The sequence below is a fragment of the Bradyrhizobium sp. CCGUVB14 genome, assembly GCF_024199935.1.
Lineage (GTDB): Bacteria > Pseudomonadota > Alphaproteobacteria > Rhizobiales > Xanthobacteraceae > Bradyrhizobium.
Map to the genome: position 1 here is coordinate 1,871,353 of NZ_JANADS010000001.1, position 115,343 is coordinate 1,986,695.

Below are 115,343 nucleotides of genomic sequence, written 5' to 3' on the forward strand. Positions count from 1 at the left end.
TGATCGAGGACGGCTATGTCTATCGCCGCTCGGACGGGACGACATTCGGAATCACCGGGCGCACCAAGACTCTGAGCAGAGGGTACGATGCGAGCTCGCGCCTGGTACAACTTGCCGAACCGCTGATCGAGAAATTGCGGGCCGAGATCGGTTGGCCCTCCAACCTGGCCATTCTTGAGGACGATGCCATGACCATCGTCTACACCAACCGCAATGCCAAAGGCCTGTCGATTCCCGGACGGCTCGGCGCACGCATTCCACTGCTGGCGACCGGCGTCGGCATCGTCCAGCTTGCCAGCCTACCGCTTCCTGAACTTGAACAGCAGCTTGCCCGATTACGATCCTCAAAGGATGTCTGGGACTCGACTCCAGCCCTTTGGGACACCCTCAACAAGCGCCTCGTTGCTGCCCGCCGTCACGGGTATGCATTTGCCGATGAGCGCTATCTCGATGCCGTCTACCAGTCCCGGATCTGGGCTGTGGCCGTCCCGATCAGCGTCAATGACGAAACAGCGGCAGCGGTGAGCAGTCTCGTCTTGCGGGGAGCTGGACAGCGCCAGCGCCTTCTGGCGCAAATTCTGCCGGCTCTACGCCGCACTGCAGCGGCAATTGGTAAGGCTCTGTCTCTCGAGGCAAGCAACCGAACCTGACATACCGCTGACGGTCGATCCCGGCCTAGCTGAATTTCGGCGAACCAGCCTTCCCGTCTTCCTCATGCCTCAACGGCCCCAACTGGCACCGGAACGTCGTCCATGCTCGATCGACGGCCACTTTTCCATGGCTTCGCGAACTACCGGCCGCTTTTGCGATTGAGCAGTCGGTACAGCCGAGAACCTTGTATTCGCGCGGTGCTCATGACGGCGATTGATAAATATAAAGTAACACAAGCGTTCGGGTGTCAGTTTCGGCGCGGAATCTTTTTTCCTCGTCGCCGGTCTTTCGCAGATGCGCCATAGAAGCGAATGCAGCCACCGGTGCATTCCCGAGATTCTTTGTCGGACGGTAGGAAACCGCTGCGCGCCATGGTGTTGCAGTCTCGCAGCGTCCCCCTATTCATTGCGAAAGCATCGTGTGAGCGTTTTCAATGTTGAGATACAGCTTTTTTAATGAACCCTCGTTGTGACGCTTGTAGTCATGTTGGTGGCACGCAGTCAGCTCGATACTCGCTTTGTGCCGCGCCCAACTTGGCCTATGCCACCGCTCAACGTGACCTAGCCTCAGGGACTAAAGCGGGATGGAGTTAGGTTGAATCGATTTGGGATTGAACGAAGCCGCTGGCGCGGCATTGAATTTGTTGCTGGAGTGGGAGTGCCAAAACCGTCGTCGGCAGGTGGTGCCTCAAATCAATAGACCCGTGCAGTCGGATCAACGGATCGACTATGACAGCGACCAACAACATCTCGGCAGATCCAAGGGGAGATGCTCGGGCCTTCTGCACTTCCGTCGCATTCGTAGAAGGCCGTTACCGCGCTTCTCGCGCCAGGGTTGTCATGAGTGACTTTTCTGCCACGCCTAACCCATTGACAGCACATACGGCCAACAACCTACTTTCCCCAATTAGCAACATCCGTGCCATATCGCGCAAGTTGTGCAAGCGTTTGAGCCCGGCGACCGTCGACGATCATCGGCCTTGAAGCTCGCCTGTTGCTCGGGCGTGGCAGCGGCTCGTTCAATCCGGCTTCTATGAGGTCGCACGCGCCACTGAGCGCGCGGCCCGCGCCTGCCACGCGACCTCACAGAACCCTCCAGATTCCCAAATCAGTCAGTTTCTGATTCACCATGCTGGCTGGGCGGAGGCCAGCATGGATGGGCAAGCCTTATTCTCTGGATCTTCGCAAGCGTGTCGTGGCCGCGATTGAGGGCGGGATGTCTCGCAATCGGGCCGCCAAGCAGTTTGGGGTGGCGATCAGCACCGCCATTGGCTGGATGAAGCGGGTCGATGAGACCGGGAGCGTTGAGCCAAGTCAGATCGGTGGCTACAAGCCGAAGGCAATTTCAGGCGAGCACGCGGTCTGGCTGTCGAAGCGGATCAAGGACGGCGATTTCACGATACGCGGTCTCGTCGCCGAGCTTGCCGGTCGCGGCCTGAAGGTCGACTACCACTCGGTGTGGGACTTCGTGCACGCCGAGAAGCTCAGCTTCAAAAAAAAGCGTGGCGGCTGGCGAACGCGATCGTCCCGAGGTAGCACGCCGGCGAGCCCAGTGGGCAAAGTATCAAGGTCGCGTCGAAGCTGAGCGGCTGGTCTTTATCGACGAGAGTGTGCTGCAGACAGCGGAAGGAGTTCAACATGAACTAAGACCGATGGTGAAGCTGCGGGAAAGATGGGGGCTGGCCCCCCGAGATCGGCTTTCAGGAGCGGGTCTCAAACCAGTCCGAGCTGCTGCGGTAAAGAGCCGTGGTGGTGAGCGTCGGATCAAAAGTTCGGATTAAACCGAGCAGGTGAGTGTCCGAAAGACGAACGAAAGTGAACCCTTCGAAGACGCGTCGTTATGAATCCAAGTGTCGTCAAAACCAGGACCGTTTCGTCATCCTGGGACAAGTCCGCCAGATGCCTGATGACCGGGCGGGCGGCGACCGGCGTAGAGGGGGCGTGAGTCGGACACAGGCTTTCGCGTGGAACTGCAGGAACCAGGCTCTTGATGCCAAGGGAGAAGCGCAAGCGGCGTCAACCGTGAGGCGAGAGTACCGATGCAAGAGACTGGGGCGGACCGATCCGTAGGAGCGTTGAGGGCCCTGTAATGGGGTCGGAGCAAAGGGATCGGGTCAGGTAGTCGTACTCTTGGACCAACTGGAAACAGGATGACTTCGAACAGTGCGATAAACAAGCCGTTCTCGATTGAGAAGCGGCGAGTGTACGAAGCGTACAAGGCGGTCAAATCTAATCGCGGAGCGGCTGGAGTGGACGGACAGACCTTGGAGATGTTCGAGACAGATCTTGCAGGGAATCTCTACAAAATCTGGAATCGCATGTCGTCAGGGACGTACTTTCCACCTCCGGTGCGCGCCGTCTCCATTCCAAAGAAGACGGGCGGCGAAAGGATTTTAGGTGTGCCCACTATCAGCGATCGGATCGCGCAGATGGTGGTCAAGCAGATGATTGAGCCGGAACTGGAATCCATCTTCCTGCCGGACTCTTACGGTTACAGGCCGGGAAAATCGGCTCTGGACGCCGTCGGCGTCACGCGTCAGCGGTGCTGGAAATATGATTGGGTCCTGGAGTTCGACATCAAAGGACTGTTTGACAATCTCCCGCATGATCTTCTGCTGAAGGCGGTCCGGAGACACGTGAAATGCAAATGGGCGCTGCTCTACATCGAAAGATGGCTGACGGCGTCAATGGAAAAGGACGGGAAGCTCGTTGAGCGGATCCGCGGAACCCCGCAAGGGGGCGTGATCAGCCCAATGCTGGCCAATCTGTTCCTGCATTATGCGTTTGATCTCTGGATGGCGCGGACACATCCCGATCTCCCTTGGTGTCGGTATGCCGACGACGGACTGGTGCACTGCCGGACCGAGCAAGAAGCGGAAGCCATTAAGGCGGAGCTTCAAGCAAGGTTGGAGGTGTGCGGACTTCAGATGCACCCGACAAAGACGCAGATCGTCTACTGCAAGGACAACAGACGTCGGCGAACGTATCCGAGGGTCAAGTTTGACTTCCTCGGATATCAGTTCAGGCCGCGGCAGGTGGCAACGTCACAGCGGAAGGAGTTCTTCTGTGGATACACCCCGGCGGTCAGTCCGACAGCTTTGAAGGCCATGCGAGCTTCGATCCGAAGCTTGCACATTCCTCGGCAAACGCCGGGGACGCTGGCTGAGATCGCCCAACAGATCAATCCGCTCCTCCGGGGGTGGATAGGTTATTATGGCCGGTTCAGCCGTTCGGCGCTGTTCTCTCTGGTCGACTACGTCAATCAGAAGCTGAAGGCGTGGATCATGCGAAAGTACAAGCGCTTCCGGCTCCACAAAACCCGTGCGTCGCTGTTCTTGCGAAAGTTGGCTCGGGATAATGCGGAGCTGTTCGTACACTGGCAGTTGTTCGGAACGACCACGTTCACCTGATGGGAGCGGTGTGAATCGAGAGGTTCACGCACCGTTCTGCGAGAGGCCGGGGGTGAAAATCCCCCGGCCTACTCACCCCTGTTGATGGCGGTGCAAAAGCGCGCAAAGATGGCGACAAGAGCGGGGGCGGAGGTGCTGCCCCCGTTGTGCTGACGAGGGCCGGTCAGGGCGGATCATCATAGTTCGCAGGCGTCGCGGTTTGTTCCTGCGAGCGCCGCTTGCGCAGGATGTCGGTGAGTTGATCTCCATAGGCGTCTGTGATGACGGCGAGGAGGTCGTCGAGCAGCTCGAAGACGGCGAGCGCCTGTTCTGGGGTCCAGTCGTCCGGGACGAGGAAGGCCAGGCCACGCCGGCGGCCCGAGGGCAGCAAGGGTTTTGGGACTCATGACGGCGGCGCCTTGTGCAGGGAGGATTTTGTCGCGGCGCGGCGACTGGCGCGGATTTCGGCGCGTTCGCGGGCTTCCTTGAAGCGGTAGGAATCGCCCTCGATGGAGATCACCTCGGCACGATGGACGAGACGGTCGACCAGGGAGACGACGCAGGCGGCATTCGGGAAGACATCGGACCATTCCGCGAAGGGCTTGTTGGTGGTCACCAGTGTGGAGCGGTTTTGATATCTGCGGCTGACCAGCTCGAACAGCAGATCGGCGTGGCGGTTGGAGTAGGAGAGATAACCGACCTCATCGATCACCAGAACGTCGGGAGCGGCGTAGTGGCGCAGGCGTCGGCGCAGAGCGGCATCGCTATCGAGGGCGGCGAGCTCGCCGAGCATCTGGCTGGCGGGCTTGAACAGCACGGTATGGCCCTGGATGAGCGCCTGGTAGGCGATGTTCTGGGCAAGGGTTGACTTCCCGACGCCATTCGGGCCGACAAACACGATATTGGTGGCGTCGGCGAGGAAGGCCAGCGACATCAGCTCTTCGACGGCGCCACGGTCGATCCGTTTTGGCCATGCCCAATCGAAGTCGGCCATGGTTTTAAAGTGGCCAAGCCTGGCCTGACGGATGCGACGTTGCAACGAGCGGTGCGCGCGTTCCTCTTCCTCCCACTGGAGCAGCAGCGCGATCCATTCGGCATCGCCGACCTCGGACCAGTGGGCGACGAGGCCGTTCAAGTGCAGTGCTTTGGCGCGCAGGCGCAGGGGCTCATACTGGGCTGGATTGGCTATCATCGTCATCCCTGGTGGTGAGTTGATCGTAGGTGTCGAGCCGGTGTGGCTGCACGGGGCTATCCTTGCGCCGCACGTGCTCGGGCAGGTTCACCGCGACGGGCGGCGGGTCGCCGCGTGCCGCGCGTTGCCGCTCCAGCGCGGCCCGCACGGTGTTGGTGTGGGGCGATCCGGCGCGCAACGCATCCTCGACGGCGGTCTGCAACCTGGCCGCGCCGTAGCGATCGAGCAGGCGCAGCAGTGCGCTGGTGAGAGCACCGATGTTGGTGCCGCGCTCGGCGGCACGGGTGAGCAGCAGCTGGCAGGCCGGCACAGCCCTGGTCAGGGTGTCGACGCCGCGGTGCTGCCGGGCCTGGCGTTTGAACTGCACGAGCGCTTGCAGGTGGTGCGGGTCCTCGATCTGCGCGTCGCGGTCGTAACTGCGGCGATGGCTGGCGATCATCTCGGCGCCATCGAAGATCCGGACCTGGTCGAGATCGGCGCGTACGGTCAGCGTGCGGCGCACGCAGGTGTGGGGGACGGTGTAGTCGTTGAGGTCGAAGCGGACATAGGGCGTCTTGCCGACCTTCACGGCCAACTGCTCCTCGACCGGAAAGGGGTTCTCCGGCAGCGGCAGCAGCAGCGGCTGTTCCTGGACCAGGGCCTGGCGGACGGTCATGGTCCGATCCTCGGGACAGGGTCGATCGGCCGCCTGACCGCGACACCAGTGCTCGGCCTGCGCGTTCAGGTCGGCCAGATCGGCAAAGCTGCGCGCGGCGAAGAAGGCGTCGCGAACGTGACGAATCGCGCGTTCAACCCGCCCCTTCTCGTTGCCGCGGGCAACCGCCACGGGCCGGGGTTCGAAGCGATAGTGGCCCGCGAATGCCAGGAGCGTCGGATGAAAACGGATCGCCTCACCCTGGCGCTCGAGCACCGCGCTCTTCAAATTATCGTAGTTTTGTGTCGGATTTCGTTATGTGGCCGAGTTCGACGCGGGTCTGACTTTCAAGGGCGGATCACGAGCATGTGGGTACATAATGGACTACAGTGAGTTGAGCCAAGCAAGCAGGGTTTTATCGTCCTTCCAGGCAACTTGATTCCGGGGTGCCGCAGAAATATCTGAACCGACTTCGCACGCACGCAGTGCTTCGGCTTTGGCTCGGAGTGTCAGCTCGGCATAGCGATTGGTAGTGTCGAGATTCACGTGTCCGAGCCAACTTCGAATGACGTTGATCTCGACGCCGGCTTCCAGCAGGTGACAGGCAGCGGTGTGCCGAAACAGATGCGGGCTGACCCGTCTGGGTTTCGGTCCGCGGGTATCGAAAGATGCACCGTGTCGCCTCACGAGTTTGTAGATGCCAAATCGGGTTAGAGGACGGTTTTGAGGAGTACGGAAGACTGGGTCGCTAGGCGATACGCTACGCTGGGCAAGGAGCGCTTTGAGATGGTTCACCGTCTCATCCCAAAGCGGGCAAATGCGCCACTTGTCACCCTTACCGTGCAAGTGGGCCTTGGCCGGCGGCTTGAGCTCAAGATGCTCGATACGAAGATCAGCAACTTCTTGGACGCGGGCGCCCGTATTGTAGAGGAAGAGCAATAGCGTTCGATCGCGAAGTGCAAGCCTCCCTTTTCGAGGCAGCGACCGAAACAGAGCCGTTACCTCCTCTCGTCCGAGAAAATGGGTATCCGGGAGTGATGTGCGTTTGACAGGGATAGCTGCTACCCGCTGGCAAACCGCCAGCATCTCGGGGACTCGCACGGCGAGGTAGGCAAAGAAGGTGTTCAGTGCCGCCCGCCGCTGGTTGCGGGTACACACCGAATTGCCACGCTCCTGCTCCAGGTACTTCAGGAATTCCAGGCTACGTTCGAACGTCAAGTCATCAAGCGCCAGTATTGCAATCCGACGACCGCTCCGCTCGGACACGAAACACAGGAACAAGCGGATTGTGTCACGGTAACTGCAGATCGAGCCGAGCCGCAGGCCCTTCTGTATCGGAAGATGGTCAGTAAAGAAGGACTGGACCAGTGCACCGAGGGAGAGTGTCATGCCAATTCCTCCCCAAGCGTTACCGCAGCAAAGGTACGGAAGCGGCGGTTGGCGTGTTCGAGAAGCTCTGGCGTCGTCGTCAAATACACTGCCGTGGAGCTGATGTCGCTGTGCCCCATGAAAGTCGAGAGTGCAAGAAGCTTCGTTTGCGGATCGATGCCAAGCCGATACCAGCGCGTGAGTGCGCCGACGGCGAACGAGTGCCTAAGATTATGTACGCACGGCGGTGAAATACCCGGTGGGATCTGCAAATTTAGGCTCGGGACCATGGTATGAAAAGTCTGACTGACGGTCCCGGGATTGATCGGACGCCCTCCGCGCAAGCAGAACAGTGGTTGGTCGTCTGCAGTTGCGGCTGCGCGCGTCGCGACTAAACGCTGACGTAGATGCTGAGTCAGGAGCGCTCCGAGCTTCGGTCCAAATGCGACGAGACGATTCTTGTAGAATTTAGTCTCCCGGATAACGAGCAATCGCCGTTCCAGATCTATATCTTTGAGACATAGTCGGCAGACCTCTCCGACGCGCAAGCCCAATCCATACAGGACAGCGAAGAGTACGAAATACGTGTTGCCACGGTCGATTGTGCCACCGTTACTCGGAAGATCCTTGGCAAGAGCGAGCAGTCGGCTAGCTGTCTTTGCGTCGAAGATAAACGGTGCGCGCTGATATCTTCCACGGCGTGGCGGGGATCTCAGCGGTGTCTGGGCGAGCTTCTCGTGATCGACGAGATACGAAAACAGTCGTCCCACCGTACAGCGCAGGTGGTTATAGCTTCTCGGGCGCGACCGAGGACGCGAGAGAAGGAACTCATCCACCAGTGCCGGAGTTATCTCGGCAAGGTCGTCGATTTTGTTCTTCGATAAGAAGGCATCGAGCAGCGCGAGCGTCTTCTCTTCGGTAAAATAGCGCCTTCGCAGCGAACGCTTGTGGGCGAGGAATTGTTCGATCTCGGGACCTAGAAAACTCTGGAAACGTCCATCGGTACTCACAGCACGTCCTCCCCATCGCCGAGTGCGATCTCCCGCAATTGCTCGACAGCAATCTTCCCGTAGATTTGGGTTGAAGATGCGCTGCGGTGACCGACGTAGTCACCAATATGCTTCAGAGGGAAATTAGCGTTCAACAGACGCTGAACACAGCTATGGCGCAGTACATGTGAACCGGGTCTCGGTACGGCGATTCCGACTTTGCGTATGAAGTGGGCGGCTCGACTGACGACTGCCGCCGAGGTAATCGGAGCGTGCGGAGCGCAATTGCGCATAAATACTTCGCGATGCTCTGTCACGGGCCGCCCCATTTTGAGGTACTCGACGATTGCGCCACCCACCGCCGCCGAGAGAGGATAGGTGGTGGTATTGCCTGCTTTGCGCTCCCGGATCTTGAGCCGCTCATTGCGCCAGTCGATGTCATCAAGCGTGAGCGAGGCAACCTCCGCTGCCCGCAATCCATATGTTGCAAGCAGCATCATCATTGCGTAGTCGCGCTTACCCAAGGGGGACCGTCTGTCGATGCTCGCCAGCAGCTGCTCGACCTGCTCCCAACTGATCGATCTTGGCACGCCAGCGTGCCGGTACGACTGCGGGAACTCGACAAACGAGCTGAGATCCTTGGCTATAACTCCTTCACGATTGAGGTAGCGTAGAAAGACCCGCAGCACGCCGCATGCATTGCGAACCGTTGCCCAGGAAGCTCGTGGCGGAGCATACTCGGCAATGAACCCGCTGAGCACGATTGGCGATAACTTTGCGAGGTCGTCGATGCCCATGCGTTCAAGATACGTGGCGAACCGCCGCAAATTGAATCGGTATCCATATATCGCCCCCGGACGAAGGCCCTTCTCCTCGGTGAGGTAGCTCAGGAACTCGGGTGCCTGACGCTCGAAGGGGTTATCCGGCTTATGAAGACGAGTCTGGCCAACGTAGCCGGGGACCGCCACCCGTAGCATCTGGCAGATAGGATTGCGGACTTCGAAGGCGGCCTGTTTACGCCGCAGGGGCGAGCGACGTCCTCTGCAATGCTTGCTGACCCACGCTTGCACAAACGACTCGACGTGATCGGGGAGGTTCTTGATATCGCTAGCACCGTGCGTTCTCGCAAACTCGCCAAAGCCCACCACAATGGGAATCCGACGAGACACGCTCCTGTCCGTATAACGACGCTCGGCCATCCACCTTACGTATTGCTCGACCGCGGAAGCGATCCAGGATTCGTGAATACGATCAATGGTGGCAGGACGGATGTAGTACTTCTCCAACATGACAATCTCCTGAGGAAAGAAGGAGACTATCTTGGCACGAGCGCTCCGTTATGTTGCCGCTACTACACACATGGCGCTTCCAAACATGGCTCATACCGCCTCCGGCCACATAACGAAATCCGACACAAAACTACGATTTTGTTCCCGGGAACAAAATCGTAGAGCAGGACTCTCGGCACGCCGCACCAGGCATTGAAGGCGCCGACATGGCCGCGCAAAAAGTTCTCCATTCGCGCATCGAGGAAGAAGCGCAGGTGGATGTCGCGCGAGTACGAAAGCACCATCACGAAGGCCATCAGCGGCCGACGAGCGCGACCGACCTGGATATGGCCGAAGTGAGCCCAGTCGACCTGGCCCTGTTCGCCGGGCAGCGTACGCAGGCGAAGGTACGCCTCGGCCGCGGGCCGTGGCCGATACAGGCTGATCAGATGCCGGAAGTGATCAGGCCCGCCACGGTATCCGCGCTCGCGCACCATGGCATGCAGCCGGCTGGCCGTGAGGTCGGGGAATTTGGTCAAGGTCTGCCGGATGAACGGCAGATAAGAGTCGATCATCGCGGAGCGCAACTGCGGCCCATGCCGGGGCAGTCCAGCCTGCGCCAGCACGCGACGCACGGTCGTGTGATGCAGGTGGAGCTGGCGCGCGATGGTGCCGCAGCGCCACTTCTCAACGTGATACAGGCGCAGGATCCGGGCCTCCAGTTCAGCGGTGATGGTCACGAACACGCTCCGTGGTCAGTCGGGTGGATCGAGGAACGGCCTGCGCCGTCGCACGAAGTCGAGCCGCACGAACGGTGGCAGCCGGCTGCAGCAGCGACAGCATCGTGATGAACGCGAGATCGCTGTCGCCGTAGGGCCTTCGAGAAGTGCCGGTTGTCCGCCGGCGACAGCGATCGAGGCCGGCGGCACTACATCATCCACGGCCGGAGCGGGTGAACCCTGATGCGTCACGATTTTATTGCGGGCCCGGTAACGCCGGGCGCGAGCCGCATGTAGATGGCGGCCGCGACGGGTGCGTTGATAGCGCCGGCCGGCGTCGCGCACGCTCGCCCGTCGCATCGTCCTGGAGCACTCGGCAGTGCAATAGCGCTGGCCGCGATCGCAACGGCCACAGATCAGCACCTGGGCTCGGCAGCGGGCACACAAGAACAAGCGGCCCGTGGCCTGCATCGGCGATCCCCGGCAAACGCCGAAGACGAGGCCGACGTGAGGCTCGACGGATACGCGATGGCCGCTATACTGCGCGCCACGCAATCCGCCGCCTGCCGATCACGCAGACTGTTTGGATTGGGTACAGGCGCGGCTCCGGCTTCACTTTGCAGGGTTACGACGGCGCCGCGCCTGTTGGTCTCTTCAGCGACCCGTTCCCTATCCGCCGAGGCGGGGCGCTGCGCAACCCGGGGACAGCTCCGCGCCCCGCCTCGGCTACCAGCCCGTCGTGGGGAAACACCGTCTTCCGCCATCCGTGAGGAAATAGCTTCCTGCTCAATCTTGCCGCGCGCGCAATGTCGCCAGATTTACGCGGTTCTCAAAAGCCATCGACACACCCCTGGACCCGGACTGACATGGCTCCGCTGCGGGGATGGGCCCTGCGCGGGCACAGACTTCCGGCCAAAGTTCCTCACGGCCGCTGGAAGACCATGACCTTCCTGGCGGCCCTGCGCCATGACCGGATCGATGCGCCATGGTTCATCGAGGGGCCGATCGATGGTGTGAGCTTTCGCACCTATGTCGAGAAGGTTCTTCTGCCCGTCCTTCGGCCCGGCGATATCGTCGTACTGGATAACCTCGGCAGCCACAGGAGCAAGGCAGTCCGCCACCTCATCCGTTCGGTCGGCGCCAAACTCTTCTTCCTGCCAAAATACTCGCCCGACCTGAACCCGATCGAACAGGTCTTTGCCAAGCTCAAGCACCTGCTCCGCAAAGCTGCCGCGCGAACCGTCGACGCGGTCTGCGCTGCAATCGGCCAGGCACTCGATGCCTTCACCTCCCAGGAATGCGCCAACTACCTCAAAAATTCAGGCTATCGAACCTAATGCCATCATGCTCTAGTGGCAGCAACTTACTTCGCACTTCGTCAACTTTGAGGAAGCAGAACGACTCACTGGTCGATCTGCAAGGCATACTCGCGGCGCAGCTAATGCAACGTAAACGGTACGACGGCCCCACCTGGTATACGACGACTGGATGAGCGAGACTCGCGCGTGGACAGGCAACGCGAGGGACACTCATTTCAATGGATCAAGCCAGGCATCAAGACAGGAATGGAGCCGACTCCTATCAGCGGATCGAAGTGATCACAGGGGAGAGGCGACGACGCAGTTGGAGCGACGCCGAGAAGGCGCGGATCGTGGCCGAGAGCGCGGATCCGGAGACGAGCATTTCCGAGGTGGCGCGGCGCAACGGGGTCAACCGGGGACTGCTCGGTGTGTGGCGGCGCCACGCGCGGCTCGTGTCGAGTGAAGCGCCGCAGTTCGTACAGGTCAGGCTCGACGAGGCCGTCGGGGCTCGGCCGAATGCGGTCGGCAAGCCTCGCGTCCTGGCGGGTCCGGTCGAACGGATCGAGGTGATGATCGCGGGCGCGACGGTGCGCGTGCCCACCGGCGTCGACGCCGCGACGCTGGAGCGCGTGCTGGCGGCGGTGAGGTCGACGCGATGATCTCGTTCGGTCCAATGGTCCGTGTGTTCGTCGCGACGCAGCCGATTGACTTTCGCAAAGGAGTTCATGGCCTGGTCGCGCTGGTGGCGGAGGGATTGGGCGGTCAGCCCTACAGCGGCGACGTGTATGTCTTCCGATCGAAGCGATCGGATCGTTTGAAGCTTCTCGTTTTTGACGGCTCTGGAATAGTTCTGGCGACGAAGTGGCTCGAGAGTGGGGGCTTCGCCTGGCCAACTGTTCGCGAGGGGACGATGCTGGTGACGGGAGCGCAACTGGCGATGCTGATCGAAGGTCTTTCCGAGTGGTCGCGTGTGGTCCCGAAGATGACGAAGCGGCCGACGAAAGTCGCCTGAATCGTCTTGTTTTGCTGGCGATTGCGAGTGTATTCGTGTAGCTCTGCGATATGGCGCTTCGCCCTGAAGATCTCCCCTCTGACCCTGCGGCTCTCGCCGAGATGGTGCTGGCTTTCGAAGGCGAGAACGACGATCTGCGCGCAGAGATCGCCACGTTGAAGAGCCTGATCTTCGGCGCGCGATCGGAGCGCTCGGCAATCGTCTGCGCTGAACAGATCGCGCTCGATCTGGAACGGACCGCGGGCGCGCAGCCTCCGGCCAATGACGACAAACCGGACGCGCCGAGACCGAAGCGGCGCAAAGCGAGGCGCAACATCGGCGCGCTGCCGGCGCATCTGCCCCGGGTCGAGCGGGTGATCGAGCCGGCGTCCACGCTGTGCCCGTGCTGCACGGGTCAGATGCATCGGATCGGCGAGGAGAGCAGCGAAGCGCTCGATCGGGTTCCTGCGTGGCTGCGTGTGCTGCGCACGATCCGTCCCAAATACGCCTGCCGCGCCTGTGAGGGCCCGATCGTCCAGGCGCCGGCACCGGCGCGGCTCGTCGAAGGCGGCATGGCGACGACGGCGCTGATCGCGCATATCGCCGCGGCCAAATATGCCTGGCAATCGACGCTCTACCGCCAGACGCAGATCCTGGCGGGCCAAGGTGTCGTCGTCGACCGTCAGACGCTGGCGCGCTGGATGGGAAGTGCGGCATGGCTGGTAAGAAGCCTCTACGATCTGCAACTGAAGACCATGCACGGCTTCGAGCGGTTGTTCTGCGATGAGACGCCGATGCCGGTGCTCGACCCGGGACGCGGCCGCACGAGGATCTGCCAGTTCTGGGCGCATGCGACGGACGATCGGGCGTGGAAGGGGCCGGCACCGCCGGCGGTCGCCTACGTGTTCGCGGGCGGTCGCGGCAAGAAGGAGATCGTGGCGCAGTTGGCCGGCTTCGAAGGCGTGCTGCAAGTCGACGGCTATGCCGCCTACGTCTCGCTGGCGGGCGATGCGAAGATGCCGGGCAAGATCCAGCTGGCATATTGTCTCGTTCACGCGCGCCGTAACTTCGTGAGGGTGCACAAGACGACGAACTCTCCCTTCGCCGCGGAGGTCATCGAGCGCATCGCAGCCGTCTACGCGATCGAGGAGAGGATCCGCGGTCTCGACGCCGGGGAACGCCGCGCGACGCGACAGGCCGAGACGAAGCCGCTGATGGAGGCGTTGAAGGCCCGTCTGATCGCGGTGAAAGACGGAATCTCCCGCCGCTCGACGCTCATCAAGGCGATTGATTACATGCTCGAACGCTGGCAGGGCCTGACGGCATTCCTGGACGACGGGCGGCTCGAGCCGGACACCAACACAGTCGAACGATCAATCAGACCGATTGCCATCGGAAAAAAGAACTCGTTGTTCAGTGGTGACGAAGGAGGAGGCGAGACTTGGTCGATACTTTCTTCGCTTCTTAACACGGCAAAATTGAATGGCCTCGACCCCGAGGCCTATCTCGTCGACGTTCTCGAGCGCATGGTGAGCGGCACCACGAAGGCCAACCAGCTGCACGAACTTCTGGCCTGGAACTGGAAGGCCGCACGCGAAGCCGAAAAGCGGGCCGCAGCATGACAAAGCCGAAGCAACGGCGAGGAAAACGGGCCAAGACGACGATGGCGGACTATGCCATGTCGTTCGAACAGCTCGGGCAATGGATAAGCGAGCGCGCCAGGGCGCCGGCGCTTCGGCATCCGCGGGCGACATCGCTCTCCATGCTCGACGGCGCAGTGGCCGCGGTCGTCGCCGGGCCGGTCTCAATGGCGTCCGAGGAATGGGTATGCCCGCTCCTTGGCGTAGATCCCGACGCCTTCAATCACGATACCGAGGAGTTCTCGGCGATCGCCGCCACGCTGATGCGCCACAACGCGATCAGCGAGACGCTGTCGACGAGACCGGAGAGCTTCGAGCCGCTGTTCGTGCGATCGCCGGACGGCGAAGTCGACCCGCGGCCCTGGTGCATGGGCTTCTACGCCGTCATGAAGCTTCGGCTTCTCGTCTGGTGGCGCCTTCTCTCTCCGAACGGCACTGAACACCTTATGCTGCGGCCGATCCTGATCCATTGCATCGATGACGCCGGTCGGCCCTTGCTACCCCCGGCCCGGCACACGCTGGGAACGCTGCCCGTCGCTCAAAACGCCTGGCGTGACATTCCAGTAGCCGTTGAGGCCCTGCGGCAGTTCTGGATGCCTATGCGCTTCAAGCGTGGCGCGTAGGCCGTCCACGCCAAATCCGTGGTCTGCTCGTACCGCTAACAATGCAACGCCTCGATGCCAATCCGCACCGACCGTGGAAGCGCCCTTCGGGTGCTCGACAGGTTGCTGAAAAAATGCCCAAGCCCAGGTGTGCCCAACCTCTTGGTCCGGTCACCTCGCTCCGCGAACCACCCGGATAGCTCACCAGAACCTTCAACACCTTGACTTGGAAACCTTGGAAATTCACCCGCAACCCATTTTGTCGCTACCGCCACGCGCTTGGCGCTTAGCGAAGCGGATCGATCCCTATGTGTTTGAGACAGCAGGGTGGGCGGTTGCCGAACTCGAGCTCAGCCCTTGGCGGATCGAGGTCGTTCAGCCACACAGCATCTCCTTTGGCTTTGTCTCGCGCGAATCGGATAGAGTCGGCAAGCGTCCGATGACGCGCTGCGACATCGCTGGATTTGGTCGTTAGAGGTAGACAGCAGAACCGGCTCGCTGCTGGCGAGCGGATGCTTGCAAGTTCCTGCGTAGCGCTCTCCGATTATCAGCCGAGTTCAACACGATAACCGTCACCAACCAATGTCGTTTACGTAAACGCTGTATGTCGGATTCAAACTGACCGTCTTCGAAATGTTCAATCCCCGCATCATTTGGTCAGGCCTCGAAAAAACCAAGAACTTCCCTTGTCGCGCCCCATGGGAGATTTTGAGTATTCGGACAACACGCCTGCGGTTAGCTGCTTCTTTAGGGTTCATCACGCGCCGGCCTCCTTGAGGATTGGATGCCTTTTACGCGCGCTTTTTCATCGCTTAATCGCTCTATTACGCGAAATTTCTGCGCTCCGATGCAGTAATCTCGCTCTCTCTGAGACTTCATCACTCTTTGACGAGAGATGCGAGTGGCGCTGCGGTGAGTGATCCATGTTTGCTCAAGTTATTATGCAGCTGACGCTGGTCACATCTGAATTCCTAGGTAAATTGACGGGCTCAAGCATTGAGCGACCTTGGCTTACGATATTTAACAGTGCGAGCGCCTCTAGTTGCAGAGTGACGCCCACAACTGCGCAGAACAGGCATTACCGCGCCCGAAGCCCCGCCCAATCGTGCCATCGTCCGCCACTCCGATTGCTCGGTCCAGGAAAGCACGGCAAGGGCTGGATATGAACCAGACGCGCAAGCCCGGCGGCGACGGCATCACCACGCCGCTACGCCATGTTACCTTTCGTCGCATTTGGCTGGCGGGTCTTCTCTCAAATGTGGGGGCTCTGATTCGCAACGTCGGAGCTGCCTGGGCGATGACACAAATGACGTCGGCGGCCGACATGGTCGCGCTTGTCCAGACTGCATTGATGCTTCCGGTTATGTTGATTGCGATGCCAGCCGGCGCGATTGCGGACATGTATGATCGACGAATCGTGTCGCTCATCTCGCTTGGCATTGCACTCACCGGCGCCAGTGCGATAACAGTGCTTGCATGGCTCGACATGGTCACGCCGACCCTGTTGCTGGCGCTATGCTTTGTCGTTGGCAGCGGGGTGGCGCTGATGGATCCAACGTGGCAATCTTCGATAAGTGAGCAGGTTCCATCCGACGCAGTGCCCGCCGCCGTCGCCCTGAACGGTATCAGCTACAATATCGCGCGCAGTGTCGGCCCAGCGCTCGGCGGGATCGTCGTTGCAACAACTGGCGCAGTGGCTGCATTCGCCCTAAACGCGCTGCTATATCTACCACTGATGATCGCACTATTGCTGTGGAAGCGCCTAGCGCAACCTTCGCGGCTGCCGCGCGAGCAGTTCAGTCGCGCCATTGTCTCCGGCGTTCGATACATCGCGAATTCCCCCTCAATCAAGATCGTCTTGGTCCGTTCTATGGTGACCGGTGTAATTGGCGGCGCCATACTCGCCCTGATGCCTATAGTAGCAAGAGATCTCCTGCACGGGGACGCGCAGACTTATGGGCTCCTACTGAGCGCCTTTGGCCTCGGAGCAGTAATCGGCGCGCTCTGCATCCCCGAAATGCTCAAGCGCTTGAACGGCGAGGCAGCCATTCGAGCCTGCGCGCTGTCGATGGGTGGAAGCCTTGTCGCAGTCGCTCTGAGCCACGGCCTGATCTTGACATCGGCCGCGCTGGTGCTGGCGGGCGCCGTGTGGATGATAGCATGGGTTTTGTTTAACGTGGGTGTACAGCTGTCGGCACCCCGCTGGGTGGCAGGACGCTCGCTAGCCCGTCTTATTCATGATTGCCGGGCGGGCTTCTGGAACATTTTCGCTCAGGGTTGAAGGCGTGCGCGAACGCTACGGCTTTGACGCCGTTTTTCGACCGGACTTCGTGAACGCGTTGGAGGACGTCGGCGGGGTAACCAGGGGCTCATGCCCCGCGCGTCAGGGCGCTTGCGGGGCCAGAGCGTCTGCCAAGCCGCGGAACAGGTCGGCGTCGGGGCAGGCCGCAGCGAAGGCCAGACGGACGCGGGTGGCGGTCTCGATGACGCGGGCTGCGATCTTGAGAAGTCTGAGCCTGATCGTGTTGAACTCGGCCGTTGCCAGATCACGCGGCTTTGGGATGGCATCGCGCACGGCGAGGATGAGCCAATAGGCGGCGGTGTGGAAGACGAGGCGGACCTGGTTGGCGAGCGCCGAGCGGCAACTGGTGCGATCGGAGGCGAGCTGGGTCTTGTGCAGCTTGATCAGGTTCTCGGCCTGTCCGCGTGAGCAATAGAGGCTGTCATAGATCCACTCAGCCGAGCCGATATCCAGGCTGGTGACGACGTAGCGGACGTCGAGCCCTTGTTGGGTTGCCTCGATGCGGGCGATGACGCGGCGCTCACGATGCCAGGAACCTGCCGCGTGGCGGGTCTCGGTGTAGCCGCGAACCACGATCTTGTTCTCGACCGCACGTTTGGTTCGAACAGCATCGCAGACCTCGTCGACCTTTCTGGCGAGCGGCTTGGTGCCGGCCAGCGCGAAGACGTAATCGATGCCGTTTTGCTCGCAAAAAGTCATCGCCTCGGGGCAGGCGTAATGGCTGTCGCCGCGGAAGGTGATACGCGTATCGGGCCAGCGCCGGCGAATGCGCCGAACCAGGCGGCGCAGATGTGCTCGCACCTCGATGCCGCTCGGCGTCTTGCCGGGACGCAGCATGACCGCAACAGGCCGGCTGTGCTCGGTGTCGTAGACGTGGATCGGCAGGAAGCAGTACCCGTCATAATGGGCGTTGAACAGCGAGAGTTGCTGACGGCCATGCACCACGTCGACCGTGTCGTCGATGTCGAGCGTGATTGCGCTCGGCGCTCGCGCGTAGCTGTCCATCCATAGGTCAACCAGCGCATAGCTCAACCGGATCACCTCACGCAGGTGCGGTGAATTCTCCAGGCGCGATAGCGTCGGCTGCGAACACAGATCACGGCCAGTGTCCGGCAGCCGGCCGCAGGCCAGCTTGAACGCCGGATCGCCGCGTAAACGATCGAGATCATTGCCATCCTCGTAGCCGCACGCGATGGCGAAGATGCGGGCGCGGATCATATCCGCAAGGCTGTGCACGATGCGTCCCGGATCGCGCCGCTCGGGGAATACACAGGACAACTTCGCGGCCAAGCCGAGGCGCCGGTCCGCCATGGCCAGAAGCATGACGCCGCCATCCGACGTCAGCCTGCCGCCGTCAAACGCGGCTGTGATCTTCTTGCGGGAAACGGCTGGAAATGAGAACGGCAGACTCGTATCGTCGGTCATGGCGAGTGTGGCGGCGGCCCGGATGCGCGGAGGGTGGGTGTCAGCAACCGAATCCTACGCTACCTCAGCGGCTTACGCCACGCTCGCCAGCCTCTCAACAATCCGCTGATGAATAAGACGGGCTAGCGGCTTACCAAGCGGCGGGATCAGGCGGGGTCGCCATCGGTAGTTGGGGATGGGGCAGCCTGACTGACGCCGCCGGCGTCCAAACTGCGCTCCTCATGTCGGGCGCGCTGATGCTGCTCTCGCCTCTGTTGGGACTCTGGTTGCCCATGCCTCGCGTGGGCGCCCGCGGTGAAGAAGCCGAACTGCTCGATGAGCCCGATGTGCAACTGGCGTTGACCGGCCGGAGCGGACCGTTAGTAGTCGAGATCGAGTATCGAGTTGCACAGGAGAATGCGCAAGCATTCTGTAATGCCATGCAGGCAGTGCAGCTGTTCCGTCAGCGCAACGGGGCTTATGGATGGTCGATAGCCCGCGACATTACCGATCCGGAATCCTGGACGGAGCGCTATCCCACGTGGTTCGACTACCTGCGGCAGCGCAACCGTGCGACACGATCGGAGCGCGCGCTGGAACGAGAGGCGCAAGCTTTTCACATCGGCTCCTATCCTGTACGTGTTCGTCGAATGCTGGAGCGTCCGTTTGGATCGGTGCGCTGGAAGGACGACACCCCCAACCGCTTCGAGAATGAAGTCCTGCTTCATGAGAATATCCCCGGCAGGAGTCGATAGCGGTGCGCTACGACATCGTTGGTTCATACGAAAAATGGCCGTGCGAACGCGGAACACTTGCCGCGGCACCAACCCGTAGCGGCCGAGCAACCTCGGAAACCCGCGTCCCCAGCAACAGCCTTCCTCGACGAATCCGTGCGTTGTCGTTATCCGAAATCGGCGTCCCCGTGCCGTTCCAGTGATCACCTTCCAGCCGGCGCACCGTGACGTCCAGCTCAGGCGTATTGTCAAACATAGCCACAAGCCGATCCCTGTTTAGAGATCGTACAACGTCAGGAAAGGGTGGGGTCAGAACAACTCTTATACTGAAGGAGCATCGAAACAGAAGCGCCAAAGGGAGCGCGGCCAACATCGCCCGAGGACTATCGAGCGTGCTGGAAGCACCGCGGCTAATCGCGTGTCTGTTTCCTCCTTTCGCGACGGGATAGTATCTCGTGAGGAGTCGCAATTCTGCGTGCGGTTGATGTCCAGATACACTCAAGTGGCCACATGAGTGTGATGTTCGATATATGAAACGCAGCCTATAGTTTTCAACGAGTTAGTGTACTTAACAAAACGGCTTTTGAACTGTACCGGCGCAAGATAAGCTTCCGGGTCGGCCGGTGAATCGAGCACTGCTAGCAGGCCGTTGAAGAAGTCAGCCGCGTTCGCAAACGAAGGCTGAATCGTCGCTATTGTGGATGTAGAAGTGGCCTACGAGCCTGTCTGTAGTACCGATCATAGGTAAGCGCTCCTTTCTACGCACCTATGCAGTTGAGCGCGGGGATGGGATGAGGCGTCCACCATGAGCGAGGTGGACACCATCGATGATCACTCCAGAAGAACCTTTGAGACTTGAGACGGTCGGCGTGTTGCGCAATGGCCGGCGTCGCTATGATCCGGCCAGCAAACAGCGGCTGGTCGAGGCCTGTCTGCAGCCTGGCGTGTCGCTGGCGGGGCTGGCGTTGCAACACGGCGTGAACGCGAACCTGCTGCGCAAGTGGGTGGCCAAGCGACAACTTCAGAACGGGGATGGCCAGCCGGAGGCGCGGGCGCCGATTGCGCCGGCCTTTATTCCGGTTCGCGCGCCGTCGCCGTCGCCAACTCGATCTGCTGGCGCGATCGCGGTTTGCGCGACGGAGCGATCCTGTGCAGGGCGGCTGACGGCATCGATGCCCAACGGCGTGACGCTTTCGCTGGAAGGCGGCGACGCGCAGTTGCTGTCGGCGGTGATTGAAGCGCTGGGGCGTTGCGATGTTCCGACTGGCGTCTGATCTTCGGGTCTACCTTCACCGCGAACCGATTGACTTCCGGGCGGGCATCAACAGCCTGGCGATCGTGGTGGAGCAGTCGATGGGGCTGGATCCGTTCCAACGCGCGGTGTTCGCGTTCTGCAATCGTCGCCGCGACCGGATCAAGCTGCTGATTTATGATCGGTCAGGATTTTGGATGCTGCTGAAGCGGCTGGAGGCCGACAGATTCCACTGGCCCCGAAGTCAGGAGGCGGTGCTGACGCTGACGATGGAGGAGCTGCACTGGCTGCTTGACGGCATCAACATCGCGGCGGTGCGTCGTCATCCGGTGCGGCAATATCAGAGCGTGGGCTGAGCGTGTTCGATGCGGGCGGCGTCATCGGGCTTCGGCATGGCCGTTCTCAGATGACGCCGCCGAAGACATGAAGAAGACGTGGGAGCCTGGTTGACGCGGCGGCATGACTTCGATTCAAGACTACGATGAGTCGCAAGCCCACGACGCACGAGCTGGAAGCCTTGATCGCGGCGCACGCGGCCGAGATCGCGGCGCTGAAGGCCGAAAACGAGAAACTCGCACAACGCGTGCTGCATTTTGAGGAGCAGTTGCGCCTGGAGCGCCTGCGCCGGTATGCGCCGAAGAGCGAAAAGCTCAAGGAGCGCATCTTCAACGAAGCCGAGCAGGCCGCCGCTGAAAGCCGGGACGACGACGATGTCGAGGCGGTCGCCGTGCCGGACACGGGATTGCCGGAGGCTCCAAAGCCGGCGCCGAAGACACGCGGCCGCAAGCCGCTGCCTGACGATCTGCCGCGCCAACGCCTCGAACATGATCTGGGTGAGGATCAAAAGGACTGTCCGTGCTGCCATAATCGGATGCATCGGATGGGCGAGACCGTCAGCGAGCAGTTGCACGTCGAGGTGAAGGCGTCGGTGCTGCAACATGTGCGGTTCAAATATGCCTGCCGTCACTGCGAGCGCACCGCGCTGAACACCCCGATTGTGACCGCGCCGATGCCGGCGCAGCCGCTGCCGGGTAGCGTCGCCACGCCATCGACGCTGGCGCTGGTGCTCGCCAACAAATACGTCGACGGCACGCCGCTCTACCGTGTGGCGGACGCGCTGGGGCGCGCCGACGTCAGCATCAGCCGCGGGACGCTGGGCAACTGGGTGATCCGGGCGAGCGAGTTGCATCTGCATCGGGTCTATGACGCGTTACAGCAAAAGCTCAGGTCGCAGCCCCTGGTCCACGGCGACGAAACCTGGGTCCAGGTTCTTAAAGAGGACGGCCGTGATGCGCAGGCCAAATCCTTCATGTGGGCCTATCGCAGCGGCCAGGACTGCGCGCAGCCGGTCGTGCTGTTCGATTACCGGCCCGGTCGCGGCCAGGAACATCCTCAGGCCTTCCTGGCCGGCTTTCGCGGCTTGTTGATGAGCGACGGCTATGACGCCTGGCGCACGCTGACAGGCACGACCCATCTCGGCTGTATGGCGCATGCGCGCAGGAAATTTACCGATGCGCTCAAGGCCAGGACAAAGCCTGGCGGTCCGCCATTGCAGGCGCTCAGGTTCTTCGAGGCGTTGTATGAGGTCGAGAGGGTGGCGCGCCAGACGCCGCCCGACGGCGAAACGTGCGCCGCATACACCTTGCGGCTGCGCAAGCAGCATAGCCTGCCGGTATTGGCCGCCTTCCGGACCTGGCTCGACGACCAGGCGCCGAAGGTCCTCCCCGAAAGCTTCACCGGCAAGGCGATCGCCTATACGCGCAACCAATGGGATTATCTGACCCGTTACACCAGTGACGGTCTCGCCCCGATCGATAACAATGTTCTGGAGCGCGACATCAGGCCGTTTTGCACCGGACGAAAAAGTTGGCTGTTCAGCGACACCGTTGCCGGCGCCAAGGCAAGCGCCGTGATCTACAGTTTGGTGCTGACATGCCGGGCATGCGGCGTCGATCCCTATGCATGGCTACGTCACGCGCTCACCGAATTGCCCCAGCGCGCGCCAGACGCCGATATCGAAGATCTGTTGCCGTTCAACTGCACCGCTCAAAAAAAACCTGCCAGCTGACAACGACAGCGGCTGACGGTCGAACGCTCAGGATCAATCAAGCCGTTCCGATGATCCCGCTGGGGCCCGGCGTCACGCGACACCGCGGCCAGCCGCGCGCGCAGCCTGTGCAGCAAAATGCGCGCTTACGAAAATCGGAAATGGCCTGCAGCAACGGCTCCAGCCGCAGGCCCTGACGCACCAGCTCCCAATCAGCAAAACTGACCTGCCGCTCCGCTGTCCGAGACACCGCTCAATCCTCGTCGCTCTCCGCAGCTCCGGCGTGGGCTCGCTTCAGCGCCTTCACGTATCGCGGCGCCGCTTGGTGCAGCAGATCCTGCAGCGCGCGCCCGTTGTCCAGGCTGCACTGGACCTCCGGCACAAGCTCTTCCGGCACGTAGACGGCAACACGGCGCCCATTTGCCCGACCGTACAGGACATAGCTTTGATGCTGTTCGCCAGACCGGCACGCCGCGCAATTCTCGCGGATGCACCGGCTCCGCCGCAGGCTCAGCGAACCGAGAAGCGCAGGCCAAAGATTTGCCGATTCACTCCGCAGCCAGTGCGCGACATCAGAAGGCGATTCCGAATCAACATGCTTCATATGAAGTATGTGATACCGTGCACATGTGCGTCGCAAGAAAAAACGTACTCGAAAATCGCGCGATACCCCGTATTTTAAAGGGCGAAATGTGTTTCGCGACAGAAACTAGCTAGGCTCAGGACTCATTGATTGAGATAGAAGGCGACGGAGGCTGCGATGCAGATCGCCGAGAAGAAGGTGTGAGCGCATCGGTCGTAGCGGGTGGCGATGCGTCGCCAATCCTTGAGTTTGGCGAATAGATTTTCGATCTTGTGACGGGAGCGATAGAGGCCTTTGTCGTAGGCGAGCGGCTGCTTGCGGGTTCTGGTCGGCGGGATGCAGGCTTCCATGCCTTTAGCCTTCAGGGCGGCACGGAACCAGTTGGAGTCGTAGCCGCGGTCTGCGATCAACGCCGAGGCGGGCGGCAGGGCTTCGAGCATCAGACGAGCGCCCTTGAGAGCTGGCTCCGCAAATTCGGACAGTAGCTTGAGTGGATTTTCTGCCTGACAGCGGCGAGGATTCTCGCCGCGAATCAGGAGCGAAGATGACGAAGAGGAGTCGCCGGACGCATTCTCCGGCATTCAAGGCGAAGGTGGCTTTGGCGGCCGTGAAGGGGGAGAAGACGTTGGCCGAACTGGCGCAACTGTTTGATGTCCATCCGAACCAGATCACGACCTGGAAGAACCAGCTCCTGGAAGGCGCCGCCGGCGTGTTTGGGCAGGACAAGGGACCGGCCGAGGCGCCGGTCGATTTGAAGGCGTTGCATGCCAAAATCGGCGAGTTGGCGTTGGAGAACGATTTTTTGTCCGGCGCGCTCACCAAGGCGGGCCTGCTGAGCGCAAAGCGATGATCGACCGCGACCATGATCTGCCTGTCGTGCGCCAGGCAAAGGTCCTGAACCTTGCCCGCAGCACGGTCTACTATGAGCCTCGGCCGGTTTCGGCCGAGGACCTTGCCTTGATGCGCCGGCTCGATGAGTTGCACCTCGATTATCCCTTCGCAGGGGCGCGCATGCTGCGATCGCTGTTGCGGCGTGAGGGCGTGCAGATTGGCCGCCGCCACGTCGCGACGCTGATGAAGCGCATGGGGATCGAGGCGATCTATCGCCGTCCGAACACCAGCAAGCCGGCACCGGGCCACAAGATCTACCCGTACCTGTTGCGCGGATTGAAGATCGAACGGGCCGACCAGGCGTGGTCGATGGACATCACCTACATTCCGATGCGGCGTGGCTTCGTCTACCTCGCGGCGGTCGTTGATGTGTTCAGCCGACGGGTCCTGGCCCATCGCGTATCGATCACGATGGAGGCAGCTGCGTCGAAGCGCTCCAGGAGGCGTTGACGAAGCACGGCAGGCCCGAGATCTTCAACACGGATCAGGGCAGCCAGTTCACGAGCGTCGACTTCACCAGCGTGCTGATGGACGCCAAGATCGCTATCAGCATGGATGGCAAGGGCGCCTGGCGTGACAACGTGTTCGTCGAGCGGCTCTGGCGCACGATCAAATACGAGGAAGTCTATCTGCGCGCCTACGACAGCGTGTCCGAGGCGCGAGCGTCGATTTCCAAATATCTGGCGTTCTACAATCAGGGACGCCCGCACTCGAGCCTTGACGAACGCACGCCCGACGAGGCTTACTTCGGCGTGCAAGCGATGGTGATGGCCGCATGATCGTCGCCCGCGATTTTGTCGTCGCTCTGGTCGGGCTACGCCCTCCCGACGCAACGACAAAATCGCAAAGCCCCGCAGTCAGTGTAAACCGGCAGGAATCCACTTAATTTCCGCGGGGCGCTGTCCAAACAACCGGGGCCAGCTCTATTTTCAGCTACGACTGTACTGCTGCGGTTTGGTGTTCCCAAAGATCGGAATTGCGGGACTCTTGTATGCACACGAGGAGGGCCGCGTGATCGGCTGGTGCGCGCGTAAACGGTCCGCTTTATGATCGTCGCGCGTGAGGTTCAGGCCGCCCGCTGATCGGCAGCGGCCTGTTTTTTAGCTTGGCGCAGGCGCTTCCACTCCCAGGGCAGCAGTTCGTGCAGACGCGAGGCGGGCAGATCAGCGATACGGGCCAGGACGTCGGCGAGCCATGCTTTGGCATCGACGTCGTTCAAACGGCAGGTAGTGATCATCGTCAGCATGACGGCGCAACGTTCAGCGCCGCGCTCGCTGCCCGCAAAGGTCCAGTTGCGCCTGCCCACAGCCACGCCGCGCAGCGCTCTTTCTGCGGCATTGTTCGTCAGGCAGATTCTACCGTCGTCGAGGAAGCGCGCGAAGTCGTCCCAGCGGTTGAGCATGTAGTTCATTGGCTTCAGGACCTCGGAAGAGCGCGAGAGGGTTTCGCGCTCGCGCAGCAGCCAGGCGTGCAGTTCGTCGAACAACGGCTTGCTCTTTTCCTGGCGCACGGCACGCCGCTCCGCGGCGGTCTTGCCGTTGATCCCACGTTCGATCTCGAACAAGGCGTCGAGCCGTTTGACCGCCTCCAGCGCGATCGGGGAGATCGGCTTGCCCTTTCCGCCGTTCCGGACATTCATCTCGATGTCGGCCAGCTCGAAGAACCCCCTGCGGGCATGGGCCATGCAGAAGGCGGGCGTGAGCGGTCGGTCCTTCCGCCGCTCGTCGAACAACGGATTGAGACCGCTGTAACAGTCAGCCTGAAGGATGCCCTGGTACCCGACCAGGTGTTTCTGGGGATGTTCACCCCGTCGGTCGCTCGAGGCGTAATAGACCGCAGCTGGCGGAGCTGTGCCCGCGAAGGGCTTGTCATCCCGAACATAAACCCAGATGCGCCCAGTTGTGCACTTGCCCTTCGCCAGGATGCGGATGGTGGTGTCGTCACCGTGAAGACGCTCGGCCGCGAAGGCATGCTTCTCGATCAGCTCGAAGATCGGAGCCAGGGCGAAGGTCCCGTGGCCGACCTGGTCGGCCAGCGTGGACCGGCATGTCGATGCCCTCGCATTTGAACCGGGAGCTCTGGCGGTTGAGCGGGATGTGCATGCCGAACTTGTCGAACAGGATTGTCGCCAGCAACTGCGGACCGATGAAGCCGCGCGGCGTGGCATGGAACGGCGCCGGTGTCTGGCTGACCTGCCCGCAATCGCGGCAAGTGAACTTCTCGCGGACCGTCTCGATCAACTTGAACCGGCGCGGGATCTCCTCCAGCGTCCTGTTTGCATCCTCGCCCAGCTTCGACAGCCGCGACCCGCCGCAACAGTGGCAGGCCGTCGGAGGATCGATGACGATGCGCTCGCGCTCGATGTCGTCCGGCCAAGGCTTGCGCACCGGCCGCTTGCGCGTGAAGGCGCGTACGCTCTGCGTCTTCGCCGCTGCAGCGGCCGCGGCGAGCTCGTCCTCGGTCGCCGACATAACAACATCTTCAAGCTGCAGTTCCAGCTGGTCGATCAGTCGCGCCCCGCGCTCGGAGCGCTGCCCATAAAGCTCGCGTTTCAGCTTCTCGATGCGCAGCTCAAGATGTGCAATCAGCGCTTCGTTGCCGGACAGCTTTGCCAGCGCGTTGGCTGCTTCGGCCTGCGCACTCGCAGCCTTCGTCTCGGCTTGCTGACGCGCTTCTCGTTCGACTCGAAGAACCTCGCGCTCAACCCGCAACGCCGCCAGGGCGCTCGCAAGGTCAGAGGGAAGATCGTCCGCTTTCGATGTCACGAAGCCATCGAATCAGATCAGCGCAAATATGCAATCGCAAAATGCTATCCGACACGCGTCGGGCGCCATGTTTCTTGCGGATGACGCCAATCTATTCCGGACAGAAGATAACTCAGCTGCGCCGGCGATATTGGAACGGCGCCACCATCAACGGTAGGCCAGATGAACTTCCCACGTTCCAATCTTTTTGTAAAAAGGCATGCGCCCTGGCCATCGTGCCAGATGCACTTCAAAAGCGAACCACTGCGACCGCGGAAGACGAAGAGATTGCCCTCCATCGGGCTCATTCGGAGCACCTCCTGTACCCGCAACGCAAGAGACGGGCATCCACACCGCATGTCGGTATAGCCCGTCGCTAGCCACACACGCACGTTCTGGCCAGAGGGAAGCGATATCACCGCAGCGTCTCCAGACCACGCATGATCCGAATCAGCGCGTCAACATCGACCCCCCTGTCCACAATCACCCGACAACCGTTAGAAGCCAGAATCTCCATACGACTGCCGGCCGCGCTCGTCATCGGCGTCGCGGGCGCCGCCGGGACCTCCGGCACGATCACCGCTGGCACAAATCCTTCAACCGAAGTCGAACCAAAACGCCCGCCCCGGGCTGCGTTACGCCACTCAGCCAACTGCGAGCGCGTGATCCCGTATTTGCGGGCCGTGGCCGACCCTAAACGGGGCAATGAATAGCTCTCGCCGACGATTTTCAGCTTGACCTCGTCGCTGAACCGACGTCGACCGCCCCTATCAACGATCTCAAGCCGACTGACAGAATTGATTGTATGGATGTCCATACAGGCGATTTCTGACGTGTTCGCAAAAATTCACAACGCGCAATTCAGCGGTCACGGCCGTACGCGTACGTTGCAGGTGAACTCGGTGCCATGGTCGGACACGATCATTCCTGGCTTGCGGCGTCGCTCGACGATTGCCGTGAGTTCGCGGGCCACGCGCCGCCCCGAGATCAACGTGTCCGGAATGGCGCCCAGGCATTCCCTGGTGACGTCGTCGACGATGTTGAGGATGCGGAAGCGTCGGCCATTGGCGAACTGGTCGTGGACGAAGTCCAGCGACCAGCGGGCATTGGGCCTGGCCTCGACATGGATCGGGGCCCGGGTCCCGACCGCCTTGCGGCGAGCCCGCCGCTTGCGGACGGTGAGCCCTTCCTCGCGATAAAGCCGGTAGATCCGGTTGATCCCCGATGGCTCGCCCTCCCGCCGCAGCAGGACGAACAGGCGGCGATAGCCGAAACGCCGCCGCTCGTTGGCGAGATCGCGCAATCGGCCACGCAGAACTGCGTCCGGTGGGCGGCTGGAGCGATAGCGGATCATCTTCCGATCCGCACCCACGATCGAGCGGGCCCGCCGTTCCGACAGGCTCATGACGGCCTGCGGATGCGCGACAGCAGCGCGCTTGGCGGCGGGCCCTACCATTTTTTTGAAAGGAGCTCACGAAGTGCGGCTGCATCGAGCATCTGCTCGGCCAGAAGCTTCTTCAGCTTCCCGTTCTCCTCCTCCAGGGCCCTCAACCGCTTCGCCTCGGAAACGTCCATGCCGCCGAATTTGGCCTTCCAATTGTAGATCGTCGCCTCGGAGATCCCGTGCTTGCGAGCCAGATCGGCCGTCTTCGCCCCGGCCTCATGCTCCTTCAGCACCGCAATGATCTGCTCTTCCGTGAACCGTGCTCGCTTCATCTGTCCGTCCTTCTTCGGGCCGGACTCTAACTCCTCCTGGAGGAAATACTCAGTGGCAGGTCAGATCAACCGCGGCGCGGTTCGTCTTTCTAATGTTTGCGCGTCCGACGACGGGCGGCGCGAACCTCTTCGACCGTAAGCAGAACTTGACCGCGCAACACCTCGTTCGCAGTGTGATCAGCACCATCTTCGCTCCGACGCACCGGTCCGAAAGGGCGCTCCAACATGCGGCGGATGCGTATGGGTCCAAGGCCGATGTGGAAAGCTGACGCGCGGCGATCCAGAGCGCGCTCGGACTGCGTCGACCGGTTGCGTTGACGCAGGTAATCTAGCCACGTTGGGCAATGATAGCGCTCTATCCACATTTCAGGATCGGCGATATCACGCGCAGCTGACCAGCCGTAGGCCCCACTGCGCTGGCGGAATGATTGGATTTCTTGCATCACATTATGAAAGGCTCGTGCATTCACTTGGGCCACACGATATTCGATTTCGACCACTACCGGCCCGTCCAGTAAGTTCAAGGCGCACTTCAGGATCGGCCAGCATCTCGGCGTCTTGTTCGCGAGCGCCAACGCGTGGCAAGCGCAGCCAGAGCCCCAAGGCAGCTGACGCAAGCATTAGACTGGTCGAAATCAACAGGCTAGTTTGCACACCGACGACGTCTGTCAAATATCCCCACCCAGCACCCGACTGCGACTCCACCCGCTCCCGCTGCCTGGTAAGCAGCAAGCTATCGGCCTGCTACCCAGCCGAGCGCCGACAGCTGCACCGCAATGTTTAGCAGCGCCCACGCGATCATCCATACGGACCCCGCTACAAACAGCGCGGCCACGGTCAACGTCAGCTGCCGGCTCAGAGCGACTGCAATGATTGCTCCACCCATCGAGAACGCGCAGGCGCGGATGCGGCCTCGTCGCTCATCCGCTTGCGCATCGGTGTCAGAGTTAATGCGCCGACGACTGCGCCGGGGCCAAAAGCGCTGAGCATGATGCCATAATTGTGCGCGTCACCTTGCAACACGTTACGTGCGACAATCGGTATCAGCCCAATACTGCCGCCGTCGACCACGCCAATCACCGTGGAGCGGGCCAGCACGATCCTAATTGACGGCGAATTGACGATGTACCGGGTCCCGGAAACAATGGCGCGACTCAATCTCTCAGGAGGTAAACGCTCAGGTTCGGAATTCCGCTTCCACAGGAACAGGGCCAATATCAGGGGAAGGTAGAGCAGGGCATTCAGCGCAAACGAAACTACCGCGCCCGCGCTCGCAACAACGATGCCGCCAATGGCGGGTCCTATGCTGCGCGCGATGTTAGAGCTAATGCTGTTAAGCGCAACGGCCGCGGGAAGACTTTCCAAGGGAACCTGTTCGCTGACCGAGGATTGCCAGGCCGGATCCATCAGCGCCATGCCAGTGCCGACCACGAAGCACAAGGCGAGCAGCAGGTTCGGAGTGACCAGGCCGAGCGCAGCAAGGATCGCCAACCCGGTTGCGCCGGCAAACGCGATACCGACCGAGGCCAATGCCAACAATACGGCGGTCGTACATGTCAGCGATGGCCCCGGCGGGGATCGAGATCAGCATGACCGGCAACATCAGAGCGGTCTGCACCAAGGCAACGATGTCGGAGTCATCGACCAGGCCGCGCCGACGCCTCGAATGAGCGCTCCTAGATTGGCGAGCACGCCCGCAGACCAGATCCGCTGCAAGGAGACATGCCGTAGCGGCGCCAGGATGCCCTCACTGCTGGACGTCTGGCCCTCGGCCGACTCGTTCATCTCGGTTGCTCCGATCAGATAGTCAGGAACCCAGGACTGTCCGCCAGTAAATGGACACGCACCCGATGTGATCTGCGCAGTTTGAGCGCGCAACCCTTAGGATCCTAGCTAATGATTCTGAAAACCCACGAAGTGTGGTTCGTGCCACCTCGCGTAAGACGTTGCGATTGCCTCTCAAGCGCAAACCACCGGTTCCTTTGCGCGGTCATCTTCTGCGATGCCAAAGCGACCTCGCTCGGATGTGGAATGTGCGTAGCTAACCTGGTCTGACCGAGGAACGGATCGTCGCGTCCCCCAGTCTGTACTTTGACATTGATGCAGCTCGGGGGATCGACGCAGGCCCTCATGTCGTGGTCAGCTCAAGTGAGGCTGGGTGGTGAGCAACGAACGGCGGACGAGCCTCCGCCAATATCTGGTGCTTTGCATCATCTCGTCAGAGTCGACGGGGCACGCAATTGGCTGTGAGACCGACGCAGATTGCCAATCTGTGTCAAGCAATCATTCTTCCAGCTGAATAGAGTAGAAGATAAATCGCGAGGAATTTTGGGGTTGTCTGCGAGTGAACGATGAAAAACGCAAGTACGCACGACCAAAAAGCAAGATCGAAGTCAGTCGTCGTCCGGCATCTCGATCGGAACAGCAAAACCGCTCTTTACGCGATCCATTATAACCATGGTCTTGAATCCCTTGATGTCCGGATTCTCATAAAAGAACCGCCGAGTGAACTGCTCATAGTCTTCCATTGTACGAGCGGTAATGTAGAGGACAAAATCTGCATCACCCGTGACGTAGAATCCATTAACGACTTCGGCCGACGACTTGATGGCCTTCTTGAACCTATCGATGATGTCCGAGCGCTCCCGCTCCAGACTCACCAGCACAAGCATCTGAATGGGCCTTCCGACTGCCGCCGCCGAAACGATCGAGACATCAGATTCGATGATTCCTTCCGAGCGCAGTCTCTTCAGCCGCCGTTGGCATGCGGTGGCCGAAAGGCCTGCCATCTCGCCAATGACTTCGGAAGTCAGGCGATTGTTCTTCTGAACGATATCGAGGATACGCGCGTCAATTCGATCGTATCGCATGAGCAGGCTCCGGCTTTCAGGTGTATTCCGTCGCAGAATGCCGATGTGTTGCAGGAAATCGTCCGGACCGCGGGGAAATGCGACGCAAATCCGTCTCCGACATCAGTATCCTGAATGCACCGACAATTTCAACAAATGACCGTCTGGGACCCACAAATGGCGTTTCAATCTACCCGGCACAAAAGCCCGTACCCGATCGGCTTAGCTGCAAGACATCTGCAAAATCTGGGCCGTCGCGATTTTCTGACCGGGGCCGCGCTTTTCGATGGTCGCTGGGTTGCAGGCGAAGAACGAGATGCTGTAGTCGACCCCGCTACTGGCGAAGAGATTGCGACTGTTGCTCGTTGCAGCGCTGCGGACATGAAGGCGGCGATCGCTGCGGCTGAGCAGTCGTTTCCCTGCTGGCGAGAAATGCTGCCCGCAAGGCGCGGGGCGATCCTTAGGTCTTGGGCGTCATTGATACTCGACCACGCGGACGAACTCGCTGTCCTGGTCACGAGCGAGCAGGGCAAGCCTCTCGCCGAAGCACGCCACGAAATTGCGTATGGCGCCGGCTTTCTCGAGTGGTTCGCCGCGGAAGGGGAGCGTGCATACGGAGAGACAATTCCGAGCCACAAGGTTGGAAGTCTGCTTCACGTGCGCATGCAACCAATCGGAATCGCCGCGGCCATCACGCCCTGGAATTTTCCTGTCGCGATGATTACACGAAAGGCGGGTGCGGCTCTCGCTGCGGGCTGTCCGATCATTGTGAAGCCTGCTCCCGAGACCCCGCTCTCTGCTCTCGCCATCGCCAGATTGGCCGAACAGGCCGGACTCCCGCCGGGAGTGTTTCAAGTCCTCGTCGGAAATCCGATCGAGCTGTCCACGCCTCTGCTGCGCGATCCAAGAATACGTGCGTTGTCCTTCACAGGTTCTACGGAAGTTGGTCGCCTGCTTCTTGAGGGAGCCGCCGACAGCGTCAAGAAGGTGTCGCTGGAGTTGGGGGGGCATGCCCCCTTCATCATATTTGATGATGTCGATCTCGGGAAGGCCGTCAACGGAGCGATGGCAGCAAAGTTTGCCACCTCAGGCCAAGACTGTTTGGCTGCGAACCGCATCTATGTGCAAAGAGGTATCTATACCGCCTTCATCGATGCATTCGCCGCGGCAATGGCTCAACTCAAGGTCGGTCACGGCCTGGACCCAGCAACAGATGTCGGCCCGATGACGAAGCTATCGGTCGCCGACAAGTGCAGGATCCAAATCGATGATGCGGTGAAACACGGAGCGAGACGCGTTGCGGCAAAACAGTCGGCCAATCTGACGCCCAACTTCGTTCCCCCGACGCTGCTCACCGGTGTTACCGAAAACATGCTCATCGGGCATGAGGAAACATTCGGGCCAGTGGCTGCGGTACTTCCCTTCGACTCCGAAGAGGAGGTCATCGCTCGCGCAAACGCCAGTGAAATGGGCTTGGCCAGCTACGTCTACACCGACAACCTGCGTCGGGCGCTGCGACTCTCTGAGCGTATCGAGTACGGCATGGTTGGCGTGAACACAGCCTCATTCACGGGCCCGCCTATTCCGTTCGGCGGATGGAAGCAATCGGGGCTCGGTCGCGAGGGGTCGCGACACGGCCTGGCCGAATATATGGAACTGAAATACGTCTGCTTCGGCGATCTGGCGGGTTAGGAGAAATTGAAATGATTGACATCAAGACAATCGCTGAACGGGATCGCTCCAGCGTTCTGCACCCTTTCACTCAGCTCAAGGACTTTGCGACCGGCAAGATCGGTGATCCGACAATCGTCACAGGCGGAGAGGGCATCCGTATCAATGACGCAGAAGGGAGCAGTTACATCGACGGCTTTGCTGGTCTTTATTGTGTGAACATCGGTTACGGTCGCACCGAGGTGGCCGAAGCCATTGCGCGCCAAGCCTACAAGTTGGCATATTATCACACCTACGCTGCACACACGACCGAGGAGCTCGCAACACTCTCCGATCGCCTGGTGCGAATGGCACCTGGTAAGCCGAGCAAGGTTTTTTTCGGGCTGTCGGGATCGGATGCCAACGAGACCCAAGCGAAGCTCGTTTGGTACTACAACAATCTGCGTGGTCAGCCCAAGAAGAAGAAAATTATCTCGCGCGAGCGAGGCTACCATGGCTGTTCGGTCATTTCGGGTTCTATGACCGGCATGTCGTTCTATCACGATCATATGGACCTTCCCTTTCCTGGCATCTTGCATACAGGCGCTCCGCATCATTATTGGGGTGCCGAGCCAGGTGAGACGGAAGAGGACTTTTCCCGCCGCCGCGCGGACGAACTCGAAAAGCTGATCTTGCGAGAAGGACCCGACACCGTCGGTGCTTTCATCGCAGAGCCGGTGCTGGGCACCGGAGGTATCACGCCGCCGCCTATTGGGTACTGGCGTGAAATTCAAGCGGTGCTGAGACGCTACGACGTTCTGCTGATCGCCGATGAGGTAATCTGTGGTTTCGGCCGAACCGGTGCGGACTTCGGCAGCACGCTGTACGAGATCGAGCCTGATCTCGTGACCGTTGCCAAGGGGCTTACCTCGGGCTACGTCCCGCTCTCGGCCGCTATCGTCGGCGAAAGGGTCTACAAGGTCATGGAAGAGGCAGCCGACCGTGTCGGTGCATTCTCGCATGGCTACACATATTCCGGGCACCCAATTGCTGCCGCGGCTGCGAACGCGGTCCTCGATATTGTCGAGAAAGAAAAGCTTAGCGACCGCGCCAGGACCGTCGGTTCGCATTTCCAGAATAGGCTCAAGCAGCGCTTTGCACAGCTTGAAATCGTGGGCGAAGTAAGAGGCGTGGGCTTGCTTGGCGCGATCGAGTTTGTTGCAGATCGCCAGGCGAAGAAGCGATTTGATCCGTCCCTAAAGGTGGGGGCTCGCATATCGAAGGCTGCTCGCGACCGCGGGCTCATTGCACGAGCAATGCCGCACGGAGACATTCTCGGCTTTGCACCGCCTCTCGTTGTATCCGAAACCGAGATAGACGAGATCGTCGAGCTGGCATATCAAGCGACTAGGCAAGTCATGGACGAGCTCGCAAGGGAAACTGCGGCCACTTGAATCCTATTTGCATGCCGTTGCAGGCGTGATCCGCATTGCGCAATAACATCTTAGGCCTGACAACGATGTCTCGCCAATGGAAATCAAGGCCGCTCCTAGCGATCTCCACAGAGGGCGGGGATTCGCTGATTTATCCTGAGCGGGAGGAAGGATCACTCCGAGGGGCAAGCAGATGGAGCGCGCTGCATATTCTGAGGCGATCAGCGATCTCGTGTCCACACGCCGAGGCGCTGCGATGTTCTTACGCAATCTGGCTGCTGATGGGATTTGCGGATCCAGAACACGACAGCATTGGGCGGCAAAGTGGACGAACATCGGAGATGCTCACCAATTGCGTAGTGATCTAACCTTCAAAATGGGCCCCTGCGATCAGGCTGCTGAGGATGGGCTTTGCGCATTAACGGCCTTTGAAGTTGCAAGGCGGCTCATCGACGAGGAGAGCCCGAACTCTCAAGACATTTCGGCGAAAGTCGAAGCCATTGCTCGGCAGCTTGTATCGTTTCGAGGTCGCAAGATAGAACGGCTACAGATCGCGTGCTGCGAGCCCTCCGATTTTTCGGCTTATTACTGGTCTGCGAGGGAGAGCGATCTGCGCACTCCCGCAGTCATCTGCATCAGCAAGGAGGGAGAAACAGCAGCGACGCTGCTTGGACGGCTGTTGCCTGTTGTGATTGGTCGCGGTCTGTCGATACTGACTGTTTCCCACGATCACGTTTCACATTGTCCACATTGCAAATCGACGTTCATGCTATCTTGCTGCCTGGACTATCTGTCGGAGCGACCGGACATCGATGCCAGGCAAATTGGCGTGTATGGAGAAGGATTGTCGGCAGCCACAGCGACCGAACTTGCCGCGTCCGATCGCCGCGTCACCGCCGCTGTTTGCGACGCTGGTCTTTGGAATTGGGTGAGGCTTCTGGCATCAGTCGAATGGATGACCAAGGCTGCTGATGTGATAGACAGTGACGTCGGATCAACGCGTCGCTCTCTGCTGCTTCGTCAACTAAGATGCCCAGCACTCGTCGTCGCCGGCGGCAGTGGCATCGTCAGCGTGGAAGAGGCCGCAACGTTGAAGGCCGAATGCATGACGAGGCACGTTGATCTGGAGGTGATCATACCGCAAATGATTCGAACTCGCTCTGGAGACATCGAGAACTTCGTCACCTGCGACGAGGACGTTTTCAAATGGCTAGAGCTTAAGCTCGCGCACGGTTAGCTCCATGGTTGCTGGTGCCAAATTAGCGGCGACGCCTCGCCGACACGAGTATTCACTGCGGCTTTCGGTTGCGCAGATCTACACGCGACATGCGTATAGGGAGATTCACAGAATCAAATTGGCCTGCTGCTAAGTTCAACCGCCGCCTGTACTACAACATGCCTATGCTTAATTTTTGAGATGCAAGGCGACTGTTCTTGGCAATCAAACTTAGCCGCTTGTTGACATAGTCAAGCGAGGCACCATCTAGGCCTTCGATCATTGTCGAGTTGAGCGCTTGTCGCTTCGTCGAAAGCCTTGCTATTTCCGTCTTGGCATTTTGCGTCAACGACAGCTGGACGAATCTTGCATCATCAGGGGATGGATCGCGGGCCAGAAGGTTCATCGTCTCCAGCCTTTTCGTTTGACTCGTGACGAAAGGCGGATGGATCTTCAATTTATTCGCAACCTCTATTCCCGAAACGCCTCGGCCGGCGTCGAGCTCGTCGATTGCCATTAGAATCAGCCACTGCGGCTCGGTTATTCCCAACATCTGAGCCCAACTCTTATGGATCTCTCCCAATTGAGAGTGGATCTCGACAATGTTCCAGACAAAGTCCCTGAGAGCTCTGTCGATTTGTTCCCCTTCGTCCATAATGCTCTTCCCGCCACGGCCATTGGTGCGATCGATGGGGCTCTCGCGATGATCCCCGTGGGCACAAGTAGCATCCTAGGCAGCCGCGAACACATCGCGAAAGTACATATCGGCCATGTAACATAGTAATTTGCTTGTATAATTAATTTGATATATCATTTCTTCCCAGATCGTTGGGCTCCGCCTGGCGATCATGTAAAAATCTCCAAGAAATCCTCCGGGGATGCCCCCTCGGAGGTTCTTTTTTGCGCGAAGCGTCTCCCTCGGGGGGGGGTGTTGCGAAATTACGACAGATCGACAGAAAGAGTTACTGGTAGTAATTAATGAATTGCAGTAATTAATAGCGCCAAGTAGACGTCGTGCTGACAGCGAGGGGGCACCTCGAAGTCGTTCCGTCAAGCGCCTACCCAGGGGTGAGGCTAGCAGCAGCGGATCTTTGAAGGACGGAAACGACGTTTCCAACTTGGAGGTTCATCCATGAAACTGACGAAGACTCTAATGCTCGCCTCTGCGGCAATGTTTGCAAGCGTGGGGGCGCATGCTGCCGACCTTCCCGTGAAGGCCAAGGCAATCGAATATGTGAAGATTTGTTCGCTGTACGGTGCCGGGTTCTATTACATCCCTGGGAGCGACACCTGTCTCAAGCTGGGTGGTTACGTGCGCGCCAACACGGCGATCGGTGCGCAGGGCCTCTGGGTCGCCCCAACCGGTGGCCTCGGTGGTGCGCACAATCGCCTCAGCAACTATTATACGTCGCAATCCCGTGCGGACCTCAGCATGGATACACGCACAGCGACCGAGTACGGCGTTCTTCGCACCTACGCCGAACTGGCCTTCACTTGGAGCGCGGGCGGCTATGGTGGTGCCGGTTCGACTGCTGTTAATGGCGCTACGGCCTATAACGGAAGCAACCCCGCCGGAAGTGGGAGCGGGATGATCTCTGGTGGCAGCCTGTCGATCTACTACGCGTTCATGCAGTTCGCCGGTTTCACCTTGGGTAGAGCGCAGTCGCAGTTCTCCACTCCGTGGACTAACTATCCGGCGAATGGCTATGATGGCTTGCCGGGCGGCGCAGGGTGGGAGGCTGTCAATCAGATTGCCTACACCGCGGACTTTGGGCAGGGGATCACGGCTAGCTTCTCGGCTGAGGAGCAGGTCGTTCGCGGCACGACCAATATTTGGAACGTGAGTGGTGCAACCGCCGCTGGTCTCGCCACCGGCGCCTACGGTGTTGGAGACATCGGGGGATCGCGGACTCCCGACCTCGTAGCGATGCTTCGAGTTGACCAGGCTTGGGGTCTTTTCCAAGCATCGGTTGCCGCGCATGACAATCATGCTGGCTACTATGGTGTCGATGAAACAACCGGTCATCCTGGTGATAAGTGGGGCTGGGCTGGACAGCTCGGGTTGTCGATCAAAAACGTCCCGACCGGACCGGGTGATACGATTAACATCCAAGGCGTGTATACCAACGGAGCGTCGGTGTACAACTTCCAATCGTACGGGCCCACCACTTTCGCACTGTACGGCAGTGCGGGCGTGCCGGGAGCTTACCAGAGCGTCGGCCTCGCCGGGGTCTCCGACTCCGTTTTCGTTGCTGGCGCTGGTCAGCAGTTGACCACGACTTACGGCTTCAATGGCGGTTATACCCACAACTGGAACGCAAACTGGAGCAATTCGCTCTGGGGCGGAATCGGTGCTGTCCGGTACAACAGCACTGCCAAGGGCTACATCTGTGGGGCCCTTGTGACGACGCTCGCGCTGTCGACCGGCCTCGGCGGTTGTAACCCTGACTTCAACTACTCAGTTGTGGGTGCCACCACACGTTGGAATCCCGTCAAGAATCTGACGTTCACGGCCGAAATTGCTTACGTCATGCTCGACCAGAAGTATGCGAGCGGAAGCACTGTCACGCTGCCGACCCAAGCAGGCATCGCCAAGCCCGCGGGCGCCTATGAGCTCAAGGATCAGAACAGCCTGGCGCTGCTGCTCCGCGCTCAACGCAACTGGTGAGTTTTTCCGTCCAACTAGCGCAAGGAGAAGTGGCTCTATAGATCTAGTTTAACCTCCAAGAAGGCCTCCGGCATGCCCGCCGGAGGCCTTTCATTGTTTGCGTTGCTTTCTAGCGCGCCCGCAACAGTGTGCGAGCCGGTCTGCGCGTAGCAGCAGTCAAAAAGCCTAAATGGAAGCGGCTCCTCTGGCACTACTATGGCATCGCAAGCCGGCGCGGCGCCGTAGATCGTCATGCCAGCCTACAAGTTCTCCTCGGCCAGGCGAACTTTCTCCTCGTAGCTGCATCGCCGCCGGCGCTCGGCGCCCGACACATTCCCTGCATCCGTGGGCTACCTCAAAGCTAGACTTGAAAAATGAAATCCTCGGGCCGCCTCTCAACTACACAAGGCGGTCGTGACGGGAGATAAGCTGATGCGGCCGTCGGCCCAGCAGTAAGCGCTTCGTCCTACACGGTTGTCCAGTTAGGAGAACCCTCCAGCATAGAGACGTCTCCGGAATCCAATAAGAGGGCGGCGATGTTTAGAAACGCAATTCTACGCCATGGGCGTGTGTCGAACTTTTGGCTCCGAGCTTCGATACTTTCACTATATCCACTGCCCGGCGTGGACGCAGCTAGAACGTCGAGAGCAATAAATGCATCAAACCTCTGGCGGTACCTCGATCGGAATAGCAAAGCCCGCTTTGACCCGGTCCATTATCACCATTGTCTTAAATCCTTTGATGTCCGAATTTTCATAAAAGAAGCGACGTGTGAAGAGTTCATAATCTTCCATGGTGCGCGCGGTGACGTAGAGGACAAAGTCTGCGTCGCCCGTGACGTAAAATCCATTGACGACCTCAACTGAGGATTTGATCGTCTTCTTGAACTTGTCGATTATGTCAGAACGCTCTCGCTCCAGCGTCACAAGCACCAACATCTGAATTGGCCTTCCCACCGCCTTTGGCGAAACGATCGAGACGTCAGCCTCGATAATGCCTTCGCAACGAAGACGCTTCAGTCGCCGTTGACACGCCGTGGCAGACAGGCCCGCTAGTTCGCCGATCATCTCGGAAGTCACGCGGTTGTTCTTTTGCACGATCTCGAGAATGCGGGCGTCTATTCGGTCGTATTGCATACTCGTCTCCAGGCAGCGAGGATTTTCGTCGCTAGAATCTTAAGCATTGCAGGAAATCGTTCAATGAGTGGGAGCGGCGACGCAAATCATCTCTAGGCAGCGTATGCGATATCTACTGGTTATTTCAACAACTGACGATGCAGCACTTTGAATGTGATTCTCGATTGGCCGTCCACACTGGCTGGGCCGCTGCAGAGGTCGCTCCCACTCGCGACCTGAATCTTCGGCTGCGGAAGCATGATGGTGATGCGACTTGGAATTCGTGCGGATGGAGCTCAGTGTTGGGATCGTGCGCGCCTCGATCTGTGCGCCTCTCGGACCAGCCCACTTCATTCCGCGGGCCCGTTGTCCAGCGGATTGTTCATCTTCATCCTGGCGTGCGCTATGTTTTACATGCGCTCCCAGGCCGAAGGACAGCCGCGGGCTCATCGACCCTCATTTGCTTTTCGCATAAATGCTTCGCATTTGGTCGCCTTCACGCATGATCACGGCAAATAACGTCTAAAGATCGGAGAAATTGTCGTTGGTCTGAGTTATGCTGGTTGCATGACCTCAAAAAATTCGCCTTCACTTGGGATACTCCATCTCGAACGCGGCGTGCCGGTTGGTGCCGCGCCGCCAAAACCGGCGGCGCCTGGCGCGGTCTTGAATCCGGCCACCTTCGACTTCCCGGTTATCGTGGAAACCGTCGAGGGTGCTTGGGTCGAGAATGTGGTTCGTGGCGATCCGACGCTCGAACCAGCTTTCATTGCAGCCGCTCGACGATTGGTCGAGCGGGGTGCCGCCGCGATAAGCTCAACGTGTGGCTTCTCCATTCGCCATCAGCCGGCTGTAGCAGCATCGGTCCAAGTTCCCGTTGCGATGTCTAGTCTCCTTCTATTGCCTATGTTACTCCGGCAATTGCCGCCCAAGGCGAAGATTGCCGTCCTGACATATGACGCGGTGCATTTTGGAGATGATCTGTTCGGGTTCGATGACCCCGTCGAGCGGGCGAGGGTCGTTGTAGGGGCATCGAAGGTGGCAAGTTCTGGCATGACGAACTGAAGCGTCCTCCTCCTCCCACGGACGTCGCCGCGATCGAAGCAGATGTCGCTGCATGCATTACAAGGCTCCGAAGGGAACATCCAGAAATCACCGTAATCCTGTTTGAATGCGCCGCGTTCCCCACTGTTGTGGCGCCCGTCGACGTGATCCGTCGAGCGGGGCTGAAGCCGCCAGAAGGGCGAACGGGTCCCCGTCTTCATGACCTGCGCCACTCAATGGTCGTGCACCGTATCCTCGAATGGTACCGCTCGGGCATCAATCCGCAAGACCGGCTGCCGTTCCTCGCGACCTATCTCGGCCATAAGGATATCCACTCCACCCTCATCTACATCACCGTTACACAAGACCTGCTGCATCTTGCGAACGAGCGGTTCAGGGCCGTAGGCGCGCCCTGCCTCGATCTGGGGCAGGAGGTGCGGCCATGAACAAGGCGAACGCGTTCCCGGAGTTGATGCGTGCGTTCTTCTACGAATGGCTCGTCGAGCAACGCAATGCATCAATCCACACGGTCCGGTCCTATCGTGACACCTGGCGGCTGTTCCTGCGGTTCGTCGCACAACGCGCGGAAAAGAAGGTGGCGGTGATCACGCTGGCCGATCTGACTGCCGACGGGGTGGCTGCCTTCCTCGGTCACGCCGAGCACGACCGCGGCGGTACGATCGGCACGCGCAACTGCAGGCTTGCCGCGATCCGCAGCTTCTTCAACTTCGTCGCGACCAAGGACCCCGCATCGATCGCTCAGTGCGTGGAAATCCTTCACATCCCGGTCAAGCGGGCGCCGGTATCGGAACCCTGTTATCTGGACCCGGCGGAGGTAGCAGCGATCCTTGCCCAGCCAGACCGCTCCACGCTCGAAGGCATACGCGATCACGCACTGCTCTCGTTCCTCTACAACAGCGGGGCACGGATACAGGAGGCTCTCGACCTGTGTCCCAGGGCGATCCGGTTCGATAGCCCAAGTTGCGTTCGTCTTACCGGCAAGGGCCGCAAGGAACGCATCTGCCCACTCTGGCCGGAAACTGTGCTGTTGCTGAAAAAGCTGCTGGCGCGACAGCCGCGTGCATTGGACCAGCGGCTGTTCGTCAACCGCTATGGCGAGCCGCTCAGCGCATCCGGCGTTCGGTTCAAGCTTGCGGCCTATGTAAAGGCGGCGGCCGAAACCACGCCAACGTTGCGGACTAAGCATGTGACGCCGCACAGCTTCCGACACGCCACCGCCGTACACCTCGTCTCGGCGGGTGTCGACGTCACCGTTATCCGTAGCTGGCTTGGTCATGTGAGCCTCGACACCACTAATCACTATGCCCGGGCCAATCTGGAAACGAAGCGAAAGGCGCTGGAACAGGTCAGTGCTCCGGAATCGGCACGGCATCCCCCGTCATGGAAGCGGGATACGAGCCTGCTCGCCTGGCTCGACACGCTCTGAAATAATGCGAAGGAACGTCAATCAAAAACAGTATCAATCCCGCATCCGGCGGCGTTCCTTCACCTTACCGCCACCTCGCGATTATCCGGCTAATGACGAGCTCACCATTTCCCCTTAAAGCCCTTCAATTGTCCGGCGATCTCCTCCGTGCTGCGGCCGTCGGCGAACACATAGGCCGCCGCTGGCGGCGAGGAGCCGCCCCATGGCCGGTCATCCATCGCGCGTCCAGAGCTGGCAGATGCGGGTGCGACCTCGTCCGGGATCGAGCACTGGCATCGGTGTCTCGTCGCAGAACAGGCGCGGTGCGGACTGGATCGTACGCAGCTGGAGGTCATAGAGGCTCTTGAGCCAACAGGCTGCACGCTTCACCGAGCGGCGACGTCGCCCTGTCGAGATGGATGCCGTGGCCGGCCAGAATTTGCACCTGTCGATACAGCGGCAGATACCAGATGAACTTCGAGACCACGACATGGCTCACGAGTGCGGTCGAGACCATGCCGCTCTCGATCAGGCGCGGCAGCGCCCTCACTTGGACCACACCATCGGTGCAGCCGCGGCAGCCATTTTATTTGGGACGGATCGCGCGCAGCACCCGCAGGATCGCCGGGATGATGTCCAGTACCTCGCTGACGTCCTCGCCGGTCTTGCGAAGCTGGCCTTGGCAGCATGGGCACTTGCCTCCGACACCAGCACCTGTTCACAGCGCGGCAGGTGCTTTGGAAGCGCGCCAATGTTGCGGGTGCGCCTTCTTGCGCGATTTGTCAGATGGGTTCGCCCCAGCCACATCATCGCTGGCGGCCGCACGCAGCGTAGTGTCTGCCTCAAGATCGCCCAGCTCGAGCGCAAGCTGTTCGTCCACAAGCACCGCAAGCCGCTCCGAGTGCTTCCCGAAGATCATCTCCTTGAGCGTCTGCATTGCCACGCGCAGCTTTTCGTTCTCAGCGTCAAGCGCGAGCACCATCTCGGTCAGAGCCGCCGGATCGGCCGGAAGAGCGTCGGGACGAATCGTCATGATCAGACGATACATCCTCACGGCGCGTGCTCCAGCGAAAATCCTCACCCCTCAGCCGACATACGCGTCCACTCGAGCCCGTCGTCGATCAGCATCGCAAGCTGCGTCGTACTGATTGCACAACGCCGTCGCGGATCGGCCGCCAGGTGAAACGTCCTTGGTGCAACCACTTTGTTACCAGCACCTTGCCGCTTCCGTCCCATGCCAAAAGCTTCACTCTGTCCATGCGCTTGCTGCGGAACACGAAGACGTCGCCGCAATACGCGTTCGCGCGCAATGCTTCGCTCACCAGCGCCGACAGCGTATGCACCGATTTGCGAACGTCGACTGGCTGGACCGCCAGCACCGGTCTGACTGTTGCGCAATCACCGGATCCCTCGAAACGCCGCAAGTACCGTCGCAAGCGTCACCAGTTCCACGCCTGGCTCGACGCGGATCCACGCCCTATTCACCTCGATCTCGACCACTCCGCAGGCCTTGACCGGCGGTGCGGATCTCAAAAGGCCTCGTCTGTGCCAACGAAATACACTCGGACTTACCGGCCGTTCCGCCGCCGCTCTCGGCGCCAATTTGGGTCGGCACGAACTTTGGCCCTTTGCTGGCCACCGCCGTCGCGACTTGGCGTCGCCACGTCGTGAGCAGCCCCGCGGAAAACGCCATTGCACCGCGCCACCTCGGAGATGTTCGTCCCCTATTCAAAGCTCTCAGCCACGATCCGGGCCTTCTCTTCGCTCGTCCACCGTCGGCGGCCGCTTCCCAGTGATTACTTCAATGCAACGATAGAAGTCACCTTCCCGCCTCGCATCAAGCATGGCGGTTGCCATTGTTCGACCGTAAACGGTACGAGACCGTACCGCTATCGTTCCACCTCCACCAATCAGCTCATCCCAAGCTCTATCGCGCGCAAGCCGAGGCGTGGCGAGGTTGTGGGTCTCATGCCGGTTACCTTGCAAGGAGCGCTTGGCAGGGTGTTAGCCTTCACTCCGAATGCGGGACAATTTCCGCGGGGCACTCATATTCGCCCAGCCGGAAGCGGCGGAGCCGCTAGTTGCTGTAAGATGAATAGCAAGATTTGCTCGACCAAGCCGCCCGTTTCGCGACAGTCCGGACGGGCCGCAGGCGCCTTCGACGCAAGCGAGGGCTCGCCAAGCAAGTCCGCCGATCACTTCGAGCTTACGATTCCCGGCAGGTGCGATGCATCGCTGTATAATGGCGGCGATGGCAGAATTTCGTAATGTGAAAACCAAGCGAGTGGGACGATACCGGGGAGACGCGCACCTAAATCGCCCCACCCGGGTCATCGCGCCTAGACTCTATGTTCGCCCTCTGAGGTGACGGGCGAGCATAGGGTCTTGGGGGCTTGGAGCGGAGCAGCAAGAGTGGACGACGTAAGTACACTTTGAGGCGCGCGCCAGCTTAAATCCTTGGACAATCCATGTTGAGCCCGGAGCTTGAGATTGTGGCGCGCATAAGCGCGGTCAAAGAAGACGTAAGCGCTGCCGCTCAGATTTACTTTGTAAGCGCTCTTTTCTACGCACCTATGCATTTGAGCGCGGGGATGGGATGAGGTGTCCACCAAGAGCGAGGTGGACACCATCGATGATGACTCCAGAAGAACCTTTGAGACTTGAGACGGCCGGCGTGTTGCGCAATGGCCGGCGTCGCTATGATCCAGCCAGCAAACAGCGGCTGGTCGAGGCCTGTCTGCAGCCTGGGGTGTCGCTGGCGGGGCTGGCGTTGCAACACGGCGTGAACGCGAACCTGCTGCGCAAGTGGGTAGCCAAGCGACAACTTCAGAACGGGGATGGCCAGCCGGAGGCGCGAGCGCCGATTGCGCCAGCCTTTATTCCGGTTCGCGCGCCGTCGCCAACTCGATCTGCTGGCGCGATCGCGGTTTGCGCGACGGAGCGACCCTGTGCAGGGCGGCTGACGGCATCGATGCCCAACGGCGTAACGCTTTTGCTGGAAGGCGGCGACGCGCAGTTGCTGTCGGCGGTGATTGAAGCGCTGGGGCGTTGCGATGTTCCGACTGGCGTCTGATCTTCGGGTCTACCTTCACCGCGAACCGATTGACTTCCGGGCGGGCATCAACAGCCTGGCGATCGTGGTGGAGCAGTCGATGGGGCTGGATCCGTTCCAACGCGCGGTGTTCGCGTTCTGCAATCGTCGCCGCGACCGGATCAAGCTGCTGATTTATGATCGGTCAGGATTTTGGATGCTGCTGAAGCGGCTGGAGGCCGACAGATTCCACTGGCCCCGAAGTCAGGAGGCGGTGCTGACGCTGACGATGGAGGAGCTGCACTGGCTGCTTGACGGCATCAACATCGCGGCGGTGCGTCGTCATCCGGTGCGGCAATATCAGAGCGTGGGCTGAGCGTGTTCGATGCGGGCGGCGTCATCGGGCTTCGGCATGGCCGTTCTCAGATGACGCCGCCGAAGACATGAAGAAGACGTGGGAGCCTGGTTGACGCGGCGGCATGACTTCGATTCAAGACTACGATGAGTGTGCGTCCAGCGAAGGCTGGCATGTTCAGTAGGAGTTAGTCCTACCGGGGTAAAAGTCAGTGCCCTGTAGCACGGATAGCAGGAGGGGAGGAAACGAACCTTTTGAAGCCTATCGACAAGTCTCCCGACGGGGAGATCGCGAGTCATCGGGCCGTATCGAAAGAGAACGCGTTGTGGCCTCGAAATATTGAAGACCGAGGGCCGAGCCCCCATTCATCGGGCGAAGGCAACATGGGCAGCCGAAAACTGACTGACACGGCTGTGCACCTCGGCGGGGTGGAAGCGACAGCACGATGACAAGGACATGCCGAGCAACTGGAGAAGCCCTCCTCGTCCCGGCAAGAAATTGTCGGAGCAAGATAGGCCATATAACCGGCGAACACCGGGAAAGTGGTCGAAGACGAGAGGGTGGCGGCCGGGTCCGTATGTAGCTGCGAAGTGGCGTAACGGCCGTGGAGCGAAGGGACCCTGCCATTTGTGAAGTCTCCAACGCAAGGAAGGCAAGGACGAAATGATAAAAGCGTCCATCGATTTGCAGGACCTGAGGCGGAGACTATACGTCAAGGCGAAGGCTGAACCGTCCTGGCGTTTCTGGGGCCTATATGTCCACGTCTGCAAGGTGGAGACGCTACGCATGGCGTATGAGATGGCTAGAGAAAATGACGGCGCTCCGGGAATAGACGGAGTGACCTTCGGAGCCATCGAAGCGCAAGGCGTAGATGCTCTGCTTGAGCAGCTACGGGACGAACTGATCGGGCATACCTATCGACCACTTCCGGCGCGGAGACAGGAAATACCGAAGGACGGGAACAAAGTTCGAGTCCTTTCGATTCCGGCGATCCGCGATCGGGTGGTCCAAGGTGCGCTCAAACTCATACTCGAACCTGTCTTCGAGGCGGACTTCCAATCGGGGTCGTTTGGATACCGGCCCAAGCGGGCAGCACATGACGCGATCAAGCGAGTAGCAAAGGCAATAACGCAACGGAAGACGCGGGTCCTCGATTTTGATTTGCGAGCGTATTTCGACAATATTCGGCATGACCGGTTGTTGACGAAAGTGGCGCAGCGGATCAACGACGCGGACATCATGCACCTTCTAAAGGTTATGCTGAAAACCTCTGGCAAGAAGGGCGTTCCGCAAGGCGGAGTGATTTCACCCTTGCTCAGTAATCTCTACCTCAACGAGGTGGACAAGATGCTGGAGCGGGCGCGGGACGTCACACGCATCGGCAAGTACACCGGTGTCGACTACGCGAGATTCGCAGACGATCTGGTGATCTTGATTGACGCCCACAAACGTCGTGACTGGCTGGTTGGTGCCGTTATCAAACGGCTACGGGAGGAATTTGTCAAACTTCAGGTAGAAGTCAACGATGAGAAGAGCCGTACAGTCGACCTGGAGCGAGGCGAGAGCTTTGGCTTTCTAGGTTTCGACTTCCGCTATCTCCGCAGTCGACGTGGAGTGATGCGGCCGCATATGACGCCTAAGCTCAAGAAGCGAACGGCGATTATGCGGGAGCTCAAGGAAGTATTTCGACGGCATCGGTCGCAGCCGATTGAGAGGATAATCAACCTGATCAATCCGAAGCTCCGTGGCTGGGTGAACTACTTTGCGGTTGGGCACTCCAGTGAGTGCTTCAGCTACATCAAAGAGTGGGTAGAGAAGAAGGTCAGGCGTCATCTGACGCGGGCGCAGAAACGGAAGGGCTTCGGCTGGAGGCGGTGGAGTACATCATGGCTGTACGGTACCCTAAAGCTGTTTAATGGCTATCAGGTGACATACAACATGACGAAAGCTGCCCCAGTGTGATGAGCCCATAAACCTTAGCGCGAAGCAAATGGGTGCGCGTAGTGCGGGAAATCTGCACGCTGCGTGCGACGAGGCGGGGGCTGGAAACGTGCTCGACCAAGAGATCTGGTCGAGTGGCGCGCCAGCCCTCGACCCTACCGCAAGCCCACGATGCACGAGCTGGAAGCCTTGATCGCGGCGCACGCGGCCAAGATCGCGGCGCTGAAGGCCGAAAACGAGAAGCTTGCACAACGCGTGCTGCATCTTGAGGAGCAGTTGCGCCTGGAGCGCCTGCGCCGGTATGCGCCGAAGAGCGAAAAGCTCAAGGAGCGCATCTTCAACGAAGCCGAGCAGGCCGCCGCTGAAAGCCGGGACGACGACGATGTCGAGGCGGTCGCCGTGCCGGACACGGGATTGCCGGAGGCTCCAAAGCCGGCGCCGAAGACACGCGGCCGCAAGCCGCTGCCTGACGATCTGCCGCGCCAACGCCTCGAACATGATCTGGGTGAGGATCAAAAGGACTGTCCGTGCTGCCATAATCGGATGCATCGGATGGGCGAGACCGTCAGCGAGCAGTTGCACGTCGAGGTGAAGGCGTCGGTGCTGCAACATGTGCGGTTCAAATATGCCTGCCGTCACTGCGAGCGCACCGCGCTGAACACCCCGATTGTGACCGCGCCGATGCCGGCGCAGCCGCTGCCGGGTAGCGTCGCCACGCCATCGACGCTGGCGCTGGTGCTCGCCAACAAATACGTCGACGGCACGCCGCTCTACCGTGTGGCGGACGCGCTGGGGCGCGCCGACGTCAGCATCAGCCGCGGGACGCTGGGCAACTGGGTGATCCGGGCGAGCGAGTTGCATCTGCATCGGGTCTATGACGCGTTACAGCAAAAGCTCAGGTCGCAGCCCCTGGTCCACGGCGACGAAACCTGGGTCCAGGTTCTTAAAGAGGACGGCCGTGATGCGCAGGCCAAATCCTTCATGTGGGCCTATCGCAGCGGCCAGGACTGCGCGCAGCCGGTCGTGCTGTTCGATTACCGGCCCGGTCGCGGCCAGGAACATCCTCAGGCCTTCCTGGCCGGCTTTCGCGGCTTGTTGATGAGCGACGGCTATGACGCCTGGCGCACGCTGACAGGCACGACCCATCTCGGCTGTATGGCGCATGCGCGCAGGAAATTTACCGATGCGCTCAAGGCCAGGACAAAGCCTGGCGGTCCGCCATTGCAGGCGCTCAGGTTCTTCGAGGCGTTGTATGAGGTCGAGAGGGTGGCGCGCCAGACGCCGCCCGACGGCGAAACGTGCGCCGCATACACCTTGCGGCTGCGCAAGCAGCATAGCCTGCCGGTATTGGCCGCCTTCCGGACCTGGCTCGACGACCAGGCGCCGAAGGTCCTCCCCGAAAGCTTCACCGGCAAGGCGATCGCCTATACGCGCAACCAATGGGATTATCTGACCCGTTACACCAGTGACGGTCTCGCCCCGATCGATAACAATGTTCTGGAGCGCGACATCAGGCCGTTTTGCACCGGACGAAAAAGTTGGCTGTTCAGCGACACCGTTGCCGGCGCCAAGGCAAGCGCCGTGATCTACAGTTTGGTGCTGACATGTCGGGCATGCGGCGTCGATCCCTATGCATGGCTGCGTCACGCGCTCACCGAATTGCCCCAGCGCGCGCCAGACGCCGATATCGAAGACCTGTTGCCGTTCAACTGCATCGCTCAAAAAAACTGCCAGCTGACAACGACAGCGGCTGACGGTCGAACGCTCAGGATCAATTAAGCCGTTCCGATGATCCCGCTGGCGCCCGGCGTCACGCGACACACCGTGGGCAGCCGCGCGCGCAGCCTGTGCAGTAAAATGCGCGCTTACTTTACTTTGCATGCCCCGGCCGAAATGCAACTGACATAATTCTTCGCCTTCGCACGGTGCGGCGCCGAATTTCGTCCATGAAAGGGGCGAGATTGATGAAAATAGGCAGTTAGCCAGCCTGATAACTACCTGGGTGGAAGCAAAAAGCCCCAAGGTCGTCCAGTCAGAAACGCACGTGCGGGGAATCAGTGAGTTACCCCCAAGGCGCCTCATGCAGTCGTATCCGTCAATCTCGACGATGCACGCAGTTACAACAATCCCTCAAGGCACCCCGGTCTGGCGGTCAACGCCGGGATGGGGAATGGCGTTGATGCTACGTCGCAGCGATGCCTTTGTGGAGTTTTGCGGCGTTCAGGAGACCTACGACTGCGAAACGCTGGTCGTTAAGAATCTCAATGTGGATACCGCTGGGGACGAGTTTCTAACGATGTTCGGGCTTTGGCTAAGGCAAGGCACTGACTCTCATATGCTTGCCGATTTCGAGCTCGGGCTCAGCCGTCCGAATTTTCCCTGGCGAACGGTCGTGATGGACCTCTTGATCTCGCCCATGATCGAGCTGGTCGTCATCACAATGACACTGTGTTTTCTTGAATGCCGATATCGGACTGCTCAACAGGTCTACCGGGCTGGTCCTAGCGCACGCCACCCCGGTCATGCCCTTTGTCGTCATCGCCGTGACCGCGAACCCTGCTGGGTCTCGACCACTCTTTCACCAACGAAGCCCGCCGGACTTGTCGTCCCGCCGCTCATCTTCTTTTTCAAGGTCCCCAGCATGATCCTCGGTCGCTCTTCGCCTTCATCACCTCGAGGAGGAGGTAGCGCTTTTCGTTGGGAGCCCCGAGCAGCGCGCGCTGCCCAAGGTGATCTCTCCGGCATCCGCAGATATATCACTCAACCGCCATCACTGCTGGCGCTACCGTGCTGATCCTGTCTTCCATCGCTATCCTCATCACGATCGAGCTGGCGGCGCTCGATGCGCCTGGGCGGCATCGCCACCACCCGACGGTTCCCATCAGAAAAATGTAGGAAAGGGACATCTAAAATGAAATTGAGAGAATACGTCGATCACGATGCCACAGGGTTAGCCTCTCTTGTGCGCGCAGGGGAGATTGCGCCGTCAGAATTGACGCAGCTTGCCCGCGAGGCGCACGACGACGTCAATCCCCGCATCAACGCGGTTATTGAATTCTATGAGGATGCTGAGACTGTTGCGGGCGCTGACGGGGGGGCCTTCCATGGCGTGCCTTTCCTTCGCAAAGATGCCAGCGCCATCGAAGCCGGCCGCCTCCAGGAACGAGGCTGCCGGCTGTACAAGGGCTATCGTCCCGATATCGAAAGCTTTTTTTTTCGCCGGGCTCGAGCTGCCGGTCTCCGAACGCTGGGAAGAACGACGGCACCGGAAATCTTTGGCGGCTCCGGAATGAGCCAGTCCATTCTCAACGGTATCACCGGCAATCCATGGAATCTGCATCGCTCCGCAGGCGGCTCATCTTCTGGTGCAGCCGCGGCAGTGGCTTCGGGCATTACTCCCATGGCGCATGGGAGTGATGGTGGCGGATCCATTCGCATTCCTGCCGCCTGGTGTGGCCTTGTCGGATTGAACCCCTCGCGCGGGCGTATTTCGGGTGGTCCGAACAACCAGGATAGGTCGTTTGGGCTGCCTCGTGACTTTGTTCTATGTCGAACTGTGCGCGACATGGCGGCCGCCCTGGATGTTTTTGCCGGTCCCCATCCGGGTGATCCGTTTATCATCGTCCAGCCTCACCGAACATACGTGGAGGAACTTTCTCAGCCGACTGGCACTCTCAGAGTAGGGCTTGCTATGACCGAATGGGGGACGGTCGAGATCGAGCCCGAGATCCGACAGGCCGTCGAGAGGACGGCTACGCTTCTTGAGGAAATGGGGCACACGGTGACTGAAATTCCGCCACCGTATGAGTCCGCCGAGTACAATAAATTACTTCTTCCCGTGCGGACGCTCAGCAGTAAACTCGGTGCAGATTCCCTCGAGAGCGACGCGCGAGCCATGGGACGGCGGATCGATTCAAACACCTTGGAACCATGTAGCCTCAAGCTTTATGAATATGGCAAGTCTCATCCGGCTTCTGTGGCAGATGCGCTTGAAGCATTGCGGAGGATAAGGTTCCAAGTGGGTGAGACGATCCATCCCTTCGATATTCTTCTGACTCCGACGATGCCAAAAGTTGCGCTACCCCATGGCAGCATCTATTGCACGACAAATCCGACGCTGTCCGCTGAGGAATATTGGAAAGCGGATGCCGCGCTTTACCAATATTTGGGAGTGTTCAACGTGACTGGACATCCGTCCGTATCGTTACCTTTGGCGCAAAGTCACAGCGGGCTGCCGATCGGCTTGCAGATCGTCAGCCGTTTCGGCGACGAGGCCACGTTGGTCCGTATCTCACGCGATCTGGAGGAGGCCAGACCATGGCACCACCGGCGGCCAACTGTTAGGGCAGGAGTGGTCTGAAGCTATCGATTTCGGGCCGCCACGCCTCTCGTTGGTCGTTGCCGACTCAATGCGCGACATGCCGCTCGTGTCGGCCGCGTTATGATCGTGCTTTGCCAAATGCTTTGAGAGCATGTTGTTTTTCGCTGGAATCGGGATTGATCGGGATAGGGGGACGTCTCGCGACGCCACCCCTCCCACACCACCGGGCATACGGGTCCGTACCACGGCGGTTCGATCGAGTTAAGCCGGCACAGGCATGAAGACTCGGGGGAGACCAAGAGAGTCGAACACATGATTTCGTAGGGCGTGTTGAACCGCCGGGTGTCCGGACATGCGCCAGAGTCCCGTCGGTGAACCGGCAGCGACCGATGCGGCGAACTTCGCGATGCCGAGGCGGCGAAGCTCCGTGAATCGGTTATGCCCGTTCCGCCATTGCCGCCAGAGATACAACCGCAGTCTCCGGCGGATCCAGGCTTCCAGGTTCGTGAGCACGCGCGGGGTCTGGCAGAAGCCGAAGTACCCGCGCCATCCGATGAGGTATGGCGTGAGGTCTGCGATCATCTGCTGCAAACTGACCCCTCGCGTCCGGCATGTGATTTCCCGGATTCGGTCTTTGAACTTGTCGAGGGCTTTCGGCGCAATGCGTCGCTCGCTCCCGTCATTCGCAATGCTGAATCCGAGAAATTTACGTTCCTCGGGTCGCGCCACCGCGCTTTTGGCCTCGTTGACTTTCAAGCGGAGCTTGTCGGTCAGGAACCGGCTGATCGAGGCCCTCACCCTTTCGCCGGCGTGGAGGCTGCGAACATAGATGTTGCAGTCATCCGCGTAACGGCAGAACCGGTGACCACGTCGAGCCAATTCCTTGTCGAGATCGTCGAGCACGATATTACTGAGGAAGGGCGAGAGCGGACCGCCTTGCGGGGTCCCTTCGTCCACCGGTCGGACCAAACCGTCTTCCAATACCCCGGCATTCAGGAATGCCCGGATAAGCTTGAGCACGCGTTTATCGGGTATCCGTGCGGCGACGCGCGACATCAGGATGTCGTGGTTAACTCGGTCGAAAAATCTTTCCAAATCGAGATCAACCACTACGTTGTAGCCATCGGCGACGTAACGCTGTGCCTGGGCTACAGCCTGGTGGGCAGACCGCCCCGGCCGAAATCCGAAACTGTGCTCCGAAAACGTCGGATCCCATCGCTCTTGGAGAACTTGCAACACGGCTTGTTGAATCAGGCGGTCGACGACACAGGGGACGCCGAGTTTCCTGACCCCGCCATCCGGCTTCGGGATTTCGACCCGCTTAACCGGCTGCGGCCGATAGTTTCCGTCGAGCAGTTGAGATCGAATGTTTGGCCAGTGCTGACGCAGGAACGCCTTCGCGTCGTCGATGGTCATCCCATCAACGCCAGGGCTTCCTTTGTTCCTTTTAACACGCTTCCACGCTCTTTCGAGGTTCTCTCGGTCGCACACCTCCTCCATCAGTTGTTCTGTGAAAGCCGAGTTTTCGGTGGCTGATTTCGCCATGAATGGTGCGGTCTCCCCGTCACCGCGCGCCGGGGCTTCACCCCGGTCCTTCGGTTCCAAGGCCAGCACTTGCTGGTTGTTCTGCCGCTTTCTATTCACGAGATACCAGTCCTACTTGCTCTCTCAATCGTTCGGGCCTTCAGCCATCGTTTCCGGCTCCGCCTATCTGTTTCTCCACCTTTCGGCCTTGGAGTGCCTCAATAGCTTTGCCGACAGCCTGACCTAATACGCCCTCAGCTGACTTCTGCTCGGCGGTCAGACGGCCTCGCGGTCGTCTCAGTCGCCCGGGGGCGACACCGGGCAGATCTCCCGGGGTAAGCTCAATCGCCTTCGGTGCACAACCGCCGGATCTACGCTTCGCATCCTTGATGGATCTGGACTTCGCGATGTGTCGCCCGCTCGTCCGACGCTTGCGCCTCATATCCGGTTTTTGTTCATCGGCTCGCACCTTTGATCCACGCTTCCTTCAGACCCCGCCTCGCGACGGCAGCCCTTGCGTTTCACTAACCCTTCACCTCCATCAGGTTGGGTGGAAGACTTTCACTTCCGAGCTATTGAGCATGCCCGGCACACAACGAAGCCGCTGGCGCGGCATGTAGGGAGGCATAGCAAGGATTGCCTCCTGTCTGAGAGGATTGCGGGTTTTCAAAGCCCAACCCTTCAGACAGGAGGTTTTCCGATGGCCGATTTGAGCCCTCTTCGCCGCCGCATGATCGAGGACATGACGGTCCGCAATCTGTTGCCGGCGACGCAGCAATCCTACCTCAACGCTGTAGCGAAGTTGGGCCGGTATTTCGGTCGCTCTCCCGACCGCCTTGACCTGGAGGATATCCGTGCCTTTCAGGTTCATCTGGTGGCGACGGGGATGTCCTGGCCGGCGCTGAACCAGATCGTCTGTGCGCTGCGGTTCTTCTACGGTGTGACGCTTGGTCATGACACCGTTCCGGAACGCATCGCCTATGCGCGCCAACCACGCAAGTTGCCGGTCGTGCTGAGCGCCGACGAGGTGGTGAGCTTTCTGGAGGCGATCCCGAGCCTCAAGAGCCGTACCGCGCTGACCACGGTCTATGCCGCGGGCTTGCGCGTATCGGAAGTGGTCCTCTTGAAGGTTGTCGACATTGATAGCCAACGGATGTTGATCCGGGTCGAGCACGGCAAGGGCGGCAAGGACCGCTACGTTATGCTTTCGCCGCAGCTTTTGAGGATTCTGCGGACGTATTGGCGGCTCACTCGGCCAAAACGATGGCTGTCTCCCGGCCGCGACGACGAGCGTCCGCTCGCCCCGAACGTGCTGCACGCCGCCTGCCGTTCAGCCCGTGCGGCGGCCGGCTTGAGCAAGTCGGTGACAGCGCATACGCTGCGATACACATTCGCGACCCATCTCCTGGAGAACGGGGCCGACGTGCGCATCATCCAGGTGCTGCTCGGCCATGCCAGCCTGGCCAGCACGGCGCGCTATACCCAAGTCGCCACAAAGACCATCAGCAATACGCCAAGTCCGCTTGACCGGCTCCGCCTGGAGGTCGTGCCGCCCGGCTGAGCGGACCTGATGGCTCCGGTTCTGGAAGTGGCGGATATCTTCCGCCGCCACGGCGAAGCGTTTCGGCAGGCGCGAGCCGGGCATCTGGGCCGCGTCGAGCGGCGCGTCATGGGCGCGATCACGGCGTGCCGGACGGCTGTGCTCGGCGGCCACGTCGAGCAGTGCGATGACTGCGGCGCCACACGCATTGCCTACAATTCCTGCCGCAATCGGCATTGCCCGAAGTGCCAGGGCGCGGCGCGCGCGCAATGGCTCGCCGAACGGCAAGCCGAACTCCTTCCCGTACCGTATTTCCACGTCGTCTTCACCATGCCGGCCCCCGCCGGAGAGATCGCCTTCCAGAACAAGGCCGTCGGTACGCGTACGGCCGTGACCGCTGAATTGCGCGTTGTGAATTTTTGCGAACACGTCAGAAATCGCCTGTATGGACATCCATACAATCAATTCTGTCAGTCGGCTTGAGATCGTTGATAGGGGCGGTCGACGTCGGTTCAGCGACGAGGTCAAGCTGAAAATCGTCGGCGAGAGCTATTCATTGCCCCGTTTAGGGTCGGCCACGGCCCGCAAATACGGGATCACGCGCTCGCAGTTGGCTGAGTGGCGTAACGCAGCCCGGGGCGGGCGTTTTGGTTCGACTTCGGTTGAAGGATTTGTGCCAGCGGTGATCGTGCCGGAGGTCCCGGCGGCGCCCGCGACGCCGATGACGAGCGCGGCCGGCAGTCGTATGGAGATTCTGGCTTCTAACGGTTGTCGGGTGATTGTGGACAGGGGGGTCGATGTTGACGCGCTGATTCGGATCATGCGTGGTCTGGAGACGCTGCGGTGATATCGCTTCCCTCTGGCCAGAACGTGCGTGTGTGGCTAGCGACGGGCTATACCGACATGCGGTGTGGATGCCCGTCTCTTGCGTTGCGGGTACAGGAGGTGCTCCGAATGAGCCCGATGGAGGGCAATCTCTTCGTCTTCCGCGGTCGCAGTGGTTCGCTTTTGAAGTGCATCTGGCACGATGGCCAGGGCGCATGCCTTTTTACAAAAAGATTGGAACGTGGGAAGTTCATCTGGCCTACCGTTGATGGTGGCGCCGTTCCAATATCGCCGGCGCAGCTGAGTTATCTTCTGTCCGGAATAGATTGGCGTCATCCGCAAGAAACATGGCGCCCGACGCGTGTCGGATAGCATTTTGCGATTGCATATTTGCGCTGATCTGATTCGATGGCTTCGTGACATCGAAAGCGGACGATCTTCCCTCTGACCTTGCGAGCGCCCTGGCGGCGTTGCGGGTTGAGCGCGAGGTTCTTCGAGTCGAACGAGAAGCGCGTCAGCAAGCCGAGACGAAGGCTGCGAGTGCGCAGGCCGAAGCAGCCAACGCGCTGGCAAAGCTGTCCGGCAACGAAGCGCTGATTGCACATCTTGAGCTGCGCATCGAGAAGCTGAAACGCGAGCTTTATGGGCAGCGCTCCGAGCGCGGGGCGCGACTGATCGACCAGCTGGAACTGCAGCTTGAAGATGTTGTTATGTCGGCGACCGAGGACGAGCTCGCCGCGGCCGCTGCAGCGGCGAAGACGCAGAGCGTACGCGCCTTCACGCGCAAGCGGCCGGTGCGCAAGCCTTGGCCGGACGACATCGAGCGCGAGCGCATCGTCATCGATCCTCCGACGGCCTGCCACTGTTGCGGCGGGTCGCGGCTGTCGAAGCTGGGCGAGGATGCAAACAGGACGCTGGAGGAGATCCCGCGCCGGTTCAAGTTGATCGAGACGGTCCGCGAGAAGTTCACTTGCCGCGATTGCGGGCAGGTCAGCCAGACACCGGCGCCGTTCCATGCCACGCCGCGCGGCTTCATCGGTCCGCAGTTGCTGGCGACAATCCTGTTCGACAAGTTCGGCATGCACATCCCGCTCAACCGCCAGAGCTCCCGGTTCAAATGCGAGGGCATCGACATGCCGGTCCACGCTGGCCGACCAGGTCGGCCACGGGACCTTCGCCCTGGCTCCGATCTTCGAGCTGATCGAGAAGCATGCCTTCGCGGCCGAGCGTCTTCACGGTGACGACACCACCATCCGCATCCTGGCGAAGGGCAAGTGCACAACTGGGCGCATCTGGGTTTATGTTCGGGATGACAAGCCCTTCGCGGGCACAGCTCCGCCAGCTGCGGTCTATTACGCCTCGAGCGACCGACGGGGTGAACATCCCCAGAAACACCTGGTCGGGTACCAGGGCATCCTTCAGGCTGACTGTTACAGCGGTCTCAATCCGTTGTTCGACGAGCGGCGGAAGGACCGACCGCTCACGCCCGCCTTCTGCATGGCCCATGCCCGCAGGGGGTTCTTCGAGCTGGCCGACATCGAGATGAATGTCCGGAACGGCGGAAAGGGCAAGCCGATCTCCCCGATCGCGCTGGAGGCGGTCAAACGGCTCGACGCCTTGTTCGAGATCGAACGTGGGATCAACGGCAAGACCGCCGCGGAGCGGCGTGCCGTGCGCCAGGAAAAGAGCAAGCCGTTGTTCGACGAACTGCACGCCTGGCTGCTGCGCGAGCGCGAAACCCTCTCGCGCTCTTCCGAGGTCCTGAAGCCAATGAACTACATGCTCAACCGCTGGGACGACTTCGCGCGCTTCCTCGACGACGGTAGAATCTGCCTGACGAACAATGCCGCAGAAAGAGCGCTGCGCGGCGTGGCTGTGGGCAGGCGCAACTGGACCTTTGCGGGCAGCGAGCGCGGCGCTGAACGTTGCGCCGTCATGCTGACGATGATCACTACCTGCCGTTTGAACGACGTCGATGCCAAAGCTCTTTCGGCGTATGACTTCGAGTATGCTTGCGCCAGGAACGACATCGAGCATCGCCCGACCGCGCTAAGCATCTGTGGAATAGTCGGCCCGGAGTCGAAGCCGCACGCCGACGGGTGTCAGTACTTTATTTCACGAAGAGCTGCCGTGGCGTGGCAGTAAGAGCCTCATGTCCATGCTCCGTGACGGCAAACGACTGAGTAATGGTAATGCCGACATTGTCTAGCCAGAGGCCAGGCATCATGTGAAAGACCATGCCAGTCTTGAGGACCGTATGATCTCCCTTTCGCAGGCTTACGGTTCTCTCGCCGACAGCCGGAGGGAAGCCAACGCCGATGGAGTAGCCGAGCCGCGCTTCCTTCTCAAAACCGTGGCGGGCAAGAGTTCGACGGAACGCAGCCTCAACGTCTGAGGCGGTCTGCCCCGGCCGAACGGCGTCCAGACCAGCGTTCAGTGCTTCAACTACGGACTTCGCGAGATCATGGTATGCCGGAGCCACCTTTCCTACCGCAATGGAGCGGCTAAGAACGACCTGATAGCGATGTCGGTTCCCGAACAGTTCGAGATTGACGAAGGTGGTGTCCGGCAGTGGATCATCAGTCCAGGCAGCATGGGGAGCAATCTGCCGCTCCCCGACACATAGATTAGGAGGCGTACATGCATAGCTACCGCCGAACTTAGCCGTACCGGTCATCTGAGCGTGATAGACCGTCGCCGCAATGTCACATTCGCGGACGCCCGGCTCTATCATTTCGATGGTCTTCTGCATCGTCGCGTCAGCGATCAGACCCGCTTCTCGCATAATGGCAATTTCCGCCGGGCTCTTAACGATCCGAACCCAGTTCACCAGGACGTCAGCATCAATAAACGTCGCCTCCGGCAGAGCTCGGGACAGGTCGGCGTGAGCTTTCGCAGGATAGTAGTAGCCGCCCATTTCGACGCCTATCCGACCCTTCTCGCCATCGACTTCTTTTACTACGTCCGCAAAGAAATCATAGGCCGAGAGTGTCGACTGTACGTAAGTGTCGGGATATGCTCGGATGTTTTCGTCGGCCAGATATGTCGTCATGACGGCCGAAATCCGATCCATGAATCGCCCCATCCAGATCGGCTCGGGAAGATGCAGACCGACTAAGACCATTTGGGGGGTATAAAACGAATAAGCGTTGTATCCGGTGAGGTAGTTGTGGTTAGCGGGCTCGGACAGCAACAGGTAATCGATGCCTCTCTTGGACATTTCCTTTTTGACCGCCTCAAGTCGTGAGGCGAACTCCGCCCGCTCGAAATGCAATTCCTTTTTCATTCCTCTCCTCCGGCCGTTAGCATATAAGGCGCGCGAATGTCGGCAGGCAGCGCCTCTCTTGAACAGAGAATGGGTTTAAGGCCCAGGTTTTTGGCGCACGCTTCCTCTGCGCCAGCCGTTGCAAACAAAGCTGACAATGCCTTCCCACAGTTTGCCCCAGTGGTGGGATAAATCGTTCTCGCATAAACTCGAAACGATCTACGATCTTGCAAATCGTACACCTACCGAACGCGTAAATTCTGCGAATATGCGTCGAATCAGTCGAACGCCCTGCGCATTTCGCCGGAGTGCGCAGGCCGTCCGTTGAGGTAGCCTTCGCGATCTCTAGGTGGTGTAGACACTTACCGCAGCCAGAGAATCACGATCGCCCGATAATTTCGAGCAATCTTTTCGAAGCGGGTTGCGACGCGGCAGAATTGCTTGAGCTTCGACGAGCAGCATTCGACGAGACGGCGCCGGGCATAGAGATGCTTGTCGAGCCGGTATTCGAGGCGCCTAATACGTTGTTGGGGATGCTGGCGAGCCCGCCCTTGGCAGCGATTGCCTGGCGCACGGACCTGCGGTCAGCGTGAACCGCTCGGGACATCCCAACCCCGAACGGCCATATGGATCTTGGTGCTTAAAAGCGCTTGATCTTCAGGCTTCGCACCCGCGCGGCTCTGGATGACCTTTAGCCACGGTCACCACGGTTTGACGCTCGCTCCCGCGACGGGCCGCTTGCTTGTTGAGATGATGAGTGGCGAGACGCCTCGATCAATCCGACGCCGTACCGGCCGGAGCGCTTCTATAGCACCGCCGAATGCGTGTGCGCGGAGATCATGTCAGCGGCGACACGCACGAGCGGGTTAAGCTTGGCAAAGTCCTTCTCGATCGGATTCGGGGAGGGCTGTAAGGTGGCAGCACTTTCGTCCACGGAAGTAGCTCGCAAATGTCACAATCGCTAGGCGGACTTCGGTGTTTTCCTGCGCGATAGAGACTAAAAAGGCTAGAAGGATGCATTGCTGCTGAAAAATCGCACAAAACCGATGCCGTGGCAGCGTTATATTTTGCTCAATTATTGAGGGGCGAGGCGAGGGGCCAAGCGAATTCGTGTTGGCGCACGGCGGGTGCGGGAAAGCGTCCTGGAGTTCATCTCACTTTGAATTTCGCGAATATGCAATCCGTATTTGCCGTAGGGAGGGGGGCAGGTCGACTTGCGTAATTCGACGAGAGCGTGAATTGGCGGCGCTGGAGTTGGCGACCGGATGAGGCGGACTAGTGACATCAACAAGCTATGGTCAATTCTCGAGGCATCCCGTCCTACGGACGAATACGTAGATTGCGATGCGACTGGACACACTCTCTTTTCATCGCGCCGCAGATTGGCAGCTCGACTCGCGATGAAATGGGCCTGGTGGACCAGCTAAGGTTGCTTATTCCGATAATTAGCAGAGTCTGCTTTTGAGGTGCGCTCAACGTCGGTGAGCAACCGGCGGTGAAATGATGACAGGGATGGGAGAGCCAAATGAGACGAAGTGCGACCTTGCTCGACGTTCTGCGATCTAACCTTACGCCTCTCGAGAACCATTTGGCCGATGGATACGTGGATGGTCGCGTCAGTCGTCGCGACTTCTTGCGACATGGCAGTTTGCTGGGGCTTTCGCTGCCATTTCTTGGTCAGCTTGGGCTCGCGGCTGGTTTCGAAGCAGCGACGCCCTCAATGGCCCGGGCTGCCGTCCAGCCAGGTTCGACCATACGTGTAGCGTGTCCCAAGCCGGCGTCCGACATAGACCCTGTCAGGAGAAGCAGCCCTGGCGCCGTCATCGTGGCGCAGCAGGTTGGCGACTGCCTCTGTGTCGTAGGACCGGATTTGGTTCTGCAGCCTTCCCTTGCGACGAGTTGGAAGCCCAATCAGGATGGCTCCGTTTGGACCTTCACGTTGCGCCAGGGCGTTAAGTTCCATTCTGGCGGCCAGATGAAGGCCGATGATGTGGTCGCTACCTTTGACCGGCTAGTTGATCCGAAGACCGGGTCGAGCGCGCTCACTGTCTTCAAAGGCATTCTGCAAAAGGGCGGCGCCCGAAAGGTGGACGACTATACCGTCGAATTCCATCTCGACAGTCCAAATGGCAACTTTCCTTACTTGGTATCTACCGAAAATTACAACTCCCACATCCTGCCGGCGAACTATTCGGGGGAATTCGAGCGAACTTGGGACGGTACGGGCCCTTTCAAGATCGAGAATTTCACCCGGGACGTCGGCGCCAGCTTCAAGCGCAATGACGATTATTGGGGGCCGAAGGCGCTCCCGGCGAGGACAGAATTCACCTTTTTCGCCGATATCCAGCCGCAGATTCTTGCGCTGCAGGCCGGGCAGGTCGACGTCATCAGTGCGCTTCCCGCGCTTGCTGGTGTGGGATTGCTAAACGACCCGGCCATCGACATCGTTAGTATCAGATCCTCTTCCCATCAGCCGGTCTACATGCGCTGCGACAGGGAGCCATTCAACGATCCGCGAGTCCGCGAGGCCGTGGCGCTTTGTCTAGATCGTGAAAAACTGGTTACGGGCTTGTTAAAGGGGCGCGCCCTAGTCGGCAATGATAGCCCTTTCGCGCCATTCTATCTTTCGACCGATCAGACGGTGCCGCAGCGCAAGCAAGACATCCGCAAGGCCAAAGAGCTGTTGAGAGCCGCGGGGAAGGAAAATGGCTTCGAGATTACACTTGACGCCCCGCAATATCTGGAAATTTCTGCCTATGCCCAGCTTATCCAGAGCTGGGTCAAAGAGGTCGGCATCGCTGTCAAGCTCAACGTCATGGACCGTACCGCTTTCTACGGCGAGGCGGTATTCGGCAAATCGATCTGGCTCGATTCGGCATTCAAAATAGGCGACATGGGTGCCCGTTCCGTGCCGAACTTCTACTTTACAGGGCAACTGCTGAGCAACGGTGTCTGGAACGGAGCGCATTTCACAAACGGGGAATTCGACAACTTGGTCAAGGGTTACTTCGCGACGCTCGATCTTGAGGCCCAACGCAATGCTGCCGGCAAAATTCAGCGTCTGCTCTTAGAGGAAACGCCGATGCTCTACGGCTATTTTTACGACAGGCTGATCGCAACCAGGAAGGGCGTCGTCGGCGTTCAGCCTTCGGGTGCGGTTCAGCTGTTCCTGCAGAGTGCGGGAAAGGCGTAAACGCCGATCAGCCACGTTCCACGACCTCATTCAGTTGGAGATCGATGACCTACTTCCTTGCCCGGCGTATCGCCTTTGCGTTGATAACACTATTCGTGCTGAGCCTGCTCGTGTTCTTTCTCGGGCAGATTCTGCCGGGCAATGTTGGCCGAACGATCCTCGGCCCTTTCGCTGATCAGCAGGCGGTAGATATCCTGAATCACGAGCTTGGCCTCGATCGACCGCTCCCCGTACAGTACGGGAAATGGATCTGGCATTTTCTTCAAGGCGACATGGGCCAGTCCTACGCCTATCGCGCTCCTGTGGCCCCCTTTGTGAGCCAAGCGCTCGCCCATTCGCTGAAGCTTGCGGCGGTGGCCTTCCTGCTCGTCGTGCCGCTTGGCATTCTCGGAGGGGCGCTGGCTGCGCTGAACGTAAATCGGCCGCTTGACCGGATCATTAGCCTGTGTGGCCTGTCGGCTTCGGCGTTGCCGGAATTCGTGAGTGGGATCGTGCTGATCCTGACTTTCGGCATCTGGCTGCGCTGGCTGCCAATCTCCGCTGCTTGGCCGGAGGGCGCGGGGTTCTTGACCCAACTCTATTATCTAATCTTGCCAGCGATCGTGCTCGTGCTCGTCTTGTTCGGCTATATTGCCCGCATGGCGAGGGCGGGCATGATTGAGGCGCTCGACTCGGACTACACGCGCACCGCCGTCCTGAAAGGCCTGCCCTGGCCTCGGGTGATCTGGCGGCACGTTCTCAGGAACGCGCTGCTACCGACGATCACGGTCATCGCCACCCAAACGGGATACCTCATCGGCGGTCTTTTGGTGGTGGAGACGTTGTTTCGATACCAGGGCATCGGGTCGCTGATCTTTAATGCAGCCAACGGCAAGGATTTCCCGATGTTGGAGGCCAGCGTGCTTGTCATCGGTATAACCTATGCCTTGGCGACTTTGTTTGCCGATCTCGTTTACTCCCTCCTCAACCCACGCATCCGGATAGGAGGCGGCCAATGACGGACGTTGCTGCCGCTGCACATCAGAGCCGTCGCCAGGAGATTTTCTCGGCTCTGTCCCGCTCCAGTCCCTTTCTGACAGGCATGAGCATCGTGCTCTTCTGGGTGGCCTGCACCCTCTTCGGTCGCCAGTTCGTGCCCTACGACCCTCTAGCCGAGGACATTCTGAATGCGCTCGGCCCACCCTCGGCAGAACACTGGTTCGGTACCGATCAGCTCGGTCGCGACATCTTTTCCCGCGTCATTGTCGGGTCGCGCGACATTCTCACCGTCGCGCCCCTGGCGACGATCTTGGCGACCGTCGTGGGCACCGTGCTCGGCCTTATCACCGGATATTTCCGAGGCATCGTCGATGACGTCGTGTCGCGACTCATCGAAGCTAAGATGGCGATCCCATCCGTCATTATCGCGCTCATCGCGATCGTTGCGCTCGGCACCTCCGAGATCACGGTAATCATCGTGATAGGACTGTCGTTCGGTATCGTCATGGCCCGAACTGTCCGCTCTGCGGTCCTAGCGGAGCGAGAGCTCGACTACATCGCCGCCTCCAAACTGCGCCACGAGAATGCCGCCCATATCATGTTCATCGAAATTCTGCCCAACATACTCCCACCCATATTCGTCGAATCCACGGTGCGTCTCGGTTACGCAATCTTCGCAGTCGCCACGCTCAGCTTCATTGGATTCGGGCTGCAGCCCCCCTCGCCGGATTGGGGGCTATCAATCTCGACGAACTACTCGATGATCAACGGCGGCTATTGGTGGACGGTGCTGTTCGACGCGAGCGCCATCGCCACGCTCGTGATCGGGGTAAATCTAATGGCCGACGGGTTGCATGGGGCACTCGATGACTGAACCCGCCTTGTGCCTCGATCGCCTCTCCGTTGCCTACCGGTCCGGCGGGCGGGACCGCGCTGTGCTGCGCGAGATCAGCCTTCAGATTGCGCCGGGCGAGGCCTACGGGCTCGTGGGCGAAAGCGGCTGCGGCAAGTCCACGGTAGCACTGACGGTCGTGCGCTACCTACCGCGAAACGGCAAGATCACGGCTGGATCAGTGACGCTGAGCGGCGCGAATGTGATGCGGCTCGGGCCAGAAGCGCTCAGCGACCTGAGGGCAAGAAAAGTCTCGATGGTGTATCAAGATCCCGGCAAAGCGCTAAACCCTTCGATGAAGGTGGGGCGGCAACTTGTCGAGGTGTTCGAGGTGATCGGAGTCCCGCCGGCCGAGCGGGAAGCCAGGGCGCTCGAGATGCTAAATAAAGTGCGGATCGCCGATCCCGGCTCCGTCATGCAGCGCTATCCTCATGAGCTCTCAGGCGGGATGCAGCAGCGGCTCGCGATCGCCATGGCGCTCGCGAGCGATCCGGCGATGCTTATCCTCGACGAGCCCACGACCGGCCTTGACGCCACCGTTGAGGCCGAGGTCCTCGATCTCATCACCGATCTCCGTCGTGAGCTTGGCGCATCGATACTGTTCATCAGTCACAACCTCGGCGTAGTTGCGAAAATGTGCGACCGCGTCGGCGTCCTCTATGCGGGGACGCTGGTGGAGGAAGGGCCGACCCGGGAGATATTGGGTTCACCACGCCATCCCTACACGGTGGCGCTCCTGCGGTGCCTACCGCGGGGCGGGCAGCGGAAGGATAACGGACGGCTCGATACAATTCCGGGTTTCCTGCCTACGGCCGGCGCCCTGATTTCCGGTTGCCCCTTCGCCGACCGCTGTGCGCTCGCCGATAGTCGCTGCCGGACGGACATACCGGAGCTGCGGGGTGCCGCCGGCCGCCTCGTGCGTTGCCATTATCCGGAACGGGCAGCTGAGCTTCCGCGCAGCACCCCGGCCGATGTGGTGGTACCGAAGCCACCGGCGAGGGCTGCGCCGGTACTCCGGGTTGGCAATCTCTCGAAGACTTACGGGCAGGGGAGCCAAGCGATCCGCGCGGTCACCGACGTCTCGTTAAGCCTGCTGCCGGGAGACACGTTGGGTCTGGTCGGCGAGTCCGGCTCCGGCAAGACGACGCTGGCCCGAATGCTCCTGGGTCTGGTGCGCCCCGATCCCGGAGGGATCATCGAACTCGACGGTAAGCCCCTGGCCGCCAGTCTCGACCGGCGCCGGGATGAACAGGTAAAGGCGGTGCAGATCGTCTTCCAAAACCCGGACTCAGCGCTGAACCGCTCCCATTCCGTCACCCGCATTATTGGCCGCGCGTTGCACAAGCTCGGCGGCTTTCGAGGCGCGGACTTGTCTGGCCGCCTAGACGCGCTTGTGGCCGCGGTTCGTTTGACGCCTAGGCACCTAGCGCTCCGCCCGCGCCAGCTTTCCGGCGGACTCAAGCAGCGCGTGGCCATAGCTCGAAGCTTCGCCGGCGATCCTCGCGTCGTGGTCTGCGACGAGCCTACTTCAGCGCTCGACGTTTCGGTTCAGGCTGCGATACTGAATCTACTCGCCGAGCTTCAAGTGGCCCGCGCTGTGAGCTATGTCTTCATCTCTCACGATCTTGGCGTCGTCCGCTATCTTTCCGACCGAATCGCCGTGCTCTACCTCGGACGTATCATGGAAATGGGCCCATCGGAGCGCGTATTCGAAGGACCAAACCATCCCTACACCGAGGCGCTCCTTTCCGCGGTCCCCCACCTCGACGGCAACTCGAACTCCCGCATTCGGCTATCTGGGGAAATTCCTTCCGCGGCAAATCCGCCTCCTGGCTGCGTCTTCCAAAACCGATGCCCACGCAAGCTCGGTGCAATCTGCGACACATCAGACCCACCGCTGACCGAAGCGGAACCCGGTCACGTCATTCGTTGTCATATCGGGGCAGCAGATCTTGAGCGCCTCCAGCGGAAACACAAAGCCGGGGTGCGCGACCTCAAGGTCGATTCCGACAAACTCATCGAAAAACGGCGGGACGTGTGTCAGGCTGTGGTTCTCAATACAGATCATGCGAGCCATCGATCTGAATCCGGTCATCAAGCAAGGAAGTCATGAGATTGAGAATATAACGCTCACGATGCAACCGGTTTGGCCTCTCTCGTGGGAACGGGCGAAGTGCTGCCCCTGGAGTGACGCCGCTAGCCCGCGAGGCACACGATGAGCTCAGTCCTCGCGTCAATGTCGTCATCGAGTTTTAACGAAGATGCTGAGAGTATTGCGGGCGCGGAAGGCGTGCCTTTCCTTCGCAAGGATATCGGGGCCAGCGAAGCAGGTCCCCTGCAAGAAAACGGAAGCCGTCTGTTCGAAGGCTGCCGCCCCAAAACCAACAGTTTTTTACCGTGCCGGACGCCGGGCTCCAAACGCTAGCAAGAGCAACAACACTGGACATCCCTCACCGAATCCATTCTCAATGGGATCGTGCGAAATCCTAGCGGGGTATCGGTCGCTACCTCAATCGCTCGAATGCATGTCAGATGCTCGCGTGGCCTGAGATTTGCAATCGACGCTGCAGATCGAGCTGCTCCCAAACACTTGCGCTTCCAGTTTGCGCAATCTCATTGTCTTGCTATTTGGATCCGATCCTTCCCGGGGGGCTCTCAACGGTCATCTCCATGAGCGCAGAATGTGCCGCCTGTCGAAATCACTGCGCCACTCAATACGAAAAAGATGCCTCTTTTGAAAACCGAGTGGGTGCAGTGACGGCTTTGGCCGCTTGACGACGAGCGCCGCGTTCATCCCTATGTTCGACGGGATGAGAGACCATCCCTCCGTCCCGACCTGCCTTGCCCGGTGCAAGGGGGCGTTCGGCGGTCAAGGATGGCCGCAGGCCACCGCACCGCGGCGCGAAGCGTCCTTGAGGGCCGACCGCCCCCTTGCGATGCTGGGTGCAGGTGGGGCTCTGGGAGGCGTGTGGGACGGTGCAAAATCAGCTCTTCGAATCGGCGCTTGGGATTACCAAGCCGTGGTACGTTCGGGGCGTCGACTTCGACGCTGCCAAGAAGGTTCTGACGATCACTGTCGATTTCGTCGCCGGGACGCGATTTGCGGTCGCCGGTGTCGCGGGCGTCCACCCGGTTCATGACACCCAGATCAAGCGGCTGCGACATCTCAACTTCTTCCAGCACGAATGCTTCCTGGAGGTTCGGACGCCGCGGGTGAAGCTGCCCGATGGGAAGGTCGTCCTGGCCGAGCCCGCTTGGTTCGGCAAGCTCGCCGGCTTCACCCTGCTGTTCGAAGCGCTGGTGCTGGCCATGGCCCAGCAGATGACCTTTGCGGCCGTCGCCAAGCTGGTCGACGAATCCTGGCATCGGGTCCACGCGATCTGCTCGCGCTATGTCAATCTCGCCTTGGCCGAGGCGGACCTTTCGGCAGTGACCGCCGTGGCGATCGACGAGACGTCCTGCCGGCGCGGCCACAATTATCTGACCATCACCGCCGACACCGATGAGCGGAAGGTAGTGTTCGTCACCGAGGGCAAGGACGCCAAGACGGTGGCCGATTTCGCCGCCGATCTGGCCGCCCACAAAGGTACCGCCGAGCAGGTCCGTTTGGTCAGCATCGACATGTCGCCGGCCTTCATCAAGGGCGTCGCAGATCATCTGCCCAACGCCCGCATCACCTTCGACAAGTTCCATGTCGTCGCCCACGCTTCCACTGCCGTCGACAAGATGCGGCGCCTCGAACAGCGCACAGATCCAAGCCTCAAAGGGCTGCGCTGGACGTTGCTCAAGGACCGCGGCCGGCTGTCGGACGAAAGTCGCGCCGATCTCGACACCTTGATTGCTCAGGCCGCGACCAAACGCACGGCGCGTGCCTGGCTCTATCGCGAGCATCTGCGCGACATCCTCGATCGCAAGCAGATCAACGTCGTCTCCGCCATGCTCAAACAGTGGTGCACCAACGTCCTGCGCTCCAGGGTCGAGCCGATGAAGGAGGTCGCCAGAATGATCCGCAAGCACTTCGACGGCATCGTCGCCTGGACGCAAACCCGCCAGACCAACGGCTACATCGAAGCCCTCAACGGCCTATTCCAGGCGGCTAAACGCAAGGCCCGCGGCTACACCCGTTTCACAACGATGCGCACCGTCCTCTTCCTCATCGCCGGAAAACTCGACTTCACTCCGATCAACCCCCATGCCGCGTAGCCCACTCAAAGTTCAAAAGAGCCAAAAAGATGCTAGCTACTTTCCGGCGCAAAATTGAGCGCGGTTGGAGTGTGCATAGAATCGCTTGGTAGAGTGAAAACTGCAAGGTCTCAGCCCGAGACGCCCTCACGCCGCATGTTCGGCGGCCAGGTCTTACTCGCTTGCGTGCAATGCTTTTCGGCGTAATGTTGCGGTGATTGAAGAACCGCCAGACTAGCTCAGTACGACATGCTCGCCGCGGACTTTAAGAGATGATCGGCGACCTCGGCCAGTAACATTTCAGGCGTAGACCAGGGGAAATATCTCTGCAGCGTGCCTCTCGATCCGAGTCGAACGCCTGTCTCCACCGGCCCCACCAGGAGCCAGTGCTTCGCGGCCTACTAACCAGCTCGATCGCTGTCTACCGCGGTAACAAGTTCATGCCCTTCTGTTCCACTGCCCGAACAACGCGAAGACGAAGGTCCGGCGAGAGCGGTTTAGCCATGTGGCCTAGCCTCCCGATCCCGTTCCCGAAGATCGAGTTCACCGGGATGTCTTCCGGCGTTAGCCGGGGGCTCGCCAGCCGTAATGGCACCAAGTAGCGGAAATCGCGCAGCTTTTATGCGCGATGCGGTCAAATTCAGTGAATGCCTGCGCTCCTACTTCCGTAGGCTTAGTAAGGCGCATTGGACGTGGCGCTACAATCCGAGATCACCGTAAAGGGAGCAATCAAATGAATATCGAAAGGGCGCCGCTAGTGTTCCCGCGAGCAGAGTACGCGCGCAGACTTGATTTGGTTAAGGCTGAGATGAAGCGTCGAGATATCGAAACTCTTTTCGTCTGCAGCTCGGCGAATATTACATACCTTACCGGATACACAGCGCGCTCCTCGTACGTCCCGCAAGGTCTTGTTATTAGCATGAATGAGGACCAACCGACATTCATTACGCGTTCGCAGGACGCTGTTGCGGGTTATCATCAGACATTCCTCGATAAGGATAGGGTGATTGGCTACTCCGAAAGCCTGATTGGGCATAGCGATAAGGACGGTTACGACGCCGTAATCGACTTCATTATTGAGCGCAGGCTCGACAAGAACGGGATTGGTCTTGAAACTCTCACGCTGTCTACGCAGGGCAGGACCTATGCAGCTATGCCCACCGTCGCGAAGTTCCAGTCGCGCCTTCCTAACGCCCGCCTTGTCGATTGTTCTAAAGCGGTGGATTGGCTTCGTCTGGTGAAATCTGATCTCGAAATTGCCCTGATGCGGGAAGCCGCGGCGATCTCCGATGCTGCGATAGCTCGCGCTGCGGAAGTCATCAAGCCGGGAGTTCGGGAAGCGGACGCTGTTGCCGAGATTGTACGGACCCTTATTCGAGGTGCGAACGGCAAGGCTGGCACTTTTCTGGCGCCGGTATACTTTGTTTCGTCTCCGCGGACTGGCACATCGCACATTCCGTGGAGCGACGATGTCCTCCGTGCGGGATCGCAGGTGAATCTCGAATGCGGCGGCATGCGCCATGCATACGCTGCGGCAATTATGCGCACGTTTTCAATCGGTAAGCCTTCCGACCGGTTGCGGCAAATGCATGAGGCTGAAATCGCGGGACACGCGGCCGCCCTCGAGGCTGCTCGGCCAGGCGCAACTTGCAGCGATGTCGCCTCAGCGTTCCGGAATGAAATGAAGCGTCATGGCTTAGATAAAGATTCCCGCTGTGGGTATCCGATTGGAATCGAGTGGCTTGAGCCCACGGCAAGTCTGAAAGTTGGTGATACGACCGAGCTGACGGAAAACATGACCTTTCATCTCATGCTCGGAAATTGGGTCGATAATGATTTTGGATATGTGCTCAGCGATACCATTCGTGTAACCGAGCGCGGTGCCGAGACTCTAACCAACGCGCCGAGAATTATTTACGAAGTCTAGGCGCAGGCGGGCATTGTTTAGTTGCCCAGGAGGTCACAATTGCGCGAACCAAAAAGACCGTTCAACCAAGGAGGGGAGTCGCCAGACGACCCCTCAAAGAAAATCTGGCAACCTCTCGCGGATCCGGAGTTTATAGCGAGAGTGCGGAATTTCGCTCGAACGCGTATCGCACCCGAGGCTGATCGCATTGATCGAGAGGATGTGTATCCGCTCGAAGTCGTTCGCGAGTTCGCGAAGGCGGGGTTTACACGTACGCTTGTGCCGATCGAGTATGGAGGCAAAGGCGATTTTCGCCTGACAGCCGCATTGTTTGAGGAAGTAGCCTATGCGAGCTGCGCGGCAGCCATCTCGCTGGTTACGATCTTCCAGGCGATGACGATGATTCGGCTATTTGCCTGTCAAAGCCTCAAAGATCATTACATACCAAAAATCGCGGACGGCCTCGCCTGTTCCTATTCACTGACGGAGACTACTCACGGTAGCGATATTCGTCGCCTTGATACGAAGGCGGTACGCGAAGGAGACGAGTGGATACTTACCGGTGAAAAGAGCTTCATCACCTCCGGCGACAAGGCTGAATTTTTTGTGATGCTCGCGGAGACGCCGGTCGGAGTCTCCGCATTTGCAGTCCCCTATCCTCTGCCGGGCCTCGAAAAGTATGTTGGTGAGCATAGCTCGACGTTCGGTATGCGCAACGGGCCGCATGTCAATATGCGTTTGGAGGGCGTGCGACTCCCCGCCGATCACCTGATCGGCACTGAAGGTAAAGGCGTTCGCCAAGCCGCGACCACGCTCAATTACTCGCGCAATTGTGCCGCAGCGGTTAGTATTGGGATCGCTCGCTCAGCGTTCGACGGCGCGCTCGCGCGCGCGCGGAGACGTATCGCATTCGACAACACGATACTGAGTTTGCAGGGGATCCAATGGTATTTCGCGGAAATGTTGACCGAAATCGATGCGTCGCGCCTGCTCGTCTATCGTGCGGCACAGGCGCTCAACGATGACAACGACATCGATCGCTATTCGAGCGTCGCCAAACTAAAGGCGGGCCGGGTGGCCACCGAAACCTGCCTGACCGCAATGCAAATCTGCGGAGCATGGGGTACGTCGGATAACACGCCCTTTGGTCGCTATCTGCGCGACGCTAAGACCTATGAGATTGGCGGAGGTTCCGCCGAAATACTCAAGAATACTATCGCTAAATACATCATCCGAGCGGAGGATGCTAATGGCTGAGGCACCCTGGTCGATTGTCGATCTTCTCGCATGTCACGGTGACCGCGAGTTTTTGCTGACGGACGGCGGCAGCTACAGTTTTGCGGAAATCAGCGATTATGCTCGTCGTTTCTCGACACAGCTCCGAGATCATGGAATTCTGCCGGGCGACCATGTCGCGATCCTTGCGGGCAATCACGCGGCGTTCGTGATCGCCTGGTTCGGGATTGTAATGACTGGCGCCGTTGCAGCGACTCTGAATAATCAGCTTCTATCGGATGGGTTACGTTACACCGTCTCCCAATCGGCAGCGAAGCTGATTGTTGCCGATCATGCCTGGGTCGACTACGCCTATCATCATTTGACCTCTGAGCAACAGGAGCTCCCACTCGTCGTCATGGCGAACGAGTGTTCATTCATTAAGTCGCTTGAAGCTTTTGCGCCTGCGGAACCTGTCCATATCCGTCCCGGCGATACGATGACGATTCTTTACACGTCCGGAACTACCGGACTACCCAAGGGCGTGATGAACAGCCACGCCGCTTATGCAGCAAGCGGAGCGCAGGCCGCGAGCCTATTGCGACTGACGCGGGATGACCGCATCATGGTTTCGCTACCTATGTTCCACGTCAATCCCCAGATGATGGGCGTGATGAGCGCTTTGACCTCCGGCGCGTGCATGATCTTGCGGCCACGCTTTTCGGTGTCAACTTTCTTTGCCGACGCTAAGGCATTTTCGGCGACCGGGTGCACCTATGTCGGCACTATTCTGGCTATGCTGGTCAATCGGTACCCCGACGAGCAACGGGATCATTCCTTACGCTTCTGCTTCGGCGGCGGCGCACCACGCGAAGTTTGGCGTGCGGTCGAGGATCGATTCGGCATTCGTGTCCACGAATGTTACGGGATGACTGAGATTGGCGGCTGGACATCTTCCAATACCATCGAAGCGCCCCGTTTCGGTTCGACTGGGTTCCCACGCGACGACATCGAGATTCGTATCGTTGATGAAAATGACGATCCCGTGCCTTCGGGGATAAGAGGCGAGATCGTGGCTCGTCCTCGCGCCAACGACGTCATCTTGAAAGGCTATTGGAACAAAGCGGACAAGTTCGTTGAAAGTTTACGCAATCTCTGGTTCCACTCTGGGGATTTGGGCTCAATGGATGAAGACGGCTATCTTTATTATCACGGCCGGCTGAAGGAGTTGATCCGCCGCGGTGGAGAAATGGTCTCGCCAATCGAGGTAGAAACTAAGCTTATGACGATGCCAGGGGTAAGGGATTGCGCCATCGTTGGCGTGCCGGATCCTGTGATGGACGAGGAAATTAAGGCAGTCATTGTTTCGTCTGAAGTAGCATTTGATCCGGCGGCCGTACGGCAATTCCTCAAAGAGCATTTTCCGCCTTACATGCTGCCGCGCTACGTTGAGTTCATCGACGCCATTCCCAAAACCGAAACGCAGAAGGTTCGACGCAACCTGCTTCAGAATATCGGTGGAGCAGTGGTGGACCTTCGCGCATGAGAGTTGGCACCTCCATTCCGCAAGTGTGCCTTGCCCCCTTCCAGCCGCGAGCGCCGCAACGTGTTCGTGTTCCGCGAGGCGCATGGGATACGCACACTCACGTCATTGGCACTCCGCCGGAGTATCCGTGGGTGTCGCCACGGAACTATAACCCGCCGAGTGCGAGCCGCGAGGATTACATTAGCCATCTAGATGCTCTTGGCATCGACTATGGTGTATTGGTGCAGATCAGCGTGCATGGGATCGACAACCGCGCCCTTGTCGAAGCGCTTACCGCGTACCCTGATCGGCTGCGCGGCATAGCTGTTGTAACGCCGACGGTTTCCGACGAGGAGTTGGATACACTCAACGCGGCGGGCGTACGAGGTGTGCGCGTCGTGACGCTAGTTGCCGGCGGGGTTGGCTTGGAAACGGTGCGCCCGCTCGCCGAGCGGATCGCTCCGTTCAATTGGCATCTGCAGATCGCGACTGATGGCGCAACACTGGCCACGATCGAGCCGATGCTCAAAGCGCTTCCAGTGACGGTGGTGCTTGATCATTTTGGCGGCTGTGATCCAGCAGAAGGGATCGAAGGAACTGGTTTCCGTGCCCTTCGACGACTGGTTGATGCCGGAGCCTTCGTGAAATTGTCAGGAGCGTACCGGCTGACCGAGCCCCCATGGGATGCGATAGCGCCACTCGCTCGACAACTAATCGCCGCAGCGCCGGACCGGCTAGTGTGGGCCAGTGATTGGCCTCATGTCGCAATTTCCGATTCCAAACTGATGCCGCGCACAGAAGCCACGCTCGATCTCCTGCAACATTGGACCGAGGACGAAGTAATCCAGCGCCGTATCCTGGTCGAAAACCCGGTCAAGCTGTACGGGCTTCCAGGGTAGTTCCTGCGCGAGCTGCTGTCGTCGCGAGCAGCAATTCTGCACATGTTCTCTTCTCTGAGGTCGCATAGTCGCCCAGAACTAGCAAAGATGATCCGATAATGATGGAAAGATCAGGATATAGTTGCATGACGAGCGCTACTACGAAATCGCTAGGAATTCTTCGCCTCGACCGTTTCCTGCCGGCCGGTACAGTTGCGGCGGACCCTCCGGATGGTTCGATCCTCCACGCATCAACCTTTGAATTTCCCACGATCTCCGAAGTCGTAGTGGGAGCGGGTGTTGAGCGGGTAGTTAAAGGGGATATCGGCTTAGAGCCGGCCTTCATAGCTGCGGCCAACAGATTGGTTGCGAGAGGCGCAGTAGTTATTGCAACCACCTGTGGCTTCGCGGTCAGACATCAAAAAGCATTATCGCGGGCGGTTTCCGTGCCTGTCGTAACATCAAGCTTGCTTCTACTGCCTCTATTGCTGCGACAACTTCCGCAGCAAGCTAAGATTGCTATTCTAACATACGACTCTACGCATTGCAGCGAAGATTTGTTCGATCTCGAGCACGAAGACGACCGTCGCAGAATTGTAGTCGGTGGCATTGAAGGTGGCAAGTTTTGGCACGATGAGCTGAAGTCCCCTCCGCCCCCGGTTGATGTTCACTCGATCGAAGAGGATGTTGCTGCTTGCATCCAGCGATTGCGGGACTCTGAGCCGGACATTGCTCTGATTTTGTTTGAATGTGCCGCGTTTCCATCGATCTCGGCGTCGATTCGCCGCCTTACGAAACTCCCGCTCTACGACATTACAGACCTGTGCCGCATGACAATGGCCGCTGTCACGCTTGGCTGAATGCCGTGCTCTGGCGGCAGTGGACGATTTCTAATACCCTGCTTCTCTCGCTCGGTGTAGTGTTACGCTTGTTGCGCTTCAGCGAGGCTGACATGCTCCGCTCGATTGTCCTCGCGCTGAGGTTTGCCTATTTCCGGGATAAGAAGCGGGGCAAGAAGCACTCGGCAAGGCTTTCGGCGGTTGAGGTTCCACGAATTCGGCGTGAGCGACGCGACCTCTATAAAAGGCCTACGATATGGCGGCATGGTCGTGTGGAGTTGGCCGATGCCATGCTTCACGTCCCGGCCCCGCGTGAGATGCTCGGAGAAAACTTCTGAACCCTGGGGCGAGCAGGACGTCCTGATCTTGGCAATTGAAGACAAGGGATAAGTTGTTCGTTAAGAAGCCGAATTGATCTGGGTTGGGCTTTTGAGCGTTCGCAATATCAATCTCAGGAACATGGCCAAGAGTTCTGTGAGCCAGGCGAGGACGCGGCGGAAGTTGTGGCCCTCGGCTGAGAGGATGACCTTGGCGGCGTCTCCGGCGCGGCCTTTGAGGTAGCAGCGGCCGAGGTGACCTTCGGCTTTCATGTGTCCGATGATGGGCTCGATGGCGGAGCGGCGACGTAGCGTGAGCGTCATGCAGCGACCACGCTTTGAGGGCTGATCTGGTCGGCTAGAAAGATCTCGCGGAATGGTTTGTCGCGAGGTCACAATGTCGAAGGATAGTCGTAAGAATAGCGATAAGGATAAGCATACGCCTATGCTCGAACACGGTGCCGACACGCTGCAGCGTGTCGAGATCATCACCGGGACGGGCCGGCGTCGGCGCTGGTCGGCCGATGCGAAGGCGGCGATTGTCGCGGAGAGTTTTGCGCCGGGTGCAAGCGTGTCCGCGGTGGCGCGGCGACACGACATCAGTTCGAGCTTGTTGTTTCTCTGGCGTCGCCAGGCCACGCGGGCGCAGGTCGCGGAGCGCGGGGACGGAGGCATGCCAGCTGGCTTTGTGCCGGTCGCGATCGCCGGCTGCGGGGGCGAATTGCCGTCGCGCGAGGAGCGGGCGGCAATCGAGATCGAGGTCGGCGCGGTTCGCATCCGTGTCAGAGGAACGGTCGACCGGCGGGCGCTGTGCGAGGTGCTGGCGGCGGTCAGGACAGTTGTCCGATGATCGGGCTGCGACCCGGGTTGTCGGTCTGGATCGCAACGCAGCCGGTCGATTTCCGTCGCGGCATGGACTCGCTTGCGATGCTGGTGAGCGAGGCGTTCGGAGTGGAGAGCTGGCCCCGGTTGTTTGGACAGCGCCCCGCGGAAATTAAGTGGATTCCTGCCGGTTTACACTGACTGCGGGGCTTTGCGATTTTGTCGTTGCGTCGGGAGGGCGTAGCCCGACCAGAGCGACGACAAAATCGCGGGCGACGATCATGCGGCCATCACCATCGCTTGCACGCCGAAGTAAGCCTCGTCGGGCGTGCGTTCGTCAAGGCTCGAGTGCGGGCGTCCCTGATTGTAGAACGCCAGATATTTGGAAATCGACGCTCGCGCCTCGGACACGCTGTCGTAGGCGCGCAGATAGACTTCCTCGTATTTGATCGTGCGCCAGAGCCGCTCGACGAACACGTTGTCACGCCAGGCGCCCTTGCCATCCATGCTGATAGCGATCTTGGCGTCCATCAGCACGCTGGTGAAGTCGACGCTCGTGAACTGGCTGCCCTGATCCGTGTTGAAGATCTCGGGCCTGCCGTGCTTCGTCAACGCCTCCTGGAGCGCTTCGACGCAGCTGCCTCCATCGTGATCGATACGCGATGGGCCAGGACCCGTCGGCTGAACACATCAACGACCGCCGCGAGGTAGACGAAGCCACGCCGCATCGGAATGTAGGTGATGTCCATCGACCACGCCTGGTCGGCCCGTTCGATCTTCAATCCGCGCAACAGGTACGGGTAGATCTTGTGGCCCGGTGCCGGCTTGCTGGTGTTCGGACGGCGATAGATCGCCTCGATCCCCATGCGCTTCATCAGCGTCGCGACGTGGCGGCGGCCAATCTGCACGCCCTCACGCCGCAACAGCGATCGCAGCATGCGCGCCCCTGCGAAGGGATAATCGAGGTGCAACTCATCGAGCCGGCGCATCAAGGCAAGGTCCTCGGCCGAAACCGGCCGAGGCTCATAGTAGACCGTGCTGCGGGCAAGGTTCAGGACCTTTGCCTGGCGCACGACAGGCAGATCATGGTCGCGGTCGATCATCGCTTTGCGCTCAGCAGGCCCGCCTTGGTGAGCGCGCCGGACAAAAAATCGTTCTCCAACGCCAACTCGCCGATTTTGGCATGCAACGCCTTCAAATCGACCGGCGCCTCGGCCGGTCCCTTGTCCTGCCCAAACACGCCGGCGGCGCCTTCCAGGAGCTGGTTCTTCCAGGTCGTGATCTGGTTCGGATGGACATCAAACAGTTGCGCCAGTTCGGCCAACGTCTTCTCCCCCTTCACGGCCGCCAAAGCCACCTTCGCCTTGAATGCCGGAGAATGCGTCCGGCGACTCCTCTTCGTCATCTTCGCTCCTGATTCGCGGCGAGAATCCTCGCCGCTGTCAGGCAGAAAATCCACTCAAGCTACTGTCCGAATTTGCGGAGCCAGCTCTTGGATCCGTTCGACGGCGGACTTTACATCTTCCGCTCCAAGCGCCGAGATCGCGTGAAGATCCTGACCTGGGACGGAAGCGGCCTTGTCCTTTACTACAAGAGAATCGAGGGGCAGTTCACCTGGCCGCCGATCAAGGAAGGCGTCATGCCGCTATCTCACGCTCAGCTCTCGGTGCTGCTCGAGGGCTCAGACTGGAAGCGTGTGCCGATGCGGGTTGTGGATCAGCCCGCACGAGCTGGTTGATCCGTATCAATAGTAGTTCGTCACTCATGTGGAGTTGTTGTAGAACCACTCTGCATGAGTGATTTGCCTTCCGATCCAGCATTGCTTCGACAAGCCGTGATGGCGCTATCGTCACGGCTTGCGGCGCTGTCGGCGGAATGCAGCATGCTTTCGGCCGAGCGTGATGCAGCGATCGTCCAACGCGACGCTGCGGTCCAGGAGAACGACAAGCTCCTGATGATCCTGTCCCAATACAAGCGCACGATCTTCGGTCCCCGGTCCGAGACCCTGGACCCCGGGCAGCTGTCTCTCTTCACCATCACGGCGGAGGCGGCTCGTGCCGCCAACGACGACGTGACCGGAGCCAGGCTGCCTGACGGAGCGGAGGGCCGTGGAAAGCGACCGGCGCGACGCAACCGGGGGAAGCTTCCGGAGCATTTGCCGCGCATCGATGTCGTAATCGATATCGAGAGCCATATCTGCCCCTGCTGCGGCGAGCGACTGCACAAGATCGCGGAGACCGTCAAGGAAGCCTTCGACGTCATTCCGATGCAGTACCGGGTCAAGCGCATTGTGCGTCCGCGGTACGGCTGCCGGGGATGCCGCCAGGGTGTGCTGCAGGCACCCGCGCCGGCCCAGGCGATCGACGGCGGGATGGTGACGGAAGCCTTGCTGGCCCACATCGCGGTGATGAAATACGGCTACCAGCTGCCGCTGTATCGGCAGGAACAGATGTTCGCCGCGCAAGGCATCACACTCGACCGGCAGACGCTGGCCTCGTGGATGCGCCACGCAGCCTGGTGGCTGAAGCCGCTTCACACGCTGTTGCGCGACACAATGATGTCCTACCCGCGGCTGTTTGCCGACGAGACGCCGCTGCCGGTTCTCGATCCCGGACGTGGCAGGACCAAAGTCTGCCAGTTCTGGGCGATCGCCACCGACGACCGTCCGTGGGGCGGCCCGGCGCCGCCGGCGGTGGTCTACATGTTTGCCGAGGATCGCAAGGCGATCCGCGACAAGCAGCTGTTCGGGGACTACCACGGCATCCTGCAGGTCGATGGCTATGCCGCCTACAAGGGCCTGATCAAGAGCGGCGGCCGTCTGATACAGCTGGCGTTCTGCTTCGCGCATGCGCGGCGGAAGTTCTGGGACGTTCACGTCGCGACCAAGTCACCGATTGCCGCGGAAGCGCTGCAACGGATCGCGATGTTCTACGCCATCGAGGATCGCATCCGCGGTCTGCCGGCGGCGCATCGGGCTGCAGTGCGGCAAACCGACGCCAGGCCGCTGATAGAGGACTTCAAACCCTGGCTCGAGGCGCGGCTGCTGGAAGTCTCGAAGAAGTCCGGCCTTGGCAAAGCTATCCGCTACACCCTCAACCATTGGGCCGGTCTGACGCGCTTCATCGAAGACGGACGCATTGAAGTAGACAACAATACGGTCGAGCGCGGTATCAAGCCGATAGGGCTCGGAAAGAAGAATTATTTGTTCGCGGGCAGCGAAGGCGGCGCCGAGACCTGGGCCATTCTTGCGTCGCTCATCAACTGGGCAAAGCTGCAAGACATCGACCCGCGGCACTATCTGGCCGATGTTCTCGAGCGCATCGTCTCTGGGCGCACAAAGATCAATCAGCTGCACATGCTGTTGCCGTGGAATTGGAAGGCCGAGCGCGACAGTTCGCAGGCAAAGCTCGCCGCCTGATCAGTTCGACGGCAGGGCATCTGGAACTTCCTGCGGATCGCTGGTGTCGTCATAGATCTCCTCGCGGATCACACGCAGCGTCATCTCGTGCAGATAGACTTGCAACGCCCTCTCCAGCTCGGTGAACTCCGGCAGCAGAACTTTGTCGACGAAGCCTCGTGACGCACGGATCATCACCGTGTTGCGTCGCTGGCGGTGATAACGAAACGGCCGCAGCCCGTACCGGCGGCAAAGCGCCAAGAACAGGTGCCGCGACCATTGGTCGGGAAGTGAAAATTGCTGCTCGATCGGCGGATCGTGGCGAGCCAGCTCCTCGACCCGGGCACGCACCCGCTGTAGCGCAGCTTCCGCCGCAAAGCGCTCACCAGCAGTTCCGGCACCCGCGAACAACGCCTCTATCTTCCGAAGCTTCTCCCGTAGCTGCGACTCGCTGGTCATTCTGATCCCCGTTGCCCGCTCCGAACCGGGTCACCCCATCACCGGGGGTCTCGTCGAAGATTCCATGGGGAGTGGATAGCGACTAGGTCTGAGGCCAGACTGAGGTTGCTGAATCCCTTCAACCTGGAGAACGACGATGTTGCTCGATCATCATTCCGACGGACCGGCCGCTATCCGCACGCAGTTTGGCGCAATTTTTGTGTCGTTGGAACTGAGCCGTTCGACTTGGCTGGTTACCTCGCTATCGCCCGGCAAGAGCGAGAAAATGTCCAAACGCAGCGTGAAGGCCGGCGATATTGCGGAACTCTTGAAGCTGTTCGCAGAGCTAAAGCGCAAGGCGCAGGCGCGAACGGGTGAGAGCTATCCGATCATTACAATCCAGGAGGCGGGGCTGGATGGGTTCTGGCTTCACCGCAGTCTGCAGCAGGAGGGCATCGAGAGCCACGTGGTGGATCCGGCCTCGATCGCGACTTCGCGCCGGCGCAGGCGGGCCAAGACGGACAGGCTGGATGGCGAGACGCTGCTGCGGGCGCTTTTGGCCTACAAGCGCGGCGAGCCGCGGGTCTGCGCGATGGTCGTTGCTCCCTCTCCGGAAGAAGAGGACCGCCGCCGGATTTGCCGTGAGCGGCGGACATTGATCGCTGAGCGGATCGAGCATGTGAACCGGATCAAAGGCCTTCTGTTCGCGCAAGGGATATCTGATTACGCGCCGTTGCGGCGCGACCGGCGGGCGCGCCTTGAGGCCCTGCGTACGGGGGACGGTCGCGCACTGCTGCCGCATCTCAAAGAGCAGGTCAGTCGCGAACTCGATCGGCTCGAACTGCTGCTCGACCAGATCAAGGCAGTGGAGGCCGCGCAGGATGCTCTCCTGGTCGAGGCGGGAAAGCCAGCCGGCGAGAAGAAGGGCGCAGCGGACCCGGTCACAATGCTGCTCGCCTTGAAGGGAATGGGCGCCAACTTCGCCGGGGTTCTCTGGTCGGAGGCCTTCTACCGCCACTTCGCCAACCGTCGTCAGGTTGCTGCCTATGCCGGTCTTGCGGCCACGCCATGGCGGAGTGGCGGTATCGAACGCGAGCAGGGCGTGTCGAAGGCCGGCAATCCGCGGCTGCGCACAACCATGGTCCAGCTCGCCTGGCTCTGGGTGCGCCACCAGGGACAATCGGCTCTGGCGCAGTGGTTCAAGGCGCACAGCCAGCGCGGCCGCAAGCGTGCGATCGTGGCGCTGGCGCGCAAGCTGCTCGTGGCTCTGTGGAAGTACGTGACCGCAGGCGTCGTGATTGAGGGAGCCGTGATGAAGTCCGTCGCCTAACACAAGCGCTTTCCCCCGCAAACTCAAAACCAATCTGCCGAGGTTCGATCAGCCTCGGCCGATCCGGGTGGACGAACCGATGGTCTGCATGGCTTCAAAAAGCCGCGTCGAAGAATGGTCTCGTCCTCTCGAGCCTGCCCGCCGCAAGCGGAATGTTGGTGCAGTTGCCTCGCGCGACGACCGAATGTGAGTTTGATCTGGCAAGTAAACCAGATTGCCAAAACCGGGCTCGACTTGGATCGCCATCGAAAAAAGGAGCTATCTGGCCTGCCTACGCCCGACCACATCAGCCTGATGGCGTGCTCGATCAAGTCAAGGCCAAGCCGCTGCGCGGCGGCCCTACGGGCCGGCCTTGACTTGATCTGCGCGCCCCATCTCCAAAGCTCCAAGGTCGGGACGAAGAGCTGGCCTGCCATCGAACAAAGAGCTGACCAACCACCTTGACACACTCAATCCCCATGTGAGCAGACCAGCGGCCGCTCGGGATCCGGCGCCTCGGCGTGAGCTATGGCCGAAACTGGGTGATGACGGGTTGAGAGAGGCGGCGTATCGAGGCGGGTGTCCAGCCTGCCAGAAACCTCTCAAGGAGAGCGATACGCCATGACCGAGACTACCAACGTTCTTGCTTTTCGTCAGCCCTCCACGGTTGACGATCCACTGACCGATATCCTCCGCGCTGGGGCGCGCGAGCTGCTTGCCAGGGCGATCGAGATCGAGGTCGACACGTTTCTGGCCAGCACGTCCGAGCTGACACTGCCGGACGGTCGGGCCCGGCTGGTCCGGCACGGCTATGGACCGGCGCGACAAATTCAGACCGGCATCGGCCCCGTGGAGGTCGCCCGGCCGAAGGTTCGGGACCGCGGCGCCTGCGGGGCCAATCGGATCCGCTTCAGCTCGGCGATCCTGCCGCTGTGGGCGCGGCGCACCAAGAGCCTGGATGCCCTGCTGCCAGTGCTCTACCTGCGCGGCATCTCGACTGGCGACTTCCAGGACGCGCTGTCGGCGCTGCTCGGCAAGGATGCGCCGAACCTGTCGGCGTCGGTGATTGCACGCCTGACGGCCGACTGGCAGGCCGAGTACGAGCGTTGGCAGCGACGTGACCTGTCGGCGCGGCGCTACGTCTATCTCTGGGCCGATGGCGTTTATTTGCAGGCCCGGATGGAGGATCACAGCGAATGTATCCTGGTGCTGGTCGGCGCGACGCCGGAGGGCCGCAAGGAATTGGTCGGCTTCCAGGTGGGCGCCCGCGAGAGCGCCCAGAGTTGGCGTGAGCTCTTGATCGATGTGAAGCAGCGCGGCCTGCGGATCGCTCCTGAAGTGGCGGTCGGTGACGGCGCTCTGGGGTTCTGGAAGGCTCTCGACGAGGTCTTCCCTGGCACGCGACACCAGCGGTGCTGGTGCCACAAAGTCAGCAACGTGCTCGACAAGGTCGCCAAATCCGTGCAGGGCGCAATGAAGAACGACCTGCGGAACGTCTATCTGGCGCCGAGCCGGGCGAAAGCCGAAACCGCGATCGACACCTTCGTCGAGAAATACCGTGCCAAATACGGGCCTGCGGTCGAGTGCTTGATCAAGGATCGTGAGGCGCTGCTCGCGTTCTTCGACTTCCCTGCCGAGCATTGGGCTCATCTGCGCACCTCGAATCCGATCGAGAGTGTGTTCGCCACGGTGCGGCACCGGACGGTGCGAACGAAAGGATCGCTCTCGCCGAAAACCGCGAAGCTGATGGTGTTCAAGTTGATCGACGCCGCATCGAAGACATGGCGCCGACTGAAAGGAACAAATCAGTTGCCGAAGGTCATCGCCGGTGTAAAGTTTACCGACGGCATCGAGGTCACTCCGACCACTGAAAGCCACGCCGCCTGATCAGGCCGCGTCACCCAGAATCGGCCATAGCTCCTCGGCGTAGAGATCGAGCACGTCCTCCATGCGGGCGACGTATTCGCCGTCGACATGAGGAATGCACCACATGTCCCTGCGCCACGGCTTGAGGTCGTTCTCGGCCAGCCGGCGGCGCACGGTTTCGCCCGACAGGCTGTCGTGATCGGTGAGCTTGACCATCGTGTCGGCCAGCAGTGTCAGCGTCCAGCGTTTGCGGCCAGCTGGCGGCTTGGCGCATGCGGTCGCCACCAGCAGGGCCTCCTCCTTGCCGGTCAGCTTGCGCTCTGCGCCCGGACGCGGCTCCTCGCTCAAGGCCCGCTCCAGATTGCCTTCCACGAAGCGGCGTTTGGTCCGGCCGACGGTGGACAGGCTGACCCGGACGGTTCGGATAATCTCCGCGTCGCAGCGGCCCCCATCGGCCGCCAGCAAAATCTGCGCCCGCTTCAGCTTGCGGGCAGCATGCTTGCCGCCGTTCAGCATCGCCGTCAATTCGTCCCGCTCGACTTGGCTCAATTCCACCCGATAACGTACATTCATGCTTCGCCTCCTTGTCGGAGGCCGGGACGAATCCAGCTATGAGTCAAAAATCAGGCGCGCGCCTCACCGAGAAGCAGGGTCACTACCTCGCTTTCATCCACACCTATTCGTACATGTTCGGACAGCCGCCCGCCGAAGCCGACATCCAGCGCCATTTTCGCGTCAGCCCGCCGTCAGTCCACCAGATGATCGTCACCCTCGAACGCAACGGCTTCATTCGTCGCAAGCCTGGCGTCGCACGAAGCATCGAGATTCTCTTGCCTCCCGAAAACTTGCCCATCCTCGAATGGCTCGGTATCAAATCGTCAAAATCACTGTGACGAACCACTAGTACCTCAGCACAGTGATTATGACTCTTTGGAAGGGTTTGGGTAGGCGCGACCCATTTTGGCGCGGGCCTTTTCGGTTGTGAACATCCATTTGATGCGGGAGCGTGCGGCATTTCTCTGCCGTTCCCAGGCGGAGATTTCGCGCCGCAGTCGCTTGGGGTCGTCGATCCTGCGGTCGAGGCACTGTCCCCGCAGGACGCCGATCTCGATCTCGACCATGTTGAGCCAGCTTGCGTGCTTTGGAGTGTAGTGGAACTCGATCCGCCGCAGGATGCGCCGTGCTTCGGCGGGCGGGAACGCCTGATACAGGGCGCCGGCGGAGTGGGTCGATAAATTGTCTTGGACGAGGCGGATGATCTCGGCATCGGGATAATGGATGTCGACGAGATCGCGCATGCATTGGGCATAGTCTTTTGCGGCTCGCCGTTCGGTGACTTTGACCTTGCGCCAGGGGCGATGCACGTCGAGGAGGACGAAGAGATTGACCGTCCCATTGCGACGATACTCGTAATCGTAACGCTCGAGCTGGCCCGGCTTGGCCGGGATGGGCTGACGGACCTCGCCGATGAGCTGCACCGGGCTTTCATCGAAGCACACCACCGGTCGCTTGGAATCGGGTGCCTCGGCGTAGAGATCGAGCACGTCTTCCATGCGGGCGACGTATTCGCCATCGACCTGCGGAATGCACCACATGTCCTTGCGCCAGGGCTTGAGGTCGTTCTCCGCCAGACGTCGCCGGACCGTCTCGCGCGACAGGCTTTTGTGTTCAGTGAGCTTGACGAGCGCACCCGCCAACAGATCGAGCGTCCAGCGGGCACGGCCCTTTGGAGGGGCCGCACAGGCGGTCGCCACCAGCAAGGCTTCTTCCTTGCCGGTGAGTTTGCGCTCCGCCCCGGGACGCGGCTCCTCGCTCAGCGCCCGTTCCAGATTGCCTTCCACGAAGCGGCGTTTGGTCCGGTACACGGTCGAGCCGCTCACGCCGACGCTCCTGGCGATCTCCTCGTCGCCGGCCCCGGCATTGGCAGCCAGCAAAATCTGCGCCCGCTTGAGCTTGCGGGACGCATGCTTGCCGCCGCTGAGCAGCGCCTTGAGTTCGCCGCGCTCGACTTGGCTGAGTTCGACCCGATAGCGTACATTCATGCCTGCCTCCCTGAGAGGCACGCACGAACAACTGAATCGGATGGCCGGCGTGAGTCCTTCGGCAAAAACCTTCACGCCCAAGCAGGGGCAATACCTCGCCTTCATCCACCTCTATACGAGGCTTCACCGAAGGCCTCCGGCAGAAGCCGACATGCAGGAATATTTCCGCGTCAGCCCGCCTTCGATTCACCAAATGGTGCTGGCGCTCGAACGAGCGGGCCTCATCACAAGGCAGCCAAGGATGCCTCGCAGCATCGAGGTCCTCGTTGATCCCAAGTGTCTGCCGGAGCTAACCTGACTGCCGCACGACGCAACCCGTCAAAATCACTGTGCTGAGGTACTAGGGACTCGCCCGACGACTGGGTGAACTTGATGCACGGCGTTTTTCGGGGCGAGGATCTCAAGTTCAGTTTCGCGCGTACCGTCACGGAGCCAGCACCATTTCAACCAGATTCACCCAATAGCCGATACCATATGGCAGTGCTTCGTCATTAAAATCATATGCCGGATGGTGCGGGAAGGCGGTAGGGCCGTTCCCCATGAAAATGTACGCTCCTGGTCGGGCCTCAAGCATGTACGCGAAATCCTCCCCCCCCATTCTTACGGGCAGCTTGTCGTCTACAGACGCAGGCCCAACGAGACCACGCGCCGCCTTGATCGCCAGATCAGTCTCATTCGCGTGGTTCACGGTAACGGGGAGGTATCGACGGTATTTGAATTCGACATCGGCGCCGAATGCTCGCGCAATTCCTTCCGCTGCTACTTGCATCTGCCGTTCGGCGAAATCCCTCAGATTGGGTACAAGGGTCCTGACGGTCCCGCCCAATGTAACCTTGTCGGGGATGACGTTGTAAGCTTGGGCCGCCTCAAATCGGGTAACGGAAATTACGAGCGACTCGATCGGATTCGTGTTGCGTGAAACCAAAGTTTGCAGGCCAACGATAATCTGTGCTGCGATAACAACTGGATCGATGGTGTTGTGGGGCTTGGCCGCATGGCCGCCCTTACCCTTGACGACGATGTCGAAATCGTCCTGTGCGGCCATGATCGGGCCATTGCAAATACCGAAGGTGCCGATTTCCATTCCCGGGTTGTTGTGCATACCAAAGACTTTGGAAATGCCGAAACGGTCCATGATTCCGGCTTCGACCATCTTCTGGCCACCGAGTTTATCACCCCCTCCATCTTCTTCTGCGGGCTGGAAGATCAGAGCGACGGTACCTCTGAAATTGCGGGTACTCGCAAGATATTTCGCAGCACCCAGCAGCATGGTTGTATGACCATCATGGCCGCATCCATGCATTCGACCCGGTATCTTCGAGGACCAAGCCTTGTTTGATTCTTCGTTAATTGGCAAAGCGTCCATGTCAGCTCGCAACCCGATCGTCGGGCCGTCTCCGCGCGCGCCCTGAATTAGAGCGACGATACCGGTTTCAGCAATCCCGGTTTCGATGTGATTGATGCCAAAGGAAGCCAGCTTCTCGATCACAAACCTGGCCGTATTGTCCAATCGATAATCGAGCTCGGGATTTTCGTGCAGATAGTGACGCCACTCGGTCGCTTCGACCTGAAGATCCCGGAATGTTTCAACGCTGTGCATGTCTAGCCCTGCCGTAAGTTATGCGCGACTTGCGGACATTAAACCTGTGCTTGCGTTCGTGTCGTGCGTTTTTCTGGTGGACCCGTAGAGTTACTGCGTTTTTTTGGATAGCGCGCGGGAAAGCGGCGAGATCATTTGGCGCAAGCTGCCCCATCCTACCGATATCGCTCCAAGGTCTAAGGCTCGCAGGCCACGGACGGCCCACGAATAGGGCTAGCGTTTCAAAGGCGGGCGGCCATGTCGCGCGAAACGAGTATCGGTCGCCACAACGTCTGACGCCTGCCCGAGGATCTTCGTTCCTCAGGCGTCCGATACCAACCACGACTTGGTCGCTGCGCAAATTGACCGCTTTCCACGAAAAGGAAACACCGGCATGTCCAAGTTATGCTGAATCCGTGGCTTGCAGCAAGCCCGTCTCGCCAGCGTTCGAATTCGTTATAGTCTGGGCGTACGCTGGACCTCGGCATCTTCGCCAGGACTTGTCCGCCTCGCGAGCCCGCCGCGCGTTGCCGATCACGCCATAGCTCAGGAGCGACACGTTAGGTACCCAAGCGGAGAACGTGTCCGAGAACAACGGCTCGACCATCACGCGGAAGGGCGGCAAGTGCGCCGCCTGCGTCACCAGCACTTCGGTCAAGGTGACGGGCTCCGCGGTCGCCTTCCTGCGCACCACGAGATCGCCGTCCTGGATAAGGCCGGTAAAATCGATCGGCGCTGCGTCCTCCGGCATCCTTCGCTAGTCCATCGGAGCAAGTCGCGCGGAAGACTCGCCGAGCAGCGCGCGCAGCTCCGTCTTCACGATCTTGCCATAGCTGTTCTTGGGTAACTCGGCCGTGACGTAATACTGCTTCGGCCGCTTGAAACGCGCGATCCAGGCGTTGCAGATCCGGTCGAGATCGTCGCGCTCCACCTTCTTTCCGGCCACGGGAACAACGACGGCGACGACCTCTTCGCCCCACTCCGGATGCAGACGACCGATGACCGAGACTTCGGCAACCGCTTCGTGGCGCAATAGCACCTCCTCGACTTCGCGCGGATAAATGTTGGTGCCACCGGAGATGATGACGTCCTTGGAGCGGTCCTTCAACGTCAGGAATCCATCGGCATCGAACGCGCCCATGTCGCCGGTGTAGAGCCAGCCGTCGCGCAATGTGCTCGCGGTGGCGTCCGGGTTCTGCCAGTAGCCGGACATCACGGTATCACCGCGCACGATGATCTCGCCGACCTCTCCCGATGCAACATCCCGCCCCGCCTCGTCCACGGCACGAACCTGCACCACGCTCTGCGCGATGCCGACCGAGGCGAGGCGTTCTTCATAGCGCGGATGTGTGGCGCCGACATGCATCGATCTGGGCAAATAGGTGATGGTCATCGGCGTCTCGCCCTGACCATAGATCTGCGCAAGCTTCGGTCCGAACACGGCGAGCGCGGCCTTGCAATCGGCGACATACATGGGACCGCCGCCGTAGATGATGGTCTTCAGCCCTGGCGCGGTCGCGCCTGCCGATTCCGCGGCGACCGTCAGGCGTCGCACCATGGTCGGTGCGGCGAAGAAGGAGATGCCGGCACGCTTCTCGGTCAGTTCCAGAATCTCGTCAGGCTCGAAGCGGCCGCTTTCGGGAATGATCTGCGCGCCCATGCCGAGCACGTGCGGCACCATGTAGAGGCCGGAGCCGTGCGACATCGGCGCAGCATGCAGCAGCGCCTCGCCGGGCACGATCGGATTGATCTCGGCGAGGTAGTTCAGCGCCATGGCGAGCAGGTTGCGGTGGCTGAGCAGCGCGCCCTTGGGCCGGCCCGTGGTGCCGCTGGTGTAGAAAATCCAGGCGGGATCCGTGATCGCGACATCGGCGATCGCGACGCCCTCAGCTTTCTCGAAGCCACGATGCTCGACCGAGCCGACCTCGACGACGCTGGGCTTGGCCGCACTGAGCGCCAAGGCCTCTGAAGCGACGCTCGCCATATCCTCGGTCACGAAGACGACCGCTGCACCCGAATTGTCGAGAATGAACGCGACCTCGCGCGGATGCAGCTTGGCGTTGATGGGAACGGCGACCAGCCCGGCATGCCAGCAGGCATAGAGACAGGCGACGTAGTCGGGCGCATTCTTCATCAAGAGCGCGACCCGGTCGCCTTTGACGAGACCGAGGCGTCGCTGCAACGATGCGGCCAGAGAGGCCGCCGTCGCAGCGAGTCGACCGTAATCCGCAACCGGTGTCAACCCCTTGAATAGCGCCGGCGCGAAGGCGTCTGCCTTGGCGGCACGCAGGAGGTGGTGAGCGAGGTTCATGGCGATCCTGTCAGACGAAGCACGGGTGAGATTAGTAGGACTTGGCCAGACCCAACACCTTCTCCGCAATAAAGCCGAGCGCGAGCTGCGGGGAGACCGGCGCGATGCGCGGGATCAGAACCTCGCGCAAATAGCGCTCGACGTGGAATTCCTTGGCATAGCCGAAACCGCCATGGGTCATCACAGCCTGCTCACAGGCCGAGAAGCCGGCCTCCCCTGCGAGATACTTTGCGGCGTTGGCAGCCGCGCCGCACGGCATGCCATTGTCGTATTGCCAGGCCGCCGACATCACCATCAGCCAGGCCGCCTCGAGCTCGACCCAGTTGACCGCGAGCGGATGCTGAATGCCCTGGTTCTTGCCGATCGGGCGATTGAACACGGTTCGCGTCTTGGCATACTCGGTCGCACGCGACAGCGCGAGCTTGCCGAGACCGACGGCTTCCGCAGCGATCAGGATGCGCTCGGGGTTCATGCCTTCGAGGATGTACTGAAAACCTTTGCCCTCCTCGCCGATCCGGTCCTCCATCGGAATTTCAAAGTCCTCGAAGAACAACTCGTTGGAATCGACGATCTTGCGGCCCATCTTCTCGATCTCGTGGACCTTGATCTTGTTGCGATCGAAGTCCGTGTAGAACAGGCTGAGGCCGTGGGTTGGCGAGCGCACCTCTTCCAGCGGCGTGGTGCGCGCCAGCAGCAGGATTTTGTGTGCGACCTGCGCGGTCGAAATCCAGACCTTCTGGCCGTTGACGATGTAGCGGTCGTTCTTGGCAACCGCGCGGGTCTTGAGTTGGGTGGTGTTGAGGCCGGTGTTCGGCTCGGTGACGGCAAAGCACGCCTTCTCGCGGCCCTCGACCATCGGCGGCAGCATGCGCTTGCGCTGCTCCTCGGTGCCGAACACGACGACGGGATTGAGGCCGAACACGTTGATATGCACCGCCGATGCGCCGGACATACCCGCGCCCGACTCTGCGATCGTCCGCATCATGATCGCAGCTTCGGTGATGCCGAGACCGGAGCCGCCATATTCTTCCGGCACGCAGATGCCGAGCCAGCCGGCATCGGCCAGCGCCTTGTGGAAGTCGTGCGGGAAGCCGCCATCATGATCTTTCTTCAGCCAATAGGCATCGGGAAAGCCCTCGCAGATCTTGGCGATGGCGTCGCCAATGGCTTCCTGCTGATCGGTGAGCGCGAAATCCATGATGGTCTCCTTGTGGAGGCTCGTTTTAGCCTAGCGCCCCATCTGCGAGGGCAGCCAGAGGATGATAGACGGAAACGCCACCAAAATCGCAATCGCGATCAGGTGTGCGATGAAGTGCGGGAAGGTGCCGTGGAACACCTCCGCCACCGGCCGCTTGGCGTAGCGGGCGACGATGAAGCAATTCAGCCCGACTGGCGGCGTGATCATGCCGACCTCAGCCGTAACGATCTTGATGACGCCGAACCAGATCGGATCGAAGCCGAGCGTCTTGATCAGCGGCAGCACGATCGGCACCGTCAGCACCAGGATCGCGATCTGGTCCATGAAGGAGCCGAGCACGATATAACCGCACAGGATCAGCGTGATGATGATCCAGCGCGAGGTCGGCAACGAGCCAATCCAGGCGACGAGATCCTGCGTCACATGGGTGAGCGTGAAGAAGTAGCCGAAGATCGAGGCACCGACGAGGATCATGATGATCATGCAGGTGCCGTGGCAGGCGCGTAGCAGCGTCTTGTAGAGCGAGGTCGGCGTGATCTTGCCCTTGACGATCGCCAGCAGGAAGGCGCCGAACGCGCCGAAGGCCGAGGCCTCGGTCGGCGTCGCGACGCCGAGATAGATCGTGCCTGTCACGATCGAGAACAGCACCACCATCGGCGAGACCTGCCACAGCAGCGCGAACTTCTCGCGCCACGGCACCGATTTCGCAGTCGGCGCACGCGAGGGATCCTGCCAGACCAGGAAATAGATCGTGGCCATGATGGTGATGGTGACGAGGATCGCGGGGATGATGCCGCTGATGAGGAGCTTGCCGATGTTCACTTCCGCCAGCAGGCCGAAGATGACCAGCGCGACGCTGGTCGGCAGCAGCATCGACAACGTGCCCGAGATCGCGACCACGCCGGCGGCCATCTTCGGCTCGTACCCTTGGCGGATCATCGCGGGAAGGCTGGTCGAGGACAGCGTCGCCGCTGAGGCCGTCGAGGTGCCGCAGATCGCACCAAATCCGGCGCCGGCAAGCGCGGTCGCCATGCCGAGGCCACCAGGAACGCGGCCGACCCAGGCCGAGGCCGTCTTGAACAGATCGTCCGCAACGCCGGACAGCAGCACGAGGTCGGCCATCAGCAGGAACATCGGGATGGTGATGAGCTCATAAGAGGAGACGGTCGAGAGTGGCGCGGTCTCCAGGATACCGAACAAGGTCGGAAAGCCGCCGACCATGACGAGGCCGACCGAGCCGGAAAAGGCCATGGCGAAACCGACGGGCGTGCCGAGCGCGAGCAGTCCGAACAGCAGGGCGAGAACGATGAGAGGTGTCATGAATGCCTGCCGTTACTCGAAGCCGCGCGCTTCGCCGACGCCGGTGACCGGCGGCAGCGGATAGAGGTCGCGGCCGCTGACGAGGCTCAGCACATTGCCGACGAGCTGGAGCGCCAGCCGCAACACCAGCACGCCGCAGCCGAAGGGCACCAGCGCCGCCGAAATCCAGGTCGGCCAGGGAATCGCGCCGGAGAGGACGTCATGCTGCTCGTAATTTTCGAGCGCACGGGCGAAGCCGACCTTGTAGATCAGGACGAAGACGAACAAGCCCGCAAGCGCAGTGACGATCTCGGACAACCGCCGCCCCGCCGGTGAGAAGCGCGACAACAGGATGTCGACGCCGACATGCGCATGCTCGCGCAAGGCGTCCGACAACGTGAAGAAGAACACGCCGGCGAGCAGATAGAGCCCGATCAAATCATAGGTGAAGGAAAACGGGCTGTTCAGCACGTAGCGCATGAACACGTCGGTCACCACCAGCACCATGATCACGAACAGGAACACCACCGCGATGACAGTCAGCGCGCGCTCCAGCGCACCGAGCACTTGCCCTGCCCGTTCGATCACGTCGCGTCTCCCTGTTCGTTTTGCAGATTACTTGCTGCCGGCCGCCAGCAAGTCTTCGAACTCCTTCAGCGCGGCGGAGGCCTGCTTGCCGCGGCTGTCGAGACCAGCCGCCCATTCATGGCCGACGCCTTTCAGCTTGTCCTTCATTTCCACGCGCGTGGCCTCGGGCAGCGGATCGAAGGTGACGCCCTCGTCCTGCATCTGCTTCTTGGTGACCGCACCTTCCTTGTCGACGTCGGCGCAGGCTTTTGGCGTGATCGCCTCGGAGGCCTCGTTCATCGCTGTCTTCACGTCGTCGGGCAGCTTGTCCCACACCGACTGATTGATGGAATAGGCGACAATGAAGCTGCCGAAGCTGACGCCTTCGGTGGCGTGCTTGACCAGCTTGTCGAGGCCATAGGCGACGACGCTGTCGAGCGGAAACAAAAGACCATCCATCGTGCCGCGCGACAGCGATTCATAGGCATCGGGTGCGGCCATGCGCACCGGCACCGCGTTGAGCGCGCGCAACGTCAGATCCTGCGCACCGCCGGTGGTGCGCAGCTTCAGGCCCTGCATGTCCTTGGTGGCCTCGACCTTCGATTTGACGGTCCACACCTGATAGGGCGGCAGCACCACCGCCATCAGCAGCTTGATTTTGTTTGGCGCGTATTCCTGCTTGGCCAGCACGCCCTCGCGCGCGCTCTTCCAATAAGCGAGCGTACCCTGGCAGCTGGTCGCGAACGCACCCGGCAATTGCGCGACTTCCGACAACGGCATCTTGTCGGAGACGTAGGACGGCCCGATGTAGCCGATGTCGACCACGCCCGACTGCGTCAGCCGCAGCATATCCGCGGCCTTGCCGATCTGCTGGTTCGGATAATAGGTGAAGGTCACCGCGCCGTTGGTGCGCTTGGTGACGTCATCCATCCAGGGCTTGAGCATCAGGCGGACGAGATAGTGTCCTGCGGGGAAGCTGTCGGCGACCTTCAGCTCGAGTGCCTGCGCGGACAATGTCGAGACCGGCAGCGACAACGCGAGCACGGTGGCAGCCCGGACCAGATTCTTCCTCATATCGTTCTCCCTGACGCGTCCCATGCCGAAGGCGGCAGCCGCTGGCTACTGAGCCGCTCGACCCCTCGCTCCGTTTCTTGCTTGAGGAAAATGTACATATATGTGAATTTATATGTCAAGTATATGAATTACGCATGGAGCTATGCGATCGCCGACAAAGCACTCGAATTGATCGCCAATTTCTGAATTCTAACTCCACATATATGAACTTACCCCACGAGGCCCCATGGGACCGCTCGCCGGCTTCACTATTCTCGACCTGACTTCGGTGCTGATGGGCCCCTACGGCACCCAAGTGCTGGCGGACATGGGCGCCGACGTCATCAAGGTCGAAAGCCCCGAGGGCGACATCGTTCGCCAGATCGGCCCTGGCCGCACGCCCGGTATGGGCGGCATGTTTCACAACGCCAATCGCGGCAAGCGCAGCATCGTGCTCGACCTCAAGAAGCCGGAGGCCCGCGACACGCTGCTCCGGCTGGCAAAGAGCGCCAACGCGCTGGTCTATAATGTGCGCCCGCAGGCGATGGCGCGGCTCGGCCTCGACTACGAGACGCTGGCTGCGATCAACCCATCGCTGGTCTATGTCGGTGCGTTCGGCTACGGCCAGTCCGGCCCCTATGCCGCCAAACCCGCCTATGACGACCTGATCCAGGGCGCAGCCACGATTCCGACGCTGCTAGCGGCCGCCGGCGACGGCACGCCGCGCTACGTCCCTGTGACCATCGCTGACCGCATCGTCGGCCTGATGATGGTCAACGCGATCATGGGCGGACTGATGCACCAGCAGCGCACCGGCCAGGGCCAGCGTATCGACGTGCCGATGTTCGAATCCATGACCGAGTTCGTGCTGGTCGATCACCTCGGCGGGCTCACCTACGATCCCCCGCTCGACCATGGCGGCTATACCCGCCTACTGTCGCGCTATCGCCGCCCCTACAAGACCAGCGACGGCTATCTCTGCGTGCTCATCTACAACGACAAGCACTGGCGCAGCTTCTTCGAGGCGATCGGACAGCCGCATTTCCTCGAGCAGCCGCGCTTTGCCAACCACGCCGCGCGCACCAAGCATATCGACGAGATCTACGCGGAGATCGGCCACATCTTCCTCACACGCAGCACCGCCGAGTGGCGCGAACTGCTGGAGCGCGCCGACATTCCGGTGATGCCGATGCACACGCTGGAGACGGTCCTCGAAGACCCGCATCTGAAGGCGATCGACTTCTTCAAGACGGTAGAGCACCCCGTCGAGGGCCGCATCCGCCAGATGCGCGTACCCTCGACCTGGAGCGTGACCCAGCCGGAGCCGGCTGGCCCGGCGCCGACGCTCGGCCAGCACGGCCGCGACATTTTGCGCGAGGCCGGCTTCTCGACCGAGGAGATCGAACGGCTTGCCGAACAAAAGGCAGTGCATCTGGCGGCGCCGCCCTAACGGCAGGCGCCGGCCAGATCGCAAGACAAAAGGGAGGAAACCGCGATGGCCGGACTTTATTTCGAAGACTTTTCCGTGGGCCAGGAGTTCAGGCATCCGCTGACCCGGACCGTCACGGAGATGGACAACACGATGTTCAGCCTGCTGACGCTCAATCCGCAGCCGCTGCACATTGACGCGCATTTCTCTGAAAAGACCGAGTTCGGCCAGCGCATTTTCAACAGCCTTTACACCCTCGGCATTATGATCGGCATGACGGTCTATGATACGACCATGGGCACAACCGTTGCCAATCTCGGCATGACCGACGTGACCTTTCCAAAACCGGTCTTCCATGGCGACACCTTGCGGGCGACGACGAAGGTGCTTTCGTTGAGAGAATCCAAATCGCGCCCGAAGGCGGGCATCGTCGAGTTCGAGCATCATGCTCTGAACCAGAACGACGAGATCGTCGGCAAATGCCGCCGCATGGCGATGATGCATAAGAGGCCGGTCTGATGCGTTCGATGCTGTTCGTGCCGGGGGATTCCCCGCGCAAATTCGAGAAGGCGAGCGAAGGCAGAGCCGACGCGCTGATCATCGACCTCGAGGATTCCGTCGTCACCGACAAGAAGCCGGAGGCGCGCGGGTTGACGCTGGCGATGCTGAAGGGCTCTCGCGGCTCGCACCAGCTCTATGTCCGCGTCAACGCGCTCGACACCGGCATGACGCTCGCCGATCTCGCCGCAGTGATGCCGGGCAAACCAGACGGCATCGTGCTGCCGAAATCGCAAGGTGGCGACGACGTGCGACAGGTTGCGACCTGGCTCGAAGCGCTGGAAGCAGCCGCCGGTATCACCGTCCGTGCAACCCGCATCGTCTGCGTCGCGACGGAGACCGCCAGCTCGATCTTCGGCCTCGGCAGCTACAAGGGCTGCTCCCCTCGCCTCGCCGGATTGATGTGGGGCGCGGAAGACCTTTCGGCTTCGCTGGGCGCCACCGAAAAAGCCTCGGGCGGCGTGTTCCACAGCCCCTATCGTCTCGCGCGCGATCTCTGCCTGATGGCGGCGGCCGCCGCTGAGGTCGCACCGATCGACACTGTCTATACCGACATCGACAATCTCGCAGGCCTCGAGCAGGAAACGCGCGCGGCACGACGCGACGGGTTTTCGGCAAAGGCGCTGATCCATCCGAAGCACGTCGACGTGGTCAACTCGGCGTTCGACCCAACCGACGCCGAGCGCGCATGGGCGGAGAAGGTGATCGCGGCATTCGCGAGCAATCCGAACTCCGGCACCCTGCGACTCGACGGACAGATGATCGACAAGCCGCATCTTCGCGCCGCGAAGAAGATCCTCGGCCAGAGCTAGAGCAGGACACGAAGCCCCGCCATGATCGTTCGCCAAGCCGCCAACGTCCTGGAGATCATGGAATTCTTCGCGCAAACGAGGAAGCCGGCGACGCTTGCCGAGATCGCCGATCATTTCGGCTGGCCGCGCTCGTCGACCTTCAACCTGCTCGCGACGCTCTCGGAGAAGGGCTATCTCTATGAACCGCGGCCGCGCGCCGGCTTCTATCCGACGCCGCGATGGCTGGCGATGGCGCGGATGATCTCCGAGGTCGAGCCACTGCCGCCGTGGACGCATCAGCTGATCGCGGACCTCTCCGCCGAAACCGGCGAAACGGCGTCCATCGTCGCGCCGGCCGGCGTGATGGCTGTCTTCATCGACGTCGTCGAGTCCCAGGCCGCGATCCGCTATTTCGCCACCATCGGCCACCGCGTGCCGATCCACGCCACCGCCAGCGGCCGCGCACTGCTGCTGCAATATTCGCCGGACGAGCGCGACTCCGTTTATCGCAAGATCGAGTTCAAGCAATACGGCCCCTCGACGCCGATCAGCATCGAGGCCGTCGAGGCGGAGCTGCGTAATTCGATCGCGCGCGGCTACTGCCAGAGCTTTGGCGATTATAGCCGCGACCTCGCGGGCGCGGCGGTTCCGCTGCCGATCGGCGACCGCCGTCTCTCCGTCGTTGTCGCCGGACCGGAATTCCGGATCGGCCCGAAGGTCGGAGACGTAGCGGCGCTGATTGCGCGGACGGTCGACCGGTTGCGGCCGAAGGCGGGGTAGCCCACTCCACGCTCACAACCCTCCCAACATCGCCATTGCTGGCCGTATCGTCCCGAAGGACTGCTTGTCAAGGTCGCGTCGCGGGGTCGAGCCATAGCGCGGGGCCAACAACGCAAAGATTCGGTCCAGCGTCGGGCGTGTTTTAGCCGAACAGAAGGGTACCAGAACTGCTCGCGGCGGAAGACTGAGTTCGCTCGGTTCCGAAAGGCGAATAAATTCATGAACCCAGTTGGGCCTGAAGCAAGGCCAGTACTCCTCATGTCAGTCAAATAGACACATCCTCGAACGCTTCACGCGACAGAGCGGCGGTGAGCGTAATCGCTCTTCTTGGTCGGGCTTGCGCGACCTTCGTATCCCTCCATTGAGGGCCGCCTTGCCTGATGAGCGGGATCGCTGCAGATCCTAGGAGAAGCGCTATGACGATTTTGAGGACGGAGATAATCACATCGGTCGAACGGCGGCGCCGGCGGTCCCAGGACGAGAAGGAACGGCTCGTTGCGGCATCGCGCTCCGTCGTGTTCTCGATGCTTTGGTGCGCCTATGATCCCGGTTCCGGCGGCCGTGCGAGAGTGGCTGGCGACAGGCCACAAGGATATGCGCCGAGGCTTTCCGTCGTTGGCGCTCCAAGTGCAGGAGGTGCTGCGCAAGGCCCCGCTCAGCGGTCATCTGTTCGTCTCAAGGTTCTTTGGAACGATCGGCTGGGCATGTCGCTCCAATCTGGGCGCCCCGACCGCGGGAAGTTCATCGGCCCACGGCGTCGCCCGGCGCGGTATCGATCGCAGCGGCGCAGATGGCCTATATGCCCGAGGGCATCGACTGACGGAATCCGCTACTGAGCTGGCGACCGCAAAGCGCGGGCAGAACGAAAAAATCTGCGGTTGAGCCATTTTGAGGAGTCTAATGTGCGTCACATGCATGCCGACCACGATGCCGTTCCGGATGACTTTGCCACTCTGAAAAGTCGCCACATTGCGCTTTTGTCGAACTAGCATTACAGTTGTTTTTTCGGAGCGCTTCTGAATCTATGGGCAACCATGATTCGGAGATCGTGGACGCGGGCAGCGTCGATAGAGGAAACGCTTGCGTTGTGGGCGGCGTCGCTTCGGGAGATCAAGAAGCGGATTCGTCCGTTGTTCACGCAAGAGCGTGTTGCGACGAATGCCGGCCTGTTCCTGGAAGGCTTGCTTGGAGATGAACAACGCAAGACCGGTTGGATGCGCGCGGAAGCGGCTGGCGATCCCGGCCCATGGCGCCAGCAGGCGATCCTGGGTCGCGGGGATTGGGACGCCGATGCCCTGCGCGATATCGTGCGCGACTATGTCATCGAGCATTTGGCGGATGACGATGCGGTGCTGGTGATTGACGAGACCGGCTTTCTCAAACAAGGCAAGGCGTCATGCGGAGTGGCGCGGCAATACACTGGTTCGGCAGGGAAGATCACGAACTCTGATGTTCGTTGTCCAGGGTTATCGGCATGAGGGGGCGATCTCCGTTTGTGCCGGAGTTGTCAATTGGATGATTGTTACGCAGCGCAGGAGGCAGAGCCGCTGAGACGACGGTTTGTAGACTCTGATACGCGGGTTGGATACCGCATTTCCGTTTGTTCGTCCGGGGCTGTCTCGATCTGCCAGCGGGCATCGACAATGTCGGCCACACAATTCGTGCGAGAGCTCCCCAACCGGGGCCCTGCCTCCAGCGATGCGCAACAATGATGTCGCTCCTGAGAGTTCTCCTGTGTTGAGGTGGAAGGAAGCGTAGCAAATTCAGCAAGCGATCAGGTTGCGCCGTGCGGCTCCACCTCTTGGCCGATTGCCCAAAGGAAGGCGGCCATTTCCCGGGCGATGGCCACGGTGACGACTGCCTGGCGTTTGCCGCGTGCCATCAGCTTGCGATAGCGAGCGCAGAGTCTGACTTGGGCTTTCCAGGCGATGTCGCACACCGTTTTCGTCAGGCCGGCCTGCCGCTCCTGCAGTAGGCGGCTCATCCGGGCGGGGAAGCGGTAGGTCCAGGCGCCCTCAATGAGCACGCGGCGCGCCCGGCCATTACCAGCTTTGGTGATGCTGCCGCGCCGGATGCGTTCTCCCGTGGAGTTTTCGCAGGGCACCAGGCCAAGATACGCCATCAGTTGGCGCGGGCTGTCGAAGCGGCGCACGTCGCCGATTTCGGTGACGAAGGTGACCGCGGTCAGGAAGGCGACGCCGCGTAGCGCTTGGTAGGCGGCGATCACTGGAGCCATGGACCATGTACTCACCGCCTCGGCAACCTGGTCGTCCAGACGCTTGAGACGGATCTCGGCGGCCTCGATCGCTTGGCGATACTCAGCCAGCACGAGATACTGCGCCGGATGCTCGAAGCGTTGCTCGCACAGCCATCGTGTATGCGCCTTGGTCCACGCTTGACGGCCGGTGAAGACCCGGCCGTGACGGAGCAGGAAGGACTGCAAGTGTTGACGGGCCCGCCGCAGATCTTCCATCGCGGCTTCCCGGGCACGTACCAGTTCTCGCACCGCCTCGTGCTCCGGATCCGGTACCCAGACCGCGGTCAGCTCTCCTGCACGATGCAGCTTGGCCAGGGTCAGCGCGTCACGGCGGTTGGTCTTGACCCGTTCTCCAGGCCGCTTCGGGATCAGTGATGGTGCAACTACGATGCAGTCGTGACCAAGCCGTGTGATCTGACGATGGAGACCGTAGCCGGTCGGGCCGGCTTCGTAGCAAAAGGCAAGGTCCCGGTGCCTTTTGGCGAGCTTCGTTATCAATCGCTCCACCGCATCAGGCGCACTGTCGATCTCGCCGATGAAGCGCACGTCGCCATCGCGCCCCGCTTCGGCTACGGCTACCGAGATCTTCAGCTTCGACGTATCCAGTCCCACGTAGATTTTGCTATCCTGCCGCACAGCTCGTCCTCCTATGTGAGAGGCTCGGCGCCGGCTCACCCGGCGCAACCCTCGCTCATCGCATACTGCGGACGAGCCACCTCTCGGACAACGAACATACGGTCTGCCAGATCGGCGTCTTCGCTGCCTACGTTTCGCGTCATGGCCATGCGTTCATCGATCGCGCGTTGTATCTTCCGAAGGAATGGACCGACGATCCAGATCGTCTGGAAGCCACCTATGTGCCTGCTGATGTCGGCTTTGCGACCAAACCAAAGCTTGCGACGAGAATGATCGCACGCGCGATAGCCGCGTCTGTACCATTCAAGTGGGTTGCCGGTGATACCGTCTACGGTGTTGGCGACATCGAACAGCAACTACGTCGGGCAGGCAAAGGCTATGTGCTTGGGGTCAGTAGCGCTCATGTATTCCGATCCTGGGGCAAGCGACCGCCGGTCGCCGGGACGGCTGCCGACCTCGCCCGGACGCGGCGCTCATCCGACTGGAAGCGCCTGTCGGCGGGAGCCGGAACCAAAGGACCGCGGCTGCACGATTGGTGTTATCTCGAATTGGCCGATCTTGAGGCCGGGCAGTTCAACAGTGCAAATGACGGTTTATGGACACGCGGTCTACTGATCCGTCGTCGCATCGCCGATGATGACCTCGCCTTCTTCACCACTTGGTGCCCAGCAGGAACAGCCATTGAAACGCTGGTCGCGGTCGAAGGCCATCGATGGGCGATCGAGGACAGCTTTGAAACCGCGAAAAACGAGTTCGGGCTTGATCACAACGAAAGCAGGTCCTGGCATGGCTGGCACCGTCATGTGTCCCTGGTGATGCTCGCCTTCGCCATGATGGCCGCGATCCGACATCGCGCTAATCCGCCACCGCCCAAAAAAAGAAACGGCGCCCCCCGGCAAAAGCCAAAGCATAACCACCCCACCACTGATCCGTTGGTCAATCCAGGAAATCCGCCGCATTGCCATCAGACTTGCTCGAAAGCGGATTCAACCCGCACACATCATCGCATGGTCTTGCTGGCGCCGAGCTCACCAGGCGACCGCGCAACGTGCTCACCTCAAAGCGAAAAAACAACTGTAATGCTAGCACTACTCTGGCAGTTTAGTTTTGCTTGGATCGACGAGGAGTTTCTCACAGTGCGGGCATCGCCGGGGTGGAGGCTGCGCGAAGAGGTCGAGGATGGCTTGCCTGACGGCCGGCATGCTCGGCTGTGGCGGCGGTCCGGCGATTCTTTTTTTTTCGTCCCGCTGCTTTGAGGCGGCGGGATTGGAGGAAGGCGTAGGCGATCATGGTCATCAAGGCGTGTCGGTGTAACCCCGTCCAGGATCTCCCTTCGAAGTGGTCGAGGCCAAGCTCCTCCTTGAGCTGCTGATGGGCCTGCTCACAGACCCATCTGGCTTTGATCGTGGCGACGAGCATCTTGAGGCTCGCATCGGCCGGTAGGTTCGACACATAGTATTTTTGCTCGCCAGTCGACCGGCGTTCGCCGACGAGCCAGACCTCGTCGCCCGGCATGCACTGCACCCGATTATCGAGCATGCGGTGCTTATGGCCATCCGCAACGCGGACACGGCGGGCCGCGAAGAGACATGTCAGTCGACCTTTGGTGCCCCGCCGCCAACTGACCCTTCGCCATTTTCCTTTGGCCAACATCGCTTCAGCAGCGACAGGGGGCTGATCTGGAATGTGGTATTTGCGGCGCTTTCCGGCCTTCGCGACAGGGAAGATCAAGGCAACGTCGGTGGGATAAACGTTCTGGCGTCGCGACAGACCCACCGCCCACAACAGACCGCGCTCGCTCAAAGCCTGACGGAAAGTCCCGCTGGAGCCGTACCCTGAATCGGCAAGCACACAGCCAAAACGTGCACCGGAGGCGATGACGCGGTCGATCTCCGCGATCGCGATTTCCGGCTTTGTCAGTGCAGTCTGTCTATCCTTCGGCACACCGGCCCGCGCCATGCGCTCACGATCATCTGTCCAACTCTCGGGTAGGAATAGCCGCAGGCCCACCATCACGGGTACCTCGCGCGACGCCAACGTTACCGAGACCAGCGACTGGCAGACCGTATGTTCGTTGTCCGAGAGGTGGCTCGTCCGCAGTATGCGATGAGCGAGGGTTGCGCCGGGTGAGCCGGCGCCGAGCCTCTCACATAGGAGGACGAGCTGTGCGGCAGGATAGCAAAATCTACGTGGGACTGGATACGTCGAAGCTGAAGATCTCGGTAGCCGTAGCCGAAGCGGGGCGCGATGGCGACGTGCGCTTCATCGGCGAGATCGACAGTGCGCCTGATGCGGTGGAGCGATTGATAACGAAGCTCGCCAAAAGGCACCGGGACCTTGCCTTTTGCTACGAAGCCGGCCCGACCGGCTACGGTCTCCATCGTCAGATCACACGGCTTGGTCACGACTGCATCGTAGTTGCACCATCACTGATCCCGAAGCGGCCTGGAGAACGGGTCAAGACCAACCGCCGTGACGCGCTGACCCTGGCCAAGCTGCATCGTGCAGGAGAGCTGACCGCGGTCTGGGTACCGGATCCGGAGCACGAGGCGGTGCGAGAACTGGTACGTGCCCGGGAAGCCGCGATGGAAGATCTGCGGCGGGCCCGTCAACACTTGCAGTCCTTCCTGCTCCGTCACGGCCGGGTCTTCACCGGCCGTCAAGCGTGGACCAAGGCGCATACACGATGGCTGTGCGAGCAACGCTTCGAGCATCCGGCGCAGTATCTCGTGCTGGCTGAGTATCGCCAAGCGATCGAGGCCGCCGAGATCCGTCTCAAGCGTCTGGACGACCAGGTTGCCGAGGCGGTGAGTACATGGTCCATGGCTCCAGTGATCGCCGCCTACCAAGCGCTACGCGGCGTCGCCTTCCTGACCGCGGTCACCTTCGTCACCGAAATCGGCGACGTGCGCCGCTTCGACAGCCCGCGCCAACTGATGGCGTATCTTGGCCTGGTGCCCTGCGAAAACTCCACGGGAGAACGCATCCGGCGGGGCAGCATCACCAAAGCTGGTAATGGCCGGGCGCGCCGCGTGCTCATTGAGGGCGCCTGGACCTACCGCTTCCCCGCCCGGATGAGCCGCCTACTGCAGGAGCGGCAGGCCGGCCTGACGAAAACGGTGTGCGACATCGCCTGGAAAGCCCAAGTCAGACTCTGCGCTCGCTATCGCAAGCTGATGGCACGCGGCAAACGCCAGGCAGTCGTCACCGTGGCCATCGCCCGGGAAATGGCCGCCTTCCTTTGGGCAATCGGCCAAGAGGTGGAGCCGCACGGCGCAACCTGATCGCTTGCTGAATTAGCTACGCTTCCTTCCACCACAACACAGGAGAACTCTCAGGAGCGACATCATTGTTGCGCATCGCTGGAGGCAGGGCCCCGGTTGGGGAGCTCTCGCACGAATTGTGTGGCCGACATTGTCGATGCCCGCTGGCAGATCGAGACAGCCCCGGACGAACAAACGGAAATGCGGTATCCAACCCGCGTATCAGAGTCTACAAACCGTCGTCTCAGCGGCTCTGCCTCCTGCGCTGCGTAACAATCATCCAATTGACAACTCCGGCACAAACGGAGGTCGCACCCTCATGCCGATAACCCTGGACAACGAACATCAGAGTTGGCCGTCTTTCCGAGCGACGAGGCATATTGGGGTGCCACGCCAACCGAGTGAGATCCCTTCTTGGGCAACGCCGTGTCATCGATGACAAGAAACCCCGCCTCATCACCAACCAGGCCATCTGCCTTCTTCAGCAAAACGGCTTCAAGCGAGGCACTGTCCCAAACTCCGGCGGTGACGAAATGATGCAGCTGATCGTAGCCGACTTCGCGAGCGCGCGTCGCCATCGGCTGAATGCTCTTGCGGTCTCCTGGACCAATCAGCCCGGCGATATAGGCTGGACACATCCGCGCTCTAGTCTTGTGCCGCAGCGCCGCGACAAACGGCGCAAGCCAGCGATCGAGATCAGCCTGCCAGTTTACGTCCATTGATCGGCCCTCCATGAGCCGACCTCCCATGAGTCACAGAAAAACTGATTTGGGAATCCCGCGGCGCTCAAAATCTGCCAAGGTAGTGCTAGCCCCGCCATCGCAGGTTTCCGGCGCCAACATCCATCTAAACGAAGAAAAGCTCGCTCGGCCGCGCAATATATGCAGTCGTCAAACTCGTAGCGGTTGTTATCCTAGCCCAATTGAGCAAGATAGCTCAAGATGGGAAGGTTAAGAGACCGTGCCAAATCCTTCGCTTGATGGGAGCAGGATCTGCGTCTGAAGAGCCTGGATCATTCCCGACGATTCGGCAGGACCGAGCCCAGAGCAACTATCGATCTCGCCGGGTGAAGCGGTCCGAACGAGATCGTCGTCAGCGGACAACATCACCGGGGCGCGAAACGGCAAAAAAGTAGGCGGTCACCCTTGCGTCCGCTGATAGGATCTCAGCGCCGGAAAGCAATAAAGCAGGATTAAGCATGTCGCAGTCGTTCGCCGTAGAAACCCAACACCGAGGATGGAGCTTTGTCTTACTGCTCACTCCTGCGGTAGCGCTCTTGGCCGTATTTTTGATACTGCCCATGATGACTGTCTTTCGTGCGAGTTTTTATCCGGGAAACAGTGCGCTTAACGCAGCGGGATTTTCGCTAAATCAATACTACAAGTTCTTCGCAGACAGCTTTTATGTTTCCATATTGGTTGAAACAGTTAGCTATGCCATTATCACTTCTCTTGGGTGCCTGCTCCTCGGTTTTCCGGTTGGGTACTCGCTAGCGAGATTGCCGCCAGCACAACGACGAATGCGGATGATACTGATCATCGTGCCACTAACGCTCAGTCTTGTTGTTGTCGTGTTTGGCTGGCTTGTGCTTCTAGGTCGGCAAGGTCTTGTGAACAATATCCTTATCGGTCTGGGCTTCATCGAATCGCCCAAGCAGCTCCTATTTAATCGATTTGCAGTGATTGTGGTTCTCATACAGCAGTTCCTGCCATTTATGATCCTATCGATCATGAACGTCGTACTGCAGATTGATCCCGTTCTTGAGCAAGCTTCCACAAGCCTTCGGGCGAGACGACTTCGTACTTTTTGGAAGATCGTGGTCCCGCTGGCCGCGCCAGGCATTATCTCCGGGTTCACTCTTGTCTTTGTGATGTCTGTCTCTGCATTCGTCACCCCACGCCTCATTGGAGGCCCGCAGACTCAAATGATCGGCGGGCTTGTCTATGAGGAAGTCTTGATCAACTTGAACTGGCCCTTTGGCGCTGCAATGTCGTTTATTCTCCTTGCCGTCGGGCTTGGGATCTTGGCCGCGGTCAGCCTGCTGATCGTCCGACCACTCGCGCGAGGTCTCCATGTCAATTGATATGCAAGATCGGCTGCTGAGGATCACAGGCACTCTCGTGCGTTGGCTGGTCTATATCATGTTGCTCTTGCCGGCCATAATTGTTGTCGCTACGTCGTTTACACCGGGCAGCGCGTTGACATTTCCTCCCCCAGGCTTCTCGCTTCGTTGGTACATTGCGGTGTGGGAAAGCTCGATGTTCATGAACTCGCTCGGGTTGAGCCTGAGACTGGCAGCGCTCGCGACGATATGCTCTCTGGCTATCGGGTTAGCCGCGGCTTTCGCGATGAATCGGTACGTCTTCCGTTGCCGTGATTTCGTACGCGGGCTTTTGCTTTCTCCCCTGCTCATCCCGACGGTCGTGTTGGGCCTCGGCCTTCTGCAATTTTTGGTTTGGATAGGTTTGAACCAAACCTTCGTCGGCCTGCTGCTCGGTCACCTAGTAATCACGCTTCCGTATGTGGTCCGGACTTTGGCTGCGAGCATGGTTCTCTTGGACCGCAACCTGGAGCAGGCGGCGATGAGCCTCCGCGCCCCTCCGGCGAAGGTCTTCCGCACGATTACGATACCGCTGCTGTTCCCCGGAATCATATCGGCAATCGTTTTTGCGTTCGTAACGTCGTTTGGCAATGTAACCCTGTCCGTGTTTCTAAACTATCAGGACCGGATTACTCTTCCAGTACACGTTCTGACGTACGTAGAGCAAACCTATGATCCGCTTGTGGCGGCTGTCTCATCAATCGTCATCTTCATCACTGTCGTGACGATCTTTTTGGCCGATCGCCTCTCGGGATCGAAATCGGTTGTCTAGGATGCAAATGCAAATTGTCAAAAGAGAGCCGTTCGCACCCATCAGCCAACAAGACGTTGTCGTCTCGTTCAAAAGCATTAGGAAGGTGTATGACGGTGTGAAGGCAGTTGATGATGTCTCGTTGGATATCCGGCGCGGCGAGTTAGTATGCCTTCTTGGGCCATCCGGTTGTGGCAAAACCACGACTCTAAGAATGCTCGCCGGCTTCATCGCTCCGACTGGTGGAGAAATTCTGATCGACGGTCAGGATGTTACGAGGCTTCCCGCCTATCGTCGGGATATTGGCATCGTCTTTCAGAACTATGCCCTTTTTCCTCACATGACCGTCGCCAAGAACGTGGAATACGGTTTGATTAATATCGGCATGAGGAAGGCTGAGCGCCTCGCCCGGGTTCAAGAAATTCTGCGTCGGGTGGAGCTGCAGCATCTAGCCGACCGCTATCCTCGAGCACTGTCGGGTGGTCAACAGCAGCGCGTCGCTCTGGGAAGGGCATTAGCACTTCAACCCAAAGTCCTCCTTCTCGATGAGCCGTTTTCGAATCTTGATGCTCAACTTCGCGTTCGGCTTCGCGAAGATTTGCACGATCTAATCCGTTCTCTAAACATGACGACTCTATTTGTCACCCATGATCAAGAGGAAGCGCTGACGCTAGCTGATCGGATCGTAGTAATGAACCAAGGCATGGTCGAGCAGGTTGGAAGCCCTGAGGAAATTTATGATGCTCCCGCCACGCGATTTGTTGCTCAATTCCTGGGCACTTGCGCTCTGCTTGAGGGTAAAGTTGAAGGCGACGGTCAATTTACATCGACGGGTGGCCTAAAGCTTCAAACGTCCGTCCGCCCGGGTTCTGCCACCGTCGTTATTCGTCCCGAATATGTTCGCAGAGCTCAAGAGTTGCCGGATCTCCAGAGCTATCGAGCGCACGTCGATGCAAGCGACTACCATGGTCACGTTAGTAGGCTTCAGATTTCGATCGGCAGCGACAAGCTCTTGATGGACGCAAGATTTCCAGTGGGCAGAAGGCCTGACCGAGGTGATTTTGTCGACGTCGCGATCGATCCGGCAGGCGTGCGTGTTCTGCCATAGCAGGTTAAGGACGGAGCGAACATCACTAAACTAAGGGTTGACCTATTCTTATAAGAGCCGGCACGGCTCCGGCGTTATCTCTAGCTGATGGAGGAGTACATGAAACGTCGTGACTTTTTGAAGGTGACCGCAGCCGCAGCTGCGTTCCCCGTGATCGCCGCACCAGCCGTCCATGCGCAGCAGAAGCGTTTTGCCGGCATTACGCTCCGTTGCAATGGATATGGAGGAACCTATGACAAGGCGCTAATCGACGGTGTCGCGAAGCCCTTGGAAGAGAAAACCGGATTGAAGGTCGAATATTTCGCCGCCTCCGTGCCGGGCGAGGTCGCCAAACTGATCTCAAATAAAGGCAATCCGCATCTTGACCTGTTCATGGTCGACAACAATTTGATGCCGGAGCTCATTGGAGCTGATGTACTTGATCCCATCAAGGTTTCCGATGTTCCGAATGTGAAGCGCGTTCTTCCGGGGTACCGGGAATTCGAAGACTACGGCGTGCCAATTTCGGTCTCTTCTATGGTTCCTATGTATAACTCGAACACCATCACCCCCCCTCTGACAGGTTACGTGGACATCGGACGAACGGACCTCAAGGGGAAGATCGCGATACCTGGTACGAGCATTGCTGCGTCTGCGCTTGTCCTGCTCGCGTTTGCGGAAGCTAAGGGTGGATCTGTACATAATATGGAGCCTGCCTTCAAATTTCTGAAGGAGGTGAAAGACAATATTGTAGCGACGCCTAACAGCACCGTCGCTCAGCTGCAGATGTTCAGCCAAGGTGAGGCGCAGGCCGGTATTTTCTGGGATGGTCGCGGTCACGAGCTTCGCACCTCTGGAATCCCCATGCAGACCGTGGTGCCAAAGGAGGGCATTTACGCTGTGTCCACCTACGTCAATCTCGTAAAGGGCGGGCGCAATCGAGAAGCGGCCCTGGCGTATGTCGAACAGGCTCTGTCTGATGAAGGACAGTTGGCCTTACCGAAGATTTTCCGCTTTGGGGCGACCACCGACGTCCCGCTCGGCGAATTGAAGCCAGAGATCTTGCTCAATTCCCCGGAACGGGTTGCAATGAAGCGAAAAGTTGATTGGGCTGCGCTTATGAAGCAACGCGGAGAGCTCTCGGAGCGAATGAACAAAGTTCTTCGCGGTTAAACTGATACGATTGAGAGAGGGCAGGAATGGATTATGAGAGGTTTTGCCAAATCTGCTTTGCAGAGGCTTGGGGTCGTTTCCCCAGAGATGGTGTAGCTCGGTAGAGCAAAGCCGTCCGCACGCGCGCCCTCCAACAGCGCGGTAGCCGTGCGGGCGGCTTTGCGGTGGTCACCGGCAGTTCGCCGGTAGAGTCGGGTTGCTGACACCAACCTGATTCGAGGAACCACCGACGACCGACGAGATGATGAACCTTCGCGCGCTCGTGGAGAAGGCCCCAGACTCCGACCTGCTGCGTGAGATGATTGGCTTTGCCGCCCAGCGGCTGGGAGCTGGAGGTCGCCGGGCTGACCGGAGCGAGCTACGGCGCGAAGAGTGCCGAGCGTCTGGCGCAGCGCAATGGCTTTCTGGGAGACGCGCGCCGGCGCGGTCGAGCTGAGCATTCCCAAGCTGCGCAAGGAAAGCTACTTCCCGGGTTTCCTGGAGCCGCGCCGCATGGCTGAGAAGGCGCTGACCACAGTGATTCAAGAAGCCTATGTGCAGGGTGTCTGGGCGTCTCGACCTGCTCGGTGGATGACCTCGTGCATGCCATGGGCATGACCGGGATCTCCAAGAGCCAGGTCAGCCGACCTTGCGGTGAGATCGACGACAAGGTCAAGGCCTTCCTTGCCGGTCCGATCGAGGGCGACTGGCCGCATCTGTGGATCGATGCCACCTACGTGAAGGTACGCCAGAATGGCCGAACCATCTCGGTCGCGGTGATCATCGCGGTCGGCGTCAACAGCGACGGCCGGCGTGAGATTCTGGGCTTGGATATCGGCACGTCTGAGGCCGAGACGTTCTAGACGGCATTCTTGCGCAAGTCGCCCGCCTCGGGCTTCGCGGCGTCAAGCTCGTGATCTCCGATGCGCATGAGGGCATCAAGGCGCCGTCAGCAAGGTGCTGAACACCGCTTGGCAGCGTTGCCGGGTTCACTTCATGCGCAACGTGCTGGCGTATGCCGGCAAGAGCGGCCGGCGCGTGGTCTCCGCCTTCATCGCCAGCCGTTCGACTTGGGCACTGCGCCTATCACTGTCCATAAGGACAGTTCTCAACAACACGCCTCACTCTGCAACGCGGCCTTCACCGGACGGATGTTGGTGACTTTCTAAAACCGCACAAAAATGACGACAAGAATGGGCAGTAGGATGGTGAGGGAACTAAAAAGGCGGCCCGCAAGGGCCGCCGCCGAGTGTCGCAGTGGTGTGTGTTTCAGAAGGAGTATGGTTGCTCTTCGTCGTCGCAGTGATCGACCTGCGCTTGTTGCTCCTGGATGAGTTCCTGGATCTTGAGGCAGTAGTGCGACCAGATGCTGTCGGATAGATCCTTGAGGAGCTCGTGGACAGCGAGCGCCTGCTCCGGGGTCCATTCGGGATTGATGAGGAAGCTGATCCCGAAGTTGAGGCCGGATGGTTGATGGTTTCTGGTCATGCAACGTACTCCTTCTCGTTGGTGCTGGCGGGCCGGCTTCGATGCTGTGTGCTCTGGGCCTCGGCGCGTTCCAGAGCTTCCTTAAGGCGGTAGGATTCGCCGTCGATGGCGATCACCTCGGATCGGTGCACGAGGCGGTCGACGAGGCTGACGATGCATGCGGCATTTGGGAAGACCTCCGTCCATGCAGCGAAGGGCTTGTTGGTGGTCACGATTGTGGAGCGGGCCTGATAGCGCCGGCTGACGAGTTCGAACAGCAGGTCTGCGTGACGGTTCGAGTAGGATAGATATCCCACCTCGTCGATCGCCAGAACGTCGGCGGCGGCGTAGTGATGGAGCCGTCGGCGCAAAGCAGTATCGCTGTCGAGGGCGGCAAGCTCGCCGAGCATTTCGCTGGCCGATCGGAACAAGACCGAGTGACCGGCGATGAGCGCCTGGTAGGCGATATTCTGCGCGAGGGTCGACTTTCCGACGCCGTTTGGTCCGACGAAGACGATGTTGGTTGCGTCGTTCATGAAGGACAGCGACATCAATTGCTCCACTGCGGCGCGGTCGAGGCGCTTGGGCCAGAGCCAGTCGTAATCGGCCATCGGTTTGAAGTGGCCGATCCTGGCGTCGCGCAGGCGTCGCTGCAGCGAGCGCCGGGCACGTTCCTCCTCCTCCCATTGCAGCATGGGGGCCAGCCATGGGGCGCCGGCGATTTCGTCCCAGTGTTCGACCAGGCCGTTGAGGCGCAGCGCCTTGGCACGGTTCAGCAGGGCATCATCAGTGCTCATCGTCGTTATCTCCAGAAGGAGCCAGTTGGTCGTAGCTGTCGAGGCGGTGCGGCCGGACCGTTGTATCCTTGCGCCGCACATGTTCGGGCAGGCTGGTTTCGACGGGCGGCGGTTCACCACGCTCCAGGCGCCGACGTTCGAGTGCGGCGCAGACCGTCGCCGCATGGACGGAGCCCGTACGCAAAGCGTCCTCGACCGCGGCCTGCAATTCCGTTGCGCCGTAGCGATCGAGCAGCCGCAGCAGCGCGGTCGTGAGCGCACCGATGTTGGCGCCACGTTCGGCAGCCCTGATCATCAAGGTCTGACAGACCGGCACGGCTCGGGTCAGGCTGTTGAGGCCGCGATGCTGGCGCGCCTCACGCTTGATCTCGACGAGATCCTTCAGGTGTCGTCGGTCTTCGATCTCTTGGCCACGATCATAGCTGCGACGGTGACTGGCGATCATCTGCGCGCCGTCGAAAATCCGGATCTGGCTGAGATCGGCCCGCACGCTCAGCATGCGCCGAACATGGGGATGGGGAACCGTGTAGTCGTTCAGGTCGAACCGCAGATAGAGCGTTTTGCCGACCTTCACGGCGACCTGCTCCTCAACGGGATACGGGTTGGCGGGCAGCGGCAGAAGCAGTGGTTGCTCCTTTGCGAACGCCTGGCGTACTGTCATCTCGCGATCCTCCGGACATGGTCGGTCCGCCGCTTCGGATCGGCACCATTGTTCGGCCTGGGCATTCAGCTCGTCGAGATCGGTGAACTTGCGGGCGATGAAGAATGCCTCCCGGATATGCCGTATAGCGCGCTCGACACGGCCTTTTTCGTTGCCCCGGGCAACCGCGACAGGACGCGGCTCGAACCGATAATGGCCGGCGAAGGCAAGCAGCGTGGGATGGAATCGGATCGCATCGCCCTGGCGCTCGAGCACCGCGCTCTTAAGATTGTCGTAGTTTTGTGTCGGATTTCGTTATGTGGCCGAGTTCGACGCGGGTCTGACTTTCAAGGGCGGATCACGAGCATGTGGGTACATAATGGACTACAGTGAGTTGAGCCAAGCAAGCAGGGTTTTATCGTCCTTCCAGGCAACTTGATTCCGGGGTGCCGCAGAAATATCTGAACCGACTTCGCACGCACGCAGTGCTTCGGCTTTGGCTCGGAGTGTCAGCTCGGCATAGCGATTGGTAGTGTCGAGATTCACGTGTCCGAGCCAACTTCGAATGACGTTGATCTCGACGCCGGCTTCCAGCAGGTGACAGGCAGCGGTGTGCCGAAACAGATGCGGGCTGACCCGTCTGGGTTTCGGTCCGCGGGTATCGAAAGATGCACCGTGTCGCCTCACGAGTTTGTAGATGCCAAATCGGGTTAGAGGACGGTTTTGAGGAGTACGGAAGACTGGGTCGCTAGGCGATACGCTACGCTGGGCAAGGAGCGCTTTGAGATGGTTCACCGTCTCATCCCAAAGCGGGCAAATGCGCCACTTGTCACCCTTACCGTGCAAGTGGGCCTTGGCCGGCGGCTTGAGCTCAAGATGCTCGATACGAAGATCAGCAACTTCTTGGACGCGGGCGCCCGTATTGTAGAGGAAGAGCAATAGCGTTCGATCGCGAAGTGCAAGCCTCCCTTTTCGAGGCAGCGACCGAAACAGAGCCGTTACCTCCTCTCGTCCGAGAAAATGGGTATCCGGGAGTGATGTGCGTTTGACAGGGATAGCTGCTACCCGCTGGCAAACCGCCAGCATCTCGGGGACTCGCACGGCGAGGTAGGCAAAGAAGGTGTTCAGTGCCGCCCGCCGCTGGTTGCGGGTACACACCGAATTGCCACGCTCCTGCTCCAGGTACTTCAGGAATTCCAGGCTACGTTCGAACGTCAAGTCATCAAGCGCCAGTATTGCAATCCGACGACCGCTCCGCTCGGACACGAAACACAGGAACAAGCGGATTGTGTCACGGTAACTGCAGATCGAGCCGAGCCGCAGGCCCTTCTGTATCGGAAGATGGTCAGTAAAGAAGGACTGGACCAGTGCACCGAGGGAGAGTGTCATGCCAATTCCTCCCCAAGCGTTACCGCAGCAAAGGTACGGAAGCGGCGGTTGGCGTGTTCGAGAAGCTCTGGCGTCGTCGTCAAATACACTGCCGTGGAGCTGATGTCGCTGTGCCCCATGAAAGTCGAGAGTGCAAGAAGCTTCGTTTGCGGATCGATGCCAAGCCGATACCAGCGCGTGAGTGCGCCGACGGCGAACGAGTGCCTAAGATTATGTACGCACGGCGGTGAAATACCCGGTGGGATCTGCAAATTTAGGCTCGGGACCATGGTATGAAAAGTCTGACTGACGGTCCCGGGATTGATCGGACGCCCTCCGCGCAAGCAGAACAGTGGTTGGTCGTCTGCAGTTGCGGCTGCGCGCGTCGCGACTAAACGCTGACGTAGATGCTGAGTCAGGAGCGCTCCGAGCTTCGGTCCAAATGCGACGAGACGATTCTTGTAGAATTTAGTCTCCCGGATAACGAGCAATCGCCGTTCCAGATCTATATCTTTGAGACATAGTCGGCAGACCTCTCCGACGCGCAAGCCCAATCCATACAGGACAGCGAAGAGTACGAAATACGTGTTGCCACGGTCGATTGTGCCACCGTTACTCGGAAGATCCTTGGCAAGAGCGAGCAGTCGGCTAGCTGTCTTTGCGTCGAAGATAAACGGTGCGCGCTGATATCTTCCACGGCGTGGCGGGGATCTCAGCGGTGTCTGGGCGAGCTTCTCGTGATCGACGAGATACGAAAACAGTCGTCCCACCGTACAGCGCAGGTGGTTATAGCTTCTCGGGCGCGACCGAGGACGCGAGAGAAGGAACTCATCCACCAGTGCCGGAGTTATCTCGGCAAGGTCGTCGATTTTGTTCTTCGATAAGAAGGCATCGAGCAGCGCGAGCGTCTTCTCTTCGGTAAAATAGCGCCTTCGCAGCGAACGCTTGTGGGCGAGGAATTGTTCGATCTCGGGACCTAGAAAACTCTGGAAACGTCCATCGGTACTCACAGCACGTCCTCCCCATCGCCGAGTGCGATCTCCCGCAATTGCTCGACAGCAATCTTCCCGTAGATTTGGGTTGAAGATGCGCTGCGGTGACCGACGTAGTCACCAATATGCTTCAGAGGGAAATTAGCGTTCAACAGACGCTGAACACAGCTATGGCGCAGTACATGTGAACCGGGTCTCGGTACGGCGATTCCGACTTTGCGTATGAAGTGGGCGGCTCGACTGACGACTGCCGCCGAGGTAATCGGAGCGTGCGGAGCGCAATTGCGCATAAATACTTCGCGATGCTCTGTCACGGGCCGCCCCATTTTGAGGTACTCGACGATTGCGCCACCCACCGCCGCCGAGAGAGGATAGGTGGTGGTATTGCCTGCTTTGCGCTCCCGGATCTTGAGCCGCTCATTGCGCCAGTCGATGTCATCAAGCGTGAGCGAGGCAACCTCCGCTGCCCGCAATCCATATGTTGCAAGCAGCATCATCATTGCGTAGTCGCGCTTACCCAAGGGGGACCGTCTGTCGATGCTCGCCAGCAGCTGCTCGACCTGCTCCCAACTGATCGATCTTGGCACGCCAGCGTGCCGGTACGACTGCGGGAACTCGACAAACGAGCTGAGATCCTTGGCTATAACTCCTTCACGATTGAGGTAGCGTAGAAAGACCCGCAGCACGCCGCATGCATTGCGAACCGTTGCCCAGGAAGCTCGTGGCGGAGCATACTCGGCAATGAACCCGCTGAGCACGATTGGCGATAACTTTGCGAGGTCGTCGATGCCCATGCGTTCAAGATACGTGGCGAACCGCCGCAAATTGAATCGGTATCCATATATCGCCCCCGGACGAAGGCCCTTCTCCTCGGTGAGGTAGCTCAGGAACTCGGGTGCCTGACGCTCGAAGGGGTTATCCGGCTTATGAAGACGAGTCTGGCCAACGTAGCCGGGGACCGCCACCCGTAGCATCTGGCAGATAGGATTGCGGACTTCGAAGGCGGCCTGTTTACGCCGCAGGGGCGAGCGACGTCCTCTGCAATGCTTGCTGACCCACGCTTGCACAAACGACTCGACGTGATCGGGGAGGTTCTTGATATCGCTAGCACCGTGCGTTCTCGCAAACTCGCCAAAGCCCACCACAATGGGAATCCGACGAGACACGCTCCTGTCCGTATAACGACGCTCGGCCATCCACCTTACGTATTGCTCGACCGCGGAAGCGATCCAGGATTCGTGAATACGATCAATGGTGGCAGGACGGATGTAGTACTTCTCCAACATGACAATCTCCTGAGGAAAGAAGGAGACTATCTTGGCACGAGCGCTCCGTTATGTTGCCGCTACTACACACATGGCGCTTCCAAACATGGCTCATACCGCCTCCGGCCACATAACGAAATCCGACACAAAACTGCGACAATCTCAAGGCCGCCGTCACCAATCCCGACCGCCACGATCCTGGCCTCAACCGAACCTATGCCGAGATGGCGAGCCATTATGGCACGGCCATTCTCGCAGCCCGGCCGCGGCGCCCAAAAGATAAGGGCTCAGACTCATATTGCACCTCGTCAGTTACGTGAGGATGAAGTTACAGGATCGATCTGGTAATCGCGCTTGTGAGCGAACTTCGTCGGCAGGTCCTCTGGCGGAATCTCATAGAGGAAGTCGCCGCGATCGTTGACCGGATGTGCGCGTAGCAGGCCACGTCGGCGCCACATGTGGACGGTTGAGACCACAACGTTGTAGCGAGCCGCGACGTCCTGCGGAGTCAGCAGTCCCTGCGCGAGCAGGCGTGTATGCCGATCGATGAGGTGGTAGCTATGGCGAAGCCGCCCGATCCGCGCAGCTGTCCAAGGAGTGGTCACGACGGTCCGCACGCCTCGCTCGTTGAGCAGATCGGCGATCTCTTTGTCCGTGTAGGTATCGATGAGGTGGTCGATCTCCTCGATCACGGCGGCATCTGTCGTACGCAACTCGACACACGACTTCGGCAGCGGCAGATCCAGTGAGCGCGTCGCGCCGCCGACGAAGCAGATATCCACGTGGATCGTATCACCCTTGCTGAGCGCCACGTCCTCGATCAGCAGGCGAAGCATGCGCTTCTTGTCTTTCATCTGCGTACACGGATTGCGCCAGAGGCGGGGGAAGTCGGTGGCGAGAGCCATCAGCGCGGTACGCTCGGCATCGGTCACGACGCTTACATCGGCGGCCGAGGCTTTGTTGTATGCTTCCTGTGCAGCGGCGAGCGCACGAAGCTTCGTATTCCAGTCGGCTTCCAGGGCATCGGCCACCAGCCGGTTGTCGGGATCGACCTTGAGGAAGCGGCGCTGCGCGAGTTCTGCATCATACTTCGCTCGCTCCACGTGCTGACGGCGCAACCGATCTGCTTCCTCCTGACGGCTGGCGAGCTCCTGTTGCACGCTGAGAGCGACGTCGACCGCCAGCGGCGTCATTGCCTCGATCAGGATGTCGCTGATCGCAGCATCGAGTGCGCTGCCATGCACCGTCTGACACAGACCGATCTCGCCGCGGTGCATCGGGCGCCGGCCACACCAGTAGGTCGGCACTTGTTGGTTGTGGTGAGAGTGATAACGCACCGACATACGCTCGCCGCAGCTCCCGCAGATCACAAGACCTTGCAGCAAGGCCGTCCCCTCGCGCGCCGGGCCCCGATGCTGCTCGGTGCTCCAGGCCAGCGCATTACCCTTCACACGGTCCAGGTTCGATCGGTACTCCTCCCAGCTGATATAGCCCGGATGGATGTCGCGCAGCAGGATCCACTCCTCGCTTGGAACTTGCCGCGAAGAGTACTTTCCGCTCGGCAGACGACGGTGTTTGGTACGACCGAACACGAAGGCGCCGGCA

General features: G+C 60.1%; 86 protein-coding genes and 24 pseudogenes (2 of these 110 only partly in view). 63 read left to right on the forward strand and 47 right to left on the reverse strand.

Translation table 11 applies throughout. From position 1 onward, the window contains the following. The 3 genes and pseudogenes from NLM32_RS08705 to ltrA (NLM32_RS08715) form a co-directional block, all read left to right on the forward strand. Positions 1-650, forward strand: the 3' portion of a protein-coding gene (locus tag NLM32_RS08705; RefSeq protein WP_254128693.1) for an IclR family transcriptional regulator. The gene continues 145 nt to the left of window position 1, outside the view; the window shows 650 of its 795 coding nt (coding positions 146-795); its start codon lies off the left edge, out of view; it ends in the stop codon at positions 648-650. Between the two features lie 1,156 nt (positions 651-1,806). Next, positions 1,807-2,272, forward strand: a pseudogene (locus tag NLM32_RS08710) (IS630 transposase-related protein); the annotation flags it as partial. 528 nt (positions 2,273-2,800) lie between these two features. Further along, entirely contained in the window at positions 2,801-4,060 is a 1,260-nt protein-coding gene (gene ltrA, locus NLM32_RS08715) for a group II intron reverse transcriptase/maturase (protein ID WP_254128651.1), read from the forward strand. Positions 4,061-4,223: 163 nt separating this feature from the next. On the opposite strand, the gene NLM32_RS08720 is transcribed toward ltrA (NLM32_RS08715), so the two are convergent. The 7 genes from NLM32_RS08720 to NLM32_RS08750 all read right to left on the reverse strand — a co-directional run bounded on the left by NLM32_RS08720 (position 4,224) and on the right by NLM32_RS08750 (position 10,230). Further along, entirely contained in the window at positions 4,224-4,430 is a 207-nt protein-coding gene (locus tag NLM32_RS08720; RefSeq protein WP_254128694.1) for a hypothetical protein, read from the reverse strand. Positions 4,431-4,442: 12 nt separating this feature from the next. After that, on the reverse strand, positions 4,443-5,231 hold the full coding sequence (gene istB, locus NLM32_RS08725; protein ID WP_254128695.1) for an IS21-like element helper ATPase IstB: 789 nt from the start codon (positions 5,229-5,231) through the stop codon (positions 4,443-4,445). Further along, complete coding sequence (locus tag NLM32_RS08730) at positions 5,206-6,141, reverse strand: hypothetical protein (protein WP_254128696.1); 936 nt, start codon at positions 6,139-6,141, stop codon at positions 5,206-5,208. Before NLM32_RS08730 ends, istB (NLM32_RS08725) begins: the two co-directional genes overlap by 26 nt. 108 nt (positions 6,142-6,249) lie before the next feature. Beyond that, a complete protein-coding gene (locus NLM32_RS08735) occupies positions 6,250-7,254 on the reverse strand; it encodes a tyrosine-type recombinase/integrase (protein ID WP_254128697.1) in 1,005 nt (334 codons plus the stop codon). Continuing rightward, on the reverse strand, positions 7,251-8,243 hold the full coding sequence (locus NLM32_RS46060) for a tyrosine-type recombinase/integrase (RefSeq protein WP_254128698.1): 993 nt from the start codon (positions 8,241-8,243) through the stop codon (positions 7,251-7,253). Before NLM32_RS46060 ends, NLM32_RS08735 begins: the two co-directional genes overlap by 4 nt. Next, the gene (locus NLM32_RS08745; RefSeq protein ID WP_254128699.1) at positions 8,240-9,511 is read right to left on the reverse strand and encodes a site-specific integrase; all 1,272 of its coding nucleotides are present in this window, start codon (positions 9,509-9,511) and stop codon (positions 8,240-8,242) included. Before NLM32_RS08745 ends, NLM32_RS46060 begins: the two co-directional genes overlap by 4 nt. A 62-nt stretch (positions 9,512-9,573) precedes the next feature. Then, entirely contained in the window at positions 9,574-10,230 is a 657-nt protein-coding gene (locus NLM32_RS08750) for a helix-turn-helix domain-containing protein (protein ID WP_254128700.1), read from the reverse strand. An 830-nt stretch (positions 10,231-11,060) separates the two neighbouring features. Between NLM32_RS08750 and NLM32_RS08755 the strand changes: the two are divergent. The 6 genes and pseudogenes from NLM32_RS08755 to NLM32_RS08780 all read left to right on the forward strand — a co-directional run. Then, positions 11,061-11,546 (forward strand): annotated as a pseudogene (locus NLM32_RS08755) (IS630 family transposase); the annotation flags it as partial. 200 nt (positions 11,547-11,746) lie between these two features. Beyond that, the gene (locus tag NLM32_RS45760; RefSeq protein ID WP_256568227.1) at positions 11,747-12,169 is read left to right on the forward strand and encodes a transposase; all 423 of its coding nucleotides are present in this window, start codon (positions 11,747-11,749) and stop codon (positions 12,167-12,169) included. Further along, entirely contained in the window at positions 12,166-12,522 is a 357-nt protein-coding gene (tnpB, locus tag NLM32_RS08765; RefSeq protein WP_254128701.1) for an IS66 family insertion sequence element accessory protein TnpB, read from the forward strand. Before NLM32_RS45760 ends, tnpB (NLM32_RS08765) begins: the two co-directional genes overlap by 4 nt. 50 nt (positions 12,523-12,572) lie before the next feature. After that, complete coding sequence (locus NLM32_RS08770; RefSeq protein ID WP_254128702.1) at positions 12,573-14,123, forward strand: IS66 family transposase; 1,551 nt, start codon at positions 12,573-12,575, stop codon at positions 14,121-14,123. Between the two features lie 41 nt (positions 14,124-14,164). Next, on the forward strand, positions 14,165-14,764 hold the full coding sequence (locus NLM32_RS08775) for a UPF0149 family protein (RefSeq protein ID WP_254128703.1): 600 nt from the start codon (positions 14,165-14,167) through the stop codon (positions 14,762-14,764). Positions 14,765-15,905: 1,141 nt separating this feature from the next. Next, a pseudogene (locus NLM32_RS08780) lies at positions 15,906-16,970 on the forward strand (MFS transporter); the annotation flags it as partial. Between the two features lie 156 nt (positions 16,971-17,126). On the opposite strand, the gene NLM32_RS08785 reads toward NLM32_RS08780, so the two are convergent. After that, positions 17,127-18,470, reverse strand: coding sequence for an IS1380 family transposase (locus tag NLM32_RS08785; RefSeq protein WP_254128704.1), 1,344 nt, complete (start codon positions 18,468-18,470; stop codon positions 17,127-17,129). A 122-nt stretch (positions 18,471-18,592) separates the two neighbouring features. Between NLM32_RS08785 and NLM32_RS08790 the strand changes: the two are divergent. From NLM32_RS08790 to NLM32_RS08805, 4 genes and pseudogenes are all read left to right on the forward strand, one after another. After that, positions 18,593-19,204: pseudogene (locus NLM32_RS08790) on the forward strand (MFS transporter); the annotation flags it as partial. A gap of 806 nt (positions 19,205-20,010) precedes the next feature. Continuing rightward, on the forward strand, positions 20,011-20,457 hold the full coding sequence (locus NLM32_RS08795; protein WP_254128705.1) for a transposase: 447 nt from the start codon (positions 20,011-20,013) through the stop codon (positions 20,455-20,457). Further along, entirely contained in the window at positions 20,438-20,791 is a 354-nt protein-coding gene (gene tnpB, locus NLM32_RS08800) for an IS66 family insertion sequence element accessory protein TnpB (protein ID WP_254128706.1), read from the forward strand. The genes NLM32_RS08795 and tnpB (NLM32_RS08800) overlap by 20 nt, the downstream gene beginning before the upstream one ends. A 125-nt stretch (positions 20,792-20,916) precedes the next feature. Further along, the gene (locus NLM32_RS08805; RefSeq protein WP_254128707.1) at positions 20,917-22,503 is read left to right on the forward strand and encodes an IS66 family transposase; all 1,587 of its coding nucleotides are present in this window, start codon (positions 20,917-20,919) and stop codon (positions 22,501-22,503) included. A 232-nt stretch (positions 22,504-22,735) separates the two neighbouring features. On the opposite strand, the gene NLM32_RS08810 is transcribed toward NLM32_RS08805, so the two are convergent. Together NLM32_RS08810 and NLM32_RS08815 are read right to left on the reverse strand one after the other, a co-directional pair. Continuing rightward, positions 22,736-23,086 (reverse strand): DUF6788 family protein, encoded by a 351-nt coding sequence (locus NLM32_RS08810; RefSeq protein ID WP_254128668.1) that lies wholly within the window; start codon positions 23,084-23,086, stop codon positions 22,736-22,738. Positions 23,087-23,208: 122 nt separating this feature from the next. After that, positions 23,209-23,520, reverse strand: a pseudogene (locus NLM32_RS08815) (transposase); the annotation flags it as partial. An 89-nt stretch (positions 23,521-23,609) separates the two neighbouring features. Between NLM32_RS08815 and NLM32_RS08820 the strand changes: the two are divergent. Continuing rightward, positions 23,610-24,735 (forward strand): annotated as a pseudogene (locus NLM32_RS08820) (IS3 family transposase). A gap of 287 nt (positions 24,736-25,022) precedes the next feature. Here the strand turns inward: NLM32_RS08820 and NLM32_RS08825 are convergent. The 6 genes and pseudogenes from NLM32_RS08825 to NLM32_RS08850 all read right to left on the reverse strand — a co-directional run bounded on the left by NLM32_RS08825 (position 25,023) and on the right by NLM32_RS08850 (position 31,286). Continuing rightward, positions 25,023-26,721 (reverse strand): IS66 family transposase gene (locus NLM32_RS08825; protein ID WP_254128648.1). Its coding sequence is split into 2 segments (ribosomal slippage): positions 25,023-25,998 and positions 25,997-26,721, totalling 1,701 coding nucleotides; the frame shifts between segments, so codons are not numbered across the junction. A 44-nt stretch (positions 26,722-26,765) separates the two neighbouring features. Then, entirely contained in the window at positions 26,766-27,119 is a 354-nt protein-coding gene (gene tnpB / locus NLM32_RS08830; protein ID WP_254128708.1) for an IS66 family insertion sequence element accessory protein TnpB, read from the reverse strand. Beyond that, positions 27,116-27,517, reverse strand: a complete 402-nt coding sequence (locus tag NLM32_RS08835) for a transposase (protein ID WP_254128652.1) — start codon at positions 27,515-27,517, stop codon at positions 27,116-27,118. The genes tnpB (NLM32_RS08830) and NLM32_RS08835 overlap by 4 nt, the downstream gene beginning before the upstream one ends. 69 nt (positions 27,518-27,586) lie before the next feature. Continuing rightward, positions 27,587-28,416, reverse strand: a pseudogene (locus NLM32_RS08840) (IS3 family transposase); the annotation flags it as partial. A gap of 89 nt (positions 28,417-28,505) precedes the next feature. Then, a pseudogene (locus tag NLM32_RS08845) lies at positions 28,506-30,201 on the reverse strand (MFS transporter). 608 nt (positions 30,202-30,809) lie between these two features. Beyond that, positions 30,810-31,286 carry an Lrp/AsnC family transcriptional regulator gene (locus tag NLM32_RS08850; RefSeq protein ID WP_254128709.1) on the reverse strand — a complete coding sequence of 159 codons (477 nt, stop codon included), beginning with the start codon at positions 31,284-31,286 and terminating at the stop codon, positions 30,810-30,812. Positions 31,287-31,442: 156 nt separating this feature from the next. Between NLM32_RS08850 and NLM32_RS08855 the strand changes: the two genes are divergently transcribed. The 3 genes from NLM32_RS08855 to NLM32_RS08865 all read left to right on the forward strand — a co-directional run bounded on the left by NLM32_RS08855 (position 31,443) and on the right by NLM32_RS08865 (position 35,585). Continuing rightward, on the forward strand, positions 31,443-32,957 hold the full coding sequence (locus NLM32_RS08855; RefSeq protein WP_254135260.1) for an NAD-dependent succinate-semialdehyde dehydrogenase: 1,515 nt from the start codon (positions 31,443-31,445) through the stop codon (positions 32,955-32,957). A gap of 11 nt (positions 32,958-32,968) precedes the next feature. Continuing rightward, entirely contained in the window at positions 32,969-34,369 is a 1,401-nt protein-coding gene (locus NLM32_RS08860; RefSeq protein ID WP_254128710.1) for an aminotransferase, read from the forward strand. A gap of 172 nt (positions 34,370-34,541) precedes the next feature. Next, positions 34,542-35,585 carry a molybdopterin-guanine dinucleotide biosynthesis protein B gene (locus tag NLM32_RS08865; RefSeq protein ID WP_254128711.1) on the forward strand — a complete coding sequence of 348 codons (1,044 nt, stop codon included), beginning with the start codon at positions 34,542-34,544 and terminating at the stop codon, positions 35,583-35,585. 151 nt (positions 35,586-35,736) lie between these two features. On the opposite strand, the gene NLM32_RS08870 is transcribed toward NLM32_RS08865, so the two are convergent. Continuing rightward, complete coding sequence (locus tag NLM32_RS08870; RefSeq protein ID WP_254128712.1) at positions 35,737-36,219, reverse strand: MarR family winged helix-turn-helix transcriptional regulator; 483 nt, start codon at positions 36,217-36,219, stop codon at positions 35,737-35,739. Between the two features lie 477 nt (positions 36,220-36,696). On the opposite strand from NLM32_RS08870, the gene NLM32_RS08875 reads away from it, so the two are divergent. Beyond that, entirely contained in the window at positions 36,697-38,232 is a 1,536-nt protein-coding gene (locus tag NLM32_RS08875) for a porin (RefSeq protein WP_254128713.1), read from the forward strand. A 638-nt stretch (positions 38,233-38,870) separates the two neighbouring features. On the opposite strand, the gene NLM32_RS08880 is transcribed toward NLM32_RS08875, so the two are convergent. Continuing rightward, entirely contained in the window at positions 38,871-39,347 is a 477-nt protein-coding gene (locus tag NLM32_RS08880) for an Lrp/AsnC family transcriptional regulator (protein ID WP_254128714.1), read from the reverse strand. A 546-nt stretch (positions 39,348-39,893) separates the two neighbouring features. On the opposite strand from NLM32_RS08880, the gene NLM32_RS08885 reads away from it, so the two are divergent. The 3 genes from NLM32_RS08885 to NLM32_RS08895 all read left to right on the forward strand — a co-directional run bounded on the left by NLM32_RS08885 (position 39,894) and on the right by NLM32_RS08895 (position 41,817). Next, the gene (locus NLM32_RS08885; RefSeq protein ID WP_254128715.1) at positions 39,894-40,391 is read left to right on the forward strand and encodes a hypothetical protein; all 498 of its coding nucleotides are present in this window, start codon (positions 39,894-39,896) and stop codon (positions 40,389-40,391) included. Between the two features lie 215 nt (positions 40,392-40,606). Further along, positions 40,607-40,816, forward strand: a complete 210-nt coding sequence (locus NLM32_RS08890; protein WP_254128716.1) for a hypothetical protein — start codon at positions 40,607-40,609, stop codon at positions 40,814-40,816. Continuing rightward, positions 40,813-41,817 (forward strand): site-specific integrase, encoded by a 1,005-nt coding sequence (locus NLM32_RS08895; RefSeq protein ID WP_254128717.1) that lies wholly within the window; start codon positions 40,813-40,815, stop codon positions 41,815-41,817. Before NLM32_RS08890 ends, NLM32_RS08895 begins: the two co-directional genes overlap by 4 nt. Positions 41,818-42,027: 210 nt before the next feature. Here NLM32_RS08895 and NLM32_RS46300 read toward each other — a convergent pair. The 4 genes and pseudogenes from NLM32_RS46300 to tnpB (NLM32_RS08920) all read right to left on the reverse strand — a co-directional run bounded on the left by NLM32_RS46300 (position 42,028) and on the right by tnpB (NLM32_RS08920) (position 43,220). Continuing rightward, positions 42,028-42,313: pseudogene (locus tag NLM32_RS46300) on the reverse strand (transposase). Between the two features lie 69 nt (positions 42,314-42,382). Further along, positions 42,383-42,442, reverse strand: a pseudogene (locus NLM32_RS08910) (hypothetical protein); the annotation flags it as partial. Positions 42,443-42,514: 72 nt separating this feature from the next. Beyond that, complete coding sequence (locus NLM32_RS08915; RefSeq protein ID WP_254128720.1) at positions 42,515-42,844, reverse strand: hypothetical protein; 330 nt, start codon at positions 42,842-42,844, stop codon at positions 42,515-42,517. A 29-nt stretch (positions 42,845-42,873) separates the two neighbouring features. Continuing rightward, positions 42,874-43,220 (reverse strand): annotated as a pseudogene (tnpB, locus tag NLM32_RS08920) (IS66 family insertion sequence element accessory protein TnpB). 1,208 nt (positions 43,221-44,428) lie between these two features. On the opposite strand from tnpB (NLM32_RS08920), the gene NLM32_RS08925 reads away from it, so the two are divergent. From NLM32_RS08925 to NLM32_RS08950, 6 genes are all read left to right on the forward strand, one after another. Further along, entirely contained in the window at positions 44,429-44,869 is a 441-nt protein-coding gene (locus NLM32_RS08925; RefSeq protein ID WP_254128721.1) for a transposase, read from the forward strand. Next, positions 44,850-45,203 (forward strand): IS66 family insertion sequence element accessory protein TnpB, encoded by a 354-nt coding sequence (gene tnpB, locus NLM32_RS08930; RefSeq protein ID WP_254128706.1) that lies wholly within the window; start codon positions 44,850-44,852, stop codon positions 45,201-45,203. The genes NLM32_RS08925 and tnpB (NLM32_RS08930) overlap by 20 nt, the downstream gene beginning before the upstream one ends. A gap of 765 nt (positions 45,204-45,968) precedes the next feature. After that, positions 45,969-47,144: a group II intron reverse transcriptase/maturase gene (gene ltrA / locus NLM32_RS08935; RefSeq protein WP_254128553.1), complete on the forward strand. Its 1,176-nt coding sequence runs from the start codon at positions 45,969-45,971 to the stop codon at positions 47,142-47,144. Between the two features lie 150 nt (positions 47,145-47,294). Further along, a complete protein-coding gene (locus tag NLM32_RS08940; protein WP_254128722.1) occupies positions 47,295-48,902 on the forward strand; it encodes an IS66 family transposase in 1,608 nt (535 codons plus the stop codon). Between the two features lie 391 nt (positions 48,903-49,293). Then, positions 49,294-49,917, forward strand: a complete 624-nt coding sequence (locus NLM32_RS08945) for a hypothetical protein (protein WP_254128723.1) — start codon at positions 49,294-49,296, stop codon at positions 49,915-49,917. 117 nt (positions 49,918-50,034) lie between these two features. After that, entirely contained in the window at positions 50,035-51,483 is a 1,449-nt protein-coding gene (locus NLM32_RS08950; protein WP_254128724.1) for an amidase, read from the forward strand. Positions 51,484-51,705: 222 nt separating this feature from the next. Here the strand turns inward: NLM32_RS08950 and ltrA (NLM32_RS08955) are convergent, their stop codons facing one another. Beyond that, positions 51,706-53,088, reverse strand: a complete 1,383-nt coding sequence (ltrA, locus tag NLM32_RS08955) for a group II intron reverse transcriptase/maturase (protein ID WP_254128725.1) — start codon at positions 53,086-53,088, stop codon at positions 51,706-51,708. Positions 53,089-53,668: 580 nt separating this feature from the next. Here ltrA (NLM32_RS08955) and NLM32_RS08960 point away from each other — a divergent pair. The 5 genes and pseudogenes from NLM32_RS08960 to NLM32_RS08980 form a co-directional block, all read left to right on the forward strand. Then, the gene (locus NLM32_RS08960; protein ID WP_254128726.1) at positions 53,669-54,529 is read left to right on the forward strand and encodes a site-specific integrase; all 861 of its coding nucleotides are present in this window, start codon (positions 53,669-53,671) and stop codon (positions 54,527-54,529) included. Positions 54,530-54,538: 9 nt separating this feature from the next. Next, positions 54,539-54,880 (forward strand): annotated as a pseudogene (locus NLM32_RS08965) (transposase zinc-binding domain-containing protein); the annotation flags it as partial. Positions 54,881-54,953: 73 nt separating this feature from the next. After that, complete coding sequence (locus tag NLM32_RS08970) at positions 54,954-55,355, forward strand: transposase (RefSeq protein ID WP_254128652.1); 402 nt, start codon at positions 54,954-54,956, stop codon at positions 55,353-55,355. Between the two features lie 29 nt (positions 55,356-55,384). After that, positions 55,385-55,705: an IS66 family insertion sequence element accessory protein TnpB gene (gene tnpB, locus NLM32_RS08975; protein ID WP_375143634.1), complete on the forward strand. Its 321-nt coding sequence runs from the start codon at positions 55,385-55,387 to the stop codon at positions 55,703-55,705. A 44-nt stretch (positions 55,706-55,749) separates the two neighbouring features. Next, a pseudogene (locus tag NLM32_RS08980) lies at positions 55,750-57,319 on the forward strand (IS66 family transposase); the annotation flags it as partial. 124 nt (positions 57,320-57,443) lie between these two features. Here NLM32_RS08980 and NLM32_RS08985 read toward each other — a convergent pair. Both NLM32_RS08985 and NLM32_RS08990 read right to left on the reverse strand, forming a co-directional pair. Then, entirely contained in the window at positions 57,444-58,619 is a 1,176-nt protein-coding gene (locus NLM32_RS08985; protein WP_254128727.1) for a Xaa-Pro peptidase family protein, read from the reverse strand. A gap of 341 nt (positions 58,620-58,960) precedes the next feature. Continuing rightward, a pseudogene (locus NLM32_RS08990) lies at positions 58,961-59,293 on the reverse strand (IS5/IS1182 family transposase); the annotation flags it as partial. On the opposite strand from NLM32_RS08990, the pseudogene NLM32_RS08995 reads away from it, so the two are divergent. The 11 genes and pseudogenes from NLM32_RS08995 to NLM32_RS09045 all read left to right on the forward strand — a co-directional run. Next, positions 59,277-59,404, forward strand: a pseudogene (locus NLM32_RS08995) (amino acid dehydrogenase); the annotation flags it as partial. The pseudogenes NLM32_RS08990 and NLM32_RS08995 sit on opposite strands and share 17 nt — an antisense overlap. Positions 59,405-60,123: 719 nt before the next feature. After that, a complete protein-coding gene (locus NLM32_RS09000; protein ID WP_254128728.1) occupies positions 60,124-61,791 on the forward strand; it encodes an ABC transporter substrate-binding protein in 1,668 nt (555 codons plus the stop codon). A gap of 44 nt (positions 61,792-61,835) precedes the next feature. Beyond that, complete coding sequence (locus tag NLM32_RS09005; protein ID WP_254128729.1) at positions 61,836-62,789, forward strand: ABC transporter permease; 954 nt, start codon at positions 61,836-61,838, stop codon at positions 62,787-62,789. Beyond that, on the forward strand, positions 62,786-63,643 hold the full coding sequence (locus NLM32_RS09010) for an ABC transporter permease (RefSeq protein ID WP_254128730.1): 858 nt from the start codon (positions 62,786-62,788) through the stop codon (positions 63,641-63,643). Before NLM32_RS09005 ends, NLM32_RS09010 begins: the two co-directional genes overlap by 4 nt. Beyond that, a complete protein-coding gene (locus NLM32_RS09015) occupies positions 63,636-65,774 on the forward strand; it encodes an ABC transporter ATP-binding protein (RefSeq protein WP_254128731.1) in 2,139 nt (712 codons plus the stop codon). Before NLM32_RS09010 ends, NLM32_RS09015 begins: the two co-directional genes overlap by 8 nt. A gap of 863 nt (positions 65,775-66,637) precedes the next feature. After that, a complete protein-coding gene (locus tag NLM32_RS09020) occupies positions 66,638-67,864 on the forward strand; it encodes an ISL3 family transposase (protein WP_254127840.1) in 1,227 nt (408 codons plus the stop codon). 712 nt (positions 67,865-68,576) lie between these two features. After that, positions 68,577-69,770 carry a Xaa-Pro peptidase family protein gene (locus tag NLM32_RS09025; RefSeq protein ID WP_254128732.1) on the forward strand — a complete coding sequence of 398 codons (1,194 nt, stop codon included), beginning with the start codon at positions 68,577-68,579 and terminating at the stop codon, positions 69,768-69,770. A gap of 141 nt (positions 69,771-69,911) precedes the next feature. Continuing rightward, complete coding sequence (locus NLM32_RS09030; RefSeq protein WP_254135261.1) at positions 69,912-71,006, forward strand: acyl-CoA dehydrogenase family protein; 1,095 nt, start codon at positions 69,912-69,914, stop codon at positions 71,004-71,006. Beyond that, positions 70,999-72,510 (forward strand): class I adenylate-forming enzyme family protein, encoded by a 1,512-nt coding sequence (locus NLM32_RS09035; protein WP_254128733.1) that lies wholly within the window; start codon positions 70,999-71,001, stop codon positions 72,508-72,510. The genes NLM32_RS09030 and NLM32_RS09035 overlap by 8 nt, the downstream gene beginning before the upstream one ends. Beyond that, a complete protein-coding gene (locus NLM32_RS09040) occupies positions 72,507-73,388 on the forward strand; it encodes an amidohydrolase (protein ID WP_256568229.1) in 882 nt (293 codons plus the stop codon). Before NLM32_RS09035 ends, NLM32_RS09040 begins: the two co-directional genes overlap by 4 nt. Before the next feature lie 125 nt (positions 73,389-73,513). Further along, positions 73,514-74,227: a hypothetical protein gene (locus NLM32_RS09045; protein ID WP_254128735.1), complete on the forward strand. Its 714-nt coding sequence runs from the start codon at positions 73,514-73,516 to the stop codon at positions 74,225-74,227. Positions 74,228-74,604: 377 nt separating this feature from the next. On the opposite strand, the pseudogene NLM32_RS09050 reads toward NLM32_RS09045, so the two are convergent. Then, positions 74,605-74,835, reverse strand: a pseudogene (locus NLM32_RS09050) (IS5/IS1182 family transposase); the annotation flags it as partial. Between the two features lie 133 nt (positions 74,836-74,968). Between NLM32_RS09050 and NLM32_RS45765 the strand changes: the two are divergent. Then, the gene (locus NLM32_RS45765; protein WP_375143541.1) at positions 74,969-75,373 is read left to right on the forward strand and encodes a transposase; all 405 of its coding nucleotides are present in this window, start codon (positions 74,969-74,971) and stop codon (positions 75,371-75,373) included. A 251-nt stretch (positions 75,374-75,624) separates the two neighbouring features. Here the strand turns inward: NLM32_RS45765 and NLM32_RS09060 are convergent. Continuing rightward, a pseudogene (locus NLM32_RS09060) lies at positions 75,625-76,750 on the reverse strand (IS3 family transposase). A gap of 87 nt (positions 76,751-76,837) precedes the next feature. On the opposite strand from NLM32_RS09060, the gene tnpB (NLM32_RS09065) reads away from it, so the two are divergent. Both tnpB (NLM32_RS09065) and NLM32_RS09070 read left to right on the forward strand, forming a co-directional pair. Continuing rightward, positions 76,838-77,083 (forward strand): IS66 family insertion sequence element accessory protein TnpB, encoded by a 246-nt coding sequence (tnpB, locus tag NLM32_RS09065; RefSeq protein WP_254128736.1) that lies wholly within the window; start codon positions 76,838-76,840, stop codon positions 77,081-77,083. Positions 77,084-77,182: 99 nt separating this feature from the next. Then, positions 77,183-78,763 (forward strand): IS66 family transposase, encoded by a 1,581-nt coding sequence (locus NLM32_RS09070; protein ID WP_375143635.1) that lies wholly within the window; start codon positions 77,183-77,185, stop codon positions 78,761-78,763. Here NLM32_RS09070 and NLM32_RS09075 read toward each other — a convergent pair whose 3' ends face one another. Continuing rightward, entirely contained in the window at positions 78,764-79,201 is a 438-nt protein-coding gene (locus tag NLM32_RS09075; RefSeq protein WP_254128737.1) for a hypothetical protein, read from the reverse strand. A 136-nt stretch (positions 79,202-79,337) separates the two neighbouring features. Here NLM32_RS09075 and NLM32_RS09080 point away from each other — a divergent pair, with 136 nt between their 5' ends. Both NLM32_RS09080 and NLM32_RS09085 read left to right on the forward strand, forming a co-directional pair. After that, on the forward strand, positions 79,338-80,510 hold the full coding sequence (locus NLM32_RS09080; protein ID WP_254128738.1) for an IS110 family transposase: 1,173 nt from the start codon (positions 79,338-79,340) through the stop codon (positions 80,508-80,510). A gap of 600 nt (positions 80,511-81,110) precedes the next feature. Next, entirely contained in the window at positions 81,111-82,376 is a 1,266-nt protein-coding gene (locus NLM32_RS09085; RefSeq protein ID WP_254128605.1) for an IS256 family transposase, read from the forward strand. Positions 82,377-82,409: 33 nt separating this feature from the next. Here NLM32_RS09085 and NLM32_RS09090 read toward each other — a convergent pair. Beyond that, positions 82,410-82,928 (reverse strand): annotated as a pseudogene (locus NLM32_RS09090) (helix-turn-helix domain-containing protein); the annotation flags it as partial. 38 nt (positions 82,929-82,966) lie between these two features. Between NLM32_RS09090 and NLM32_RS09095 the strand changes: the two are divergent. After that, on the forward strand, positions 82,967-83,248 hold the full coding sequence (locus NLM32_RS09095; protein ID WP_254128739.1) for a LexA family transcriptional regulator: 282 nt from the start codon (positions 82,967-82,969) through the stop codon (positions 83,246-83,248). 27 nt (positions 83,249-83,275) lie between these two features. Here NLM32_RS09095 and NLM32_RS09100 read toward each other — a convergent pair whose 3' ends face one another. Further along, positions 83,276-84,397: an IS630 family transposase gene (locus NLM32_RS09100; protein WP_254135249.1), complete on the reverse strand. Its 1,122-nt coding sequence runs from the start codon at positions 84,395-84,397 to the stop codon at positions 83,276-83,278. A gap of 40 nt (positions 84,398-84,437) precedes the next feature. Here NLM32_RS09100 and NLM32_RS09105 point away from each other — a divergent pair, with 40 nt between their 5' ends. After that, a complete protein-coding gene (locus NLM32_RS09105; RefSeq protein WP_254128612.1) occupies positions 84,438-84,695 on the forward strand; it encodes a LexA family transcriptional regulator in 258 nt (85 codons plus the stop codon). A 126-nt stretch (positions 84,696-84,821) separates the two neighbouring features. On the opposite strand, the gene NLM32_RS09110 is transcribed toward NLM32_RS09105, so the two are convergent. The 7 genes from NLM32_RS09110 to dctP all read right to left on the reverse strand — a co-directional run bounded on the left by NLM32_RS09110 (position 84,822) and on the right by dctP (position 92,425). Beyond that, positions 84,822-85,997, reverse strand: coding sequence for a M20 aminoacylase family protein (locus NLM32_RS09110; RefSeq protein WP_254128740.1), 1,176 nt, complete (start codon positions 85,995-85,997; stop codon positions 84,822-84,824). Positions 85,998-86,379: 382 nt separating this feature from the next. Beyond that, positions 86,380-86,727, reverse strand: coding sequence for a hypothetical protein (locus tag NLM32_RS09115; protein ID WP_309144837.1), 348 nt, complete (start codon positions 86,725-86,727; stop codon positions 86,380-86,382). Between the two features lie 6 nt (positions 86,728-86,733). Continuing rightward, entirely contained in the window at positions 86,734-88,287 is a 1,554-nt protein-coding gene (locus tag NLM32_RS09120; RefSeq protein ID WP_254128741.1) for an AMP-binding protein, read from the reverse strand. Between the two features lie 31 nt (positions 88,288-88,318). Then, entirely contained in the window at positions 88,319-89,485 is a 1,167-nt protein-coding gene (locus NLM32_RS09125; protein ID WP_254128742.1) for an acyl-CoA dehydrogenase family protein, read from the reverse strand. 30 nt (positions 89,486-89,515) lie between these two features. Beyond that, entirely contained in the window at positions 89,516-90,805 is a 1,290-nt protein-coding gene (locus NLM32_RS09130) for a TRAP transporter large permease (protein ID WP_254128743.1), read from the reverse strand. A gap of 12 nt (positions 90,806-90,817) precedes the next feature. Next, entirely contained in the window at positions 90,818-91,372 is a 555-nt protein-coding gene (locus NLM32_RS09135; protein WP_254128744.1) for a TRAP transporter small permease, read from the reverse strand. A 27-nt stretch (positions 91,373-91,399) separates the two neighbouring features. Continuing rightward, entirely contained in the window at positions 91,400-92,425 is a 1,026-nt protein-coding gene (gene dctP / locus NLM32_RS09140) for a TRAP transporter substrate-binding protein DctP (RefSeq protein WP_254128745.1), read from the reverse strand. A 226-nt stretch (positions 92,426-92,651) separates the two neighbouring features. Between dctP and NLM32_RS09145 the strand changes: the two genes are divergently transcribed. The 6 genes and pseudogenes from NLM32_RS09145 to NLM32_RS09170 all read left to right on the forward strand — a co-directional run. Beyond that, a complete protein-coding gene (locus tag NLM32_RS09145; protein ID WP_254128746.1) occupies positions 92,652-93,854 on the forward strand; it encodes a CaiB/BaiF CoA-transferase family protein in 1,203 nt (400 codons plus the stop codon). Between the two features lie 27 nt (positions 93,855-93,881). Then, positions 93,882-94,352: pseudogene (locus tag NLM32_RS09150) on the forward strand (MaoC family dehydratase); the annotation flags it as partial. Continuing rightward, complete coding sequence (locus NLM32_RS09155) at positions 94,352-95,203, forward strand: CoA ester lyase (protein WP_254128747.1); 852 nt, start codon at positions 94,352-94,354, stop codon at positions 95,201-95,203. The pseudogene NLM32_RS09150 and the gene NLM32_RS09155, both read left to right, overlap by 1 nt. Before the next feature lie 21 nt (positions 95,204-95,224). Continuing rightward, positions 95,225-95,962 carry an IclR family transcriptional regulator gene (locus NLM32_RS09160; RefSeq protein WP_254128748.1) on the forward strand — a complete coding sequence of 246 codons (738 nt, stop codon included), beginning with the start codon at positions 95,225-95,227 and terminating at the stop codon, positions 95,960-95,962. A 540-nt stretch (positions 95,963-96,502) separates the two neighbouring features. Beyond that, positions 96,503-96,844: an IS66 family insertion sequence element accessory protein TnpB gene (gene tnpB / locus NLM32_RS09165; protein ID WP_375143542.1), complete on the forward strand. Its 342-nt coding sequence runs from the start codon at positions 96,503-96,505 to the stop codon at positions 96,842-96,844. A gap of 152 nt (positions 96,845-96,996) precedes the next feature. Beyond that, a pseudogene (locus tag NLM32_RS09170) lies at positions 96,997-97,416 on the forward strand (transposase); the annotation flags it as partial. A gap of 320 nt (positions 97,417-97,736) precedes the next feature. On the opposite strand, the gene NLM32_RS09175 reads toward NLM32_RS09170, so the two are convergent. Further along, positions 97,737-98,855: an IS110 family transposase gene (locus NLM32_RS09175; RefSeq protein ID WP_254128640.1), complete on the reverse strand. Its 1,119-nt coding sequence runs from the start codon at positions 98,853-98,855 to the stop codon at positions 97,737-97,739. 98 nt (positions 98,856-98,953) lie between these two features. On the opposite strand from NLM32_RS09175, the pseudogene NLM32_RS09180 reads away from it, so the two are divergent. Next, positions 98,954-99,733 (forward strand): annotated as a pseudogene (locus tag NLM32_RS09180) (IS701 family transposase); the annotation flags it as partial. A gap of 253 nt (positions 99,734-99,986) precedes the next feature. Here the strand turns inward: NLM32_RS09180 and NLM32_RS09185 are convergent. Beyond that, positions 99,987-100,916: pseudogene (locus tag NLM32_RS09185) on the reverse strand (IS701 family transposase); the annotation flags it as partial. A 104-nt stretch (positions 100,917-101,020) separates the two neighbouring features. On the opposite strand from NLM32_RS09185, the gene NLM32_RS09190 reads away from it, so the two are divergent. Further along, positions 101,021-102,139 carry an IS110 family transposase gene (locus tag NLM32_RS09190; protein ID WP_254128640.1) on the forward strand — a complete coding sequence of 373 codons (1,119 nt, stop codon included), beginning with the start codon at positions 101,021-101,023 and terminating at the stop codon, positions 102,137-102,139. 329 nt (positions 102,140-102,468) lie between these two features. Here NLM32_RS09190 and NLM32_RS09195 read toward each other — a convergent pair. Further along, positions 102,469-102,867 (reverse strand): annotated as a pseudogene (locus NLM32_RS09195) (transposase); the annotation flags it as partial. A gap of 449 nt (positions 102,868-103,316) precedes the next feature. Here NLM32_RS09195 and NLM32_RS09200 point away from each other — a divergent pair. The 5 genes and pseudogenes from NLM32_RS09200 to NLM32_RS09220 form a co-directional block, all read left to right on the forward strand. Further along, positions 103,317-104,201: an ABC transporter permease gene (locus tag NLM32_RS09200; RefSeq protein ID WP_254128749.1), complete on the forward strand. Its 885-nt coding sequence runs from the start codon at positions 103,317-103,319 to the stop codon at positions 104,199-104,201. Further along, complete coding sequence (locus NLM32_RS09205; RefSeq protein ID WP_254128750.1) at positions 104,191-104,991, forward strand: ABC transporter permease; 801 nt, start codon at positions 104,191-104,193, stop codon at positions 104,989-104,991. The genes NLM32_RS09200 and NLM32_RS09205 overlap by 11 nt, the downstream gene beginning before the upstream one ends. Before the next feature lie 7 nt (positions 104,992-104,998). Then, entirely contained in the window at positions 104,999-106,078 is a 1,080-nt protein-coding gene (locus NLM32_RS09210) for an ABC transporter ATP-binding protein (protein WP_254128751.1), read from the forward strand. 99 nt (positions 106,079-106,177) lie between these two features. After that, positions 106,178-107,230: an extracellular solute-binding protein gene (locus tag NLM32_RS09215; RefSeq protein WP_254128752.1), complete on the forward strand. Its 1,053-nt coding sequence runs from the start codon at positions 106,178-106,180 to the stop codon at positions 107,228-107,230. A gap of 241 nt (positions 107,231-107,471) precedes the next feature. After that, a pseudogene (locus tag NLM32_RS09220) lies at positions 107,472-108,271 on the forward strand (IS256 family transposase); the annotation flags it as partial. A gap of 207 nt (positions 108,272-108,478) precedes the next feature. Here NLM32_RS09220 and NLM32_RS09225 read toward each other — a convergent pair. From NLM32_RS09225 to NLM32_RS09255, 7 genes are all read right to left on the reverse strand, one after another. Then, complete coding sequence (locus NLM32_RS09225; RefSeq protein ID WP_254128753.1) at positions 108,479-108,697, reverse strand: hypothetical protein; 219 nt, start codon at positions 108,695-108,697, stop codon at positions 108,479-108,481. Next, complete coding sequence (gene istB, locus NLM32_RS09230) at positions 108,694-109,473, reverse strand: IS21-like element helper ATPase IstB (RefSeq protein WP_254128754.1); 780 nt, start codon at positions 109,471-109,473, stop codon at positions 108,694-108,696. The genes NLM32_RS09225 and istB (NLM32_RS09230) overlap by 4 nt, the downstream gene beginning before the upstream one ends. Continuing rightward, on the reverse strand, positions 109,463-110,389 hold the full coding sequence (locus tag NLM32_RS09235; protein WP_254128755.1) for a hypothetical protein: 927 nt from the start codon (positions 110,387-110,389) through the stop codon (positions 109,463-109,465). Before NLM32_RS09235 ends, istB (NLM32_RS09230) begins: the two co-directional genes overlap by 11 nt. Before the next feature lie 108 nt (positions 110,390-110,497). Beyond that, positions 110,498-111,502 (reverse strand): tyrosine-type recombinase/integrase, encoded by a 1,005-nt coding sequence (locus tag NLM32_RS09240; RefSeq protein ID WP_254128697.1) that lies wholly within the window; start codon positions 111,500-111,502, stop codon positions 110,498-110,500. Further along, positions 111,499-112,491: a tyrosine-type recombinase/integrase gene (locus tag NLM32_RS46065; protein ID WP_254128698.1), complete on the reverse strand. Its 993-nt coding sequence runs from the start codon at positions 112,489-112,491 to the stop codon at positions 111,499-111,501. Before NLM32_RS46065 ends, NLM32_RS09240 begins: the two co-directional genes overlap by 4 nt. Beyond that, on the reverse strand, positions 112,488-113,759 hold the full coding sequence (locus tag NLM32_RS09250) for a site-specific integrase (protein WP_254128699.1): 1,272 nt from the start codon (positions 113,757-113,759) through the stop codon (positions 112,488-112,490). Before NLM32_RS09250 ends, NLM32_RS46065 begins: the two co-directional genes overlap by 4 nt. 287 nt (positions 113,760-114,046) lie before the next feature. Next, positions 114,047-115,343 carry the 3' portion of a recombinase family protein gene (locus NLM32_RS09255; protein ID WP_254128542.1) on the reverse strand. It continues 776 nt past the right edge of the window, so only the last 1,297 of its 2,073 coding nucleotides appear in the window; its start codon lies off the right edge, out of view; its stop codon occupies positions 114,047-114,049.

What these genes read in the sequence shown, in the direction of transcription:
- ltrA (WP_254128651.1), top strand. Translation starts at nt 2,801, where the DNA reads ATGACTTCGAACAGTGCGATAAACAAGCCGTTCTCGATTGAGAAGCGG.
- istB (WP_254128695.1), bottom strand. Translation starts at nt 5,231, where the DNA reads ATGATAGCCAATCCAGCCCAGTATGAGCCCCTGCGCCTGCGCGCCAAA.
- NLM32_RS08735 (WP_254128697.1), bottom strand. Translation starts at nt 7,254, where the DNA reads ATGACACTCTCCCTCGGTGCACTGGTCCAGTCCTTCTTTACTGACCAT.
- NLM32_RS08745 (WP_254128699.1), bottom strand. Translation starts at nt 9,511, where the DNA reads ATGTTGGAGAAGTACTACATCCGTCCTGCCACCATTGATCGTATTCAC.
- NLM32_RS45760 (WP_256568227.1), top strand. Translation starts at nt 11,747, where the DNA reads ATGGATCAAGCCAGGCATCAAGACAGGAATGGAGCCGACTCCTATCAG.
- tnpB (WP_254128701.1), top strand. Translation starts at nt 12,166, where the DNA reads ATGATCTCGTTCGGTCCAATGGTCCGTGTGTTCGTCGCGACGCAGCCG.
- NLM32_RS08770 (WP_254128702.1), top strand. Translation starts at nt 12,573, where the DNA reads ATGGCGCTTCGCCCTGAAGATCTCCCCTCTGACCCTGCGGCTCTCGCC.
- NLM32_RS08775 (WP_254128703.1), top strand. Translation starts at nt 14,165, where the DNA reads ATGGCGGACTATGCCATGTCGTTCGAACAGCTCGGGCAATGGATAAGC.
- NLM32_RS08785 (WP_254128704.1), bottom strand. Translation starts at nt 18,470, where the DNA reads ATGACCGACGATACGAGTCTGCCGTTCTCATTTCCAGCCGTTTCCCGC.
- NLM32_RS08795 (WP_254128705.1), top strand. Translation starts at nt 20,011, where the DNA reads ATGATCACTCCAGAAGAACCTTTGAGACTTGAGACGGTCGGCGTGTTG.
- tnpB (WP_254128706.1), top strand. Translation starts at nt 20,438, where the DNA reads ATGTTCCGACTGGCGTCTGATCTTCGGGTCTACCTTCACCGCGAACCG.
- NLM32_RS08805 (WP_254128707.1), top strand. Translation starts at nt 20,917, where the DNA reads ATGAGTCGCAAGCCCACGACGCACGAGCTGGAAGCCTTGATCGCGGCG.
- NLM32_RS08810 (WP_254128668.1), bottom strand. Translation starts at nt 23,086, where the DNA reads ATGAAGCATGTTGATTCGGAATCGCCTTCTGATGTCGCGCACTGGCTG.
- NLM32_RS08835 (WP_254128652.1), bottom strand. Translation starts at nt 27,517, where the DNA reads ATGGACATCCATACAATCAATTCTGTCAGTCGGCTTGAGATCGTTGAT.
- NLM32_RS08850 (WP_254128709.1), bottom strand. Translation starts at nt 31,286, where the DNA reads ATGCGATACGATCGAATTGACGCGCGTATCCTCGATATCGTTCAGAAG.
- NLM32_RS08855 (WP_254135260.1), top strand. Translation starts at nt 31,443, where the DNA reads ATGGCGTTTCAATCTACCCGGCACAAAAGCCCGTACCCGATCGGCTTA.
- NLM32_RS08860 (WP_254128710.1), top strand. Translation starts at nt 32,969, where the DNA reads ATGATTGACATCAAGACAATCGCTGAACGGGATCGCTCCAGCGTTCTG.
- NLM32_RS08865 (WP_254128711.1), top strand. Translation starts at nt 34,542, where the DNA reads ATGGAGCGCGCTGCATATTCTGAGGCGATCAGCGATCTCGTGTCCACA.
- NLM32_RS08870 (WP_254128712.1), bottom strand. Translation starts at nt 36,219, where the DNA reads ATGGACGAAGGGGAACAAATCGACAGAGCTCTCAGGGACTTTGTCTGG.
- NLM32_RS08875 (WP_254128713.1), top strand. Translation starts at nt 36,697, where the DNA reads ATGAAACTGACGAAGACTCTAATGCTCGCCTCTGCGGCAATGTTTGCA.
- NLM32_RS08880 (WP_254128714.1), bottom strand. Translation starts at nt 39,347, where the DNA reads ATGCAATACGACCGAATAGACGCCCGCATTCTCGAGATCGTGCAAAAG.
- NLM32_RS08885 (WP_254128715.1), top strand. Translation starts at nt 39,894, where the DNA reads ATGACCTCAAAAAATTCGCCTTCACTTGGGATACTCCATCTCGAACGC.
- NLM32_RS08890 (WP_254128716.1), top strand. Translation starts at nt 40,607, where the DNA reads ATGGTCGTGCACCGTATCCTCGAATGGTACCGCTCGGGCATCAATCCG.
- NLM32_RS08895 (WP_254128717.1), top strand. Translation starts at nt 40,813, where the DNA reads ATGAACAAGGCGAACGCGTTCCCGGAGTTGATGCGTGCGTTCTTCTAC.
- NLM32_RS08915 (WP_254128720.1), bottom strand. Translation starts at nt 42,844, where the DNA reads ATGTATCGTCTGATCATGACGATTCGTCCCGACGCTCTTCCGGCCGAT.
- NLM32_RS08925 (WP_254128721.1), top strand. Translation starts at nt 44,429, where the DNA reads ATGATGACTCCAGAAGAACCTTTGAGACTTGAGACGGCCGGCGTGTTG.
- tnpB (WP_254128706.1), top strand. Translation starts at nt 44,850, where the DNA reads ATGTTCCGACTGGCGTCTGATCTTCGGGTCTACCTTCACCGCGAACCG.
- ltrA (WP_254128553.1), top strand. Translation starts at nt 45,969, where the DNA reads ATGGCGTATGAGATGGCTAGAGAAAATGACGGCGCTCCGGGAATAGAC.
- NLM32_RS08940 (WP_254128722.1), top strand. Translation starts at nt 47,295, where the DNA reads ATGCACGAGCTGGAAGCCTTGATCGCGGCGCACGCGGCCAAGATCGCG.
- NLM32_RS08945 (WP_254128723.1), top strand. Translation starts at nt 49,294, where the DNA reads ATGGCGTTGATGCTACGTCGCAGCGATGCCTTTGTGGAGTTTTGCGGC.
- NLM32_RS08950 (WP_254128724.1), top strand. Translation starts at nt 50,035, where the DNA reads ATGAAATTGAGAGAATACGTCGATCACGATGCCACAGGGTTAGCCTCT.
- NLM32_RS08960 (WP_254128726.1), top strand. Translation starts at nt 53,669, where the DNA reads ATGGCCGATTTGAGCCCTCTTCGCCGCCGCATGATCGAGGACATGACG.
- NLM32_RS08970 (WP_254128652.1), top strand. Translation starts at nt 54,954, where the DNA reads ATGGACATCCATACAATCAATTCTGTCAGTCGGCTTGAGATCGTTGAT.
- NLM32_RS08985 (WP_254128727.1), bottom strand. Translation starts at nt 58,619, where the DNA reads ATGAAAAAGGAATTGCATTTCGAGCGGGCGGAGTTCGCCTCACGACTT.
- NLM32_RS09000 (WP_254128728.1), top strand. Translation starts at nt 60,124, where the DNA reads ATGAGACGAAGTGCGACCTTGCTCGACGTTCTGCGATCTAACCTTACG.
- NLM32_RS09005 (WP_254128729.1), top strand. Translation starts at nt 61,836, where the DNA reads ATGACCTACTTCCTTGCCCGGCGTATCGCCTTTGCGTTGATAACACTA.
- NLM32_RS09010 (WP_254128730.1), top strand. Translation starts at nt 62,786, where the DNA reads ATGACGGACGTTGCTGCCGCTGCACATCAGAGCCGTCGCCAGGAGATT.
- NLM32_RS09015 (WP_254128731.1), top strand. Translation starts at nt 63,636, where the DNA reads ATGACTGAACCCGCCTTGTGCCTCGATCGCCTCTCCGTTGCCTACCGG.
- NLM32_RS09025 (WP_254128732.1), top strand. Translation starts at nt 68,577, where the DNA reads ATGAATATCGAAAGGGCGCCGCTAGTGTTCCCGCGAGCAGAGTACGCG.
- NLM32_RS09035 (WP_254128733.1), top strand. Translation starts at nt 70,999, where the DNA reads ATGGCTGAGGCACCCTGGTCGATTGTCGATCTTCTCGCATGTCACGGT.
- NLM32_RS09040 (WP_256568229.1), top strand. Translation starts at nt 72,507, where the DNA reads ATGAGAGTTGGCACCTCCATTCCGCAAGTGTGCCTTGCCCCCTTCCAG.
- NLM32_RS09045 (WP_254128735.1), top strand. Translation starts at nt 73,514, where the DNA reads ATGACGAGCGCTACTACGAAATCGCTAGGAATTCTTCGCCTCGACCGT.
- NLM32_RS45765 (WP_375143541.1), top strand. Translation starts at nt 74,969, where the DNA reads ATGCTCGAACACGGTGCCGACACGCTGCAGCGTGTCGAGATCATCACC.
- NLM32_RS09070 (WP_375143635.1), top strand. Translation starts at nt 77,183, where the DNA reads ATGGCGCTATCGTCACGGCTTGCGGCGCTGTCGGCGGAATGCAGCATG.
- NLM32_RS09075 (WP_254128737.1), bottom strand. Translation starts at nt 79,201, where the DNA reads ATGACCAGCGAGTCGCAGCTACGGGAGAAGCTTCGGAAGATAGAGGCG.
- NLM32_RS09080 (WP_254128738.1), top strand. Translation starts at nt 79,338, where the DNA reads ATGTTGCTCGATCATCATTCCGACGGACCGGCCGCTATCCGCACGCAG.
- NLM32_RS09085 (WP_254128605.1), top strand. Translation starts at nt 81,111, where the DNA reads ATGACCGAGACTACCAACGTTCTTGCTTTTCGTCAGCCCTCCACGGTT.
- NLM32_RS09095 (WP_254128739.1), top strand. Translation starts at nt 82,967, where the DNA reads ATGAGTCAAAAATCAGGCGCGCGCCTCACCGAGAAGCAGGGTCACTAC.
- NLM32_RS09100 (WP_254135249.1), bottom strand. Translation starts at nt 84,397, where the DNA reads ATGAATGTACGCTATCGGGTCGAACTCAGCCAAGTCGAGCGCGGCGAA.
- NLM32_RS09105 (WP_254128612.1), top strand. Translation starts at nt 84,438, where the DNA reads ATGGCCGGCGTGAGTCCTTCGGCAAAAACCTTCACGCCCAAGCAGGGG.
- NLM32_RS09110 (WP_254128740.1), bottom strand. Translation starts at nt 85,997, where the DNA reads ATGCACAGCGTTGAAACATTCCGGGATCTTCAGGTCGAAGCGACCGAG.
- NLM32_RS09115 (WP_309144837.1), bottom strand. Translation starts at nt 86,727, where the DNA reads ATGCCGGAGGACGCAGCGCCGATCGATTTTACCGGCCTTATCCAGGAC.
- NLM32_RS09120 (WP_254128741.1), bottom strand. Translation starts at nt 88,287, where the DNA reads ATGAACCTCGCTCACCACCTCCTGCGTGCCGCCAAGGCAGACGCCTTC.
- NLM32_RS09125 (WP_254128742.1), bottom strand. Translation starts at nt 89,485, where the DNA reads ATGGATTTCGCGCTCACCGATCAGCAGGAAGCCATTGGCGACGCCATC.
- NLM32_RS09130 (WP_254128743.1), bottom strand. Translation starts at nt 90,805, where the DNA reads ATGACACCTCTCATCGTTCTCGCCCTGCTGTTCGGACTGCTCGCGCTC.
- dctP (WP_254128745.1), bottom strand. Translation starts at nt 92,425, where the DNA reads ATGAGGAAGAATCTGGTCCGGGCTGCCACCGTGCTCGCGTTGTCGCTG.
- NLM32_RS09145 (WP_254128746.1), top strand. Translation starts at nt 92,652, where the DNA reads ATGGGACCGCTCGCCGGCTTCACTATTCTCGACCTGACTTCGGTGCTG.
- NLM32_RS09155 (WP_254128747.1), top strand. Translation starts at nt 94,352, where the DNA reads ATGCGTTCGATGCTGTTCGTGCCGGGGGATTCCCCGCGCAAATTCGAG.
- NLM32_RS09160 (WP_254128748.1), top strand. Translation starts at nt 95,225, where the DNA reads ATGATCGTTCGCCAAGCCGCCAACGTCCTGGAGATCATGGAATTCTTC.
- tnpB (WP_375143542.1), top strand. Translation starts at nt 96,503, where the DNA reads ATGATCCCGGTTCCGGCGGCCGTGCGAGAGTGGCTGGCGACAGGCCAC.
- NLM32_RS09200 (WP_254128749.1), top strand. Translation starts at nt 103,317, where the DNA reads ATGTCGCAGTCGTTCGCCGTAGAAACCCAACACCGAGGATGGAGCTTT.
- NLM32_RS09205 (WP_254128750.1), top strand. Translation starts at nt 104,191, where the DNA reads ATGTCAATTGATATGCAAGATCGGCTGCTGAGGATCACAGGCACTCTC.
- NLM32_RS09210 (WP_254128751.1), top strand. Translation starts at nt 104,999, where the DNA reads ATGCAAATTGTCAAAAGAGAGCCGTTCGCACCCATCAGCCAACAAGAC.
- NLM32_RS09215 (WP_254128752.1), top strand. Translation starts at nt 106,178, where the DNA reads ATGAAACGTCGTGACTTTTTGAAGGTGACCGCAGCCGCAGCTGCGTTC.
- NLM32_RS09225 (WP_254128753.1), bottom strand. Translation starts at nt 108,697, where the DNA reads ATGACCAGAAACCATCAACCATCCGGCCTCAACTTCGGGATCAGCTTC.
- istB (WP_254128754.1), bottom strand. Translation starts at nt 109,473, where the DNA reads ATGAGCACTGATGATGCCCTGCTGAACCGTGCCAAGGCGCTGCGCCTC.
- NLM32_RS09240 (WP_254128697.1), bottom strand. Translation starts at nt 111,502, where the DNA reads ATGACACTCTCCCTCGGTGCACTGGTCCAGTCCTTCTTTACTGACCAT.
- NLM32_RS09250 (WP_254128699.1), bottom strand. Translation starts at nt 113,759, where the DNA reads ATGTTGGAGAAGTACTACATCCGTCCTGCCACCATTGATCGTATTCAC.